At 58.4% G+C, this 107,889-nt stretch carries 97 protein-coding genes and 2 pseudogenes; 63 read left to right on the forward strand and 36 right to left on the reverse strand.

Translation table 11 applies throughout. From position 1 onward, the window contains the following. From CLG94_RS13465 to CLG94_RS00615, 4 genes and pseudogenes are all read left to right on the forward strand, one after another. Nucleotides 1-249, forward strand: a pseudogene (locus CLG94_RS13465) (hypothetical protein); the annotation flags it as partial. Nucleotides 250-1,448: 1,199 nt separating this feature from the next. Next, nucleotides 1,449-1,967 carry a DUF4268 domain-containing protein gene (locus tag CLG94_RS00605; RefSeq protein ID WP_133174586.1) on the forward strand — a complete coding sequence of 173 codons (519 nt, stop codon included), beginning with the start codon at nt 1,449-1,451 and terminating at the stop codon, nt 1,965-1,967. Between the two features lie 46 nt (nt 1,968-2,013). Next, nucleotides 2,014-3,273: a metallophosphoesterase family protein gene (locus CLG94_RS00610; RefSeq protein ID WP_107560969.1), complete on the forward strand. Its 1,260-nt coding sequence runs from the start codon at nt 2,014-2,016 to the stop codon at nt 3,271-3,273. Next, nucleotides 3,270-6,788: a YhaN family protein gene (locus tag CLG94_RS00615; RefSeq protein ID WP_107560970.1), complete on the forward strand. Its 3,519-nt coding sequence runs from the start codon at nt 3,270-3,272 to the stop codon at nt 6,786-6,788. Before CLG94_RS00610 ends, CLG94_RS00615 begins: the two co-directional genes overlap by 4 nt. A gap of 409 nt (nt 6,789-7,197) precedes the next feature. On the opposite strand, the gene CLG94_RS13170 is transcribed toward CLG94_RS00615, so the two are convergent. Beyond that, nucleotides 7,198-7,377, reverse strand: coding sequence for a hypothetical protein (locus CLG94_RS13170; protein WP_161953942.1), 180 nt, complete (start codon nt 7,375-7,377; stop codon nt 7,198-7,200). A gap of 202 nt (nt 7,378-7,579) precedes the next feature. Between CLG94_RS13170 and CLG94_RS00625 the strand changes: the two genes are divergently transcribed. The 10 genes from CLG94_RS00625 to CLG94_RS00670 all read left to right on the forward strand — a co-directional run bounded on the left by CLG94_RS00625 (nt 7,580) and on the right by CLG94_RS00670 (nt 21,412). Continuing rightward, nucleotides 7,580-9,160, forward strand: a complete 1,581-nt coding sequence (locus CLG94_RS00625) for a Fic family protein (RefSeq protein ID WP_107560972.1) — start codon at nt 7,580-7,582, stop codon at nt 9,158-9,160. An 11-nt stretch (nt 9,161-9,171) separates the two neighbouring features. Further along, on the forward strand, nt 9,172-9,411 hold the full coding sequence (locus CLG94_RS00630) for a hypothetical protein (protein ID WP_107560973.1): 240 nt from the start codon (nt 9,172-9,174) through the stop codon (nt 9,409-9,411). Between the two features lies 1 nt (nt 9,412). Continuing rightward, nucleotides 9,413-9,832, forward strand: a complete 420-nt coding sequence (locus tag CLG94_RS00635) for an Lcl C-terminal domain-containing protein (RefSeq protein WP_107560974.1) — start codon at nt 9,413-9,415, stop codon at nt 9,830-9,832. Between the two features lie 870 nt (nt 9,833-10,702). Further along, nucleotides 10,703-12,493: a vanadium-dependent haloperoxidase gene (locus CLG94_RS00640; RefSeq protein ID WP_107560975.1), complete on the forward strand. Its 1,791-nt coding sequence runs from the start codon at nt 10,703-10,705 to the stop codon at nt 12,491-12,493. 720 nt (nt 12,494-13,213) lie between these two features. Beyond that, nucleotides 13,214-15,037: a proteasome ATPase gene (gene arc, locus CLG94_RS00645; RefSeq protein ID WP_193450618.1), complete on the forward strand. Its 1,824-nt coding sequence runs from the start codon at nt 13,214-13,216 to the stop codon at nt 15,035-15,037. 156 nt (nt 15,038-15,193) lie between these two features. Further along, a complete protein-coding gene (gene dop / locus CLG94_RS00650; protein WP_107560977.1) occupies nt 15,194-16,678 on the forward strand; it encodes a depupylase/deamidase Dop in 1,485 nt (494 codons plus the stop codon). Between the two features lie 28 nt (nt 16,679-16,706). Next, nucleotides 16,707-17,528: a proteasome subunit beta gene (gene prcB, locus CLG94_RS00655; protein ID WP_107560978.1), complete on the forward strand. Its 822-nt coding sequence runs from the start codon at nt 16,707-16,709 to the stop codon at nt 17,526-17,528. 4 nt (nt 17,529-17,532) lie between these two features. After that, on the forward strand, nt 17,533-18,222 hold the full coding sequence (gene prcA / locus CLG94_RS00660; protein WP_107560979.1) for a proteasome subunit alpha: 690 nt from the start codon (nt 17,533-17,535) through the stop codon (nt 18,220-18,222). A 139-nt stretch (nt 18,223-18,361) separates the two neighbouring features. Then, nucleotides 18,362-19,720 (forward strand): Pup--protein ligase, encoded by a 1,359-nt coding sequence (gene pafA, locus CLG94_RS00665; RefSeq protein ID WP_107560980.1) that lies wholly within the window; start codon nt 18,362-18,364, stop codon nt 19,718-19,720. Between the two features lie 171 nt (nt 19,721-19,891). After that, a complete protein-coding gene (locus tag CLG94_RS00670) occupies nt 19,892-21,412 on the forward strand; it encodes a leucyl aminopeptidase (RefSeq protein ID WP_161953943.1) in 1,521 nt (506 codons plus the stop codon). Nucleotides 21,413-21,595: 183 nt separating this feature from the next. Here the strand turns inward: CLG94_RS00670 and CLG94_RS00675 are convergent, their stop codons facing one another. Then, entirely contained in the window at nt 21,596-21,826 is a 231-nt protein-coding gene (locus tag CLG94_RS00675; RefSeq protein ID WP_107560982.1) for an Lrp/AsnC ligand binding domain-containing protein, read from the reverse strand. A 290-nt stretch (nt 21,827-22,116) separates the two neighbouring features. On the opposite strand from CLG94_RS00675, the gene CLG94_RS00680 reads away from it, so the two are divergent. The 7 genes from CLG94_RS00680 to CLG94_RS00710 all read left to right on the forward strand — a co-directional run bounded on the left by CLG94_RS00680 (nt 22,117) and on the right by CLG94_RS00710 (nt 29,782). Next, nucleotides 22,117-23,325, forward strand: coding sequence for an MFS transporter (locus tag CLG94_RS00680; protein WP_161953944.1), 1,209 nt, complete (start codon nt 22,117-22,119; stop codon nt 23,323-23,325). 200 nt (nt 23,326-23,525) lie between these two features. After that, nucleotides 23,526-24,437, forward strand: coding sequence for an ankyrin repeat domain-containing protein (locus tag CLG94_RS00685; RefSeq protein ID WP_107560984.1), 912 nt, complete (start codon nt 23,526-23,528; stop codon nt 24,435-24,437). A 190-nt stretch (nt 24,438-24,627) separates the two neighbouring features. Next, the gene (locus CLG94_RS00690) at nt 24,628-25,533 is read left to right on the forward strand and encodes an ankyrin repeat domain-containing protein (RefSeq protein WP_107560985.1); all 906 of its coding nucleotides are present in this window, start codon (nt 24,628-24,630) and stop codon (nt 25,531-25,533) included. Nucleotides 25,534-25,723: 190 nt separating this feature from the next. After that, nucleotides 25,724-26,536 (forward strand): ankyrin repeat domain-containing protein, encoded by an 813-nt coding sequence (locus CLG94_RS00695; protein ID WP_107560986.1) that lies wholly within the window; start codon nt 25,724-25,726, stop codon nt 26,534-26,536. Nucleotides 26,537-26,729: 193 nt separating this feature from the next. Next, nucleotides 26,730-27,641, forward strand: a complete 912-nt coding sequence (locus CLG94_RS00700) for an ankyrin repeat domain-containing protein (protein ID WP_107560987.1) — start codon at nt 26,730-26,732, stop codon at nt 27,639-27,641. A 154-nt stretch (nt 27,642-27,795) separates the two neighbouring features. Then, nucleotides 27,796-28,707: an ankyrin repeat domain-containing protein gene (locus CLG94_RS00705; protein ID WP_107560988.1), complete on the forward strand. Its 912-nt coding sequence runs from the start codon at nt 27,796-27,798 to the stop codon at nt 28,705-28,707. Between the two features lie 160 nt (nt 28,708-28,867). Continuing rightward, the gene (locus CLG94_RS00710) at nt 28,868-29,782 is read left to right on the forward strand and encodes an ankyrin repeat domain-containing protein (protein ID WP_107560989.1); all 915 of its coding nucleotides are present in this window, start codon (nt 28,868-28,870) and stop codon (nt 29,780-29,782) included. Between the two features lie 264 nt (nt 29,783-30,046). Here CLG94_RS00710 and CLG94_RS00715 read toward each other — a convergent pair whose 3' ends face one another. From CLG94_RS00715 to CLG94_RS00755, 9 genes are all read right to left on the reverse strand, one after another. Next, nucleotides 30,047-30,961: a selenium metabolism-associated LysR family transcriptional regulator gene (locus tag CLG94_RS00715; RefSeq protein ID WP_107560990.1), complete on the reverse strand. Its 915-nt coding sequence runs from the start codon at nt 30,959-30,961 to the stop codon at nt 30,047-30,049. A gap of 10 nt (nt 30,962-30,971) precedes the next feature. Further along, nucleotides 30,972-32,018 carry a glycosyltransferase gene (locus CLG94_RS00720; RefSeq protein ID WP_107560991.1) on the reverse strand — a complete coding sequence of 349 codons (1,047 nt, stop codon included), beginning with the start codon at nt 32,016-32,018 and terminating at the stop codon, nt 30,972-30,974. An 8-nt stretch (nt 32,019-32,026) separates the two neighbouring features. Beyond that, a complete protein-coding gene (locus CLG94_RS00725) occupies nt 32,027-34,078 on the reverse strand; it encodes an AsmA family protein (protein WP_107560992.1) in 2,052 nt (683 codons plus the stop codon). Nucleotide 34,079: 1 nt separating this feature from the next. Beyond that, a complete protein-coding gene (gene gatB / locus CLG94_RS00730) occupies nt 34,080-35,573 on the reverse strand; it encodes an Asp-tRNA(Asn)/Glu-tRNA(Gln) amidotransferase subunit GatB (RefSeq protein WP_107560993.1) in 1,494 nt (497 codons plus the stop codon). Nucleotides 35,574-35,761: 188 nt separating this feature from the next. After that, nucleotides 35,762-36,205, reverse strand: coding sequence for a gamma-glutamylcyclotransferase family protein (locus tag CLG94_RS00735; RefSeq protein WP_107560994.1), 444 nt, complete (start codon nt 36,203-36,205; stop codon nt 35,762-35,764). A 4-nt stretch (nt 36,206-36,209) separates the two neighbouring features. Further along, nucleotides 36,210-36,665, reverse strand: coding sequence for a hypothetical protein (locus tag CLG94_RS00740; protein WP_239993046.1), 456 nt, complete (start codon nt 36,663-36,665; stop codon nt 36,210-36,212). Further along, a complete protein-coding gene (gene gatA, locus CLG94_RS00745) occupies nt 36,622-38,082 on the reverse strand; it encodes an Asp-tRNA(Asn)/Glu-tRNA(Gln) amidotransferase subunit GatA (RefSeq protein ID WP_107560995.1) in 1,461 nt (486 codons plus the stop codon). Before gatA ends, CLG94_RS00740 begins: the two co-directional genes overlap by 44 nt. Nucleotides 38,083-38,086: 4 nt before the next feature. After that, nucleotides 38,087-38,377, reverse strand: a complete 291-nt coding sequence (gene gatC / locus CLG94_RS00750; protein WP_107560996.1) for an Asp-tRNA(Asn)/Glu-tRNA(Gln) amidotransferase subunit GatC — start codon at nt 38,375-38,377, stop codon at nt 38,087-38,089. 284 nt (nt 38,378-38,661) lie between these two features. Beyond that, nucleotides 38,662-40,881: an ATP-dependent helicase gene (locus CLG94_RS00755; protein ID WP_107560997.1), complete on the reverse strand. Its 2,220-nt coding sequence runs from the start codon at nt 40,879-40,881 to the stop codon at nt 38,662-38,664. Nucleotides 40,882-41,289: 408 nt separating this feature from the next. Between CLG94_RS00755 and CLG94_RS00760 the strand changes: the two genes are divergently transcribed. The 7 genes from CLG94_RS00760 (at nt 41,290) to CLG94_RS00790 (ending at nt 49,157) form a co-directional block, all read left to right on the forward strand. Further along, nucleotides 41,290-41,928: a hypothetical protein gene (locus CLG94_RS00760; protein ID WP_107560998.1), complete on the forward strand. Its 639-nt coding sequence runs from the start codon at nt 41,290-41,292 to the stop codon at nt 41,926-41,928. Nucleotides 41,929-42,153: 225 nt separating this feature from the next. Next, complete coding sequence (locus CLG94_RS00765; protein WP_107560999.1) at nt 42,154-43,155, forward strand: DmsE family decaheme c-type cytochrome; 1,002 nt, start codon at nt 42,154-42,156, stop codon at nt 43,153-43,155. Nucleotides 43,156-43,206: 51 nt separating this feature from the next. Beyond that, a complete protein-coding gene (locus CLG94_RS00770) occupies nt 43,207-45,603 on the forward strand; it encodes an MtrB/PioB family decaheme-associated outer membrane protein (RefSeq protein ID WP_239993047.1) in 2,397 nt (798 codons plus the stop codon). A gap of 91 nt (nt 45,604-45,694) precedes the next feature. Beyond that, nucleotides 45,695-46,150 (forward strand): QcrA and Rieske domain-containing protein, encoded by a 456-nt coding sequence (locus CLG94_RS00775; RefSeq protein WP_107561001.1) that lies wholly within the window; start codon nt 45,695-45,697, stop codon nt 46,148-46,150. Between the two features lie 7 nt (nt 46,151-46,157). Beyond that, nucleotides 46,158-47,243, forward strand: coding sequence for a cytochrome b (locus CLG94_RS00780; protein WP_239993048.1), 1,086 nt, complete (start codon nt 46,158-46,160; stop codon nt 47,241-47,243). A 7-nt stretch (nt 47,244-47,250) separates the two neighbouring features. Further along, on the forward strand, nt 47,251-48,519 hold the full coding sequence (locus CLG94_RS00785) for a cytochrome c3 family protein (RefSeq protein WP_107561003.1): 1,269 nt from the start codon (nt 47,251-47,253) through the stop codon (nt 48,517-48,519). A 224-nt stretch (nt 48,520-48,743) separates the two neighbouring features. Continuing rightward, complete coding sequence (locus tag CLG94_RS00790) at nt 48,744-49,157, forward strand: c(7)-type cytochrome triheme domain-containing protein (protein ID WP_239993049.1); 414 nt, start codon at nt 48,744-48,746, stop codon at nt 49,155-49,157. A gap of 93 nt (nt 49,158-49,250) precedes the next feature. Here the strand turns inward: CLG94_RS00790 and CLG94_RS13175 are convergent, their stop codons facing one another. Continuing rightward, entirely contained in the window at nt 49,251-49,784 is a 534-nt protein-coding gene (locus CLG94_RS13175; protein ID WP_161953945.1) for a hypothetical protein, read from the reverse strand. Between CLG94_RS13175 and CLG94_RS00795 the strand changes: the two genes are divergently transcribed. The 3 genes from CLG94_RS00795 (at nt 49,737) to CLG94_RS00805 (ending at nt 53,019) form a co-directional block, all read left to right on the forward strand. Next, nucleotides 49,737-51,443 (forward strand): cytochrome b/b6 domain-containing protein, encoded by a 1,707-nt coding sequence (locus CLG94_RS00795; RefSeq protein ID WP_161953946.1) that lies wholly within the window; start codon nt 49,737-49,739, stop codon nt 51,441-51,443. The two genes, CLG94_RS13175 and CLG94_RS00795, sit on opposite strands and share 48 nt — an antisense overlap. Before the next feature lie 231 nt (nt 51,444-51,674). After that, the gene (locus CLG94_RS00800; RefSeq protein WP_107561006.1) at nt 51,675-52,271 is read left to right on the forward strand and encodes a tetratricopeptide repeat protein; all 597 of its coding nucleotides are present in this window, start codon (nt 51,675-51,677) and stop codon (nt 52,269-52,271) included. 13 nt (nt 52,272-52,284) lie between these two features. Continuing rightward, nucleotides 52,285-53,019 (forward strand): CDP-alcohol phosphatidyltransferase family protein, encoded by a 735-nt coding sequence (locus CLG94_RS00805; RefSeq protein WP_133174588.1) that lies wholly within the window; start codon nt 52,285-52,287, stop codon nt 53,017-53,019. A gap of 37 nt (nt 53,020-53,056) precedes the next feature. Here CLG94_RS00805 and CLG94_RS00810 read toward each other — a convergent pair whose 3' ends face one another. From CLG94_RS00810 to CLG94_RS00825, 4 genes are read right to left on the reverse strand one after another with little or no spacing between them, the layout of a single operon-like run. Next, nucleotides 53,057-54,007 carry a DUF4340 domain-containing protein gene (locus tag CLG94_RS00810; protein WP_161953947.1) on the reverse strand — a complete coding sequence of 317 codons (951 nt, stop codon included), beginning with the start codon at nt 54,005-54,007 and terminating at the stop codon, nt 53,057-53,059. Beyond that, nucleotides 54,004-55,608 carry a GldG family protein gene (locus tag CLG94_RS00815; protein ID WP_107561009.1) on the reverse strand — a complete coding sequence of 535 codons (1,605 nt, stop codon included), beginning with the start codon at nt 55,606-55,608 and terminating at the stop codon, nt 54,004-54,006. Before CLG94_RS00815 ends, CLG94_RS00810 begins: the two co-directional genes overlap by 4 nt. Before the next feature lie 2 nt (nt 55,609-55,610). Beyond that, nucleotides 55,611-56,378, reverse strand: a complete 768-nt coding sequence (locus tag CLG94_RS00820; RefSeq protein ID WP_107561010.1) for an ABC transporter permease — start codon at nt 56,376-56,378, stop codon at nt 55,611-55,613. Next, nucleotides 56,375-57,355: an ABC transporter ATP-binding protein gene (locus CLG94_RS00825; protein ID WP_107561011.1), complete on the reverse strand. Its 981-nt coding sequence runs from the start codon at nt 57,353-57,355 to the stop codon at nt 56,375-56,377. The genes CLG94_RS00820 and CLG94_RS00825 overlap by 4 nt, the downstream gene beginning before the upstream one ends. Nucleotides 57,356-57,555: 200 nt before the next feature. Here CLG94_RS00825 and CLG94_RS00830 point away from each other — a divergent pair, with 200 nt between their 5' ends. From CLG94_RS00830 to CLG94_RS00855, 6 genes are all read left to right on the forward strand, one after another. After that, on the forward strand, nt 57,556-57,873 hold the full coding sequence (locus CLG94_RS00830; protein WP_107561012.1) for a helix-turn-helix transcriptional regulator: 318 nt from the start codon (nt 57,556-57,558) through the stop codon (nt 57,871-57,873). 41 nt (nt 57,874-57,914) lie between these two features. Next, nucleotides 57,915-58,517 carry an NAD(P)H:quinone oxidoreductase gene (gene wrbA / locus CLG94_RS00835; RefSeq protein ID WP_107561013.1) on the forward strand — a complete coding sequence of 201 codons (603 nt, stop codon included), beginning with the start codon at nt 57,915-57,917 and terminating at the stop codon, nt 58,515-58,517. A 405-nt stretch (nt 58,518-58,922) separates the two neighbouring features. Next, nucleotides 58,923-59,201 carry a type II toxin-antitoxin system RelE/ParE family toxin gene (locus CLG94_RS00840; RefSeq protein WP_107561059.1) on the forward strand — a complete coding sequence of 93 codons (279 nt, stop codon included), beginning with the start codon at nt 58,923-58,925 and terminating at the stop codon, nt 59,199-59,201. Between the two features lie 12 nt (nt 59,202-59,213). Continuing rightward, nucleotides 59,214-59,531, forward strand: a complete 318-nt coding sequence (locus CLG94_RS00845; protein ID WP_107561014.1) for a HigA family addiction module antitoxin — start codon at nt 59,214-59,216, stop codon at nt 59,529-59,531. Nucleotides 59,532-59,610: 79 nt separating this feature from the next. Then, nucleotides 59,611-59,796, forward strand: a complete 186-nt coding sequence (locus CLG94_RS00850; RefSeq protein ID WP_107561015.1) for a hypothetical protein — start codon at nt 59,611-59,613, stop codon at nt 59,794-59,796. Continuing rightward, on the forward strand, nt 59,784-60,059 hold the full coding sequence (locus CLG94_RS00855; protein ID WP_107561016.1) for a type II toxin-antitoxin system RelE/ParE family toxin: 276 nt from the start codon (nt 59,784-59,786) through the stop codon (nt 60,057-60,059). Before CLG94_RS00850 ends, CLG94_RS00855 begins: the two co-directional genes overlap by 13 nt. A 171-nt stretch (nt 60,060-60,230) precedes the next feature. On the opposite strand, the gene vapC is transcribed toward CLG94_RS00855, so the two are convergent. The 6 genes from vapC to CLG94_RS00880 form a co-directional block, all read right to left on the reverse strand. Beyond that, nucleotides 60,231-60,650: a type II toxin-antitoxin system VapC family toxin gene (gene vapC, locus CLG94_RS00860; protein ID WP_107561017.1), complete on the reverse strand. Its 420-nt coding sequence runs from the start codon at nt 60,648-60,650 to the stop codon at nt 60,231-60,233. Continuing rightward, nucleotides 60,637-60,876, reverse strand: coding sequence for a type II toxin-antitoxin system VapB family antitoxin (locus tag CLG94_RS00865; protein ID WP_107561018.1), 240 nt, complete (start codon nt 60,874-60,876; stop codon nt 60,637-60,639). The genes vapC and CLG94_RS00865 overlap by 14 nt, the downstream gene beginning before the upstream one ends. Nucleotides 60,877-61,004: 128 nt before the next feature. Beyond that, a complete protein-coding gene (locus CLG94_RS13180; RefSeq protein WP_161953948.1) occupies nt 61,005-61,160 on the reverse strand; it encodes a hypothetical protein in 156 nt (51 codons plus the stop codon). Between the two features lie 49 nt (nt 61,161-61,209). Continuing rightward, a complete protein-coding gene (locus CLG94_RS00870) occupies nt 61,210-62,679 on the reverse strand; it encodes an RNB domain-containing ribonuclease (RefSeq protein ID WP_107561019.1) in 1,470 nt (489 codons plus the stop codon). 68 nt (nt 62,680-62,747) lie between these two features. Then, a complete protein-coding gene (fdhF, locus tag CLG94_RS00875; protein ID WP_107561020.1) occupies nt 62,748-65,450 on the reverse strand; it encodes a formate dehydrogenase subunit alpha in 2,703 nt (900 codons plus the stop codon). Then, nucleotides 65,447-67,678 carry an NAD(P)H-dependent oxidoreductase subunit E gene (locus tag CLG94_RS00880; protein WP_107561021.1) on the reverse strand — a complete coding sequence of 744 codons (2,232 nt, stop codon included), beginning with the start codon at nt 67,676-67,678 and terminating at the stop codon, nt 65,447-65,449. The genes fdhF and CLG94_RS00880 overlap by 4 nt, the downstream gene beginning before the upstream one ends. A gap of 300 nt (nt 67,679-67,978) precedes the next feature. Between CLG94_RS00880 and CLG94_RS00885 the strand changes: the two genes are divergently transcribed. The 4 genes from CLG94_RS00885 to CLG94_RS00900 all read left to right on the forward strand — a co-directional run bounded on the left by CLG94_RS00885 (nt 67,979) and on the right by CLG94_RS00900 (nt 71,787). Beyond that, nucleotides 67,979-68,209, forward strand: a complete 231-nt coding sequence (locus CLG94_RS00885) for an Lrp/AsnC family transcriptional regulator (protein WP_161953949.1) — start codon at nt 67,979-67,981, stop codon at nt 68,207-68,209. 228 nt (nt 68,210-68,437) lie between these two features. After that, nucleotides 68,438-68,671 (forward strand): helix-turn-helix domain-containing protein, encoded by a 234-nt coding sequence (locus CLG94_RS00890; protein WP_107561023.1) that lies wholly within the window; start codon nt 68,438-68,440, stop codon nt 68,669-68,671. A gap of 438 nt (nt 68,672-69,109) precedes the next feature. Beyond that, nucleotides 69,110-70,327 (forward strand): two-component system sensor histidine kinase NtrB, encoded by a 1,218-nt coding sequence (locus tag CLG94_RS00895; RefSeq protein ID WP_107561024.1) that lies wholly within the window; start codon nt 69,110-69,112, stop codon nt 70,325-70,327. Next, nucleotides 70,324-71,787, forward strand: coding sequence for a sigma-54-dependent transcriptional regulator (locus CLG94_RS00900; RefSeq protein ID WP_107561025.1), 1,464 nt, complete (start codon nt 70,324-70,326; stop codon nt 71,785-71,787). The genes CLG94_RS00895 and CLG94_RS00900 overlap by 4 nt, the downstream gene beginning before the upstream one ends. 41 nt (nt 71,788-71,828) lie before the next feature. On the opposite strand, the gene CLG94_RS00905 is transcribed toward CLG94_RS00900, so the two are convergent. Beyond that, the gene (locus tag CLG94_RS00905; RefSeq protein ID WP_239993050.1) at nt 71,829-72,767 is read right to left on the reverse strand and encodes a LysR family transcriptional regulator; all 939 of its coding nucleotides are present in this window, start codon (nt 72,765-72,767) and stop codon (nt 71,829-71,831) included. Nucleotides 72,768-72,984: 217 nt separating this feature from the next. On the opposite strand from CLG94_RS00905, the gene CLG94_RS00910 reads away from it, so the two are divergent. The 3 genes from CLG94_RS00910 to CLG94_RS00920 all read left to right on the forward strand — a co-directional run bounded on the left by CLG94_RS00910 (nt 72,985) and on the right by CLG94_RS00920 (nt 75,530). Beyond that, nucleotides 72,985-73,884 (forward strand): phosphoribosylaminoimidazolesuccinocarboxamide synthase, encoded by a 900-nt coding sequence (locus CLG94_RS00910; RefSeq protein WP_107561027.1) that lies wholly within the window; start codon nt 72,985-72,987, stop codon nt 73,882-73,884. A 16-nt stretch (nt 73,885-73,900) separates the two neighbouring features. Then, on the forward strand, nt 73,901-74,170 hold the full coding sequence (locus CLG94_RS00915) for a PGPGW domain-containing protein (RefSeq protein ID WP_107561028.1): 270 nt from the start codon (nt 73,901-73,903) through the stop codon (nt 74,168-74,170). 343 nt (nt 74,171-74,513) lie between these two features. Next, on the forward strand, nt 74,514-75,530 hold the full coding sequence (locus CLG94_RS00920; protein WP_107561029.1) for a trypsin-like peptidase domain-containing protein: 1,017 nt from the start codon (nt 74,514-74,516) through the stop codon (nt 75,528-75,530). 237 nt (nt 75,531-75,767) lie between these two features. Here the strand turns inward: CLG94_RS00920 and CLG94_RS00925 are convergent, their stop codons facing one another. From CLG94_RS00925 to CLG94_RS00945, 5 genes are all read right to left on the reverse strand, one after another. After that, nucleotides 75,768-76,664: a thermonuclease family protein gene (locus CLG94_RS00925; protein WP_161953950.1), complete on the reverse strand. Its 897-nt coding sequence runs from the start codon at nt 76,662-76,664 to the stop codon at nt 75,768-75,770. Between the two features lie 96 nt (nt 76,665-76,760). After that, nucleotides 76,761-77,057, reverse strand: coding sequence for a HigA family addiction module antitoxin (locus CLG94_RS00930; protein ID WP_107561031.1), 297 nt, complete (start codon nt 77,055-77,057; stop codon nt 76,761-76,763). A 12-nt stretch (nt 77,058-77,069) separates the two neighbouring features. Next, nucleotides 77,070-77,351, reverse strand: coding sequence for a type II toxin-antitoxin system RelE/ParE family toxin (locus CLG94_RS00935; protein WP_107561060.1), 282 nt, complete (start codon nt 77,349-77,351; stop codon nt 77,070-77,072). Between the two features lie 411 nt (nt 77,352-77,762). Then, nucleotides 77,763-79,163: a porin gene (locus CLG94_RS00940; RefSeq protein WP_107561032.1), complete on the reverse strand. Its 1,401-nt coding sequence runs from the start codon at nt 79,161-79,163 to the stop codon at nt 77,763-77,765. Between the two features lie 365 nt (nt 79,164-79,528). Beyond that, entirely contained in the window at nt 79,529-80,074 is a 546-nt protein-coding gene (locus CLG94_RS00945; protein ID WP_107561033.1) for a peroxiredoxin family protein, read from the reverse strand. Between the two features lie 327 nt (nt 80,075-80,401). On the opposite strand from CLG94_RS00945, the gene CLG94_RS00950 reads away from it, so the two are divergent. From CLG94_RS00950 to CLG94_RS00975, 6 genes are all read left to right on the forward strand, one after another. Then, nucleotides 80,402-81,067 carry a Crp/Fnr family transcriptional regulator gene (locus CLG94_RS00950; RefSeq protein ID WP_107561034.1) on the forward strand — a complete coding sequence of 222 codons (666 nt, stop codon included), beginning with the start codon at nt 80,402-80,404 and terminating at the stop codon, nt 81,065-81,067. Nucleotides 81,068-81,189: 122 nt separating this feature from the next. Next, nucleotides 81,190-81,804: a DUF2249 domain-containing protein gene (locus CLG94_RS00955; protein ID WP_161953951.1), complete on the forward strand. Its 615-nt coding sequence runs from the start codon at nt 81,190-81,192 to the stop codon at nt 81,802-81,804. Further along, nucleotides 81,773-83,098, forward strand: coding sequence for a cbb3-type cytochrome c oxidase subunit I (locus CLG94_RS00960; RefSeq protein ID WP_107561036.1), 1,326 nt, complete (start codon nt 81,773-81,775; stop codon nt 83,096-83,098). The genes CLG94_RS00955 and CLG94_RS00960 overlap by 32 nt, the downstream gene beginning before the upstream one ends. Nucleotides 83,099-83,340: 242 nt before the next feature. After that, nucleotides 83,341-83,685 carry a metal-sulfur cluster assembly factor gene (locus CLG94_RS00965; RefSeq protein ID WP_320414600.1) on the forward strand — a complete coding sequence of 115 codons (345 nt, stop codon included), beginning with the start codon at nt 83,341-83,343 and terminating at the stop codon, nt 83,683-83,685. Next, nucleotides 83,679-84,755: an Mrp/NBP35 family ATP-binding protein gene (locus tag CLG94_RS00970; RefSeq protein ID WP_107561038.1), complete on the forward strand. Its 1,077-nt coding sequence runs from the start codon at nt 83,679-83,681 to the stop codon at nt 84,753-84,755. Before CLG94_RS00965 ends, CLG94_RS00970 begins: the two co-directional genes overlap by 7 nt. 39 nt (nt 84,756-84,794) lie before the next feature. Further along, entirely contained in the window at nt 84,795-85,679 is an 885-nt protein-coding gene (locus tag CLG94_RS00975) for a DUF2249 domain-containing protein (RefSeq protein ID WP_107561039.1), read from the forward strand. A 418-nt stretch (nt 85,680-86,097) separates the two neighbouring features. Here the strand turns inward: CLG94_RS00975 and CLG94_RS00980 are convergent, their stop codons facing one another. From CLG94_RS00980 to CLG94_RS01000, 6 genes are all read right to left on the reverse strand, one after another. Next, complete coding sequence (locus tag CLG94_RS00980) at nt 86,098-86,304, reverse strand: hypothetical protein (protein ID WP_107561040.1); 207 nt, start codon at nt 86,302-86,304, stop codon at nt 86,098-86,100. Next, on the reverse strand, nt 86,301-86,828 hold the full coding sequence (locus CLG94_RS00985) for an ATPase (protein WP_107561041.1): 528 nt from the start codon (nt 86,826-86,828) through the stop codon (nt 86,301-86,303). Before CLG94_RS00985 ends, CLG94_RS00980 begins: the two co-directional genes overlap by 4 nt. Beyond that, nucleotides 86,825-86,983: a hypothetical protein gene (locus CLG94_RS13185; protein ID WP_161953952.1), complete on the reverse strand. Its 159-nt coding sequence runs from the start codon at nt 86,981-86,983 to the stop codon at nt 86,825-86,827. Before CLG94_RS13185 ends, CLG94_RS00985 begins: the two co-directional genes overlap by 4 nt. Nucleotides 86,984-87,017: 34 nt before the next feature. Beyond that, a complete protein-coding gene (locus CLG94_RS00990) occupies nt 87,018-88,265 on the reverse strand; it encodes an ATP-binding protein (RefSeq protein ID WP_107561042.1) in 1,248 nt (415 codons plus the stop codon). A 155-nt stretch (nt 88,266-88,420) separates the two neighbouring features. Further along, on the reverse strand, nt 88,421-88,732 hold the full coding sequence (locus CLG94_RS00995) for a hypothetical protein (protein ID WP_133174590.1): 312 nt from the start codon (nt 88,730-88,732) through the stop codon (nt 88,421-88,423). Nucleotides 88,733-88,833: 101 nt separating this feature from the next. Further along, on the reverse strand, nt 88,834-90,213 hold the full coding sequence (locus CLG94_RS01000) for an ammonium transporter (protein WP_107561044.1): 1,380 nt from the start codon (nt 90,211-90,213) through the stop codon (nt 88,834-88,836). Between the two features lie 622 nt (nt 90,214-90,835). Between CLG94_RS01000 and CLG94_RS01005 the strand changes: the two genes are divergently transcribed. The 9 genes from CLG94_RS01005 (at nt 90,836) to ppdK (ending at nt 102,896) form a co-directional block, all read left to right on the forward strand. Beyond that, nucleotides 90,836-92,005 carry a cytochrome-c peroxidase gene (locus CLG94_RS01005; RefSeq protein ID WP_107561045.1) on the forward strand — a complete coding sequence of 390 codons (1,170 nt, stop codon included), beginning with the start codon at nt 90,836-90,838 and terminating at the stop codon, nt 92,003-92,005. 18 nt (nt 92,006-92,023) lie between these two features. After that, nucleotides 92,024-93,133, forward strand: coding sequence for a metallophosphoesterase family protein (locus CLG94_RS01010; RefSeq protein WP_107561046.1), 1,110 nt, complete (start codon nt 92,024-92,026; stop codon nt 93,131-93,133). Nucleotides 93,134-93,156: 23 nt separating this feature from the next. Beyond that, a complete protein-coding gene (locus CLG94_RS01015; RefSeq protein ID WP_107561047.1) occupies nt 93,157-93,897 on the forward strand; it encodes a c-type cytochrome in 741 nt (246 codons plus the stop codon). Between the two features lie 493 nt (nt 93,898-94,390). After that, the gene (locus CLG94_RS01020) at nt 94,391-94,951 is read left to right on the forward strand and encodes a QcrA and Rieske domain-containing protein (protein WP_239993051.1); all 561 of its coding nucleotides are present in this window, start codon (nt 94,391-94,393) and stop codon (nt 94,949-94,951) included. A gap of 22 nt (nt 94,952-94,973) precedes the next feature. After that, nucleotides 94,974-95,744, forward strand: a complete 771-nt coding sequence (locus CLG94_RS01025) for a cytochrome b N-terminal domain-containing protein (RefSeq protein ID WP_107561048.1) — start codon at nt 94,974-94,976, stop codon at nt 95,742-95,744. A gap of 31 nt (nt 95,745-95,775) precedes the next feature. Further along, nucleotides 95,776-96,585: a cytochrome b family protein gene (locus CLG94_RS01030; protein ID WP_107561049.1), complete on the forward strand. Its 810-nt coding sequence runs from the start codon at nt 95,776-95,778 to the stop codon at nt 96,583-96,585. 32 nt (nt 96,586-96,617) lie between these two features. After that, nucleotides 96,618-99,338 (forward strand): c-type cytochrome, encoded by a 2,721-nt coding sequence (locus CLG94_RS01035; RefSeq protein WP_107561050.1) that lies wholly within the window; start codon nt 96,618-96,620, stop codon nt 99,336-99,338. A 104-nt stretch (nt 99,339-99,442) separates the two neighbouring features. Further along, nucleotides 99,443-100,165, forward strand: a complete 723-nt coding sequence (locus CLG94_RS01040) for a carboxypeptidase regulatory-like domain-containing protein (protein WP_161953953.1) — start codon at nt 99,443-99,445, stop codon at nt 100,163-100,165. 67 nt (nt 100,166-100,232) lie between these two features. Continuing rightward, the gene (gene ppdK / locus CLG94_RS01045) at nt 100,233-102,896 is read left to right on the forward strand and encodes a pyruvate, phosphate dikinase (protein WP_107561052.1); all 2,664 of its coding nucleotides are present in this window, start codon (nt 100,233-100,235) and stop codon (nt 102,894-102,896) included. A gap of 93 nt (nt 102,897-102,989) precedes the next feature. Here the strand turns inward: ppdK and CLG94_RS01050 are convergent, their stop codons facing one another. Next, nucleotides 102,990-104,009 (reverse strand): cytochrome-c peroxidase, encoded by a 1,020-nt coding sequence (locus CLG94_RS01050; RefSeq protein ID WP_239993052.1) that lies wholly within the window; start codon nt 104,007-104,009, stop codon nt 102,990-102,992. 331 nt (nt 104,010-104,340) lie between these two features. Between CLG94_RS01050 and CLG94_RS01055 the strand changes: the two genes are divergently transcribed. The 4 genes from CLG94_RS01055 (at nt 104,341) to CLG94_RS01070 (ending at nt 107,009) form a co-directional block, all read left to right on the forward strand. Further along, nucleotides 104,341-105,234: a COX15/CtaA family protein gene (locus tag CLG94_RS01055; RefSeq protein ID WP_161953954.1), complete on the forward strand. Its 894-nt coding sequence runs from the start codon at nt 104,341-104,343 to the stop codon at nt 105,232-105,234. Beyond that, nucleotides 105,231-106,136 carry a heme o synthase gene (gene cyoE / locus CLG94_RS01060; RefSeq protein WP_107561054.1) on the forward strand — a complete coding sequence of 302 codons (906 nt, stop codon included), beginning with the start codon at nt 105,231-105,233 and terminating at the stop codon, nt 106,134-106,136. Before CLG94_RS01055 ends, cyoE begins: the two co-directional genes overlap by 4 nt. Before the next feature lie 59 nt (nt 106,137-106,195). Continuing rightward, on the forward strand, nt 106,196-106,420 hold the full coding sequence (locus CLG94_RS01065; protein WP_107561055.1) for a DUF559 domain-containing protein: 225 nt from the start codon (nt 106,196-106,198) through the stop codon (nt 106,418-106,420). Between the two features lie 178 nt (nt 106,421-106,598). Next, complete coding sequence (locus CLG94_RS01070) at nt 106,599-107,009, forward strand: DUF420 domain-containing protein (RefSeq protein WP_239993054.1); 411 nt, start codon at nt 106,599-106,601, stop codon at nt 107,007-107,009. Nucleotides 107,010-107,640: 631 nt separating this feature from the next. Here CLG94_RS01070 and CLG94_RS13470 read toward each other — a convergent pair. After that, nucleotides 107,641-107,889, reverse strand: a pseudogene (locus CLG94_RS13470) (hypothetical protein); the annotation flags it as partial.

Genomic DNA, 107,889 nt, shown 5'->3' on the forward strand with positions numbered 1-107,889 from the left:
AACCCCGACGAGCTTTCAGAAACTGAGATCGAGGCCTTGTGGGCCGAGGAAGCAGAGCACCGTTTGGATGAATTGGAACAGGGATTGGTGACCGAGAGCCGGGCCGAGGACGTGCTTCGCCGAGCGCGGGCCGCTCAACGCAACGTTAGGGGTATCAACACAATGCGATTGCTGACCCGGTTGGGGGCACGTATTAAAAATAGGGACAGACACTATTATCGTAACAATTCGTGGTGTTCGCGGTTATGATCGTGCCTGCCACGGATTACCCTAATCGTTGCACCCAGCCACCCGTATCCTGTGAGGCAACGAGGGAATGATCGTCAGGCGATCTTTCGGAACGACAGCGATTCGAAGGCACACGATGACAGAGCAGCTACTGGAAGAGACGGGTTCATCTGGGAGGTGCTTGAGGCCAGCGAGCCTGTTGCGGAGGTAGTCCTTCAGCTTCAGCTTCATCGGGACAGGGTCATTCGTAGGATCAAGGCTCGGATGCTCTCAGCGCCCGCCGATCCATCTTTCCTGCCCAACCATCGCCAGTCCCTGCTTTTCGATGTCAAATACCCATTGACAAGCAAAAATGCCTTCCTATCCTTTCAGCCATCGAAAGCAATGCCTTATCATCACCATAAAGACGCCGAAGCAATAGCCGGCTCCCCTCACCTTGTAAGTGTAGATTACACCCCCGTAATGTGGACTCCCAAGAAGGCGGATGAGTAGTGGTGATCTAGGTGCGCAAGCGCGGCATTTCCGAAGGACGTTTGCGACAATACGGCCCGAAGAGTGTGTTTGCGGTTCGCTACCCTTTGCCAACTCGTCTTGGAGTTTCCTGAACCTTCAGGACATTCTGCCCACGCTAACCTGCACGAGTCTCGGAACTCGTGGCAGTTTTCAATCGGGACAGGTGGCCGTTTTGCGATCGGAATGGGTGGCAACTTTGGAAAATAGTGGAAAATAGGGACAGACACTAGTATCGCAACAATTCATGGTGTTAGCGGTCATGATCGTGCCTGCCACGAATTACGCAAACCGTTGCATCCGGCCACCCGTATCATGTGGGGCAACAAGGGAATGATCGCCAAGCGGTCGCTCGGAACGACAGAGCTTCGAATGCGCACGATGACAGAGCGGTCACTGCGAAGAGACGGGTTCATCTGGGATGTTGCGCAGGACACTGGACGAGTACTACACGTGTGGCAGAGGGGAAGATCAAGCAAGGATTTCAATAAAGAGTGTCTGTCCCTATATCACGAAGGCCCGAACGGGTGAAAGGGTCAGTAAACCCTGTGCCCAGTGTGCAGAAAGCTGGCGGAAGCGTAGCTGCTCGAAAGAGCGATGTGCAGGGTGGATAGAGGAGTCCGAACACCCGGTCGGCAGTCTTGCCGAAGTAATCAACCGAACCGCCGTATACGTGGTCCATATGTCCGGTGGTGTGGAGGGGAGAGGCCGTGAGGCCTCCCCCTATCCCGATTATGTGTCAGCCGAATGAAGTTGTTCGCGCAACACCTGCCGCCAAATCTTCGGGAGCACTGACCGAGATTCAGCAGATGCAGTTGGAGTGTTGGACGATGTTCCGGGATCGACTGCTGGAAAAGAAGGTTCTTCTATTGGTGCAGACTCCCGGACCGCAATACTGGCTTGAGATAGCGCTCGGTCGATCGAATATATTTCTTTCGAATATTCTTGATACCTATGCTGGTCGGATCGGGATCCGGATATACAGAGGCAATCGAATCGCGGAGGCAGCACTCGCTCAGTTGGAGAAAGATAAAGATGCCATCGAAAAGGAAATCGGTGAGAAACTGTCCTGGAATCCGACTCCGGAAAAGCGCGACAAAATAATCGGCCTGTTCAGGAACGCGGATGTATCGAATCGAGATGCATGGCCAGAGTACTGTGACTGGCTGGTGGATTGTGTTGGGGAATTCCATCAGGCGTGTGTGTGGCGAATCAAAGCCCTCACGTGAGATGAAGGTGCGGCAACTCATGAATAGATTCCGGGATCTGTAGGGCATGCGGTTTCTTCATTGTGCGGATATCCACCTCGACAGTCCTCTACGTGGTCTGGAGCGCTATGAGGGTGCGCCCGTGGAGGAGGTAAGGGGCGCGACCCGGCGCGCGTTCGAGAATATGGTTCAATGCGCTCTCCGGGAGCGGGTTGATTTCGTTGTCATCGCCGGAGATCTCTACGACGGAGATTGGCCGGACTTTAATACAGGACTTTTCTTTGCGAAGGGAATGGCGCAGCTCGGGGAGTCGGGCATCGCTGTCTATGTGGTCCGAGGAAACCACGATGCGGCGAACAAGCTGACGCGATCGCTTCCGCTACCCAAGAATGTCTACTTGTTCCCGGACAAGGATCCCAAGACACTGACCGACGACAACCTCGGCTTGGCGGTCCACGGGCAAAGTTTCACGACGGCAGCCGTTCTGGACGATCTTGCTGTCGATTACCCTAAAGCGGTACCGGGGTGTTTCAACCTCGGGGTGCTACACACATCGCTGAACGGTAGGCCAAGTCATGACAACTACGCGCCGACCACGGAGTCGATTCTCAAGTCCAAGGGCTACGATTACTGGGCATTGGGGCACGTCCATGCAAGGGAAATCGTGTCTAAGGATCCGTGGGTGGTGTATCCCGGCAACCCTCAGGGCCGGCATATTAGAGAGCAGGGTGCGAAGGGCTGCGAACTGGTGACCGTGGAGGAGGGAAGCATCGCCACAGAGGCGATTGAGCTGGATGTCTTGCGCTGGACTGAGCTCGTGGTCGACGTCGCGGGACTACCGGATCTCGATGCGCTGCTGGATCGAGCCGCGGCCGGCGTGAGAACTGAACTGGCACACGCTGATGGGCGAATCTTGGGCCTTCGGTTCCGGTTGCAAGGGGTAGGTCCCGTGCATCGCGCAGTGTCCGCACAACCGGACGTAGTTGCCGAGCAGTTGCGCGCCGTCGCGCTCGAGGTCTCTGGGGGTAATGCCTGGCTGGAGAAAGTCGACATCCGTGTGCGACCGGTCGTCGATTTCGATCAGCTCGCGATCGGCGACGATCCCGTTGGGCTGCTGGTCCGGGAACTAAGATCTCTCGCCCGGAATCAGGACGTATTGGCCTCGCTAGCCACTGAGGCGTTGAAGGAGTTGAGGCAGAAGCTCCCGGCTGAGTTGGTTCAGGATGAGGCCTTGCGGCTCGATGCGCCGGAGGTACTACAAGATCTACTGGGCGAGGCTGAGGCTGAATTGCTGGCCCGTCTGGCTGGCGAAAACGGTGCGCCATGAAGTTCACGCGCATTTACCTGAAGGCATTCGGACCTTTCCGCGACCGCGTGATCGAACTGCCGAATCATACCGGCAAGAATTTTCATGTCGTCTTCGGGCCAAACGAAGCCGGCAAGTCCACGACGCTGCGGGCGGTGACCGGGTTCCTGTTTGGCATTCCCGAACGGACCGGCGACGCTTTTCTCCATGACTACACCGCGCTGCGAGTGGGCGCGACCCTGCTCATGCCCGACGGCAGCCGCCTATCGGCGATGCGCCGCAAAGCCCGCAAGAGCACTCTGTTTGCCATCGACGAAGAATCCGGCGCCGAGACGACGGACCGGCCGCTGCCTGAGGGGGCGATTGCGGGGCTCCTCGGTGGGCTCGACCAGGCGCTCTACCAGACCCTTTTCGGGCTGGATCTGAATGGTCTCGTTATCGGCAGCGACGAATTGTTGCGCGGTGAAGGTGACGTGGGCCGGAGCCTGTTCCAGGCCGCTGCAGGCCTGGCCAGTCTGCGCACCCTGATGGCAGGTCTGGAGAATGAAGCCGCAGGCGCCTTCAAGCCCCGTGGTTCGACGGGCAGGCTCAACCGTGCGCTGAACGAGTTCGATGAACAGAAGCGCGCCCTGAAAGATGCGACGATTCGCTCCTATGCGTGGGAGAACATTGAACGGAAATACCGCCACGCGGACGCCACACACGCGCAGATGCGCGAGGCTTTGAAGAACACGCGTACTGAACGCCAACGCCTGGAACGCGTCCGGGCCAACTTACCTCTGGTTGCCGAGCGCATGGCAAAGCAAGCGGAGTTGGCGACACTCTCCAGCGTTCCACGTCTCGCACTGGACGCGGCGCAGCGCCGTGTCACCGCCCAGGAACGCCTGCGCGGTGCAGAGGAAACCAGGGCCGCAGCAGAGACACTACTCACACAGTTGAAGGCTGAGCTGGAAGGTCTGATCGTCCGTCGCACAGTGCTGGAGCGCGCGAGCGCCATTGAACAGGCGTTTCATGGGCTGGGCGCGTATCGCGTGGCGCACGACACGCTCCCGCGCCTCACTGCCGAGCGCGGTGCGCACACGGACAGGATGATCCAGCTGCTTCAGGAAATCGAGCCGGCCTCTGCGGTGGACCAGGCAGCGGCGCTGTTGCCTCAGGAAACCTTCGTCGCCCGCGTGCAATCACTCGTCGAAGAGCACGCGCGTCTCACCGAACGCGACGAACAGCTCGACGCGCAGGTCCGCGCGAAGGAGGCCACCATCGAGCGCCTCGGCGAGCGTATGACGTCACTTCCAGAGCCCGCACCGGTGGACGAACTAGAGGCGTCTCTAGTCGGCGTGGCTAATGTGGCCGATCTGGACATCAGGAAGCGCAAGCTCGCTCGCGATATCGCCGAGCTGGAAGCCAAGCTGCAACGTGACACGACGGCGTTGTGGGGCGGCAGCGTGTCCGATCTTATTGGACTGGCTGTGCCGCTGCCCGAGACGGCCACGGCTTTCGAGGGGGAATTCGCCTCCCTCGCCCAGGATGAGCACCTTGTGGAAGAAAGAGTGGCTGCGCTCATCCGTGATCTCGAAGAGCGTCGCCGTGAACTCAAGGTGCTGGCCGCCACGGGCGAGGTCGTCACACAGGCCGAAGTCGTTGTGGCGCGTGGCGAGCGGGACGAACGATGGTCGCAGATGCGCCGCACGTACATCGAGCGGACCATAGAAGCGGCCGAACGTCCGACTGGCCATCAGACCCTGCAATCAGTCGCACGCACATTCGAGGAAGCGATCAAGGAAGCGGACCGCCTGGCAGATCTGTTGCACGCCGATACCCAGAGAGCAACGAACTTGGAGGCGACGCGCCAGCGCATCACCGACATGCGGTCCGAAATGCAGCGCAACGAGGGGCAGCGTGAGATCCTTGCCGGCCGGCGACAGGAGTTGCAGCGCCGCTGGGAGGCGCTCATCGCGCCCCTGCGTCGTTCGGAACTGCCCCCTGCGGCCCTACGCGAGTGGCTGTCGCGCCACCAACGCCTGGTGGATAAACAGGGCGACCTGGACAGGTTATGCCTCGAGCGGGATGCAGTCGCTGCCGACCTCTCACAAGCGAGGGCCGCTCTGGACAGGGCGCTTGTGGCCTGCGGACTTGTTGGCTGCACGGTAGAAGAGCCCGTAGCGGGTGCCCTTGCACGTGCCAATCAGGCCATGAATACCGCCAGGAGCGCGAGGGAGGAACGAACCTCCGTGGCCGCTCTCATTCACGCGGGGAAGGCGGAGCTGCGGGACCTGCAGAATCAGCGGCAGCAAGCAGCGGTGAGGATTGCCGAATGGGGGCAGGACTGGCGCGCGGCAGCGGAACGACTGAGGCTCGCGGCGAATGCTCTCCCGTCCGAGGCAAAGACCAGACTTGATCAGTTCTCCCGTTTGGCGACGACCCTTAGCGAACGAGTCAAGCTCGACAAGGAAATCAGCAGCCATCACGCAGTCCTCAATGCCTTTACGGCCAGCGTCACTGAGATTGGACAGGCGGTTGAGCAATCTTCAGACGGCCATGACCCGGATGCCCTTGCCGTACGCCTCTACGCCGATCTGCGCGACACTCGCACGACGGAGACGAAGCGACAGCAAGTGGCAAACGACATCGACCGCGAAACCCGGACGCTTGCCCAGGCCGAGACCGCCGCGCAGCACGCGAGGAAGCAGCTGGACGAGCTCGTTCAGCAAGCGGGATGCATGGTGGCGGACGAGTTGCCCGACATCGAAGCAAAGGCAACACGAAAGCAGATCTTACAGCAGCGACTGCTAGAAATCGATGAGCAGCTCGTCCAACAGAATGCCCGCCTCATTGACGACGTAGTGCGTGAAGCGGATGGGTTCAGCCTCGACGGCCTCGTGCAGCAGATCGCGGACTTGGCAACGCAGACGGAAGAATTAGAGCTGCAGGTTGATGCTTCCCAGGGCGCGCTATTCGGTGCCAAGCAGCAACTGGACGCGATCGATGGTAGCCCCGCCGCCGCCGAAGCTCAGCAGGCCTTATCGGCGATCTCGGCACGAATTGCAAAGGAAGCTCGCTCCTACGCGCGGGTTCGGCTGGCGGGAGCTGTGCTGAGTCGAGTGGTCCAAGTCTACCGCGAGCAGCATCAAGGGCCGCTACTTCAGCGGGCTGGAGAGGTCTTCGCCAGGATTACCTTGGGAAGCGTTTCGGGGCTGACGGTCGATTATGAAGGTGACAACCAAGTCCTGCTCGGTGTTCGACCGGACGGCGCCCGTGTTTCGGTAGCAGGTATGAGCCAAGGGACGCGCGACCAGCTGTTTCTTTCGCTGAGGCTCGCGGCGATCGAGCAGCACATAGATGGACGCGGCCCGATGCCCGTCATTGTTGACGATCTACTCGTGCAGTTTGATGATGATCGCGCGGTTGCAACCCTAAAAGTGCTCAGCGAACTGAGCAAGAAGACCCAGGTCCTGTTTTTCACGCATCACAGGCATTTGGTTGAGCTTGCGCGATCCCCAGATCTGGCCTTGGCTATCTTGGTTCATAACCTATAGCGAGCGCAATAATGCGTATTGCGTTCATTTTCGTTGAGGGTCGATACCCCGCGGCTTGCCGCGAGTTCGTCATACCGGCGGAAGCCGGTATCCAGCGGGCCCGACTGGATTCCCCCGTATCAAGTACGGGGCAGGCCCCGTATCAAGTACGGGGCAGGCCCCGTATCAAGTACGGGGCAGGCCCCGTATCAAGTACGGGGCAGGCTCGTCAAGCACGGAATGACGGGCCAGAACAGAAGACGATACCCCGCGGCTTGCCGCGGGGAGGCTTCATTGAGATCGAGACACTTGAGGGAATCAAAGTTCTTCAATGGGTGCCATCGTCAGCAGTCAACTGCCTTATCGGTCCCGGTGATTCAACCAAAACGACAGTGCTCGACGCCGTCGAACTATGCCTGAATCCCAGGTCCTACATCTCTCCCGCACCCGGCAGGCCGGGTCGTGCCTCCTGCCGGTACTTCGGCTCCCAGCTCGCCAAGACCTTGCGGATCGTTTTGCGCGTATGGCCGTCTCCCGCGCGATCCGACGAATACTCTTCGTGTACACCCGAGCAGCCGTCCTGATGAGCTCGTACTACTCCTTCCCTCACACTCCTCTCCCTCCCTGTCTCCTGTGTGATCTGGCTCGAACACACGAGAAACAGCGATCGTATCAGGGTGGGTTCCTTTTGCTCGATCATTCCCGCTTGAGGTGGGTCCCTTTTACGTTAGCGAAATCATATGCTATAGTGAATTTCGACCTGCATGACACTAATCTAGGGATTTTCGACTAGGGAAAAGGATTCTCGACCGATGAAGCTTAACCCGGCTCCTATCACGGTCTTCCAGGAAAAGACCGTCCCTAACGGCACCAGACTGGCCGGCTGGGCGGCGCTCGTCCGTGCGCTTGCTATTCCGGGGCCGGTCCGGCGGCCGAGTTGCGTATCGGAGCAGCACGTTCGTGGCAGCCATCGGGAAGAGGGAGTCTGGGCCATTTTTGATAAACGCTACTGGCCGGGCGATACCTTTGCCGATCACCTGAGTTTTGCGCTCCGCCATGAAGACATTGATCTCCTGATCCTCAAGCGGATCTTCGAGGTGGTGCCGCAGGCGGAGATCGAGGCCATTGTCCGTACCACGCCGACCGGCATTCCGGCGCGTCGCGCGTGGTATCTCTACGAAACCCTGACCGGCCGAACTCTTAACGTGGAAGATGCGCCGAGCGCCACGGCCATCGATCTTCTTGACCCCAAGGCGTACTTCACGGGCAAGCCGCGTCTCTCGAAGCGGCACCGCGTGCGCGACAATCTCCTGGGTACCGGTCGATTCTGCCCCATCATCCGGCGTACCAAAGCGCTCACGGAATTCCTGACACTCGACCTTGCCGCCAGGGCAAGGGAAATCGTGGGGCGTACCGGCGCCCACCTGGTTGCGCGTGCCGCCAGTTTCATGCTGCTCGCCGACAGCCGGGCCAGCTTCGAGATTGAGGGCGAGCGCCCGCCGCGCAACCGGCTGGAGCGATGGGGGAGGGCGGTCCTGCAAGCCGGAAAGAACTGCCTCACGCTCGATGAAATCATCCGTCTTCAGCGCGTCATTATCGAGGACACGCGATTCGTACGCGCCGGTCTGCGTCCCGACGGCGTCTTTTTAGGCGGACGGGACCACGACGGCGACCCGCTCCCGGAATTCATCGGCGCAAGGCCTGATGATCTGGACAATCTCATGGGCAGCTTGCTGGAGGCGAACGACCGCATGCGCGATGACGGCATTGACCCGGTGCTGAAGGCGACGGCCACCGCATTCGGCTTCGTCTATGTCCATCCGTTCCAGGACTGCAACGGGCGTCTGCATCGCTGCCTGATCCATCACGTCCTCTCCGAGCGGAGATTTACGCCGCCGGGGATGGTATTCCCGGTTTCCTCCGTGATGCTGGACCGCATCGATGATTACCGCGCAACGCTGCAGGCCCATTCCGGACCGTTGATGCCTTTCATCGAGTGGCGGTCCACACCCGAGCGCAACGTCGAGGTCCTCAATCAGACCGCCGACCTCTACCGTTATTTCGATTGCACGGAAGAGGCGGAGTTTCTGTATGCATGCGTTGCACGCACCGTCGAGCACGATCTGCCGCGCGAGATCGACTATCTGCGCCGTCACGACGAAGCGACCCGCCGGATCATGGACGCGGTCGAAATGCCGGACCGAGTTGCTGAAAACCTAGCACTGTTCATCAGACAGAACAATGGTACTCTGTCCAGGAAGCGCCGCGAGGGCGACTTCAAGAAGCTGCGCGAAGAGGAAGTGGCTTTCATCGAAGGCATCGTCCACGAGACCTTCGAGGGCTTCGATCAGGGTTCCGGCCGTCATGGCATCGGAGCTGACACGAAGTCGTAGGGACCAACCTCATGGACGTATTGACTCTTAACGAGGACGAGGAAAAAGAGCGCTGCCGGTCGCACAGGCTCTACTGGAAAGAGGCGGTTCGGTGCGAAGAGGCCAAGGCTTATCTCGCCGGCTGTGTGATGCTGGGGTCTGCACTGGAGACGCTGTTGGTCTTGATGGTGAACGTCTTTCCAGAAGAAGCGGCAGCCACCGGTCGGCTCCCCAAGAAGGACGGCACAGATCAACGCAGAAAAGCGGTTTGAGATGCTGAGGGACTTCAAGGAAGCCGCCGTCCTGGACTGGGAGACGGGCCTCGTCTGGGAGCAGTCGCCGGAGAACTCCAAGAGCAACCCCACCTTTGTCCAAAACTGGCACAACGCGCAAGCGAGTTGCAACTTTAGGACGGTGGGTGGGCGGAAGGGGTGGCGGCTGCCCACGATCCAGGAACTGGCGAGCCTCGTGGACCCGACACAATCCAGTCCTGCGCTTCCCAGAGGCCACCCATTCAGCAATGTGCATTCGTCCCCTTACTGGTCGGCGACTACCAACACTATCGATTCCAGCTTCGCGTGGGACTTGGACCTCGACTCTGGCAACGTGTTCAACCTCGGTAAGACGGCCGTGATCCACGTCTGGTGTGTGCGCGGGGGCCAGGGGTCGATCCTCAGTGATTCGGTGATTTGAGGCATTTGATGATTTCGGCTGTGGTCCACCCCTCATCCCTTCCATTGCTCGACGGAGTTCGTCGAAGTCTCCCCTCTGAGGGGAGAGGGTGTCGCCCTGAGGGCTCAGCCCGAAGGGTGAAGTTGAGGGGCGAACGATTACAGATGCCCCGGTACGAGCATCTCCCGATCTACAAGAAGGCGATGGACCTGACGCCAATCCTCTAGGCTCACGCCACCTGAGCCCCGTAGGTATGAGAGACCTCATTTCGAGTTGGGCTCCCAGCTCTGAAGTGCAGATTACACCCCCGTAATGTGGGCTCCCAGGAGGGCGGAGAAGTAATGGTGATCTAGGTGCGCAAGCGCGGCATTTCCGAAGGACGTTTGCGACAATACAGTTCGAAGAGTGTGTTTGCGGTTCGCTACCATTTGCCCAACTCGTCTTGGAGTTTCCTGAACCTCCAGGACATTATGCTCACGCTAACCTGCACGACTATCGAAACGCCTGGCCGAGTTCAATCGGAATGGGTGGCGGATTCGATCATAATACGCAGAATACACCTGGGATGAATACATACAGTCATAACACATTGTGAAACAAAGGCATGCAGGGGAGGTCTGTCTGAATTGTGCTCAACAATGCCCTCTTGCCGGGTGACGCGACCAAAAGATGAGCTGATTTCTCAAAAGAGCGGCCGTCGACCGATCTTCTCTCCCCAACCCCATCGCCAGCCCCTGTTTTGCGCTGCACAATATTCATTGACAATCAAAAACAGCCTTCCTACACTTCTGACTACCGAAAGCAATGCCTTATCCAAAAAAATCAAACTCACCCGGATAACAAAGATCTGTGGTGGAAACGCTGAAACGCTCTTCTAGGGGAGACTTCACAATGAACGACTCTAAGCATCAAGCGGGCGGAGGCTCCAACAAAGAATTACCCGGTTCTGAAACCGAGACCGGGAAGCTCAGCAGAAGAAACTTTCTAAAGGGCGCCGCAACGGTAGCGACCGTAGTCGCGGCAGTTCCCCTTCAACCTTTGCTCGGCGAAAGAGGGCCAGTCGCCGAGGCGTCGGTTGTAGACTATGAGTCTTCGCAACGCGCGAATGACAGCTTCAATTACCGCAAAAGCACGGCCCAGGCCGAGAAGATCAACGTTCCGGTTCAACCAGACAATGGCGATGCGTCGAGATTCACAGACTTCAGCGGCAGCTATAGCAAAGCCCTGTTACACGACGGCCTCGGCGTACCGATTGCTGTTGCCTTCCGAAGCCTGACCCATGCCCTACAGACTGGAGAGTTCGAAGACTTCGAAAACATCATTGTTGGGAACCCCGGCGGGGGACCCAACTCGAAGGAGAATGGCCCACAGGTTGCGCTTGCATTTGACCTGGAAGGCCTCGACTCACATTGTACGGTCATCCCGCCGGCGCCGAGTGTTGCCAGCGCGCAGACGGCGGCCGAGCAGGTCGAGCACTACTGGGCGGCTCTGCTGAATGACGTGCCGTTCACCCAATACTCCACAAATTCGCTGGTCGCTCAAGCTGTGAACGACATGAACAATCTGTCATTCGTCAGCAGTGCCGCGAATAATCAGTTCCCGTTCCCCGTCACACCACAGAATCTGTTCCGCGGGCAGTTCGTTCCTGGCGACGGTAATGTCCTGGGCCCGTACGTCTCGCAGTTCATGCTCCAGCCGACCTTCTTCGGCGCTCAGCCCCTCAGTCAGCAGTACCAAACGTTCCTTCCGGTGGGGGGCGGTGGGAGCGAGTTCATGACCACGGTTGGCGAGTACCAACTGGTCCAAAACGGCGGAGACTCGGGACGCCAACTGGCCTTTGACAGTAGATTCCGGTACCTCCGGAATGGCCGAGACCTCGCCGCATATACCCATGTGGACGTGCTCTACCAAGCATACTTCGTCGCCTTCCTCGTAATGGCTGGGCTAAACACACCACCGAACCCTGGTAACCCCTATATCGGCTCAACGACGGAAAAGGCCTTCGCCACCTTGGGAGGGCCAGACGCTGCGGGGACGCTCGCTGAAATGGCCACGCGAGCACTCAAAGCTGCCTGGTTCCACAAGTGGATCAAGGATCTGCGGCTGCGGCCGGAGGAGTATGGGGCGCTGGTGCATGCGAGACTTACTAACTCTAGCCCATCTCCCCAAGCGGCGGCGGCGCTGCACGGGGACGTCCTGAACTCAGCGGCGCTTCCCATCATTCAATCGACCTACGGCAGCTACTTGCTACCACAGGCATTTCCAGAGGGTTCGCCGACCCATCCCTGTTACCCGACGGGCCACGGAACGGTCGGCGGTGCGTGCGTCACGGTGCTCAAATTCTTCTTTGACTGCAATCAGAAGCTCCGTCCGTTGCTCGCCAACGCCGGCCGGGACTTGGTCGTGCCACGTACAAATGGTCTCTTGCTCAATACTTACGCTGGTGCGGACGGAAACAATTTGGATATCAACGGAGAACTGAACAAGCTGGCGTACAACATCTCGTTTGGTCACGGGATCCACGCCGGCATCCACTTCCGCAGTTCGACCTACTGGTCGATGCTGCTGGGCGAGCAGGTTGCACTCAGTATCCTGCAGGATCGGGCCAGGTCCTATAACGAGCCATTCACTGTCAACATAACGAAATTCGACGGAACGACGGCAACCATCACCAACCAATAACGACAGCGCGGAGGGCGGCCCGGGCAAACGGGACGCCCTCCATTCAGTTGAGACCAGTAATACTTCGGATAAATTCGTGTGGGATTCGTAGATCGTTCCTGTCTTGCTGCCTCCCCTTTACTGTTTAGATTGATCGAATTCGGCAATGACTGGCGCGTGATCTAAAGGACGTTCCCAAGTGCTAGGTTGGTGGTGCTCTCGCAGGAACCGCGCCTGCCACCGAGTGGAGTGTAGATTACACCCCCGTAATGTGGACTCCCAAGAAGGCGGATGAGTAGTGGTGATCTAGGTGCGCAAGCGCGGCATTTCCGAAGGACGTTTGCGACAATACGGCCCGAAGAGTGTGTTTGCGGTTCGCTACCCTTTGCCAACTCGTCTTGGAGTTTCCTGAACCTTCAGGACATTCTGCCCACGCTAACCTGCACGAGTCTCGGAACTCGTGGCAGTTTTCAATCGGGACAGGTGGCCGTTTTGCGATCGGAATGGGTGGCAACTTTGATCGGAATACGCACCCACCAGAAGGGGAGTGATATTGTAAGCATCCAGAAGCCTAAGATAGGCTATGGAAGCGGATTATTCCGGTGTGCTTTTCAGGAAAAAAGACTTGACAGCCTTATAATCGTTAGTAGTATAAAAGTAAGATTATGAGGCGCGTTTCCCTTGGATGACGTAGCGCGACGATGAGCAGAGGGACCAAGGGCGCAAGGAGGTCAGGCGACAATGAATGACCCTGAAAAGGGCCCGGCAAGGTTAAGCTCTCTTAGAAAGACTATGCGGAAGCTTTCCGAGCAGCTTCCAGGGAGCGATACGACGTTCCACCGTAAGCTTTCTCAATACGAGGATGAGATCGAGGTCCTCCAGGCGCAAGTGAAGACGCTCGAAGAGGAGGTTTATCACCTCCGGCGACGACTGGACCAAGCCCCGAAAGAGTTTGAATTTCTTCGGTCCAAACTCGACCAATCCCGCGAACAGTTGGGTCAGGCGCATCATCAGAACCAGCGGATGGTTCAGACCTTGCAGCAAGCGAAAGAGCAGATAGAGGGGCTTCGTGAGGAGGTAGAGAAGCTCTCTGCCCCGCCGAACCCGTACGGGATCTTCGCGGCAATGAACCCTGACGGGACGGCAAACATCTATACGGGTGGCCGCAAGATGAAGGTCAACCTCCATCCGGCGGTGCAATCCGAAACGCTTCGTAAGGGCCAGGAGCTGATTCTGAATGAGGCGTTCAATGTGATTGCGGCTGCAGGCTTCGATGAACAGGGTGAGGTCGTGACCCTGAAAGGCCTGCTCGATGAAGGCCGGGCTATTGTCACCCTGCGAGCCGATGAGATGCGAGTGGTAGAGCTGGCCGATCCATTACTACAACTCTCTCTCAAGGTGGGTGATCATCTGCTTCTCGACCCGCGGTCCGGGCACATTCTGGAGAAGTTACCCAAGAGCGATGCCCAGGAGTTTTTCCTTGAAGAGGTTCCAGGCATCGGCTATGAGGCCATCGGTGGGCTCGGTCCCCAGATCGAGATGATCAGAGATGCCATCGAGCTGCCTCACCTGTACGTAGACTATTTCCGGGAACACCAGCTCCAGCCTCCGAAGGGGGTATTGCTCTATGGGCCTCCAGGTTGTGGTAAGACTTTGATTGCGAAGGCTGTCGCGCACTCCCTGGCCGAACAACTGGCCAAGAAGACCGGGCAGGCGGTGAAGGGCTACTTTCTGAACGTCAAGGGTCCTGAGCTGCTGAACAAGTATGTCGGCGAGACGGAGCGGCAGATCCGGGAAATCTTCAGCAGGGCCAAGGAGAAGGCCACCGAGGGGTCGCCGGTGGTCATCTTCTTCGATGAGATGGACTCGCTCTTCCGGACTCGTGGTTCTGGTATCTCCTCGGATATGGAGTCCACGATCGTCCCGCAATTCCTGGCGGAGCTGGATGGCGTAGAGGGGCTCAAGCACGTTATCGTCATCGGGGCCACGAACCGGCAGGACCTCATCGACCCGGCGGTACTGCGTCCGGGACGCTTTGATGTCAAGATTAAGATCGACCGGCCCGACCAGAGTGTGGCCGATGAGATCTTTTCGAAGTATCTGACACCTGAGCTGCCGTTCGCAGCTACGGAGATCAAGGCCCATGGGACACCTGAAAAGGCAGCAGCAGCCATGATTGAGGCGACTATTCAGCTTCTGTACGCCGCAGTCCCGGAGCACCGCTTTCTGGAGGTCACCTACGCCTCCGGTCAGCAGGAAACGCTCTACTTTAAGGACTTTGTCTCAGGGGCGATGATCGAATCGATCTGTACAAGGGCCAAGAAGCGGGCGGTCAAAAGGATGATCGCGACGGGCGTCAAGGGCTTGACGGTTGAGGACCTGCTCGATGCAGTCCGGACCGAGTTCAGGGAGAATGAAGATCTTCCAAATACCACCAATCCGGACGACTGGGCCAAGATTGCCGGGCGGCGGAGCGAGCGTATTGTCAATGTTCGGACAGTCTTTGACCGTGAAGAGAAGCGGTCCCGCAAGGTTGAAACAATCCCAACCGGTCACTATCTGTAATGTGTGCGTTCAGCGATTAGCTTTCAGCTAAAACCAGAGCTTGCGAGAAACAGCTCACAATTCCTAAGATGAGGATGTGAGCAGAGATCTTGAGTTGTCTTGTCTTGCTGACCGCTGATTGCTGACGGCTGAACGCTTACCCTGCGACGAGGACACATGGCGATCGAAAAGATCATGGGGACCGAGACCGAGTTGGGGATCAGTGCCAGGGATCCTGCCGGTTTCGACCCCGTGTCCGGATCTAGCCTGTTGATTAATAGTCATCGCCCCATCGCTGAGGTGAGGACGATGTGGGACTATGTGGGCGAGAATCCGCTCCTCGATGCCAGAGGATTTGAGGTAAGTGGGGATCACGAAAGGCCAAGCCAGGCGGATAATCGGACCATCAACAAGCCACTTCGAAACGGCGGCCGTCTCTATGTTGACGGGGCCCATCCCGAATACTCCACGCCGGAATGTACCAACGCCCGAGATCTGGTCTGTTACGAGAAGGCCGGCGAGCGGATCTTCGAATTGTGCCTGGCCTCAGCCAACCTGACCCTTCCGGAGCGGCAGCGGATCGTCATCTATAAGAATAATAGCGACGGAAAAGGGAATAGTTACGGCCATCACGAGAACTACTTGATGGAGCGGCGGGTTCCCTTCGACCAGATCGTCCAGGGATTTGCTCCTTTCTTAGTGACCCGTCTGATCTTTGCGGGCGCGGGCAAGGCCGGGGCCGAAAATGGCGCTGACCCTTGTCACTACCAGATCTCTCAACGGGCCGATTTCTTTGAAAGCTTTATCGGCCTCGACACCATGGCTAAGCGGCCAATCATCAACACCCGCGATGAGCCCCACGCCGACGAGGAGAAGTACCGCCGCCTGCACGTCATCGTCGGCGACTCCAACATGTCGGAGGTCGCGACCTACCTGAAGGTCGGGACGACCGCCATTGTCCTGGCCATGATAGAGGACGGCTTCATCAAGCGCGACCTTACCCTCGAGGACCCCGTGCGGGCCATCAAGGAGATCTCCCACGACGTGACCTGCCGGCGCCGCGTGCGGCTGAAGCGCGGCAAGGAGTTCTCAGCCATCGAGATCCAGCGCGAGTACCTGGACCTTGCCCGCGAGTACTACCAGGACCGGGAACGGAGTCCCCAGGTGGCCGACCTCCTGGAAAGGTGGCAGCATGTCCTGGACCAGCTCGCTCTTGACCCGATGACCCTGCACCGCGAGCTCGACTGGGTCATCAAGCACGCGCTCATCACCTCCTACATCAACCGCAAGGGCTGCTCTTTCGATGACCATCGCGTCTTCATGCTGGACCTGCAGTACCATGATCTCCGTCGGGACAAGGGACTCTACTTTACCCTCGAGCGCCAGGGATATGTTGAGCGGATCGTCACCGACGAGGAGATTCTCCTCGCCATGAAGACCCCTCCTCCGGATACCCGGGCCTACTTCCGCGGGATGTGCCTCCAGAAGTATCCCGACGAGGTCTATGGGACGAGCTGGAGTTCGGTCGTTTTTGATACCGGAGAGGCTTCGGTAAAACGAGTTCCCATGGTCGATCCGTTGAGGGGCACGCAGAAGTTGACGGCCGAGGTACTGGAACGCTCTGATACTGCCGCGGAGTTATTGGAGAACATCGCGGTCTAACGCAAACGCGCTCCATTGATGGATACTGATGCCCTTACTTGCCGACTTTATGGATCCTGGATCGAGCTTTTTTGACCTGCTTCGGCAGAGTCGGTCGGATCTTCTACCACAGATGCAGATCAAGCTAGAAGGACTTTCGCAAGCCGAGAACCGGGAGCTGAAGGAGAGCCCTCACGGAACCACCATCCTGGCCCTGAAGTACCGGGATGGGGCGATCATCGCTGGAGATCGGCGGGCGACCGAGGGTTTCCAGATCTCGTCGCGACGAATCGAGAAGGTGTTCAAGGCGGATGACCACTCAGCCATCGCCATTGCGGGCGTCGCCGGTCCATGCATCGAGATGGCCAAACTGTTTGAAGTTGAACTCAGCCACTATGAAAAGCTGGAGGGTGTGACACTTTCGTTGGAGGGAAAGGCGAATAAGTTATCGCAGATGGTCAAGGCCAACCTCCCGATGGCGATGCAAGGACTGGTGGTGATCCCTATCTTTGTCGGTTACGACGTAAGAGGCGGTAAGGGCAAGATCTTCAAATACGACGTGACAGGCGGCAGGTACGAGGAAACAGATTACTATGCCACAGGCTCCGGCGGGAAAGATGCCCGTTCCACCATGAAGAAGCTCTATCGGACCGATTTGACCGAGGAGGAGGCGATAGCAGTCGGGCTGGAGGCGCTGATTGACGCAGCAGAGGAGGATGTCGGGACCGGTGGTCCGGACTTTGTTCGTGGAGTGTTTCCTACGGTCAAGCTGGCTGTCATGACGGGCCTGCAGGATGTGCCGGAGGCCCGCATCAGGGAGATCTGCCAGGCTATCATAGATCGCCGCAGGGAAGTCGAGCGAGGAGCATAAGCTGATGGCGCTTCCCTATTATGTTTCGCCAGAGCAGATGATGCAGGATAAGGCGGAGTACGCCCGGAAGGGTATCGCCAAAGGGAAGTCGATTATCGTTTTAGAGTATGCTGACGGAATGCTGCTGATGGCCGAGAACCCCAGCGCCTCGCTCAACAAGATCTCCGAGATTTACGATCGGATCGCCTTTGCCGGCGCCGGGAGGTACAGCGAGTTCGAGAATCTGCGCAAGGCGGGGATTCGCTATGCGGATATGAAGGGCTTCGCCTATGATCGGGAAGATGTAACGGCCAAGTCGCTCGCCAATGCCTACTCTCAAACCATCGGGAATGTCTTCAGCGAAGCCATGAAGCCGCTGGAGGTGGAGATCCTGGTGGTGGAGGTGGCCGATGGAGGGCTCCCCAACGAGGTGTACCGGATTGCCTTCGACGGTAGCATCGGCGACGAGAAGGGGTTTGCCGCGATCGGGGGGCAAGCCGAAGAGCTCCGGCTGCACCTGAAAGACAGCTACGAAGCAGGGCTTGATCAGAAGGCTGCTCTGAGGCTGGCTACGCAGGCGCTAGAAGCCGTGAGCAGTGCGAAGGTCAAGCCGCAGAGCCTGGAGGTGGCGGTTCTGGAGCGCAGTCGGATCGGTCGGAAGTTCCGTCGTCTTTCCCACAACGATCTCATGGCTATCCTCACGAATACCGATTAGTACTTGATGGGCATCCTATACTCTACGTCATTCTCGCTCCCCTCGCGTCATTACCGAAAGTCCTCCCCCTAGCTTCTCCTGGCCAAATTCGATTGACCATCGCAGGCCCTTCCGATAGGATCGAATTGGAGCAATTGCAATGCAAGAACGTATCCTTGGGCTGGAGAGCGAATACGGTCTGATCTCCTCCTCGGGCGGGGGACGGGTGAGCTTGTCGGTTGAAAGCGCCTTGGGCTATCTCTTTGAGAAGGTGGTGTCACGCCAGCGCGGGACAAATGACTTCCTGAGAAACGGCGCGCGCCTCTATCAGGATACCGGCTGTCACCCTGAGTACGCGACCCCAGAGTGCGATAACTCGCGGGACTTGGTTATCCACGACAAAGCGGGCGAGCGGATCGTGGAGGAGTTGCTACTGGGTGCCGAACAGAAGCTCCGCGAAAACGGCATCTACTGCGATATCTACATCTTCAAGAATAATACCGACTCGGTCGGGAATACGTACGGCTGTCACGAGAACTACCTGGTGCAGCGCGATGTGAGCTTCCACAAGCTCGCAGAGCAATTGATCCCATTCTTCGTCACGCGCCAGGTATTCGCGGGCGCAGGTAAGGTACTCCGAACGCGAATGGGGAACCACTACTATATCTCACAGCGGGCGCAGCACATCTATCAGGAGATATCGGGTGCGACGACCAGTTCACGCGGTATCATCAACACCCGCGATGAGCCCCACGCCGACGAGGAGAAGTACCGCCGCCTGCACGTCATCGTCGGCGACTCCAACATGTCGGAGGTCGCGACCTACCTGAAGGTCGGGACGACCGCCATTGTCCTGGCCATGATAGAGGACGGCTTCATCAAGCGCGACCTTACCCTCGAGGACCCCGTGCGGGCCATCAAGGAGATCTCCCACGACGTGACCTGCCGGCGCCGCGTGCGGCTCAAGCGTGGCAAGGAGTTCTCGGCCGTCGAGATCCAGCGCGAGTACCTGGACCTTGCCCGCGAGTACTACCAGGACCGGGAACGGAGTCCCCAGGTGACCGACCTCCTGGAAAGGTGGCAGTATGTCCTGGACCAGCTCGCTCTTGACCCGATGACGCTGCACCGCGAGCTCGACTGGGTCATCAAGCACGCGCTCATCACCTCCTATATCAACCGCAAGGGCTGCTCTTTCGATGACCAGCGCGTCTTCATGCTGGACCTGCAGTACCATGACATTAAGCGAACCCGCGGACTGTACTACCTCATGCTGCAGGGTGGGCTGATCGATCGGGTGATCACAGAGGGTGAGATCGAGACGGCCATGACGACGCCGCCGCAGACGACCAGGGCCAAGGTGCGAAGCGATTTTATCAAATACGCGACAGAGAGGAACAAGTCATATGATGTGGGCTGGAGTTACCTGAAGCTGAACGATCGGTATCAGCGTACCATCCTATGTAAGGATCCGTTCAAGGCCTGGGATCCGCGTGTGGATGAGCTGATCGGTTTGTCGTAATGGTCATGTATGGCAGGCTTAGCTTTCAGCGACCAGCCCTTCAGCACGTTTCGGTATGGCTGTTGATAGCTGATAGCTAACAGCCGCATTACGAGAGGGAGGGGTGGTAGCCGCCATTCCTCCAGTATGTGTGACTCTGACGTGGGCGTGGCATTTGAAAGGAGTGATCGAGTGAAGGTAGAGATCAGGACACAGGATCTACTCTCCTATGAAGGAGACGCGCTTATCGTGAATCTCTTCGAGGGGGTAGGGCATCCTGGCGGGGCGACAGGAGCAGTGGACCAAGCGCTTGGAGGGTCCATCACCGCCGCCATCCGTCGCCAGGAGTTCAAAGGCAAACTGCATGAACGGCTCCTGCTGCATACCTTTGGGCAGCTTCCGGTCGTCCAGGTACTGGTGATCGGGCTGGGCAAGCAAGAGGAGTTCACCCTCGATCGTGTACGCTCGGCCTCGGCGGAGGCGATGCGCCAACTGCGTGCGGTTGGGGTGCGAAAGGTGGCATCCATCGTCCACGGCGCCGGTATCGGTGGCCTGCAGGCAGATCAGGCGGCGTGCGCCGTGACGGAGGGGGCATTGTTGGGCCTCTACCGGTTTGACAGATATAAGAAGCCGGAGGAGAACGGGCAGAAGGTCGTCCAAAAGCTGACGCTGCTGGAGTGCGACAGGGCCAAGGTTCCAGCAATGGAGGAGGGGGTGCGTCGCGGCCGGATACTGGCCGAGGCTGTGAGCTTTGCCCGTGACTTGGTGAATGAGCCGGGGAACATCCTGACCCCCTCTGAACTTGCGACACGGGCTAAGAAGATGGCGAGCGGGTTGGGTCTCACCATCAAGATCCTGGAGCGCGCCGACATGAAGAAGCTTGGCATGGGGGCGCTTCTTGGGGTGGCTCAGGGCAGCCAGGAGCTCCCGAAGCTCATCGAGGTGAGCTACAAGGGGAGAAAAGGGAAGGGGACGGGTCCGCGTCTCGGCCTGGTGGGTAAGGGGGTGACCTTCGATTCTGGAGGCATCTCGATCAAGCCGAGCGAGGGGATGGAGGCGATGAAGGGTGACATGGCTGGCGGGGCGGCGGTCCTAGCAGCTATCAAAGGGATTGCGGAACTGAAGCTCCCAGTGAATGTGACGGCTATCGTGCCGGCGGTAGAGAACCTTCCAAGCGGGACAGCCCAGCGCCCTGGCGATATCGTCAAGGCCATGAACGGCAAGACGATTGAGGTCATCAATACCGACGCTGAAGGGCGGCTAATCCTGGCGGATGCTCTCTGTTACGCCTGCGACAGAGACCTTACCCATCTCGTTGATGTGGCCACACTCACTGGCGCGGTTGTCATCGCCCTTGGGGCAGTACGGACGGGTGCCTTTACCAATGACGCCGAACTGCTGCGGCAGGTGAAGGAGGCGAGCGAGGCGGCCGGTGAGAAGATTTGGGAACTGCCCATGGATGATGAGTATGCCGAACAGATCAAGAGCGACTACGCAGATATGAAGAATGTCGGCGGGCGAAAGGCCGGGCCGATTACCGGCGCGAAGCTTCTGGCGAACTTTATCGGCAAAACCCCATGGGTTCACCTGGACATCGCCGGGACCGCGCAAACCGAGAAGGAGAACGGGTATCAGGTGAAGGGGGCAACCGGGGCCATGGTCCGAACCCTGATCTATTTGGCGATGAGCTTCGCCGGGTCTGGTAAGGGGTGAGCGCCTGCAAGATTGGGGGGAACGATTCGCCGCGGCTTATCCAGGCTACACGCGCTCAATATTCCTGTATGGTCATTGCGAGGAGCAAAGTGACGAAGCAATCTTATTGTGATCCATGCGAGAGAAGCGAGATTGCCGCGCTCCTTTCAGTCGCTCGCAATGACACTTTAGTGTGTGCTTGCCTTAGACGGCGACGCAGGTCACGGTCCTTGTGACACCCTTCAAGGTGCGGATTTTCGAGAGGACAACCGCCCCGACCGTGCCGATGTCAGTTGCTTCAACGCACGCGATCACATCGTAGGGTCCGGTCACGGCGTGAGCCGACTTGACCCCTTTTATCTTCTGTAGCGCTTTCACAATAGTGGCCGTCTGCTCCGACGCGCCTTCGATCAGGACATACGCAGTGGTTGTCATAACGCATCCCTCCTTTTGGATAACCAAGCGTTAACGTGGGGTTATGATGAAAGAACCAGATCTTTCCGCCGGCAACGTCGATCCAGGAACATCTGGCTATCCTTATGCCCTGGTCAGTAGCTCAATCTGGCGAGCGGACAATCGTGACTCGACGTATGTATACGATAGATGCCGGCGGTACACAAGCAGAAAAATACGCCGACCTGCCAAGGCGCATGAGAGCGCAATGGGGTATTTCGTTGCGTTTAGGCGCTCTTATCGGGTCTCGCTCTCGAGCTGATCTTGCACACATGGATCGACCAGGCGAGAGAGAACCCATAATCCTGTCAGGCTCAACCCATCGGGGGCGAGAGAGCTCTATCGACGAAACGATTTCCAGCTTTAATTTCTTCGTTGCCTCCCTTGCCAATTTTTTCTTTTTCGCCAGTCTCAATGCCTTCAGCTTACTTCCCCTTTACATCAAGACCCTCGGGGGGACCGAATCGCAGATCGGTTGGATCATGGGGAGCTACAGTCTGACGGCTATTCTTTGGCAGCCGCTGGCAGGCGCCTTCGTTGATCGCTTCGGGCGCAAGCGATTCCTCCTGCTGGGATCGGCATTAGGGTTGCTGGCCTCGGTCGGCTTTGCCTTCTCGACGCAAATGGATGCGCGATTTATTTTCTTTCGCATCCTGCAAGGTATCGGGTACTCCACCTTCTATATCGCCAATCTGACCCTGGTGGCTGAAATCGTTCCGTCGCACCGTCGCGGGGAGGCGGTGGGGCTTTTCGGCATCTCCGGACTCATTACGATCGCTCTCTCTCCCGCCCTCGGGGAGATCGTGATCCATCGTGCGGGGTACTCGGCTTTCTTCTTAGCCGCCGCTGTGGCCGCGGCGGGCTGTCTTCTGACAAGCCTGGCGTTCCGTAATCTCTCAGCGACGCCCCTCAAAGCTGTCTCTTCCGGCCCCTCTTTCCTGATCCCATCAGCGCGTATCCTTCCTCCAATTCTCCTCACGCTGGTGTTCGGTTTGGTCTCTGGGACGGTGTTCGTATTCCTACCGACCTATGCGATGCAGGCTGGGTTGTCGCGTATCGGTGGGTTCTACGTCGCGTACAGCGTGGCTGCGATCGGCATCCGGTTGACCTGTGGCAGACTGTCTGATAGATGGGGGCGTCAGCGCGTCATCCTTCCCTCCCTACTGCTCATGGGATCCGGCACGCTAGGCCTTGTCTGGCTCGTCTCTCCTGTTGGTCTGCTGCTGGTTGGGACGCTAACGGGAATGGCTCACGGCTTACTTTTCCCAGCCCTGAGTGCCTACGCAATCGACCTCGCAGACTCGGAGGAGCGCGGACGCTCCATTGGCGCGTTCACTACCGCAATGTTGTTGGGCAACGCCCTGGCGTCGTTCATATTCGGAATGGTCGCAGAGCAGTTCGGCTACCCGATGATCTACCTCTTGACTTCGGGAATTGTTGCGATTACGTATTTTGTATTTCTTCGTTTTCACAGGGCGTAGTATAAAGGCGTATACGCTGCGTAGCTCTCTACCATTATCTGAAAGTAACCCGAACATTGCCGTGGCTCACAGCTTCGAAAGCGGTAGGCGAACGTGGTTATACTCGATGTCCACGATCTCTACGAGATAGATAAGGGTCACAACGAAACTCCTCATCGGTCCGATAGACGGGCGGGGTGTGAGGCCTGAAGCGAGGTGATATGGGTTTCATTAGCTCATTATTTAAGTGTGGTGGGAAGTCCGGCAGGAAGCTCATCGAGGCCTCTAAATCAGGAGGCACCAAAACAGTCAAGAGCCTGTTAGCTGCAAGCGCTGATACGAACGCGAGGGATAAACATTACTGGACGGCCTTGATGCATGCGTCTTGGCATGGGCATGTCGGGGTTACAGAGCTGTTACTCAATCAAGGCGCCGAGGTGAACGCGACGGATAAAGATGGCTGGACCGCCCTGATGCGGGCGTCTTGGCATGGCCATACCGAGGTTGCAGATCTACTGCTCAAAAAAGGCGCCGAGGTGAACGTGGGCGAAAAACATGGCTGGACCGCCCTGATGCGTTCGTCTGGGCATGGGCGTATCGGGGTTACAGAGCTACTGCTCAATCAAGGCGCCGAGGTGAACGCGAGGGACAAGCATGGCTGGACCGCCCTGATGCATGCGTCTGGAAATGGGCGTACCGGGGTTGCAGAGGTGTTACTCAATCAAGGCGCCGAGGTGAACGCGACGGATAAAGATGGCTGGACGGCCCTGATGCGTGCGTCTTGGCATGGCCATACCGAGGTTGCAGATCTACTGCTCAAAAAAGGCGCCGAGGTGAACGTGAGGAATAATAGTGGCGGGACGGCCCTGATGCGTGCGTCTGAGAAAAGGCATTCCGAGACTGTAGGGTTGCTGCTCAGTCAAGGCGCTGAGGTGAACGCGAGGGACGAGCATGGCTGGACGGCCCTGATGCGTGCGTCCGAGAAAGGGCATTTCAGGGTTACGGTCATGCTGCTCAATCAAGGCGCTGAGGTGAACGTGAAGGATGATACCGGTGGGACGGCCCTGCTGCGTGCGTCTGGGAATAGGCATTCTACGGTTGCTGAACTGCTGAAGAGGCACGGGGCGTCCTAAGAACACGACGCCTGGTTTCGCGCATTGAACTTTCTAAATCGGGCGATGCTCCTGACTCTCGCGGGCCCTATCTAGAGGGTCTCAAGGTGTGGAACGGTTGCCTCGAATCCGGTGTTCTGGCAAGGATCGGCTGAAGCTGCTTACTGGACGAGATGGACGCACTGGGGTGTAGTATTTAAAAGGAGGCTATATGGGTTTCTTAGGCTCATTATTTGGGGGTGGTGGGAAACTTGGGCTCATCGAGGCGTCCAAATCTGGAGACACCGAAAAAGTCAAGAGCCTGTTAGCTGAAGGCACTGACGTGAACACAAGGGATAGGGAGGGCTGGACAGCCTTGATGCATGCCTCCAGGCACGGGCACGCCGGGGTTGTAGAGCTGCTGCTCAATCAAGACGCCGATGTGAACGTGATTGACAACAATGGCTGGACGGCCTTGATGCATACCTCCTGGAATGGGCATACAGGGATTGCGGGGTTGCTGCTTCATAAGGGCGCTGATGTGAACTTAGGCGATAAACATGGCTGGACGGCCATGATGTATGCGTCCGAGAATGGGCACATCGGGGTTATAGAGCTGCTGCTCAAGAACGGCGCTGACGTGAACGCCAGGACTAATAATGGCGGGACGCTCCTGATCATCGCGTCTACAGAAGGGCATACCGAGATTGTCGATCTGCTGCTTAAGAACGGCGCTGAGGTGAACGCGAAGGCGAATGATGGCGGGACAGCTCTGATACGTACGTCTGCAGAAGGGCATACCGGGATTGTCGATCTGCTGCTTAAGAAAGGCGCTGAGGTGAACGCGAAGGATAAAGAGGGCTGGACGGCCCTGATGCGTACGGCTTCGGAAGGGTATATCGGAATTGTGAAGCTGCTGCTTAATGGCGGCGCTGACGTAAACGCAACGGCCAATGATGGCGGGACGGCCATGATGCATGCCTCCTGGTATGGGCGTTTCGTGGTCGTGGAACTGCTGCTCAATAACGGCGCCGAGGTGAGCGCGAAGGATCGAAGGGATTGGACGGCTGAGTCGTATGCGGCTGGGAATGGGCATCAAAACATTGTTGATATGCTGGAGAGCCGTAAGGCACGCTAGGGGCAAGACGTCGGTGTCACCCATGACAATGCCTCAATTGGGCGATGCGCGCATCCCGCGCAGGCTCCATCGATAAGGTCTCAAGACGTGAGGCGGCCGTCTCTGATCCGGTGTCCTGGTATGGGATCGACCGCAGCCGTTTGCTGGACGAGATGGACGGGCTGGGATGCGGGAGGTGAAAGGAGGTCGTATGAGTTTCCTTAGCTCATTATTTGAGGGCGGCGGGAAGGGTGGTCACAAGCTTATCGAGGCGTCTAAATCTGGAGACACCGAAACAGTCAAGAGCCTGCTCGCCGAAGGCGCTGACGTGAACGCAAGGAATAAAGATGGCGTCACGGCCTTAATGCAAGCGTCCGAGCATGGGCACGCCGGGGTTACAGAGCTGTTGCTCGCTCATGGCGCTGACGTGAACGTAAGTAATAAAGATGGCGGCACGGCCCTGTTGCTAGCGTCAGAGCATGGGCACGCCAAGGTTGCAGAACTGTTGCTAGCTAAAGGCGTTGACGTGAATGCGCGGGATAAAGATGGCTGGACAGCCCTGATTCTTACGTCCTGGCGTGGGCACGCCAAGGTTGCTGAGTTGCTGCTCAATCACGGCGCTGACGTGAACGCGAAGACTACGAATAGAGTCACTGCTCTGATGCGTGCGTCCGAGAAAGGGCACGCCGACGTTGTGGGGGTGCTGCTAAATAAAGGTGTTGATGTGGAGGCCAGAGCTGGTGATGGCGCAACTGCCCTCCTACGCGCATCCTGGTATGGGCACGCCGGGATTGTGGGGTTGCTGCTCAATCAGGGCGCTGATGTGAACGCGAGGGACAATAGCAACGGGACCGCCCTGATACGTGCGACTTGGCATGAGCATACCAGAGTTGCAGAGCTGCTGATCAACAAAGGCATTGATGTGAATGCGGAAGATAATATGCATGCAACAGCCTGGATGTATGCGTCGCGCAATAAGCTTTCCAAGATTGCCAAACTACTGGAGAGACACGGGGCGCACTAAGAACAAGACCCCGGGCTTCCCAAATAATGAAATCTCTAATTGGGCTATGCGCTTTACTCTCGCAGGCCTTATCTAGATGGCCTCAAGGTGTAGGACGGCCGCCTCGAATCCGTCGTCCTGGCAATGGATCGGCCTCGACCGCTGTGCTGGACGAGATGGACGGGCTGGGGTATGAGGTCTAAAAGGAGGTTGTATGGGTTTCCTTAGCTCATTATTTGGGGGTGGTGGGAAACTTGGCAGCAAGCTCATCGAGGCGTCCAAATCTGGAGACACCGAAAAAGTCAAGAGCCTGTTAGCTGAAGGCGCTGATGCGAACGCGATAGATAGGGATGGCTGGACAGCCCTGATACATGCGTCGTGGGTCGGACATCTCGCGGTTGTCGAAGCGCTGCTCGACCGTGGCGCTGATGTGAACGCGCAGGATAAGAATGGGGGGACGGCGCTGATACGGGCGGCTTGGAAAGAACACGCTCGAGTGGTGGAGATGCTTCTTAGTAAAGGTGCTCAAGTTGACGTAAAGGATAAAGACAGCTTTAGCGCGCTGATGCGTGCGGCATGGAATGGCCGTTTCGGAGTGATAGAGATGTTACTCAATAACGGGGCGGTTGTGGATGCGAGGGACAAATTTGGTTGTACAGCCCTCATACGCGCGTCGTTGAACGGACATACCAGGATTGCAGATCTCCTGCTCAATCGAGGCGCGGACCTGAACGCGCTGGATCAGCATGGCGGGACGGCGCTGATACATGCCGCTGCGCATGGACATACCGGGGTTGCAGATCTCCTGATCAATCGAGGCGCGGATCTGAACGTACGAGATCAATACAACAGGACGGCGCTGATACGGGCCGCTGCGCATGGACATACCGGGGTTGCAGAGCTCCTGCTAAATAGAGGCACGGATCAGAACGCGCGAGATCAACATGGCGGGACGGCGCTGATACATGCCGCTGCGCATGGGCATATCGGGGTTGCAGAGCTCCTGCTCAATCGAGGTGCGGACCTGAACATGTGGGATTCCGATGGCGGGACGGCCTTGGAGCGCGCAACTTTGAATGGGCACGCTAAGGTGTTGGAACTGTTGAAGAAGTACGGGGCACAGTAAGATTAAAAGCAGCGATTGGCTATCAGCGGTCAAGGGATAGGAGTATAGGCTGAAGACTGAAGGATCCTCACAATCTTCCGCCTTCAGTCTATTTACCTTCGGCCTTCAGCTTGGTGCTGACTGCTGCCAGCTATTTTCTAAGAAGGGAGGGTGCATGGGTTTCCTTGGCTCACTATTTGAGGGTGGTGGGGGGCTTGGTCGTAAGCTCATCGAGGCGTCCAAATCTGGAGCCAGCGGAAAAGTCAAAAGTCTGTTAGCTGAAGGCGCAGATGCAAGCGCGATGGATCAAGAGGGCTGGACCGCCCTGATGCATGCGTCCTGGCATGGGCATACCGAGGTTGCGGCGCTGCTGCTCAATAATGGCGCTGCTGTGGGCGCCATGGCTAATAATGGCGGGACCGCCCTGATACATGCGTCGTGGCATGGGCATGCCGGAATCGTAGAGCTGCTGCTCAATAAGGGCGCTGATGTGAACACGAACGATCAGGATGGCTTTACGGCGCTTCTGCATGCATCTGAGAAAGGGCATACCGAGGTTGCAGAGCTGCTGCTCAATAAGGGCGCTGATGCCCACGCCATGGCTAATAATGGCGGGACGGTCCTGATGTTCGCGTCCGGGGAAGGGCATACCAGGATTGCAGAGCTGCTGATCAAACAAGGTGCCGACGTGAATGCAAGCAATAAAAATGGCTGGACCGCCCTGATGCGTGCGGCTGAGGGTGGGCACACCAAGGCTGTAGAGCTGCTGCTAAAACATGGCGCTGACGTGAATGCAAGCAATAAAAATGGTGAGACGGTCCTGATGCGTGCGTCCACGAATGGGCGTCCCAGGGTTGCAGAGCTGCTGCTCGATAAAGGCGCCGACGTGAATGTGAGGGATATTAATAGCGTAACGGCCCTGATGTATGCGTCTGCGGGTGGGAATGCCGGGGTAGTAGAGATACTGCTGAGTAAAGGCGCTGATATGAACGTCACGTCTAGCGATGGTGGGACGGCCCTCATGTATGCAACGAGGAATGGGTGTGACAGCGTTGTTGAACTGCTGGAGAAGCACGCGAAGCACTGAGAAAAGGTCTATTGCGTCCGTCGCGTCGATTGCGTTTTTTGCGTTAAACGGTGCGAGGATCATCCCTTTCGGTAAACGCAATCAGGATGGATGGCACCACATGCGGCTGCTTGTCGCATAAGATGAACGACCTGAGGTGTAAGATCTGAAAGGAGGTACGATGGGTCTCTTTGGCTCATTATTTGGTGGGGGAGGTGAGAAGCCTGCCGATAGGCTCATTGAGGCGTCGAAGTCCGGAGACATTGAAAAAGTCAAGCGCCTGCTGGCTGAAGGCGCTGATGTGAACGCGAGAGATGCAGATGGCTGGACGGCCCTGATACATGCGTCCTGGCACGGGTATACTCCGGTTGTGGAGCTGCTCCTGAATAAAGGCGCCGATGTGCATGTAAGGGATAATAAAGGCTCTTTGGTGTTGATATATGCGTCTTGGAGAGGGCATGCCCCGATTGTCGAGCTGCTGCTGAATAAAGGGGCTGATGTGTATGTGAGGAATGAAGATGGCGGGATAGCCCTGATGCATGCGTCCAAGCACGGGTATGCCGGGGTTGTGGAACTGCTGCTGAATAAAGGGGCTGATGTCAACGCGAGGGATCGCGAGGGCTGGACTTCCCTGATGCGAGCGTCCTGGTACGAGCATGCTCCGGTTGTGGAGCTGCTGCTGAATAAAGGCGCTGATGCAAACACAAGGGATCAGAATGGCGGAACACCCCTGATGCATGCGTCCAAGCACGGGTATGCCGGGGTTGTGGAACTGCTACTGAATAAAGGTGCCGATGTGAATGCCAAGGCGGGTAATGGCGCTACCGCCCTGGTGTATGCATCTGAGTATGGGTATGCCGGGGTTGTGGAACTGCTACTGAATAAAGGTGCCGATGTGAATGCCAAGGCGGGTAATGGCGCGACCGCCCTGATGCTGGCGTCTGGGAATGGGCATGCCGGGAGCGTAGAGGCACTTCTCACTCATGGCGCTGACGTGAAGGCGGAGGATCATAATCACCAGACGGCCTGGATGTACGCCTCTACTCACGGGCATACTAAGGTGGCTGAACTGTTGGGGACGCACGAGGCGCACTAAAATTGAAAGAAACGTTCAGCTATCAGCTATCAGCCCTTACCGGTACGTCTCCTGTTTGTACCTGAATCCGACACCTGACCGCTGACTGCTGCGAGCTACTTTCGGCTCCTCTTCCAAAGGTGCCAGAGCGATTGAAGGTCTGCACAGCAGTTATAGAGGTTGCCGATATCGCCCCAGAACGTCCGGTAGCCATTGGCTAAATACCTCGTGAGGGTCTGGACAGAGAAAGTACCAGGGTTGGAGGAGGGGTAAGTGAAAGCGGAATCAGAGATGAGGGGAAGCGTGCGGAGGGGCGGGGGCGCCGATGAATTTGAGAAAGGCGTTGCAGATGGGTGAGCGTGAGCGGTGGCGGTGGGTGATGAGGTAGAACTCTCTGGTCAGCTTCAGGCCTGCGACGGGAATAGCGTTGAGTTCGTGGTGCCTGATGTCGCTCGCGACCGCGAGCCTTGAGATAATAGCGATACCGCCGCCCGTTTTGACCGCTTGCCGGATCGCCTCGTTACTTCCCATCTCCCCGATCACCCTGAAGGCGCCCATCGATAGATTGTGCTGCTCCAGGGCCTGCTCCATAATCTTGCGCGTTCCAGAGCCTCGCTCCCGAATGAGAAATGGCTGGGTCGGCAGCTCGCTTGCCTTAACGCTGCTCCGGGACGCCCAGGGGTGCGTGGGTGGTACGACTAAGACCATCTCGTCTTCGGCAAATTTCTGGTACTCAAGCCTGCCATCGTCGAATTGTGCGCCAACGGCGCCGACCTCATACGCGCCGTCGATTACTGCCTCGATGATCTCTTTCGAGTCAGAGACCTTGAGGACGACAGAGATGTCCGGGTACTGGGCTCTGAACCGTCCGATCAGGGGCGGCAGTAGATAGCCGCCAGGGATGCTGCTGGCGCCGAGCATCAGTTCTCCCTTCAGCCCTCCCTTGAGCTCGTCGAGGGCCTGTTGGGCTTCCTGGCGGAGAGCCAGGATCCGCTTGGCATAGCGATACAGCAGGTTGCCAGCCTTTGTTGGGGTGGCCCGGTGTCCGAGGCGATCTAGGAGCCGGACTCCCGCCTCTCCTTCCAGTTTCTTGATGTGGCCACTAACCGTGGGCTGGGTCAGGTAGGCCGCCTTGGCTGCCTTCGAGAAGCTTCCTGTTTCGACGATTCCGCAGAACAGTTCGAGGACGTGGATATCCATGATGGGTCTTCTACCTTCTGCGCGGGCAGGCGCCGATCGCCTCTTGATACAGTTGGAGATAGTTCTGAATCTCCCGTTCCCTGGAGAACTCTCGCTCGATCTTCTCCTTCCCGCTCTTCCCTAGCGCGTAGCGGAGGCGAGGTTCGCTGATCAACCGCTCAGCCTTGCGGGCGAACTCCGCCTCCGAATCGAAGAGCAGCCCATCGACCCCATCTTGCACTACCGATCGATTCCCCTCGATGTCCCTTGCCAGGACGGCTCGCCCGCAACTCATCGCCTCCAGGATGCTATTGGCCATGCCGCCTTCGGATAGCGACGTATTGATCACCACATCTACGGACGTAAGTATGGCGCAGACCTGCTCGTGAGGTACCGGCCCCAGGTAGAAGGCCCATGGATAGTCGCGCAGAAGTTCCTGCAATCTGACCCCTTCCGCCGCCTCAATGATCGGTCCAACGAAGACGGCCTTGACCTGGGGATACCGTATTCTGAGCGCGTCAAGTGGCTTCAGGCAGAAGGTGACATCTTTTATACGCCGGATGCCTGAGGGGATGCAGAAGATCAGATCGTCCGGCTGAAGACCCAGGTGCTGTCGGAGATCGAATGGCGTCTCCTGGCAGCGAACCGTCTGGCCGATCACTCGTATTCGGTGTTCTACCTCGGGCAGTTCTCCGACGAGCTTGACCCGCATAACGTCGTGAAAGACTACGATACGCGTTGCCCGTTGAAGAATATTCATGACCCCTGTCCTCCGGTGAGGATCGAAGAGATCGGTGTTCACATCAGTTCCGGTGACGGTGAGGATCGAGGGGATGTCAAGCCGGAACGCGGCGTCCGTCACGATCTGCCCCGAGGAGCTGACATGGAATCCATGGACCAGATCAGGTGTGAATTCTTCCAGTGCCTGCAGGATCTCGCCTGGCGAGATCTCATTCTCCAGGGACCAGACCCGGACGACCACACCCTGATCTCGCACCCCCGACTCGATACGCTGGACCGTGATCGAATTACCTCGGACGGAGGGGAAATAAAAGGGAGTGACAATGCCCAGTCGCATCTGTCTCCTCAGCGGCTGAATAGTTGCTGCAGCACTTTCCCAAGGTCCTTATTCCGAGCGTCCCCCAGGAGTTTGCCGACGTCCGTTCTTATGCGCCCCTCGATGCGGCCCATTTGAGGGGTGACCACCAGATCAGGCGAGGTTCCCTGCACCTTGGCCTCGATCGTCGTTTTCGCCACCTTGGCTGTCACGTCGAAATCCAGGGCCTGGGTGAGCAGATTAACGCTCCCGACAGCAAAGAACTTGGCCCCATCCCGAAGTAGCGTCAGATCCCTGGTTCGTAGAGTTCCACCGTCGAGAGTCCAGTGGGCGCTTAGGAGATCGAACTCACTCAGAGCAGAAGAAGAGATGCCTGTTCCCTTCAGGAACGGATCGACAGTTTTGGAGAGCCGTTCCAGGGGTGCATAGCCGATGACGCGGCCGTTCGCCAGCGTGATGTCGGTTTGACCTGAGGCCCTGGCGAGCGCCCCAGGTCCGAGTTGCCCCGAGAGCTCTATCTTCGAGTTCAGCGTCATCCTCCCACGTAAGGTCCACTGCGGCTTCTGGATCGCATCCAGTAATGGTTCGATCTGGACCCCCTCCAGATGCGTGGTGACCCTTGTATGTGGTGCCCGCCCACTGAAGGAGAGCGCCGCGTCGCCTGACAGAGTGCCGCCATAGAAGCCGCCTTGGAGTCGACCGATGGTGAGTAGTCCGCAACAATAGCGAAGGTCGCCTTCTGCGGTGGTCATGACCAGCTTCCCCCAACGCAGAATGCCGGAGCGTAGGTGCCCCTCCACCTGGAGTCCGGCGACTTCGGGGGAATACTGAGTGCGAAATCCCCCCACCCCCCCTTTATCAAAGGGGGGTACGGAGGGATTTGAAGCACGGGATGCGGGGCGCGGAGTGTCGGCAGAGCTGGAAGAATCCGTTCCGGCGCCTGCCGCGGTTACTATGGCCACAATTGGTTCGATGGAGAGGTTCGGTGTATCCAGCCAAAACTGGAGGCGGGGCGACTTCTGGATTGCGAGGTGGAGGCGGCCAGTAGTGACTTGGCCCTTCCAGAGCAGGTTGACCTGTGGAAGGTCAAGCCCATCGACCCCCCAGCGCCCCTTTACCCGCAGCCACGCCTTGTCCCCCGGTGCCTTACCGTTCTCTTCTCCGCCTGTCCCCGCATGCTTTAAGAGGGGAAGCGCCACACCGATACGCTGCAGATTGGCTTCGGCCTGCAGATCGAGGACCGGCCACTCGCCAACAGCCTTCCCCTCAAGATCGAAGGTTCCGCTGAGCGCTGCGACGGATGGAGAGGAGCGTGGTAAGCCGAGTGACGAAGCCAGCTGTGCGGCCTCTATGCCTCGCGCGTGAAACTCCACCTCAATCGGATGGCGATCGCCTTCAAAGGGTTGTAAGCTTCCGGTCAGGTCAAACGAGCCGGATACGTTGCCAGGCAGGGGTCCGCTGGCATGGATACGGATGGGGCTGCGGGGAGCCGGCGCCGAGATGTCCAGGTTCACATCCTTAAGCTCCAGCCTGGCCGGTCCATGAGGGTAGAGAGGGCTCTCGAGAACGAGGGCTCCATGGCGAACGGCCAGTGCCCCTGCCACCAAGATCGGCAGGGCAGGCTGTCCTCTGCCTACTCTCGCGCCTTCAGTGCGGCGCGGTTCGGCGGCTACCCCTCGCGCGGTTGGCCGAATCAAGTCATCGAGATTCCACCCCTCCGGCCCCCTGGCCAATCTGATGCGGGGCCGGTCAAGGCGGATGCTCCTGATCTGGATTTCGCCCTTGAGGAGCGGAAGCAGCTTGAGCGCGACATGAAGTTGCTCCGCGTCTAAGAACGGTTCAGACCGCGGGGCACGATCACCAATAATCAAGTCCCGGATAGTCACCCCGGGCGACGGCAGGAGGTGTACTCGCAAGCTGCCTGCGGTCACTGTGCGGTTCAGCAGTTGACTGGCTCGGCTGGTGAGGATTGCTCGGTACCGTTCCTGGTCCAGCAGAAGCGGGCCTGTGAGGACCGCCACGACGAGCCCGCCAAAGACCAGGAGCAACCCGAGGAGCCACCGCCGCCCTCTTCTTGTCACCTTACCCGTCCCCTCCAGGCTCCTCTCCCTTGAGTCGCGTGAGAAGTAGCTCGCCCACCACCCGTGGGTTGGCCTTGCCGCGACTGGACTTCATCACCATGCCAACCAGGAAGGTGAGGCTTTGTACCTTCCCTTTGCGATAGTCGGCGACCGGTCCAGGGTGTTTGGCAAGCACCTCCTCAACAATCTGGAGTAGCTCGTCCTGGTTCGAGATCTGGGTCAGTCCCTGCTCTTTGACGATCAGTTCAGCCGACTTCCCGGTTTGATACATTTGTTCGAAGACAGTCTTGGCAATCTTACCGCTGATCGTCCCACTAAGAAGCAATGTGAGGAGTGCGGTCAGTTCCGCCGGCGGGATCGGACTATCGATAATCCCACGGCCATCCTTGTTCAAGAGGCCTAAGAGTTCCACCATTACCCAGTTACTGGCGAGTTTTGGCTCGTGGGAGGCCTGTGCGACCTCCTCGTAGTAGTCGGCAAGTGGCCTGGAGACGGTCAGGACCGCGGCATCGTAGTCCGGGATCCCGTACTCCCGGGCAAACCGATCGCGGCGCTGCTGCGGTAGTTCGGGTAGAGTCGCGCGGATCTCGTCGATCCACTGCGATGAGATGACAAGCGGGACCAGGTCCGGCTCGAGAAAGTAGCGATAGTCATGAGCGTGTTCCTTGCTTCGCATCGGCAAGGTCAGCTCCTGGTCGGCGTCCCACAACCGTGTCTCCTGGACGATCCTTCCTCCTTCTTCGAGGATCCGGGTCTGTCGCTGGATCTCATAGGCTAAGGCCTTCTGGACGCCCTTGAAGGAGTTCATGTTCTTGACCTCAGCCTTGACCCCCAGCTCCTCCCTCCCAGTCAGGCGCAGCGAGACGTTGGCGTCGCAGCGCAGGCTGCCTTCATCCATATTGCCGTCGCAGACCTCCAGGTACACGAGGATAGCCCGGAGCTGCCGGAGATATTCTCCGGCCTGTTCCGGGCTGCGGATGTCGGGTTCGCTGACGATCTCCATCAACGGCACGCCGCTGCGGTTAAAGTCCACCAAGCTGGAGTCGGCGACCTGCAACGTACCAGCATGCAGCAGCTTGCCGACGTCCTCTTCGAGATGGAGACGATGTATTCGGATGGATGTCAGCACGCCGCCAACCGGGAATGCGACCGTCCCACGTTGGGCCAGCGGAAGTTCGTACTGAGAGATCTGGTAGTTCTTCGGCATGTCTGGGTAGAAGTAATTCTTCCGGTGGAAGCGGGACGATGGAGCGATGTCGCACCCGAGGGCAAGCGCGCTCTTGATGGCGAACTCCACCACCCGTTTGTTCAGGACCGGCAAAGCGCCAGGCATCCCCAGGCAGACCGGACAGGTATGGCTATTTGGCGGGGCGCCAAAGGCGGTGCTGCAGCCGCAGAAAATCTTTGACTTAGTCAGGAGCTGGGCATGCACCTCCAGCCCGATGACCGCCTCATACCTAGTTTTGAGTTTTGAGTTTTGAGTTTCGAGTTCCATGTTTGGATTCCTTGTTACGTGGTAACTACTCAGGTAGATAGACTGTAGGCTTTTAGACTGTAGGGACGCGCCCTGCGAGACAATACCAAGCTCAGAGCTTTTGAACTGGCCGACGAAGTGCCTTGATTCGGTCCATGCGCAACGACTAACAGCCTTCAGCCTACAGCCTAAATACCTGAGTAGTTACGTTACGTGAGAGGTCGGATTGACTCAAGAAAGTCAATGTACACATCGGACAGCCCGTGTTCCTCGGCGCCGCTGATCAGCAACTGTTTATATCGTTTTGAGGGGGGTGTCTCGCGGTCCGGATTCCCCATGATGTAAGCAAACGCTGCGAGGGCCTTGCCCGAGTTGGTCCGTACCTGGATCTCCTTTCGGACATACAGACCGGGGTACCCTTCGTACTCATCCAACGCTTTTCGTTCCGCTTCACTAATCTCCCACACCACGCCTTCGACCTGTTTCCCTGGCTTCTCGCGGATGGTTGCTATCCCGCCACCCCACATCGGGGAGTTTCCGGAGAAGGTGAGATCATAGTCGGAGAGCACCGCCGAGGCTACAAACTTCGCCGTTGGGCAAAGCCGCTTGAGTTGGACCCGCTCCATGTTCGAGCCGTAGGCGAAGTAGAGCATCTGGCTAGCGGCTCCCAGAACGAGCCGGAACCCGCGTGTGCCAGATCGCGTGGGGCTCGAACTTCCATGAGGTTGCCGGACGGTGCTTCTCGGCGATCTCGACCTCGAAGGATGCTTCCTGACCAGGATCGAGCGCCACAACTTTTGCCGCCTGCTGGCCCAACTCCTGCCGGGGGGCCGGCTTACTTTTTTGCGACGGGGTCTGGCTCAGTGGTTGGCCAAAAAACCGGACGATGATGACGACATCTTCAGCCCGGGCGGCGCTGACGTTCTTGACCGTGCCCTTGAGGGTGTCGATCCAACGCTCCGAGTTCAAAACCACCAAGTCCTTATTCGCGGCCGAGGCTAGGGATGGTAGTAGGCTGAGCGCCAAGGTAAGCGCCATGGCGAGTCGTCTCACCGCTGATGCCACCATCTTACAATGGGGGTTTGCGGCGGTGCCAGTCGGTTGCCTGCTCATAGGCGTGCGCCACCTTCAGGATTGTCGCCTCGTCGAAGGGCTTGCCGATAAGCTGAAGCCCGATTGGCAGCCCGGCCTTGGTAAACCCGCATGGGATCGAGATGCCAGGCAGGCCTGCCAGGTTGACCGAGATCGTGAAGATATCCGAGAGGTACATCTGGAGCGGATCCTCGGTTTTCTCGCCAAACTTGAACGGCGGCGTCGGAGAGGTAGGGGTCGCGATCACGTCGCACTGCTCGAAGGCCCGCTCAAAGTCCCGCCGAATCAGCGTTCGGACCTTCTGGGCTTTAAGGTAATAGGCATCGTAGTAGCCGGCCGACAGCGCATAGGTTCCGAGCATGATCCGGCGCTTGACCTCCGGCCCAAAGCCCTCCCGACGGCTCCTCTGGTACATCTCCAGCAAGTCGGTCGGCCGCGTGGTCCTGTACCCGTATCTGACCCCGTCGTAGCGGCCCAGGTTGCTGCTGGCCTCAGCGGTCGCCACGATGTAGTAGGTCGCGATGGCATACGGCGTGTGAGGGAGTAAGACCTTTTCCTGCGTGGCCCCCAGATCCTTCAGCGTCCGGATTGCGGTCCAGATAGCCGCCTCGACCTCAGGGTCCATCCCCTCAATAAAATAGTCGTCGGGAATACCGATGCGCACCCCTCGAACGTCTCCGGTGAGTGCGGACGAATAGTCTGGGACGGGAAGATTCGCCGAGGTCGAATCGCAGGGATCGTGTCCGGCGATCGCGTGCAGCAACATAGCGCAATCGTGAATATCCTTAGCAAAGGGTCCGATCTGGTCGAGTGATGAGGCGAAGGCCACCAGGCCGTATCGGGAGACCCGGCCATAGGTCGGCTTGAGACCCGCAATGCCGCAGAAACTCGCCGGCTGCCGGATCGAGCCACCGGTGTCGCTGCCGAGCGCGGCGGCGCACAGATCGGCCGCCACCGCGGCGGCAGAGCCGCCCGATGAACCACCGGGAACATGGTCGAGCGCCCAGGGATTCCGTGTCCGGAAGAATGACGAGTTCTCCGTCGAGGAGCCCATGGCGAACTCGTCCATGTTCGTCTTCCCCAGCAGGACTGCCTCTTGCGCTTTGAGGCGCCGGATGACCGTCGCATCGTACGGTGGCTCGTAGGATTCCAGCATCTTCGATGCACAGGTGGTCCGTACCCCTTTCGTGCAGATGACATCTTTAATCGCCAGCGGGATGCCGGCCAACGGGGGGAGAGGAGTGCCCACGGCGAGCAGCCGATCGACGGTCCCGGCTTGCTCGAGGGCTCTTTCCTCAGTCAGGGTCGTGTACGCCGCGACCTGTCCATCGAGTCGCGTGATCCGATCGAGTACCGAGCGGACAAGCTCGGTTGCGCTCACTTCGCGCGTAGCGAGCATGGCCTGCATCTCGTGGATGGTAAGTTGAGTGAGGTCCACGGCGTTACTCCTCCAGGATTCTCGGGACTCGGAAGAAGAGCTCATGTCGGTCGGGCGCATTGACCAGGACCTCTTCCTGAGCGAGCGAAGGCGTGACCTCATCCTCGCGAAAGACGTTGGTCATCGGCAGAACGTGAGAGGTCGGCTCGACAGCAGACGTGTCTAGCTCATTCAGCTTGTCGATGTAGATCAGGATCGAGTCTAGCTGAGCCTGCATCCGCTCCTTCTCCTCCGCGGTGAGCTCCAAACGGGCCAGCCTGGCCGCATGCTCGACCTCCTTCAGCGTGATCTTCATAGTACGTAACTACTCAGGTGTTTAGGCTGAAGGCTGAAGGCTGAAGGCTCTGAATTATCTCGCAAGGCATGAATCAAGCCGTTCAAGGCCTTCTCGGTTTCTATGACTTCCTGTTCAACCCGATAAACCAATATTGCTACTTCATCAGCCAACTCAAATGCCCGAAGTTTTGTGTGATCACACATGATTACCCCTAACAGCCTTCAGCCTTCAGTCTATCTACCTGAGTAGTTACCATAGTACAAGTCCTCTCGCATTTAGTGTCGTGCGTGGCAAGCGGTCATCTACGCCTGTAGCAATTGGGCATACTTGACCATGAGCTTCTTTTCACCGGCGCCATTGAACCTCACGACGACCTTCAAATCGTCCCCGCTGCCACTCCGTTCCCGGATCACCCCGATACCGAAATCGGGGTGCCGGATACGGGCTCCGGGATACAGACGGTCGACAAAGGGCTCATCTTCTTGATGTTTATGTTGATGTTCATGAAAGGCAGGGGGCGGTGCGCCTCTGGATTCCCATGGATCTTGGACCTGGAGAACTTCGGGTGGGATTTCATCCAGGAACCGTGATGGCAGGTTAAACCCACTGTTTCCGTAGAGCCGTCGCTGTCGTGCCGACGCAAGGTAGAGCCGTCGCTTGGCCCTGGTCATGCCAACATAACAGAGCCGGCGTTCCTCCTCTAACTCCCGCTCGTCAGGCATGGCAAGGGCGTGCGGGAAGATCCCTTCTTCCAGCCCGACCATAAAGACCGTTTCAAACTCGAGACCCTTGGCCGTATGGAGCGTCATGAGCGTGACCGCGCCACGGCCCTCAGTATACGCGTCGAGGTCACTAATCAGGGCGACGGAGTCGAGAAACGCCGGCAGCCCCCCTTCCGCGGTGCGCTCCACAAACTCTTGGGCGGCAGTAACGAGCTCTTTCAGGTTTTCCAGGCGGCTCTGGTCCTCCGGCGTTCCATCGCGCTGAAGCTCTTCAGCGTACCCGGAAGCGGTGATCAGCTCTGCGATCAGATCTGGAATCTGGGTGAAGGCGGATTTTGCCCTGACCTCTTCAATAAGGTGCAGCAATCCCTCCATGGCCGCCTGTTGCTTGACGTTGAACAGTCTCTCGCGTACGGCGCGTTGGCACGCTTCCCAGATCGTACTCTTGCCTTGCATGGCCAACAGTTCGAGCTTGGCGATCGTGGCCGGTCCGATTCCGCGCGCCGGCGCATTCACAAGCCGCTTGAAGCTGATGCTATCGGCGGGATTCACCACCCAGCGCAAATAGGCCAGGAGATCCTTGATCTCCTTCCGTTCATAGAAGCGGAGCCCACCCACAATGACATACGGGATCAGGGCCTGACGCAGGGCCTCTTCCAGGACGCGAGACTGCGCGTTTGTCCGGTAGAAGATCGCGTAGTCGTCGTACCGCGTTGCGTCATTGGCCACCTGACCCTGGATCGTTCTGGCAGCGAAGAGGGCCTCATCGGTTTCATCGAGGGCCCGGTAGAGTACGATGGTGTCCCCGACCTCGTTTTCGGTCCATAAGGTCTTCCCCTTCCGATCGCTGTTGTGGGCCACCACAGCCCCCGCGCCCTGTAAGATCCGCTGCGTCGATCGATAGTTCTGTTCCAGCCGAATCACCACGCAGCCCGGATGGTCCCGCTCGAAGTCCAGGATATTGTTCAGGTCTGCGCCGCGCCACCGATAGATCGACTGGTCGTCATCGCCTACCACACAGAGATGCCCGTACTTGCCGGCCAGCATATGGATGAGGCGGTACTGGACGTGGTTGGTGTCCTGGTACTCGTCCACCAGGATGTAGCGCCAGAGGTCCTGATAGGCAGCCAGCACTTCGTGGTGCCCCTCAAAGAGGCGCACCGTCGACATGAGGAGATCGTCGAAGTCGAGCGCCTGTAGCCCCTCCAACCGCTCCTGATACATGATGTACAGCTTGGCGGTCCGCTCTTCCATATGGTCATTGGCCTGCAACGCATACTCCTCGGGGGAGAGGAGTTCGTTCTTCGCGCGGCTGATGCGGGAAAGGATTGCGCGAGGCTTGACCGCGCGATCGGATAAGCCCAACCCCCGCAGACAATCCCGCATCAGACTCATCTGATCGCCCTCGTCATAGATGACGAAGGAACTCTTCAAGCCCAACGCCGCGCCATGTTTCCGCAGAATCCGAACGCAGGTGGAATGAAACGTTCCGACCCAGACGCTGCCGCCATCCCTTTGACTACGTCCGTGGTAAGCCTGGTCTAACGACTCAGGGCGGTTTTGTTCCAGGAGGTCCGCCACTCGCCGCTTCATCTCGCCGGCCGCCTTGTTGGTAAACGTGACGGCCAGGATATTCCAGGGCGGAACCCCGCAGTGGCTGATCAGGTAGGCGACCCGTCTGGTGATGACCCTGGTCTTCCCTGATCCGGCCCCCGCCAGCACCAGAAGCGGCCCCTCGGTGTGCAGGACCGCCTCTTTCTGTCTGGGATTCAGGCCCTCCAAGATCGCGTGAGCTTTCACTTCAGTCCGTCCCTCCGTTGGTTAGTTGAGAGTTTTAGATGATATCGTCCTTCATCATAGGCGAACCCGTCCGATGCGACAAGCGATTTTTCGGGCCTGAAGCCTCTTTGGAGATGGGCTACAGTGCCACCCCTCTTTGGTCGACAAGTACACTCTCGAGTTGAAAGGCATGGCTGCATGCGGAGGCAAGTACGGAGGATTTGACCGAGAAAAAGGATTGGAACGGAGCATGTGCCCGGCCGCAGTTACGGCTTGACATCCCCTCTGATCGGAGGGTAGCTTTTGGCTGCCCTGGAGGCGCAGACGGCGCTATGCGTGTGAATAGCCCACATTCCTGACCAGAAAACTTTAGATGCAGACGACCATGGGTTTACCTGGGCATCTCAGCGGCTGCAAAGGAACGTGTAAGTGAATCCTGAATCTATTCACTCCGAGCAGAAGCACCGGCGCCAAATGACGGTGGCTTGCATCACCTTGATCGTTTCGACCATTGCAGCACTGGCAGCACTCGGGACTGTATCGGAGATCAGGAATCATCTTTGCTATGAGCACGACATCAACAGTGTTTGCTCGAAAGTCCAAATCAGCGAATCCGAAATGAGGGTATTTGCGTGGTATCCGGAGGCGAAGCCATTAAGCTCGTCACCTTCCACCCCTAATCCTTACCTGGACGCTTTGACTCCCAGCAGAATTGTGCACGATATTCCACCTTACGAAAAACGCTCATACGCCAGCGGTTTCCCGAGCGGAAAACAACAGTGGCTATACTGGGAAGCGCGTCTTAAGTCTCATCTTCCTCCATTCGGCTCAATCAGGTTCGTGGTCCATTGGACGACTTACGATGCAAGTGGCAATCCTGTCGCAGGCGGTGTCTTTGAGGCCACGTGGGGTGCCGATGACCCGGTAGCCCTTATTATTGGCCCTGTCGACACAGTTCCAATTGGAGCTACCAGTCAATTTTTGCGGGGGCACTATGAGGTCGTTCTGAAGGTGTATGGCAATAAACTGGCAGAGTCAGAAGTTCACGGCGGATTCGATATTTACTGATGCTTACACATTACCATGAAAGAACGACGTTTCATACAATTTAGGCTCTTCTCCCAAAAATGTTGGGGGTAGTGGAAGCTCCAGCGTACCCAGGCGACAGCGGCCAGCGTCGCACACAACACAGGTAAACGCTTGACATTCCATACTAGCAATCGTATAGTCCCTCTACTGCTCGATTTCAGAGTCGCGTTTCCGTTTACGCTTGACACCTATAGGGGTTCAAAGATGAAGAAGCGTGACACTGTGGCCGCTTTATTGCCCTTGCTATTTGTTGTTCTCCTTGTTGGATGGGCGTGCAGTCGATTTAGCCCGTCGCCCTCCGGAAAAGAAGCTCTCCCCGCGCAAGCCCCATCCGCCACGACCACCGTTGCCCCTCGACCTCAGTGGACCGGTCCACCGCCCGGCGCCAAGTATGTGGGGAGTGAGTCCTGCCTGACGTGCCATGAGGAGTCGAGCCAGCGCTTTCATAAGACGATGATGGGGCGGATCATGTCCGTAAACCCGCGCACCCCCCAAGAGCAGCGGGTCTGTGAGTCGTGTCATGGCCCTGGGGGCCCTCACGTAGCTGCGGAGGGCGATGCCATTGAAACATTGATGACGTTCAAGAAGGGGGCAGAGCCGGTCGAGGCACAGAATGCCACGTGCGTGAACGGCTGCCATGAAAAGGGTGAGCACACTTCCTGGAAGGGGAGCACCCACGAGATGCGTGGCGTGGCCTGCGTGACCTGTCACAAGGTGATGGAGTCGGTGTCCGCCCGATACAACCTGGCGAAGCCGACCGCGATCGAGGTCTGCTCGCAGTGTCACCAGACCCGCCGGGCCCAGCTCCAGCGCAGTTCGCATATGCCGCTGCGCGAGGGGAAGATCAGTTGTAGCGACTGCCACAACGCGCATGGGACCGCCACCCAGGCGATGCTCAGGGAAGATTCGGTCAATGACAACTGTTACAAGTGCCATGCGGAGAAGCGGGGGCCGTTCCTCTGGGAACATGCGCCAGTCACAGAGAGCTGTACGAACTGCCACGAGCCGCACGGCTCCACAAATCCGAGACTCCTGAAGGTCAGGGTTCCCAGGCTCTGTCAGCAGTGTCATGTTGAGACCCGACACCCAACGAGCCCATACAATCCGACGACCGGAGCAAGGCAGGTCACCAACAGGGGCTGCAACAACTGCCACCAGAAGATCCATGGGTCAAACCATCCATCAGGATTCGCCTTCACGAACTGAGGTAGCGAACTGCATCAATCGGGGAGGTGGGCCATGGGAGCGTTAATCAGGATGAGATGGGTCAGCAAAGCACTACTGCCCGCCATAGCCCTGCTGCTGACGGTCGTCGCATCGGGTTACGCAGAACAGGCCCCGCCGGAGGAGGCTCTCCCGTCTTGGGCCAAATGGCTAAACGGTCGACTGCCATTCAACTTTGAGCTGACCGAGTTGGATATCGAGGGCGGTTATCGCGACATCGATGGCAGCCGGAGTTCGGCCAAGTTTCAGGAGTACCGCGTCCTTGAAGAGAGTCCCTTTATGGACCACCTTCGACTCTCCATGGAGACCAAAGATAAAAAGCACTACATCGACTTTACTACGCTAGACAGCTTCAAGCAGGACCAAAGCTACCTGTTTAGAGCAGGGCAGTACGGTGGCTATGAACTGGAGGTCTTCTGGGATCAGATCCCCCATCTGCTGAGCACCACAGGACGAACACTCTTTACCACCACGCATGAGGATAGTACGGCGAGTCTAACCCTGCCGCCTGGTGTCGCATCGACGGTCCAGGCCGCTACCCCAGCCACAAGGGGCTCCGTGATGGCCGGCTTTCTGGTCAATGCCGCACCGACGGATCTCAGTTTCCTGACCACCAAAGCGGGATTCAAGATGAAGTACAACCTGACAGATTCACTGGATGTCGGTGTCCGCTATACCTTCACGCAGAAGGATGGGACGATTCCCTTTGGTACCGGTTTCGGTGGCCCGGGGAGCCTTATCGAGCTTCCGGCCCCCCTCTTTAACCGCACCCACCAGGTTGAGGCCAAGACCCAATATGCTCGGCCGGGTTGGAACGTTAGTCTTGGCGGCGCCGCATCGATCTTCGACCAGGGCATCGACAACATCACGTTCGACAACCCGCTCTCGGCAACGGACAGCCCGACCGTTGCCTCTCGCGGCCGGACCACCATGGACCCGAACAACCAGGCGTATAACCTGTTTCTCTCTGGCGGCGTCTCCCTGCCGCTTCAGACCAGAGTCACGGGTAAGGTCTCCTACGGGTGGCGGCTCCAGACTCAGGATTTCGTCCCGCATACCATCAACCCCGCTTTGGCAGCCAATCCCCTATTGGCGCTCCCAAAACGCGATCTGGATGGAGATGTCCAAACAACCCTTGTGACGATCAACGGGACGAGTCGCCCGATTACCACTGTCCCGCTGACGCTATCCGGTGGCTACCGCTTTTATGACTTCAATAACCGATCATCTGAGATCGAGTTCACTGCGCATACGGTCCGGGATACGTCGCTCACGGCCGAGACGCGGGCCAACGCGCCCTTCTCCTACACGAAGCAAAATGGTCGCCTGGACGCGGGTTATTCCCTCCTCAAGGACCTTCATCTCAATATGGGTTACGAGTGGGAGCGGTGGGACCGCGATCCGAAATACCGCGAGGTGCAGACCAGTGATGAGCACTTCTTAAAAACCAGCCTCGACTTTACGCCGATAGACTGGCTGCTCCTTAGAGGCGCCTATCGCCGGAGTTGGCGCAACATCGACAAGTACGTGCCCCAGGCCCATCATGCGCATATCGTCACCGACATCGAGGGGGAGACAGATCCAGAGGTCCTGGAGCTCCAGGGTCAATCGACTCTGCTTCGGAAGTTTGACGAAGCCGACCGGACACGGGACAGGGTCGAGATTTTAGCGTCGATCACCCCGATCGAGACACTCAACTTTACGGCGACCTATGGCCTTATGCGGGATGATTTTGACAAGTCCCCGCTCGGGCTGCAGGAATCGCGGGGATGGAGCCTGGGTGGCGATTTGGCCTATAGCCCTCGCCCGTGGCTTTCGTTCTTCGTGAACTACATGAGGGAGGAGTTTAAGTATGATCAGCTCTCTCGCTCCAGGCCGGTCGTCGGCAACGTATCTACGGCGACCGCTCTGGCGCCGGGGTGTGCGTTTACCTCCCCTTCCGCCGCAACCAGTAACGCGGTCTGTGACTTTACCGATTTTAATTGGAGGAGCATTAACAGAGATAGGGTAGACACCTATGGGGTAGGCGCCGACGTCAGCCTGATTCCCAACCGTCTCAACCTGCGGTTGAGCTACTCCTTTTCTGACGCCGACACGATCATCGATTCGTCCAACCCTGTCGCTCCGGAGCTCCACCCACCCACGACTGGGGCCACCCAGCGGGCTACGGCGACCGCCGTCCGGTATCCCCTGGCGAACACGAACCTGCACACCCTGATCGCCGCGCTTCGCTATAATATGACTAAGAACTGGAGCCTTAATGGCGAGTATCGATTTGAGCAGTTTCGGGAGACCGATTGGGCGACCGACGCGATTGGGACGTCTGGCCTAACGACCTTACCCCCGACGGCCGATACATATTTAGGCGCTCGGTTCCTCCAGAATTACAACGCCCATATTGCTGGTTTTACGCTTCGCTATAAGTTCTGACCTCTATATCGCGCGCAAAAGGAGTAGTGAAGCCAGCCTGTCGGGCGTCGTCTGACGAGCTGGCTTTTGACGTTCAAGTCTGAAGGAGGGAATGGTTGTGCCACAGCAAGATGAACAGGTCGATTATGGGCGGCGAACGGTGAATTGGCTTCTCGGGAGTTCCATCGGCGTGCTCTTCGTATCCATCCTTTACCCGGTTGTAAAATACCTGATTCCCCCAAAACTTGCCGAGCCGACTACGTTTAGCGTGACCCTTCCCTGGAAGCTTGCGGAGTTGAAGGCGAACTCGGGGCGGATATTTCGATTCAGGAGTCGACCTGGCCTCTTGGTGAAGACGTCGGCTGGTGAGTTAAAGGCCTTCTCAGCGGTCTGTAGCCACCTGGAATGCACGGTGCAATACCGGGAAGAGCGGCAGGACATCTGGTGCGCCTGCCACAATGGCGTGTTCGACCTGAATGGAAAAAATATCAGCGGCCCGCCGCCTCGGCCCCTGGAGTCTTTGAAGTTGAACGTTCGTGGCGATCAGATCGTCGTTATGAAAGGGTAGCCATGTGATGGGGGATCGGATCACGGCTTGGCTTGAAGAGCGAATCGACCTTTCGGCGCTCAAGCACCTCATCCAGAAAAAGGTCATCCCTGTCCATCGCCATACCGTCTGGTACTATGTCGGCGGGATGACGCTCTTTCTCTTCGGGATCCAAGTGGCGACCGGGATCCTGCTGACCCTCTACTACCGGCCCAGCTCCGAGGAGGCATACGAGAGCGTTCAATTTATCGTGACCGAAGTCCAATTTGGCTGGCTCGTTCGGTCGATCCATAGCTGGTCAGCCAATCTGATGGTGTTGACAATGATGATCCACATGTTCAGCGTCTACCTAACTCAAGCCTACCGAAAACCACGAGAGCTGACATGGGTGACCGGAATATTGCTTTTCGGCATTGTGCTTTTCTTCGGGTTCAGCGGGTATCTGCTACCATGGAATGTCCTCTCGTACTTCGCCACTAAAGTCGGGACCGAGGTCACTGGGCAGCTTCCGATTGTGGGTCATTTTCTGGTGCGGCTCCTCAGGGCTGGTGACGAGGTCTCGGGTGCGACGCTTTCCCGCTTTTTCGGCATCCACATTGCAATCCTGCCGGCGCTCACCACGCTGATACTCGCCCTCCACCTCCTCTTGGTCCAGAAGCAGGGGATGAGTGTTCCTGCAACCGTAGAGCGTGCCCAAGCGGGACAGCCGCTCAGGACCATGCCGTTTGTCCCCAATTTTCTGCTGCGAGACCTCTTCGGCTGGTTCGCCGCCCTTGGGCTCTTGGCCGCCCTGGCCGCTATGTACCCATGGGAGCTGGGACAAAAGGCCGATCCTTTCGCCCCCGCACCCGCTGGGATCCGACCGGAATGGTACTTTGTCTTCATGTTTCAGAGTTTGAAGTATATCCCGGCCAAGGTCGGTCCATTTGACGGTGAGGTCTTGGGGGTCCTGGGCTATAGTCTGGGCGGGCTGTTCCTTTTACTGGTCCCATTTCTGGACAAAAGGACAGCCCGGGGCGAGCCAAGCCCGCTCTTCCGATGGATCGGGATCGGTATCATCGCGTACATCGTGATACTCACCGCGCTTGGATATTTCGCGCCTGCCTTCAAATGAGGAAGCCGTGAGGATCGCGCTGCGCATCGCGTGCTTCGGCCTTATCCTGATCGCGGCCGGCCTGATCCGCGTCCCCTTCGCGGAGGCGCAGGATGCCTGTGTTGACTGCCATAAGGCATCAAAAGAGGAGCGCCTCAGCCGTCCGGCCTTGAAGATTAAAGACGATTACCACCTGGCGCGTGGACTGGGCTGCCAGAACTGCCACGGCGGTGACCAGGCCGCAGTCGGCAACAAGGCGCAGAGCCACAGTTCGGCCAAAGGGTTCCTGGGCAAACCGAATCGGCGCGCGATCCCTGAATCCTGTGGGAAGTGCCACAGCGATCCAGTCTATATGCGGAAGTTTAATCCTTCCATTCGGACAGACCAGGTAAAGGAATACTATACGAGTCTCCATGGCAAAAAGCTTCGCGAAGGAGATCTGAAGGTCGCCGTCTGTACCAGTTGCCATGACGTCCATGCCATCCGTGCCAGCAAGGACCAGGCGGCATGGACATATCCTGTCAAGGTCGCTGAGACTTGCGCTCGCTGCCACGGTGACGCTGAATACATGAAAGGCTACAAGATCCCCACCGATCAGCTTGAGAAGTACAAGCAGAGTATTCATTACGAGATGTTGACCAAGAAGGGGGAGCTCGCCTCTCCGACGTGCAGCGGCTGCCACGGTAGTCACGGCGCCGCCCCTCCCGGCATCGATTCCGTGGCGAATGTCTGCAGCCACTGTCATGCAGCGACGGCCGAGCTCTTCGACAGGAGCGCGCATAAGGCGGCATTCGCCGAGCTGGGGATGCCGGCGTGCGTGACATGTCATAGTAATCACGATGTCGTGAAACCGTCGGACGCGATGCTGACTGGTGGAGAAGATACCGCTTGTGCCACTTGCCATGAAGCGAACTCTGCGCCCCTAAAGAAGGCTGCTGAGTTGCGAACTATGATCGAGGGCCTTTCGAGTCAAATCGATCAGGCGACGGCAATCCTCACCAAGGCTGAGCACGCAGGAATGGAGATCGGCCATCCTCGATTCGAGCTCATTGCGGCGAAAGACTCCTTGATCAAGGCCAGAGCAGAAACCCATTTGCTCAAGGTGGAAAAGATCAAGGCTATCACCGACCCAGGGTTCATCGTCGCTCAGAAGAGTCTCACGAGCGGCCAAGACCTCCTGACCGAGCTGCAGTTCCGCCGCAAGGGGCTGGCGGTCTCCATGCTGGTCATTGGCGCGGTTCTGATCGGCCTCTTCTTAAAGATCCGGGAAGTCGATAGACGGAGAGGACCTCGCTGACAATACCGCCGGCATTGACATGAATAGGTAGAGCGGCTATAGTCCGCATGACAGCCCGATGGCATGAGCTAGGAGCGTATGGGACCGTGCCCCGAAGATGCGAGCGAAAGCGGAGTAGCGAGTAATCACCTCTGCCCGCTTTCGATCCAATAGACGCAATAGACGCGATGACGCAATAAACGCAAGAGACATTTTCTAAGAACTGCCCGTAGAAAGGAAGAAGCATGAGATCAATGATCGGAGGGAGCGCGAGGCTTGCTCTCGCGTGCCTCCTGCTTGTGAGCTTCACGCCATCGCGTAGTGTCGCCCAGCCAAAACTGAAGATTCCACCCCCCTTCGCCTTCGAGCAGAAGACCAAGGATGAGGCGGGGAACATGAGCTTTGGGAAGGTAACGTTCGATCACAACGTGCATATTGAAAAAGGCCAAAAGTGCCTGAGTTGCCACGGCAAGGGTAAACCCTTCAAAAATAAGAATGGAACCTCTCCGGACATCACCATGAAGGCCTTCAATGAAGGAAAGGCGTGTGGTACATGCCACAACGGGAAGGTTGCATTCTCCACAAAGGAGATAGGCAATTGCCTGAAGTGCCATAAGGTCAGTACGGTTCCGCAGCCGAAGAGCACCGAGACGCAGTAACTGGATTGTGGCAGGTGGCCGACTTGAGAGTGCGCCTCTTCACGGTCCCTGCTATCGCGCGCCCTGTTTGGGAACGTGGGTAGCGATACCATTTCACGCTTGATGATGAGGAGCGCATGCTACGGAAAGGCGGCCGGGGGCCTTTTCCTTGTTTGGCTTTTTCTGCCCATAGCTCCGAATGTCTTCGCGGTCGTCTCGGAGTTGCCTGCCACTTCTCAGGAGTGCTTGGCCTGCCACAACGATCCCGACTTGAAGAAGGAGATCGGGGGAGGGCGATACGCTTCGCTGCTCGTAGAGCCGGCCGACCTGATTCAATCCGCGCACAAAGAGCTTGCCTGCGCCGAGTGCCATGGTGGCATCCCAGAAGGGTCTCACGCCGAAACGCCCCAGCCAGTACGTTGCAGCGCCTGCCATCTCAAACCCCATGAGAATGTTCCGGATAGCGCTCATGCCAATCTGGGGGGTATAGGCCCCAGCGCCAATTGCATCGCCTGTCATGGTAGTCACCGAATCCAGAAGATAGCCGCCGATGGCAACGTCAGCCTCTGCGCTTCGTGCCATGGCCGCCAGGCGAAACATATGGCCGCCGGCATTCATGCCGGTAGCCGCGGGGAGAAAACCAGGCATCTGCCAACCTGCGCCACGTGCCACAACACGGCCCACGCCGTCAAATCTCACCGCGATCCTGTGTCGCCCACCCATCGCTCGCAGATTCACGAAACCTGTGCCCGCTGCCATGCCGATCCGAAGGTGATCGCCGAAGAACAGATCACCAGGCCGCGGGCCGTTGCGCTCTTCGTGCAAAGCATCCACGGCCAAGCCATCCTACAGAAAGGCAATCTCACTGCCGCAACCTGCACCGATTGCCATGGCGCTCACGAGATCCGACGAGCTGCCGATCCCGCCTCTGGCGTCTTCAAGCAGAACGTCGCCGTCACCTGCAAGCAGTGCCACGACGACGTAGCCAGTCAGTTTCAGGACAGCGTGCACGGGAGGGCCGTCTCACACGGGGTTTTCGCGGCGCCGACATGCACTGATTGCCACGGGGAGCATGGGATCACTGCCACCCGCGCCCCGGGATCGCGAGTGGCGCCGCTGACCGTCTCCAAGACCTGCGCTGCCTGCCACGAGGCGGTACGGGTGGTCGAGGAGTTTGGCCTCGCGCCGCGGCGAGCCGGGACGTTCTTTGAGAGCTTTCACGGCCTGGCTGCGAGAGGTGGGTCGCCCGTGGTGGCCAACTGTGCAAGCTGCCATGGGACCCACAATATTCAGCCCTCCTCCGATCCTCGCTCCACCGTCAACCCGATGAACCTCTCGCGAACCTGTGGGCAGTGCCACCGAGGCGCCGGCATACAATTGGCCAGTGCCAGAATTCACGTGGCACCAGGGTTCGGCGAGCACCCATGGGTAACCCTGGTCCGACAGATCTACCTTGTGATTATCTTTGTCACCATTGGCGGGATGAGCCTGCACAACGGGCTTGACTTCCTGGTACATCTGCGAGAGCGTTGGCGAACAGAGGGGCAGCAGGAAGACGAACCCCGCGTGCCTCCCGAGGTGGCGCGCCGTCTCTTTGAGCGATTGACACTCAATGAGCGGATTCAGCACGTTACGCTGTTTGCGACCTTCACGATCCTGGTGATTACCGGTTTTGCCCTGAAGTTTCCTGATGCGTGGTGGGCACGGCCGCTGGTCTGGATCGAAAGCGGATATGCCGTCCGAGCCTGGCTACATCGAATCGCCGGCGTGCTCATGACGCTGGCGGCAGGGTATCATCTGGCGTATCTCTTCGGCACGCAGCGTGGCCGGGCTCAGTTCCGATTGATGCAACCCTGCCGACGGGATGTAGGCGAGGCATGGGAAATGGTGACCTTTAATCTGGGTCTGCGGCCACACCGGCCCCGTTTCCACCGCTTTACGTACGTAGAGAAGCTGGAGTACTGGGCGGTCATGTGGGGAACTGTCGTTATGGCCGGCACCGGGTTTATCATGTGTCTACAAACTATTGTGCTGAAGCGCTGGCCCCTTTTGGTTATTGACCTGGCAAGCGTCGTCCATTATTACGAGGCATGGCTTGCAACGCTTGCTGTCCTGGTCTGGCACTTCTACAGCGTCATCTTCCGGCCTGATATCTACCCGATGAGCCAGGTCTGGCTGACTGGGAAGATTACGGGAGAACAAATGGCCAAGGATCACGCTGCCGAATTGGAGGAGACGCTTGCGGCAGAAACCGTGCTAAGCTCATTGCCGGGAGATAAGAAGGCGGAACCGCGGGTAAGTATCTGAGTAAAAGACTCGAATCAGCAAAAGAGGAGTATTGTTGTAAAGCACACCTCGTGAGGTGCTGTCCAACCCTGGTGCACGAAAACCCCCTCAATCCCTCTTTGCGAAAGGGGGAGGTAAGGAAACGTATACGTATCCCCCTTTTTTGAAAGGGGGGTCAGGGGGGTTTGTCTGAAGCTGACGGCTGATCGTTGATTGCTGAATACTATTTTCGAAGGAAACTCAGAGGAGATAATGGAAGAACAACGGTCCACCGGCAAGATACGTCTTGTCATAATGCTGGGTAGCGCTTTGGCCGTAGGCTTTCTTCTTGGCTACCTGTCCTCAGCCTTCGTTCCTCTCGTCAAGCCAACGCAATCGCCTGCCGCTTCGGCGCCGACTGCTCCTGTCCCCCGTCTCTCGCTCTCCGAGATTGATTCGGCCTTGAAGGCTGCCCACGCCTCACTCGATGCCGGTGACCACCAAGCGGCCTGGGAGAAATATCACCAGATCCTGATGTCCGATCGGAGCAATGCCGAGGCGCTGACTCACCTCGGAATCATTCTGACACAGAGCAACCAGCCGGATGAGGCCATAAAGCTGTATGACCGGGCGCTGAGCGTGGACCCCAAGTACGCCCATGCGCTATTCGATAAAGGGCAGGCCTTGAAAGATAAGGGGGATGCGAAGGGGGCCACGGAAGCGTTCCAGCGGTTTCTCACCATGGTGCCGCAGGACTCAGACGATGCCAAGCGGGTCAAAGGATGGATAGCGGAGTTGGCCAGCTCCGATAAGCCTCAGAAGGAAAAACACCGGGACAAGCAAACGACTGGTGGAGCGGCGGAGGAGTGATGGGAAGGTTGGCGTGAAAAGAGGAGAGCGTGCGCGGCAGCGGGTGATAGCGTGGGCGGTGCACATGTTTACCGCATCCGGAGCGGTTGTCGGGGGCTGGTGCCTGGTCGCCATACATAGGGGCGATTATCGGGGGGCGTTCTTCGGGATGGTGCTGGCCGGCGTGATCGATGCTGCAGATGGGCCGTTGGCGCGACTTGCCAGGGTCAAGGAGGTCCTGCCTCAATTCGATGGTACGAAACTTGACGATATCGTTGACTATCTGAATTATGTGGTCGTCCCTATCGTGTTGATCCATGCAGCCAACTTGTTGCCGGCGTCGGTCTCGATCTGGATGTTGCCCTTCCCACTGCTCACCAGTGCCTACCGTTTCTGTCACGTCTCCGCCAAGACGCCGGATCATTTTTTCACCGGGTTTCCTTCGTACTGGAACATCCTGGCCTTCTACTATTATGTCTGGGGGAGCCCCCTCTGGTTCAACGCGGTCTTCACCCTCTTTGCGGCGATCATGGTGCTGGTACCGATCAGGTATCTCTATCCGAGCCGGACCCGGATCCTCCGCCCCCTTACCATCGGGCTAGGAATCCTGTGGGCCGTGGCGCTCCTGATTCTCCTCTGGCAGCTTCCCGATCCCTCGCCCTCGCTGGTCGCCTGGTCTCTGCTGTATCCGATCTACTATACCGCCCTCTCGTTTGCGCTGCACTGGCGCTTGCTACAGGAGGGCGAGCGAACATCTTCCAAAGCCTGACGCCTTCAGCTCCTACGGGCGCTTCTGGATTTCCTGATCAGGGTGAGGACGACGCCGGCTGGGTCGCCTGTTTGAAGGCATCCGGTCCGTTCGGTACGCTGTCCAGAAAGGCCGGATCGATGGTGACCACCCCCTCTCCAGGCTCAGTCATGGCGTATAGCCCGACCTGTGGGTCGGCGGCCTTCTTAAGCAGGAGCCGCTTCACGCCGCCCGCGTCCTTTAACTCCACGATAAGATCGGGACGCTCCAGACCGTACCTGCGCTTGGCGTCAGGACCAGAGCCGACAAATGCTGTTACGCGGGCGTCCTTGATCTTCCACAACAACTGTCCGATCACAGCCGCGTCGGCCCTGACCTTGATCGGCTTACTGATCTCCCACCCCTTCCCTTCAGCATGGCTGAGGCTGATCGATTGTCCCTTGCCGACCAGCTCGATCTGGGTGACCTCGTTTGGCTCCAGCGCCAGCAGGGTCTTGTCACGAAAATCGTCCGGCTTCCGGTCCGCGCGGACTCGCACGATGGCGGTCGCCAGGAAGACAGCAGGCTGATCGGGTCGTTTGGCATAGACAGAGCGACCGTTTGGGTTCACATCGCCCAGCAGGAGCGCCGGCAACGTGTTCCCACCCTTGAGCGTTACGCTGAGATGGAGCGAAGGACGCTCAAGCCCGTAGTCAGCTAGGCCTGTTGGCGCCTCCTCGATGCGCCGTTCTTCCCTGGCTTCCAGGAGTGTACGAAGTAGCGAGGCGACCTCTGAAACGTCAGCCGTAGCCTGCACAGGCTCGATCAGCCGCCACCCGTCGCCTTCACGCTTCAGTACGATCAGCTCTTCACCCCGTGTGATGGAGATCTTCTCGACGTCCTTCGCCTCGGCTTGGAATAATCGGTTGGCATCCGACCCGGATAGCGTACCCTTGGTCTCCAGTGCGTAGTAGGCCACGGCCAGAGCCGCCAGAACCAACACGAGAAGGCCGAGCGATCGCCACCTCACCGCGACCGCCTCCGCCCGAGGACTACCGATGTCCCGGAGATCAGGAACAGGGCCGGTACCACGACGACCAGTAGCCAGAAGGCCATCCGTCCTTGCATCGCACTCAAGATGATGGGGGTGCTCTTCGCCTCCCTGGGCCGGATGGAGATCATCTCCTCCTCCTCGGCCAACCAACTGATGCTGTTCAGGAAGAGATCACGGTTTCCGGAGAAGTTCAGAAAGTTGTTGCTGGCAAAGGCGGAGTTGCCGTACACCACCAACCTGGCCTCTCCTGGTTGCTTTTGCGTCTGCCCCTCGTTGGCCCCTTGCGCTGTGGCTGCCGCCTTCTCAACATCGGATCCTGGCGCCGTTGCCGGCTTCACCTGCACCGTGGCGACGACGCCGATCGGGACCGGTCCCTGTCGGTCCTGCCCTTTCTCAAAGCTGAGCTGGCCGCGATTCAGCTCGCCTTTGTCGGTCTCGGCCCAGCTCCCCGGCCCCGTCTCCCCGAGCGTTTGAACCGTCACCCCCTGCGGCGATGGTTTCGCAACGTCAACCGAGCTCGCAAACGGAAAAATGGAGGCGAGGGTAAAATCCCGGGTAATCGCGTGCGGGAAGTAGGTTGAGACCACGGGCAGCAAGTAATCGCCACCCATGACGCGAGCGTTCTGATCCACAATCACATCGTCGCCGATCGTGATGCCGTATCGACCGATGAACGTCTTGAGGCTCGGCGCCGTAAACGGATCGAGCTGGATGAGCAGCTTTCCGCCTCGCTCGACAAACGCCTGCAGGGCCTGCAGCTCCGATTCAGCCAGGTCGCGCTTCGGCCCGCTGATGACCAGCATCGAGGCGTCCTGCGGAACCTCTCGCTCGCGAAGCAGCAACAGCTCCTTGACATGGTAGTTGGCCTTCTCGATGGCTTCTTTGGCCTGCCGGTAGCCGTTCCGCGACCCGTCCTCCAGCGCGTTCTCGCCGTGCCCCTTCAGGAAATAGATCGTCTGCTTACCCTCGCGGAGCAGCCTGACCAGCCCATTCGTCAGGGGCTCCTCGGACACATCAGTGATCTTCTCCTCCTTATCCTTGGTCTCTAAGATGGTGGTGCCATAGGTGGCGATGCCGTACCGCTTCGCCCGGCCGGGGTTCCTGTCTGGATCGACCACCTCGAAGCGAAACCGTTGCGAGAGGTCGGCATACTGGCGAAGTAGGTTTTCCGCGGGCCGGCGCTCCGCCTGGTCAGCTCTGAAGAAGGCCGTGACCTGGACATCCTTGGCCAGTCCGCTGACCACCTTCCTGGTCTGATCGGCGAGGGTGTACCGCTTCCCTGCGGTCAGATCGAACCGCGTGTTATGCTTAGCCGAGATGACCTCTATCAGACCGATGATCCCCAATACCAGCATCGTCATCAGGACGACGTTCAGTCCGGTGATCGTGGAGCGACGGTTCAGCCAGGCCATGATCTCGCCAAAGGCACGATACACGCCGGCAAGGATAAGGATCGCCCCGAGCAGGAGGAGGCTTCCCATCCACGCCTTCAGGTCCGGTCGGATGTTGTAGCCAATCCCGCTAGCGACAAGGAGGATGAGACCGGCCGGTGCGACGAAGCGAGCGAGTTTTTCCATGGTTAGCCCCTCCACCGCTTCGATTCCAGGGACCGCAGTGTCAGGAAGAGGCACAGGAGCGTGAAATTGAGGTAGTAGATCACATCCCTGCTCTCGATGGTGCCCTTGGCGAAGCTGTCGTAATGGTTGATGATGGAGAGGTGCGAGAGGATCGGGCCGAGCGTGGGCCCGGCCGCCTCGGCGGACCAGCCTATGACCCAAAGCAACAGGAGGATGCCAAAGGAACCGACCGCGGCGACGACCTGGTTTTCGGTGAGGGCGGAGGCCAGAATCCCGAGTCCCAGGAAGGCCATACCGAGCAGCAGGAGACCAATGTAGCCGGTCAGAATAAGCCCCCATTCCAGCGCGGCGAAGGACCCCAGCAACGCGATATCCAGCAGGCTGATCCCGAGCATTGCCGAGTACAGTGCGAGTGCCGCCAGGAATTTACCCAACAGGAGCTCCCAGTCCTTGATCGGGTACGTGAAGAGCAGCTCGATGGTCCCAGTCTTCTTTTCTTCCGAGAATAGGCGCATGGTGGCCGCCGGCATCAGGAGCAGCATCGTGATGGCGATGTCGCGAAATAGCGGGCGAACGATCCATTCAGAGACGTTCAGGTCTCGACCGAAACCGGGGTTCGTAGCGGCCTGCAAGCTGTTGAGCGAGAAAAAGGTAAGTAGGCTATAGAAAAAAAACCCCGAGATGAGCGCGAAGATGGTCAGGACCACGTAGGCGATCGGCGACGCGAAGTAGGCGCGAAACTCCTTCTTGAAGATCGCCAGGACGTTCATGCCTGCACCTCATGCGTTTCTTTGGTTACCAGGCGGACGAAGATCTCCTCCAAGCTCATGTCGGCGGGACGGAGCTCCAGCAGCCCCCATCCGCGCTCAACGATCAGACGCGACACCTCGCGTCGCAGGTCACAATTCCGTTCCGACTCTACGACGAAGCTCTTGGCGATCTCGCCTGCCTGTGCATCGCACGCAGACGGGTGCGTCTCATCCTCCGCCACGACCCGCAGCACGCCTGGAAGATGTGTCAGGGCTACGCCGACCTGGTCCACTGGCCCCTCGACCCTGATGCGCAGTTTGGTGGAACTCTGAAGCCCGGCCGTGAGGTTCTCCGGGGTGTCAACCGCTACGACCTGTCCATTATTGAGGATAATCACCCGATGGCAGATCATGCTGACCTCGGGCAGGATGTGAGTGGAGAGGATAATCGTGCTTTGGCCTGCCAGCGCCTTGATGAGCTGTCTGATCTCGATGATCTGCTTCGGGTCGAGCCCGATGGTTGGCTCGTCCAGGATCAGCACCTCAGGATCGTTAAGTAGCGCCTGAGCGATGCCGACCCGCTGCCGATAGCCGCGCGAGAGCGCCCCGATCAGCGTTCGCCGCACCTCGGCAAGCCCACACTTTTCCATGACCTCGCCGATCTTGTGCCGTCGGTTCACACGTTCTACGCCTTTGACTTCGGCCACGAACTCCAGGTAGTTGGTCACCTTCATGTCGGTGTAGAGCGGCACGTTCTCCGGCAGGTAGCCGATTCGTCGCCGAACCTGAAGCGACTCGGTCAGGACGTCGTAGCCGGCGACGCGCGCCGTCCCGCTGCTGGGCGGCAGGAAGCCGGTCAAGATCCGCATCGTGGTGGTCTTGCCGGCGCCGTTCGGCCCGAGGAACCCCACGATCTCCCCCTTCTCAACCTTGAACGATACATCCCTAATCGCTGTATGCTTATCGTAATATTTCGTCAGCTTGTCCGCTTCGATCATTCCGTCTCCCCTGTCGCTTCCCTGCCACCGGCCGGCAGCCTGAATCCCAAAAGACCATTCGTCATTGTACACGACGGGCTTGCTCCCCGCAATGGCATCGAGACAACCAGGAGTAGCACACGTTGCTCTGTGTTCGCGTATGTGCTAACATTCATTTATGCCCTTCGAGATCGAGTACTTCCACGAGCGGGAGGTGTCAGATGCCTGAGCTGAAATTCAAGCCCGTCCGCCACGGCCATAAGGAATTCCTTGCCAAGGCGGCAATCCGCAAAGGGTTCATCGAGGCTTACGACGCCCTTGCTCTTGAGTACCAAGTTGCTAACCAAATGCTCAAAGCACGGTCCCGCGCTGGTCTGACGCAAGACGCCGTCGCGGAACGGATGGGTACGACTAAGAGTGCGGTGTCCAGACTCGAATCTGCCGGAAAGCACGCTCCGTCGCTCACAACGCTCAAGCGGTATGCGAAGGCTGTGGGGTGTGACCTTCAAGTACGCCTTGTGCCGCAGAAGACCGCTTGACGCCTAACCTCTCGATCAGCGGTATCCCAAGGAGGCAGTCTATGACGAGAATCTTGATCCTGTATTACAGCATGTATGGACATGTTGAAACAATGGCGAAGACGATAGCCGAGGGCGCTTGTTCCGTGGAGGGTGTTGAGGTCTTCATCAAACGTGTGCCGGAACTGATGCCTGAAGAGGTGGCTCGAAAAACCGGTGCAAAACTTGATCAAGAAGCCCCCATTGCAACGGTTGATGAGTTGCCTCATTACGACGCGATTATCTTTGGTACCCCGACCCGGTTCGGGAACATGTGCGCCCAGATGCGCAATTTCCTAGATCAAACGGGGAAACATTGGGTGAGCGGTGCGCTCGTCGGCAAGGTGGGCAGTGTCTTTACCTCCACCGCAACTCAACACGGTGGACACGAGACCACCATTACTTCGTTTCACAGTACGCTGTTGCATCAGGGGATGGTGATCGTCGGTGTGCCTTACTCATGCCAAGCCCTGCTCAACATGAATGAAATTACGGGCGGCACGCCTTACGGCGCGAGTACGCTCGCCGGAGGAGATGGCCGTCGCCAGCCGTCGGAGAACGAATTGACCATCGCGAAATTTCAAGGCGAGCATGTTGCAAATATTGCCAAAAAGCTGTCGTCCTGAGGAGCCCCTGGAAGCGCCTCACCACACGGCGACCGAGATCGGCTGCCAAAGCCGGCAGCGTCTGTCGGCCTACTGGTCTTGACCGGTTAGGCAGCGTCAAAGAATAACATGTACATATTCATGATCCGAACAATGCACAAACCCCCTCTTTCCCCCTTTCGAAAGGGGGATGAAGGGGGTTTGTTGCTTTGGTAGATGTAGATGTTAATTGTTGACGCCTCCTTAGGGTAAGTGTGGGATATTGCAGGCAAAAGTCGTCGTTGCGAAGTGGAGCCGTCTTGCGAGGTAGGCTACCGGCCTTTGTCGGTCTCTAACGCGGCTCGTGTAATAGATGGCGCGGACGCTCCGCGAGTCAATCTGCTCATCACGCTCGACGTTAATCACGCAACACGTTATGATACGCCTGTGATCAAAACGTTCCAGTGCGCCGACACAGAAGCTCTCTCGAAAGGCCGGCGGGTCAAGCGGTTCGTGCGCATCGAGTCGGTCGCGCGCCGCAAGCTGCGACAGCTACAGATCGCAGACCGGCTTGAAGACCTCCGTGTGCCACCGGGCAACCGGCTGGAAGCGCTCAAGGGCGACCGCGCCAGGCAACACAGTATCCGCATGAATGATCAAATTCGGGCGTGCTTCCTCTGGACGGCTGCGGGCGCCGAGGACGTTGAGATCGTGGACTATCATTGATGGAGGGAGACCATGCGTAAGCTCAAGCCCGTGACGCCCGGCGAGTTGCTGCGCGAAGAGTTTCTGATCCCGATGGGCCTCACGCAATATCGCCTCGCCAAGGAAATCGGTGTGCCCGCCCAGCGGATCGGTGACATCGTGGCAGGCAAGCGTGCCATCACGGCGGGCACCGACCTGCGCCTGTGCCGGTTCTTCGGTCTTTCCAACGGTTATTGGCTGCGGGCGCAGGCGGCCTATGACACCGAGGTGGCGGAAGAAGCCCTAGCCAAGACCCTGGCGAAGATCAGACCGTGGGTGGGAGTGCCCACTCATGCTGGTTCTATGGCCTAACAGTGGCAGACTACCATTCGCTTTCTGTCCGGCGCTTCGCGTCGACCATGTTATGTCCAGTTTTTAAAGGGAGTGTGCCATGCCAAACATTAAAGAGAAAATGACCGAGGTGATCCAGTCGCAGCCTGAAGACGCGACCTATGAGGAAATCATGCGCGAGCTTGCCTTTGAGCGAATGATCGAGCGAGGCCTGGATGATTCACGCAGCGGGCGCGTGATATCCAATGAAGACATGGAGCGTCGGATTCGTACATGGCAGAAATAAGGTGGACCGAAGAAGCGCATCGCTGGCTTCGCGACATACACGATTACATCGCCGCGGATAACCCAGTTGCGACCCAGAAGGTCGTATCTGGAATCTACGAAAAGGTACAGGTGCTTCGGAGATTTCCGGAAATCGGGTACAAGTATCGCACAGAGGCAGAAGGTGAAATCAGGATTCTGCTCTATGGGCATTACCGGATTGCCTACCTTCTGAGGTCAACCTCAGGTAATGATATGGGTGCGGTTCTTTTGCGACATTCATGAATCACTGCAATAACAGAAATTTTAAGAACTCGCTATCGATGTGAAATTACTGCGCGATGACGCGACGATTGCGGAGTTTGACGCTGTGATTGGCAAGCACCTTCAGTTCTAGCATCGCGGTTGGGCTTCCTGTTCGGTGCAGTGCTGCGCGAGCGTGCCGAGGACCAGGCTTTAAGCCTGAGAGATGGGCTTATGAGCCCTAGGCGAGTAGGGTGGAGTGTACAGTTTAAGGCCTGGAATGTGCTTGAAGTGTGTATCGAGGGTATACACCCGGTACCCATGTTCTATGGCAAGGGCACCGATGATAAGGTCTGACAGGGGAAGCGTGACGCCTTTCCGCCGGAGCGAAGCCGAAAACTCCCCGGCTCGCTTCCAGGTTGAGAAGCTGGTTTCCAGGTAGCTGAGACCGGAGAGATTCGAGAGGATCGTATCGGCATCCTCAGAGGATCGGCACCCCTGGAGTAGTTCGGCCAGCACCACGCCCACGAGAACTACCTGTTCAGTGCGGATCAGGGTCCGCAGTGCCGCCCGAGCCGGCTCGTTGCCCCCTTTGAAGTATTCGATCCAGAGAGATGTATCAGCGATGACCACGCCAGCGTCCCTCGCGTTCTGCCTGGGCCTTCAGTTCCTGTTCTTCCAGCTTGCGCCAATCGAGGTCCAGGTGGATCTTGCCCTCCAAAGCGAGCAACCCCTCGATCTTCTTTCTTCGAAGAAACTCAGAGATTGCCAGGTGGATGGCCTCCCTCTTCCGCTTGACCCCTGACACGTGCATTAATTCTTTGATTAGCTCGTCATCTAGATTGATAGTGGTGCGCATTGCAAGCACCTCCTTATGATGCCTATCATATATGCCTTTAGACAGTGCTGTCAAGGGAATCGAGTGGGCGACAGCCTGTGGCGCTTAGCGCAACGGTGAGTGTGCGATCCCCGGATGACAATTCGCGATCATCGGTCGACTCGTTCGATCCTGACGGCGTAGACCTTGTACTCGGGGATCTTCGAGAGGGGGTGGAGGGCCGAGTTGGTCAGAATGTTGGCTACCGACCCGGCAAGTGTTACGAAAGAGACAACAACCCCTGCTACTCGTACGGCGTCGGTCATCTGGACGTATGCGGTCAGTTCTCCTCTGGCGTCCAGTTTGTGGCCATCGTTACACCCGCGCGAAATCGATGAACCCTTGCTCCACATTGGTGTCGATGAGCTCGACCCGGACCCGATCGCCGACGTCAAGCCCCTTGAACCCACGGACAACCCTACCCTCTGCAGAGGGGTGAAGGATACGTACCCAGGTCCCTTTCGCGGCCGCACCGGTGACGATGGCGTCGAAGCGCTGTCCGATCTTCGATTCGAGGAGCAGCGCGGCCGCCGATTTCTGGACCCGTCGCTCGACCTTGCTGGCATTGTCTTCCTGTTCGGTGCAGTGCTGCGCGAGCGTGTTGAGCTCCTCAAGGCTGTACGGGGCCGCGTGCTCAGCCAGCGTGGCTTTGAGCAACCGCTGTGTGAGCAGATCGGGGAAGCGCCGGTTCGGGGCCGTGGAGTGCGTGTAGGCCGGAATCGCCAGGCCGAAGTGGCCCGGCGACGTCTGATCTGGCCCCTCTACCACGTACTCGCCCCGACCGATCAGCTTGACGACGGTCAGCGAGAGATCGGGAAACCGCACCGGGTCCGCCTGGCGCCGGGTCAATAGGAACGCCTCCAGGGCGGCGGCGTCCGGCTCGGGCGGGAGCCGTGCCCCCAGGTGGGCCGCCAACTCCACAATCCGTTGCCATCGGTCCGGCGAGCGCAAGATCCGGCGCAGGGACGGTAGGCTCCGCGCCTCGAGGTACCGAACCGTCACACGATTCGCCGCGATCATGAGATCCTCAATGAGCTCCTGTGCCCGGTCCTTGTCCTCGACGCGCAGATCGGTCAGCACGTCGTCCTCCAACACGGCGCGCGGCTCGATCGTCTCCAGGCTGAGCGCGCCGTGCATGTGTCGCACGGTCCGGAGTATCTGAGCCACCCGATCCTGAGTGCGGAGCTGTTCGTCGAGCCCGACCACGGTGGCCACTCGCGTAGGAGCGGGCCCCCTGCCATCGAGCCAGGCGGCCACGCTGTGATAGGTGAGCTTCGCGTGGTTGACGACCCAGGCGCGATAGATATCCGAACTCCCGAGCGAGCCATCCTGGTTAACCACCATCTCGATCACGATGGCCAGACGGTCCTCATCCTCGTTCAACGACGTAAGATCGGTGGAGAGGATGAGGGGGAGCATCGGGAAGATCTCGGCCGCCGTGTAGACGGACGTGGTGTTGTGCTGAGCGTGGGCATCGGTGGCGGACCCCTTGCGCACCAGCGCGTCGACGTCTGCGACCGCCACCAGGATCTTCACCACCTCCCTGCCGAGTGGCTCTGCGACCGTAAGCTGATCGAGGTCGCGGGAGTCGTCATTGTCGATCGAGCACCAGGGCAGGTGTCGCAGATCTCGGATGGATGGGGTACGCTCGGTTGCCGGACGTGTGAGTCCGCTGATCTCTCTCAAGACCGCAGGTGAAAAATCCGGAAGCAGTCCACGCGCTATCATCGCGCGGCGCGCAATCGCCTGTAGATCGTGACGATGTCTTTGTCCGGTGTGACTCATCTCACCGTCTACCTCCTATACCAGCTAGCGCTCTAGCGCGTCGAGCCGAGTCATCGTATGGTTGGCGATCACTTGCCGAGCCGTTCGATCATGACGGCGCAGACTTTGTACTCTGGGATCTTGGCGAAGGGGTCGTAGACCGAGTTGGTCAGGATATTGGCTCCCGACTCGGCAAGCTTCACGAATGGGATAAAGACCTCTCCTGCTCGTACGGCCTCGGTGATCTGGGCGTATGCGGTCAGCTCGCCACGACGGGAGGTGAGTCGAACGAGCGTCCCCTGATCGATGTCGAGTCGCCGGGCGTCTTCCGGGTTGATGGCGACCTCGAGTCGTGGCGCCAGTTCGAGTAGTCCCTGGACGCGCCGGGTGAGCGTCCCACCGTGCCAGTGGTAGAGGATACGGCCGGTGTTCAGGAGAAACGGAAAATCGTGATCAGGTAGTTCGGCCGCCTCAGCCGTTTGCACGACGGGGACAAATTGTGCCTTCCCGATGGGGAACGACTCAGCATATAGGAAGCGGGTGCCCGGGTGATCTGATGTCGGACATGGCCACTGGATCCCCCCTTCCCGGTCTAGTCGGTCGTGAGAGATCCCGGCGAGAAACGGGACCAGTCTCGCCATCTCTTCGAAGACCTCAGCCGGGTGGGAGTACTCGAACCCCGAACTCAGCACACCAAGCCGTTGGGCTACCCGTCGTGCCAACTCAGATGTAATCCACCAGTCCGGCTTTGCCTCTCCCGGTGGATCGAGCGCCTTCCTTACTCGCTGAACCCGCCGCTCCGAGTTGGTGAACGTTCCCTCCTTCTCGGCAAAGGCTGCCGCGGGGAGGAAGACGTGGGCCAGTTCGGCGGTCTCGTGGAGGAACAGGTCCTGGACTACGAGGCAGTCGAGGTTGGAAAGCGCCCGTGTGGCGTGGTGAAGATTGGGTTCTGTGAGGAGGGGGTTTTCGCCGACCATGTACATGGCTCGGATCGACCCATCTAGACATGCCTCTATCATTTCAGTAAGCGTTATTCCTGCACTGTTGGGAATTCGAACGCCCCAGGCCGCCTCGAACTTTTCCAGGGCTTCAGGAGTGTAGCGCTGATAGCCAGGCAGATGGGTGGGGAGGCATCCGGCGTCACAGCACCCCTGGACGTTATTCTGGCCCCTGAGCGGCGAGATACCGGAGCCGGCAAAACCCATCTGTCCGGTGACAAGGGAGAGGTTCAGGAGGGCATGAACGTTGGCGGTGCCGTTGGTGTGCTGGGTTATCCCCATCCCCCAGATGAGGCAAGAACCGGCGAAGAGAGGCTTTGCATACCAGCGGGCAGCCTGAACGATCTGCTCCTGTGGGACGCCGGTTACCTGTTCAGCGAATTGTAGTGTATACGGTTCCAGCGACTCGCGCCAGGCTTCGAATCCTTCGGTCCGGTTCCGCATGAACTCAAGATTCGTTAGCCCTTCATCGATAATCACCCGAGCCATCGCGTTAAAGAGGGTTACGTCAGTACCGGGTCGCTGCTGCAGCCAGAGGTCCGCCTGGTCGCACAGCTCGATCCGTTTCGGGTTCACGACGATGAGCCTGGCGCCACGACTCACGGCTTGGCGAAGGCGGACGGCGATCACCGGATGGTTCGATGACGGGTCGGAGCCGACGACCATGAGGCAGCCGGCCGCCTCGTAATCGTCGTAGGAGTTGGAGGTAGCCCCAGATCCCAGTGAGCGCAGCATTGCCACGACCGAAGGCGAATGACAGAGGCGCGCGCAGTGGTCGATGTTGTTGGTGCCCATCACGGCCCGGACAAATTTCTGGACGATATAGCCATCCTCGTTGGTTGCCTTCGCCGAGGCGAGCGCCCCGAAGCGTCCCCGATTTGTGACCAATCCCTCCGCCGCAGCATCGAGCGCCTCGTCCCAGGATACTGGATGCCAACTCCCATTGCGGCGCACCATGGGGGGAGTGATCCGGTCGGCTGCATGGATGAACCCTGTACCGAATCGGCCCTTGACACAGAGCATGCCGAGACTCGATCGATTCGTGGGGACATCGTCGGCTATCAGCGCGAGGCGACCATCGGCGCGAACGCGAAGGCGTATGCCGCAGCCGACGCCACAGTAGGGGCAGGTCGTCTCGACCTCCCGCATGACAGGCGCGGGCGCTTCCTTCGGCCGGATGGCCCCCGTGGGACACGTGGCGACGCACTGCCCGCACGAAGTACAGACGGAGGAAGCGAGCGATCCGTCGCCGAAGACTCCCACCGTAGTCCGGGCGCCTCGCCCCAACAAGGCGATAGCGCCGATCTGTTGGACGTCATTACAGGCTACGGTACAGCGCCCACACAGGATGCAGGCATCCCGATCAAGGACGAAGAACGATTTGGTATCGTCCACAGGCGTGTGTCGCCATGGCATATGGCGGCGCTGGAAGAACCCGAGTCTGGCGCAGGCATCGGAGAGCTGACCAAACCCAGGCCGATTCAACGAGGGGGTCGCCATACCGCACGTGAGGTCAAGGACCCCGTTTCGGATCCGTGTGAGAACGGGATCGTTAGTCGAGACCACCATCCCCTCGCGGGCGGGGAGATGACAGGAAGCTGGAAAGCCGTGCATCCCTTCGACCTTGACCAGGCAGGTCCGGCAGGCACCGAGGGCAGGGCGGTCGGGATCCTTGCAGAGCTGCGGGAGCGGGAGGCCAAGCCGGTTCACGGCGTCGAGGACCGTCGCGCCGGGTTGGACCGCCACACTGGTTCCGTTGATAGTCAGACTGACGACCGCATCGCCCATCTTCATACCTTTCCAGTGGTATCTGGCGGGATTGAGAGCATCTCTTCAGGAAACTGATCAACCGCTGAAAGGAGGGATAGGGGCGCCGATTGACCGAGGCCGCACAGCGAGGCCAGCCGCACCACTTGGGCCAGTTCCTCGAGCTCTTGCCGCCGGCCAGAGTTCTGAGGCTGCTGAAGGAGCGCGAGCAGGCGACCTGTTCCCTCTCGGCATGGCGTGCATTTTCCACACGACTCCCGCGCATTGAAGGCGAGTAGTGTCCGAGTGACGTCGCCGATGGAGACGCTCTCGTCGAGACTAACCACACCTCCGCTTCCCGGAGAGAGGTTGCCGCCCGGGACCAGCGGCTCATCGAACTGGCTCGGGTGGACGATCACGCCGGATGGTCCACCGACGAGCGCCGCCTTCAGGGGCCGTCCATTTCCACTTCCTCCGCCGATCTCTTCAATCAGGTGCCGGAGCGTCACGCCCATCGGCGCCTCTACGATCCCCGTTCTGGCAAGATGGCCGGAGAGGCCGAAGAGCTTGGTCCCCCGTCCTCCCCCGAGAGCCGCAAACCATGCGGCCCCTCGACTCACAATAAGCGGCACAGCCGCAAGAGTCTCCACGTTGTTGATAACCGTAGGCTTGCCCCACAGCCCTGCCTCCACAGGGAACGGAGGTTTAGGGCGAGGCATAGCGCGATTGCCCTCGATCGCTTCCATGAGCGCCGTCTCTTCTCCGAGGATAAAGCCGCCCGCGCCTCGCCGAAGTTCCAGGTGAAAGGAGAAATCGCTTCCGAGGATCCGCTCGCCAAGCAGTCCGGCCGCCTCAGCCGATCGAAGTGCGGTCCGCATCCGATGGGCCGAGAGATCCGCCTCACCGTTGATGAAGAGAATGCCGAGGCTGGTTCCAGAGGCAAAGGCTGCCAGGAGGATTCCTTCCAAGAGCCGATGGGGATCACCCTCCATCAGATGGCGGTCCTTGAAGATTCCAGGCTCACCCTCCTCGCCGTTGATCACGAGGTACTTGGGAGAGCCTGTTGAGTTGCGGCAGGCCTCCCATTTACGCGCGGCTCCGAAGTACGCCCCGCCACGCCCGGCAAGGCCGGACGCCTTAACCTCGCTGATGACGGCCAGCGGGTCGCCCTGTTCGAGGGTGCGAGCGAAAGCCGCGTAGCTCCCCTGACGCAAGGCGTCGGCCAGGTCGCTTACATCAACTACGCCACAGCGATCGAGGACAGCTCGATGCTGGCCACGAAGGAACGGCTCCTGGTCGAGGCCGGAGATTCCGCGCCAGGACGATTCCTGCCAGGCCACCGCCTCAATTCCAGAGGGTGGGCGGTCAGCCTTTAGCGCGGAGACCAACGGGATCACATGATCGAGGGTCACCGCCTTGAGCGTAATTCTTGGCCAGCCGGGTCGGTAGAGTTCCACAACGGGAGCGGCGTAGCACATGCCGTTGCAGCCCCCCTCCACGACGGTCGCGGACAGCCCTTGGCGCTCAACCTCCTCTGCCAGCCGATCCATAAGGATGTCGGCCCCGACCGACCCGCTACAGCTCCCCACGCCGACGACGAGCCTGAGTTCTGAAGGATGCCTCACGAGGCCAGGTCTCACAACGGCCCACGAAAAGGCATCTTCACCCCCTCCTTTACCCTCCCCCCTCGGAGGGGGAGGGGCCGGGTGGGGGGGATTTTCTGAGGGCAGAGAGGTGAGGGATTGTTCGACAAGCCGCGCGAGGGCAGCCATCGGAGTGTCGCCAGTTGGCTTCAACAGGGACGGGACTGAGACGAGAGATTTTCGAGGAGATGGAGGATCAAAAATGCGGTCGAGCCGGTCCGTCCCGAGCCGTCCATAGCAGCGGTGATCCACCTCGACCACAGGGGCCACCCCACACCTGAAGAGGCAGTCGGCCTCTTCGATAGTGACGCTGTGATCCGGCGACGTCTCGCCGGCCATGAGCCCAAGGCGGTCCTGGAGGGCGTGGAGCAGTGTAAGACCACCCTGGATGCGACAGCTCACGCCTGTACACACCCTAACCAGGCGGGATCCCGGTTTGATAAGGCGGAACTCCGGGTACTGGGTGGCCACTCCGTACACCTCGCTCGTGGGAACCCGGAGATGTAGGGCTACCACCACGAGGCTCTCCGGACTGAGCCAGCCCTCGGCCTCTTGCGCCGTTTGCAATGCCGGCAGGAGCCAGGTCCGCTCCCGGGGGAACTGCGCAATTGCGTCGTTGCGTCGTTGCGTCATCGCGTCATCGCGTCTCTAGCGTCTGAACCAGAAAGACCAAGCAGGCCGGTCAACGAGATAGACCTAGTACGGTACCAGGACAGTCGCATGAAGATCGTCTTCATGTCAAGGGGCATAGTGTTGCATTGTAATGCGTGCAGTGAGGCCGGAGGAGGTGTGCCTGGATGACAATTATTTTGTTGCAGTTTCGCTCTGAAGGTGTCAAACTAACAAAATAGGGCTGAGGCTGTCTAGCTCAGTGCGGTGATGTTTGGGCGAGGGCGTGATGCCTAGCGTCTCATTGGAAGGGGGGTTAGTATAGTGGTGTCTGCGTTCGTCTTCCTTGAGTGTACAGCAGGTCGGTCCAAAGATGTGGCCAAGCAGATATCCAGCATTCCCGGGGTGAGGCTCTCTCATGCCGTGACCGGTCCACACGACATCATCGCCTTTGTGGAGGGATCCGATATCAACACGTTAGGGATCACGATCATCTCAAAGATCCAGGCGGTGTCCGGGGTGCTTCACACCACTACGAACGTCGTCATAGAGTAACATCTTCCATTAATCGCCATCGCTCCTCTCCGTCTTGCCCCCTCTGCCAATCGATCAAATTATGGCATCGATAGCTAAACGTCAGAAAAGACTTGACAAGCCCAGTATTCGCCATCTAGAGTTACGTACGGTGGCATCAAAGACAGATCGGGGTGAATCATCCAATCAACAACTGCCGATGACGGCAGCGGCGGGCAACGAAGCCCACGGAGCCTATGGAGTCGATCTATGACGGTAGAGAGGCGTGCGCAGAAGCAGGAGAAACGGCCAACGATCATGACCCTGGAGGAGGTGGCTCGCTTCCTCCGACTCAACAAATCGACAATCTACCGGATGGCGCGGGAGGGGACGCTCCCGGCTTGGAAGTTAGGGAACGTCTGGCGATTCAAGAAAGAAGCCATCGAAGACTGGATCGTCGAAAGCCAGCGTGACCACGATAAAAAGCATCACGGTAAATCCTAGGTTGCCGTATGGGGCGGGAACAGCCTGCGCCTGCCCATTTACATCGGAGTCAGGCAGACTCGAAGGATCCCTGCTGTTATCGACCCATTGACTGGGCCGCACTCTGGCGGCCAGCCTTGCTCTCTCATCGCCACGTTACTCTTGACCGCCTTGCCCATTCGACCAGTCATCCCTACGACGCTACCAAACAGCACGCATAGGCACTGAGCCTTCAGTCCGTACAGACCGGTTGCTTCGAAAATCCCCCCACCCGTCCCCTCCCCCTCCGAGGGGGGAGGGTTGGGGAGGGGGTGCGCCGCAGGCTTATGAGGTATTGCTTTGTCAATGCCAATCCCCCGGTATCCGTGGTAGGGTGTTTGGCGGGGGCAAGTGGCAGGGTCGGCTTGTCACCACATAAGAAATCAGTTAGCATGCCTTCACAGAAGAAGAGGTTGCAGCATGCCGGGGAGATCCGAAAGGCGAGGAAAGGACAGCGCATCGGAGCTGGAAGAGCTCAGGCGGCGTTGCGAGGAGCTCAGCGCCTCGGTCGAGTCGATGCGAGCCTATCACGAGGATCTACTGGGAAGCCTGCAAGACGGCATTATCATTGTCGAGCCGGACGGACGTATCCGCTCAATCAATCAAGCAGCGGAGGAGCTGGCCAGACTATCGGCCCAGATATTTCACGGCAGGCCCTTCGAGCAGATATTTCCGAATGATCGCTCGCTGCAGGAGTTGGTACGGAAGACCATGGAGAGCGGCCGGACCCATACTGACTTCGATGCCAGGCTGACGAGACAGGATGGCTCGCAGGTGGTTATCAGCGCCGTTGCCTCCCTCATCAGTGATGGCATGGGACAGGCGCGGGGCATGGTCCTGGCGCTCCGGGATCAGACAGGGATCAGGGAGCTTGAGGAGCGCCTATCGCGATCAGACCGCCTGGCAGCTCTCGGTACGGTTGCCACAGGGGTGGCCCACGAGATCCGAAATCCGCTGGCCGGCCTCAGGGGGGCGGCCCAGTTGCTCGAAGGCGAACGTGATTTTCCCCCCGCGCTTACAGAGTACACCTCGGTCATCATTAAAGAGGTTGATCGGCTAGGCGCGATCGTCGAGCAGCTTCTATCGTTTGCCACGCCACGAGGCCCAGTCCTTCGTTCATGCAATCTGCACGAGATCCTCGATAGCGTCCTCTTTTTAGAGCGGGCGCCGCTGTGCGCTGCCAATATCACTGTTCAGCGTCAGTACGACCCCCAGCTCCCTGAAATCCTCGCTGATCCCTCTGAAATTCGACAGCTCTTTCTGAACCTGATCTGTAATGGGGTAGAGGCGATGCCAGGCGGAGGTGAACTCACCGTTCTAACATGGTATGAGCGGTCTGCCAAGCGTTGCGGGGGCCGATCGGTGGCCGTGGCCGATATTATCGATCAGGGAAGCGGGTTCGATCCTGAGATCGAGCGCCACCTGTTCACCCCTTTCTTCACCACAAAAGAAAGGGGGACCGGGTTGGGGTTGGCCATCTGTCTCCGGATCGTGGAGGACCATGGCGGGGCCATGGAGGCGACAAGCTTAGCAGGCAGGGGCAGCAGGTTTCGAGTATGGCTTCCCTTGGCGAAGCAACCCGAAGCCGTGTTACCTCATGATGAACCTCAACGAACCACGCAAGGTGTCAGGCCATGATCGAGACACGACAGATCCTCGTGGTTGATGACGAAGAAAGCATCCGTTGGACCATGCGCAAGGCGCTTGAGCGCGAGGGGTATCGGGTTGTACTGGCCGCCGATGGGGTGGAAGGGCTCACGCGGGCTACAGACCCGAGCATCGACCTTGTTCTCATGGATATCAAGATGCCGGGCGCAGACGGACTGGAGACCCTCAGCAGGATCAAAGAAGCCCGCCCCGAACTTCCCGTCATCATCATGACCGCCTTTGCCACACTCCAGGCTGCGGTCCAGGCGATGAAGCGCGGGGCCTACGACTACATTACCAAGCCGTTTGACTTCGGTGAGCTCTCGATTCTAGTGCGGCGAGTCTTCGAGATCCGTGAGCTCACCGAGCGGGTGGCGCAGATGGAGGCCTTCGGCGGCCGGCCTTTTGACTTCGAGGGCGTGGTAGGCCTCTGCCCGGCCATGCAGCAGATCTTCAAGCTGGTGGGAAAGATGGCCGCCAGCGACTTGACGGTTCTCATCAGGGGGGAGAGTGGCACCGGCAAGGAGCTGCTGGCTAAAGCGATTCATTACAACAGCCGACGCTCTGCGCGTCCGTTTGTGGCCATCAACTGCGCTGCCATCCCTCGTGATCTCCTGGAAAGCGAGCTGTTCGGCCATGAGCGTGGGGCCTTTACGGGAGCCAGCGCCCTTCGACGCGGCAAGTTCGAGCTTGCCGAGGGCGGGACGATCTTCCTCGATGAGATCGGGGACATGGATATTGGCCTACAAGCCAAAATCCTGCGTGTGCTCCAAGAGCGGCAATTCGAGCGGGTGGGGGGCGAACGGCCGCTGTCTGCAGATGTGAGGGTCATCGCTGCCACCAACCAGAATCTGGAGACCGCCGTCGCGCAGAAGAGCTTTCGAGAAGACCTCTACTACCGCCTGAACGTCGTGGCCATCAACCTCCCTCTGCTCGGCGAGCGAAGCGAGGACATCCCCCTGCTTGTGAACCACTTCCTCCACCTGTTTGCAGAAGAACAGAGGCAGGAACCAAAGACCGTCTCTCTAGAGGCGCTCGAGTTGATGCTCGCTTATCGCTGGCCTGGAAATGTTCGCGAGCTGGAGAATGTTGTAAAGCGGGCCTGCGTGCTTGCCCCGACCTCTCTAATCCTGCCGGAGCATTTGCCTGCCGCTCTCCTGCACGTAGAGGAGATCGGCGCTGCCGGCGGCAGATCGTCCTTTGATCGGATGCTGTCTCAAGGGATCACGGGCGAGCTTTCCCGTCTGAAACAGGAACGAGACGGACAGATCTATTCGTACTTCCTTGCCACGCTGGAGCGACCGCTGCTTTTGCGCGTCATGGAGAGGACCGGCGGAAACCAGCTTCGGGCGGCCGAGTTGCTCGGGATCAATCGCAATACGCTCCGGAAGAAACTCCGCGAGCTTGGAATTACGCCTGTCCGCGGCGACGAAGAAAAGACGGACCGGTGAAGGTCCTTCGCGGGCTGTGGAGCTCCGATGTGCACGGTGATTCAGTGGCGTGAGCGACCTTTGGTCGGCTGCGGCTGGCCTGTAGATGCCAATACCGCCTCGGCCGAGGTGAGGAGGAACGCTTTGAAAGCGATCGCTGCTCGGCTGAGATGCTTGTCTTCCCGGTGTACCACAAACCACTGCCGACGCAGGGGAAGGCCGGCAACATCCAGTATGACCAGACGCTTGAGCGTGAGCTCCATGCGAAGGGCATGATGGGATAGGAGCGCGATCCCGAGTCCAGCGGCCACAGCCTCCTTCACGGCGCTATTATCCCCCAGTTCCAACCCGACCCGCAGCTTCACCCCATGGTGGCGGAAGAATTCATCGGCATTGAGACGGGTTCCGGAGCCCACCTCGCGCGCGATAAAGACCTCCCGGGCCAGGTGATCCACTGAAATCCGCTTGGCCGTTGCGAGCGGATGAGATGGGGCGGCGATAACTACGATCTCGTCAGCGAGAAACGGCTCGGCCACATGCGGAACTTCCTCTGGAGGACGCCCCATGACGACGAGGTCAACCTCATTGTGCAGGAGGCGTTCTCGCGCAAGCGCGCGGTTGGTGACCTCCAGGTTGATACTAATACCAGGATATCGCTTCTGAAAAGCCCCGAGCAAGGAGGGCAGGACATAGGCGCCGGCAGTGCTCACGGCGGCGACGGCAATTCGTCCGCGCTTCAGACCGTCGAGCTCTTCCATCGCAAGTCTGGCTTCGTCGATCAGCGCACAGATCCTTTCGGCGTATACCAGGAGTTCCTTGCCCGCCTCGGTAAGGACGATGGTCCGGCCAACCCGCTCGAAGAAGGTCGCATCGAGGGCCCGCTCCAGTTCCCGAACCTGCGCCGAGACGGCAGGCTGGGTCAGGAGCAGCTCCTCGGCCGCGCGGGAGTAGCTGCTGTGCCTGGCGACCGCCAGAAAGACGCGAAGCTGATGAAATGTCATAATGATTATTCCTATTGTCGTTCTTACGTGCGATTATAAACAATTGTCCATAGATATTTCACAAATTTCTTATTTGACTTTATACTGAGAGCGTTGCACACTGCGTAATAGCTTGGCGAATATCGTGAAGCCGCGATGGCTTCGCACCTGACTCTTGAGGCGTAGTGCATGATTGGATGTGTGGTTACGGGACGTAGTCGAAAGGGTCTGGATTGACATGACCGAATCGGTAGTGCATTGGACGGAGTTCCATGACCTCGTCCTCCACGCGAGGGGGAAGGTTCGAGATATCTATGACTTTGGCGATAGCCTCCTGTTGGTAGCGACAGACCGGATTTCTGCGTTCGATGTTGTCTTACCGACAGCCATACCAGGGAAGGGAAGGGTCCTCACCGCACTCTCGGCGTTTTGGTTTCAGATGACAGCGGATCTGACGCCGAACCACCTTATCACCACGGATGTGGAAGCTTACCCGAAGGCCTGTCAGCCCTACCGGGAGACGCTTGCGGGGCGGAGCATGCTGGTCAGGAAGACGAAACCCCTCCCTATTGAGTGCATTGTCCGGGGCTACCTCTCTGGATCGGGCTGGGCAGAGTACCAAAAGACTGGTGCTGTCTGCGGCATCTCGCTGCCGGCCGGCCTCTTGGAGTCCTGCCGTCTCGACCCGCCTCTCTTCACGCCTTCCACAAAGGCGGAGCAGGGGGCGCATGATGTCAACATTACATTTGACGAGGCAGCGGCTCAGCTTGGCCTGGAGCTGGCCGAACGGGTGCGGGACTTGAGTCTGGCCCTGTACGAGCGGGCTCGGGCGTATGCCTTGGAACGGGGGATCATCATCGCCGACACGAAATTCGAATTTGGATTGCTTGACGGCAACCTCATCTTCATTGACGAGGTACTCACCCCTGACTCCTCCCGTTTCTGGCCTTGCGACACCTACACGCCAGGGCGATCCCAACCGAGCTACGACAAGCAGTTTGTGCGGGACTACTTGAAGTCGATCGCCTGGGAGATGAAGGCGCCAGGCCCTGAGCTGCCGCCGGAGATCGTCGCGCGGACGAGTGCCAAGTACCAGGAAGCCCTGATACAGCTCACTGGAGCCGATCTTTCGTCATGAGGAGAGGCATCGGCTGATGTATGGCTTCATGATCACCACGCTGAAACAGGCCAGGCGCGTTGTCGTCATTGTAGTCGGCTTCACTGTTCTGGTGCTTGGGGTCGTGCTCATCGTACTGCCCGGACCTGCCGTTCTGGTCATCCCGCTCGGCCTGGCAATCCTGGCCACTGAGTTCGTCTGGGCCAGAAGACTCCTCGTTCGGTTTAGGTGGAAGACGAGGCAGTTGAAGAATACCATTTCCAGAAAAGTGCAGGGTGATCGTCAAGAGAATTCACGATCCATGTGATCGCCTTCCTACCTGCTATGCACCGTCTACTCTTGTGCTATACCGAACGGTAACTACCCAGGCGTTTAGACTGAAGGCCGAAGGCTGAAGGCTCTACATCAGCTCGCACGGCACGAATTGCGTCAGTCACGACCTTCTGTGTCTCCGGGCTGCGGTCCACTCAGAGAGGAATCCTCATTGGGCAAGAAGCCCATACGCTTCGATGTCTTGCGACTGCATCGTGTTACCCCTAACAGCCTTCAGTCATCAGCCTATCTACCTTACTGAGTAGTTACCAATATCCTTCATGAATAGAGACAGTAATGAGTTTCTTTTCTGAGGCGAAACGAGGGAAGGGTGAGGGATGGAACGACAGATGAGGATGATGGCCTTGCTCGTTGGCCTTGCACTCATCGCACCTCGATTAAGCTGGAGCGAAGCTCACACCGCACTCGATAAAAGGTTTTCCGCCCTATTGGGACAGGCCCGGTCGATACGTGACAAGGAAGAGCAGACCCAATCGCTTTCCGGCATCGGAAAGATGATGTGTCTGTCGTTTCCCAAAGAACCAGGGATTCGAGTGCTTCAGGAAGCCCTTGCCCTCTCGCGAACCCTTACCTCACCGATAGCCCGTTCCATGCAGCAGTACTGGGTTGCCGCCTGGCTTGCAGGAGAATGCGGCGAGATAGATGAGGCGATCCGTATTGCGCAGAGCATCGACGATCTCAATCAGCGCGTGGGTGCCATCCAAGCCATAGAGAAGATTCGAAAAGAGGCAGAGAAAGAGAGCGTCAACGCCACGCGCCATCAAGAAGAAGAAATGCGACGCGCGCTGGAGCAAGGGCCGCCTTTCCTCGTAACCGTTGAGAATGTTGATGACGAAGGTAGCGTCAAAAGCTTTGCTCACGGATTTATCGCGGACCCTCGCGGGTATGTGCTTACAAACGCGCATCTGGACAAGGGGGGCAGCATACGGGTCACGCACCTTGGTAAGGAGTACAATGCCGACATCGTAAGGCGGCTTGGGAGTTCCGACATACTCCTTCTCCGATTACAGGGTGCTGCTCGATCACTTCCGGTAGCCACCCTAGCCGATCGACCGGAGCTCCTCCAGAACGAAACGGTTATTGGTACCGTGTGCGGTCCAGTCGGGGGCATTCGAAGAAGGGTCGGGATCTTCGAAAAATCACTGAATGGTGGGCAGGCATTCAGCGCGGACTTTCAATCCGACGGCATTGAACAAGGCTGCAGCGGGGCCCCCCTCCTCAACGCAAAGCGTGAGGTGATCGGGATGGTGTATGGGGTGTCTCCCAATGATCGATTTGGCTTCGCGAAACCCAGCACCGAACTCCGCAAAATCCTTGATAAGGCCTTGAAGTAAAGGTAGATGGTTGCCGCTGCTGAGCCATCTACTGGGGACAGGCAATACAGGAGACGGAGCGTTCAGATGTTAGTCACCGAGCCATGCCGGAGGGATGAGAAGCGGTGAGAGCAGGGGAGACAGGTCGGGCCCACCCCTTGGTGCGGCCTGACGTTGTACGTATAAGCCTACGGCACAGTGACTCGAGTGATAAGCTGGGCACTTCAGGTCGAGATCAGAATACACCCGTACCCTGGCTCAGCGGGCCTTGCTTTTAGAGCGAGGGGCCGACCGCCTCACTCGCTTACCCTTGTAATGGAACGTATCCTCAAGGTTCCCGTTTGGATCCTTGAGAAAGGCGGTGTCTTCGCTCGGATCCCACACTGGGCCCTGCGTGGACCAATGCACGACCAGTTGTCCCTTCGCAGCAACTCCATCCGTTCCACTTCCGTTGGACACGATGACCGTGTAACCCGGGTCCACGCTCACATCAGGGAAGACGTATCTCTGTCCCGCCTCATTCGATAACACATAGCCGACCAGATTGATAGTGGCGTTGCTGAGATTGGCGATGCGAACGTAGGAGGGGTACTGGTCGTCTTGAGTGGGATCAACAGGGTGCACGGTGGTGATTTTTAGGTCTCTGGCGCGACCTCGTGCAGACCACATACCGACCTTGTGTTGTTGCGCCTCGGCTTGGAGTCGAAGGAGCAGGGCGTGATGCTTCCGATTAGGTCCTATAAAGAAGGCCTGCGCCAAGCCCTCCTGAACCAACCTGGCATTGACCATCTCGTTGCCCGCAAAGACATAGGCCAGGACGCGGCCGTAACTGTCGGTTCTCTCCTGATCGAACTCCAAACGGATTTCCCGTCCCATGACGAGCGATTCGTTGAGCCGTTTGGCCTTCAAATAGAATGGCTCCTGAAATTCGGGCGAGTTGATGCCCAGATACCGAACTTTACGGCCATCTTCGAGAAGAATGGTATCCCCATCGTAGACCCGCTTGACCTGGACGAGTTCATCTGCGACTACTGGAGCGGCGATTGCCACCGCGCCCTGACCACGTTCGTCCTTTGTATAGGCGCTACTACAAGAAGTGCAGGACAGCACCCCGATGAGTACCAACACCGGTAGCCATAGGCGGCGCCAGCTCATTTGCCATGTACTCGACCGATCAATCCATTTCGACGTATGTCTCATACCTGATTGTGGTTTAGTGGAAGGGGATGCAGGGACGGCGGCACGAAAACCTCAAATATGCGCCAACTCGATAACTACCTTCAGTTGCCGGCCCATAGCCGCCTCGGCGGTTTTCAGGTCATAGGTCGCTTGCAAGTTGAGCCAATATTGCGGCGACTGACCGAACGCCCGGCCGAACAATAACGCCAATTCCGCCGTCACCGGGCGCGCACAGTTTACAACATGGGACACCCGCATAGGAGAAACGCCAATGGCACGAGCGAACTGCGCTTGAGAAATGTCCAGTTCATCGAGTATTTCGCGCAGGAACTCTCCCGGATGCATGGGCAGTAAACCGTTCTTCAACATCATAACCTCCTGTCAGTGATAGTCTACAATCTCGACATCGAACGCATCGCCGCTCTCGAAGCGGAAGCACACGCGCCATCGGTCATTAATGCGGATGCTCCATTGGCCGGCGCGGTCATGCTTCAAGGCTTCCAACCGGTTCGAAGGCGGTAAGCGCAAGTCTTCAATCCGAGTCGCGCCATTCAATTGCGTAAGACGCATCGCAGATCGCATCTGAATGGCCGGAGGAAAGCGGCGCGATTTGCCTGTCGCGTAGAAGCGTTTGGTCTCGGCATCAGTGAAAGATCGAATCACGACACAAACGTAAACTATTAGTTTATGTTTGTCAAGCATCGAGTTCGTTGTCGTGATGGTGGGGTATTAGGCGGCGGGATTCGCGTACAGCGCAGTAGGCTGGCATGAGGGAGGTGAATCCCAGCAATCCGCTTACCGTCATCGACAGGCCACGACTTCCGGCGATACCATCAAGGTTATTGAGCTGGGTTGTGTTCCTCAACCCGGCCTACCGTACTTTAGGACTTCAGCTAGCAGTTAAGATACGGGGATTCCTTGTTGTGGTCAAGTGGAAGGGGGTCGAGGGCTGAAGCGGCGTTTCGGGGCCGATCGAAGCGGGGAACGGTAGGGATGCAATGAGGGTAGGCTGGAACCGCTGTGGGATTCGGGCGGCTGCCTCTGCCTTGAGACAGCCGCCGCCGCCCGTTACCTTCAGAACTGATAGATCAACTCGCCCTGGATAGTATTTTGCGAGTTGGCATTTTTGGTCCCATCGCCTCGGTCAAACACCAATTTATTGTCCCTCGCCTCATCGTGGCGGTACTCAATACTGGCGAAGAGGTGATCGAAGAGCTTATACCGGCCGGTGAGTGTCGTCTCCCAGACCTCTAGCTTGCTACCCGGCGTTGCGCCTGGGAGCCTGAAGCCATCCTGGTCCCTAAAGTACTCACCCCGCACGCCAACCGACAGTCTGTCGGTCACGTCGTAGACGGCATAGGCCGCCACCGCGTGCCAGATCGCGGTCTGGCCGTTATCGACGAAGGCTTCCTCCTGCCTCCCATAGTCATAGTTCAGTGTGAGGGTCAATGGCGCGATCGGTTTATAGGTGGCGACGAGATCGATCAGGCCTCGCTTTGGGCCATTGCGATTAATGTCACGAGTAGGGTCGAACGCATTAGAGACTTGCTCAGCCCCCCATGTCCCACCGAGGGTGAGCGTGAAATCTTTCAGGAAGGGGGGTGTGACGGTAGCCGAACCATGAAACGATTTCCCTCTGTTATTATCGTCGGTATTGTCCCATCCGTTTACGATGCCAAGGGTTGTCGAAAGCCAGTCAGTGACAGGATAGGTTGCCATCACACCCGTGTGGGTGAAGGGGATAGCGTAGGCGAAGGCCATCGACCGAGAGATATTAAAATTACCGGTCCGCCTGATCACTTCGGCGCCGTGCAGGGTCACGAACTTTCCGCCTTTCAGGTCCAGGCCCTTGCCGATCGGTACCTTGTAGGTCACATAGGCCTGCGTCAGGTCAAAGGGCTCCGTCTTCGTGGGATCATCACCGCTGTCGATACCGAGGCCCAGGGAGTGGATCTTCTTCGCGTCCCGTCCAAAAAGTACGTCCACCCCAAAGCCGATTGGTGAAGCCTCGGTTGTCGGTTTTTCCACATAAAGCTCTGCCTGGTTGATATCAAACTGATTCGCCTTGTCGTCAAAGAGCCTGAGACCGTTGTTCTGACTCTTCGGGTCCCTAAAGTTATAGTTGTAAGACACGGCGACGTGCCCTCCAAAGTTCCAGTCCTTCATGGTGGAGAGCAGAGGCACAGTCTTGATCGTCTCCTCAATGCTTCTGACCCGATCGCTGATGCTCTGCGGAGCCTCTGCTGCTCCAGCGAGGGCCCCGGGTGCCGGTGCGGCAGCCGGAGTCGGTAGAGCCCCAGCCTTTGCGCCAATCATGTGCTCCAGTCGCTCCAGCCGTTGCCGCAGCTCTCGAATTTGGCGATCCTTGTCGTCCTCGGCCCATGCCGCAGGTACCGCAACTGCGGCGGCGAGGAGGAGCACTCCACCAATTACTAATCTGGTTACCGTCAGATGCTTCAACTTCCGCATTCTCATCGATCCCTCCCCTCATTGGGTGTGACTACTTAGAAAGTCTCCGATGATCGAGTCTCATGGATATGATTCGCAAGAAGCGGGCCAGCTTTCGCTAACGACAGATGACCGGTAGTGGCAGCGACCTGAAGCAGAGCTAGGAAGAGGGGGGAGCAGTGAAAAAACGTAGTGTTAGGCGACGAGCTTTGAAGGAAAATGGTTCGCGGACGGTTGTGCAAGAAGGGGAGTTCCTTACAAAAATGAAAAAATTGTCATATTCGCCAGAATGGCGAGTGGTTATCTTCTAGGCAGGGCGACAAGGGTGATGCGCAAGAGAGATGCATAAGAGGGGTGCGACGTAGGGGCAGCCCTCGTGGCTGCCCTCATTGCTACCTCAAGAGGCTCTCAACCAGTGTCCTCGAAGCCTTGTTGGCCCAGTCATGGTATCCAATGTCTTTGGCGCGAATGATGCCTTGGCGGTCGATCAGGATCGAGACAGGAAGCCCGATAAGCCGGAACTTCCGACTGGCCTTCATATCAGTGTCGAGCGCTACGGGAAAGGTGAGGCGAAGCTCCTTAATGAAGTCGCGGATCTCTTGCTGTGCGTCCGGCTCGATGTTGACAGCGAGGATCTCCAACCCTTTTGCCTTGTACTCGGAGTAGACCTGCTGCATCGTCGGCATCTCTAGCCGGCAAGGGGGGCACCAGGTAGCCCAGAAGTTGATCAGCACAACCTTCTGGCCCCGAAACTCCGAGAGCCGAACGGTGTTTCCCTCAAGCGTCTTCAGCGTAAAGTCAGGCGCGAAGTGTCCCTCTTCGGGTCGCACATCATTAGCCCATACGTCAGTTCCTCCTGGCGTGCCACCTATAACGAGTCCGAGAATGATGGAGATGATCGCTATCTGGGATAGTAAACAGCAGAGATAGCGTCTCATATTCCGGCCATTCCTTTCTTAGTAAGCAGTATGCAGCAGTCAGCGCTCAGTTGTAGGTCGGGTTAGCCCAGCGTAACCCGACAACTCGGCCAGGGCGAAGGGGGTATCAGAAGCTGAATGCTGACCGCTCCCTCAGAGTGGCATTTCCATGCCCAGTGGTGCGGCGTCGCCTCATGGGATCTTGCCAAGCTTAAAACTACCGGAAAAACCGCCGCAGGTCAAATCGTGATTGACATTAGGGGGTGAAACGATTGACCTGCGGCGTTCGTCCGCCTACAATAAGACCGGCGTTCGGGACTTCCCCCGTTTCGTTATCCCAGGGTAGCCATGTTGCCAGAGCAGTTGAAGTCGATTCCGTATTTCCAGGACCTCGATGCGCGAGCACTGGAGGGTATCCGGGCTCACGCATTTGAGGTACGGTTGCAGAAGGGACACGTTCTCTTTACGGAGGGGGAGCCGGCCCAGGCGATGTACGTGATTCGGTCCGGTAAGGTCAAGATCTTCAAGCTGTCCCCCGACGGACGCGAGCAGGTCCTCCGGATTGCAGAGGCCGGAGATTGTTTCAATGAGGTCCCGATCTTCGATGGTGGGCCGAACCCCGCCAACGCCCAGGCGGTGGAGCCGGCGGCGCTCTGGGGCATCCGGCGGGAGGAGATGCGGCGCCTGGTAGAGGAGCACCCGGCGATCGCGATCGGCTTTCTCAAGGCGTTTGCGGGGAAGCTTCGCTACTTCACCCGCAAGGTGGAGGACCTGTCCTTCCGTAGCGTGACAAGCCGCGTGGCCAAGTTCCTCTTGGAGATGGCCGAGGATGACGGCAGAGGAGGTCTGCGCCTGAAGCAGCAGTTCACGCAACAGGAGATAGCGTCCGTTGTGGGAACGGCCCGAGAGATGATCGGCCGGGCCTTCAAGGCCCTGGAAAAGGAAGGAGCCATCAAGCTCGATCGCCACCAGGTCATCATCGTAAGCCGGGCTGCCATGATTCGCCTGCTCTGACCTCACCGTTGCCCTTCTTGTAATGCGTGAGACTAAAGTCGCATACACCTCTGAATCACCCCCCTATGCTAGAATGGACGCTGAGCAAACAACAACCTGAGAAAAAAGGAGGCAAAAGACTTATGACCAACGAGAGCAGTTGCCATGAAGGGCACGTCAGTCCAACGCCCGAGCCAAAGACCTGCGACACCCAATCGACGGGTACGCCAATGCCAGAGGTACTTCGAGATCTACCCGATGATCGCGTGGTAATCCTGGATATTCGTGAACAGGTGCGGGGAGGCGAAGAGCCGTTTCAGAGGATCATGCAAACCGTCATGTCCCTCCGAGACGACCAGGTACTCAAGCTATGTAATATCTTCGAGCCGATACCGCTTTACGCTGCCTTGGCGCAACGGGGTCTCGCTCACTGGACGCAGCGGCGTGGCCCAGAAGATTGGTGCATCATGTTTTATCGAGCGGGGGCCGAGGCCGCGACCTCTCCGGCGTCCTGCACCTCGTCGAGGCCAGCGGAGCCTGTCGGGGACGCCATCGTTGTTGACGCCCGTGGACTAGAGCCACCACAGCCGATGGCGAAGATCCTGGAGAATCTCCCTCAGATTGCAGCGGGTGGAAAGATCCTGGCCATGACCGACCGGCGGCCGATGCTGCTCTACCCGAAGTTGGAGGAGCGGGGCTTCGTCTTCTCCACCGAGGAAACGACGCATGGCTGGTTCGAAACCCGGATCTGGAAGTAGCGCCCCGGCCAGGCTGCCATCCCTCTGGGTGCCGCTACGCTATTTTGTGACGGCTCAGGTAGCCTTCGTGACCGCCATGCTCTGGGCGCCATGGCAGGTCAGCAATCTGCTGGACTTTTACTATCAGGGGCATGACCTCGCCCTCACCCATCTGCTGACTCTTGGGTGGATCACGATGACGATCATGGGGGCGTCGTTCCAGTTGGTCCCGGTCGCCCTGGAGACCACGCTGTGGAGCGAGCGCCTGGCCTGCTGGCAGTACTGGATTATGCTGCTCGGTGTCGCGATTATGGTGAGCCATTTCTGGATCGGTCATCACGAGGGTTTGGCCTTCGGCGCCGGTCTGGTGCTGGTTGCCGTGACACTTTTCCTGATCAATATGGGGCGCACACTGTGGCAGCTCCCCCACTGGGACATCGTGGGGCGACACATGGCGGCTGCGCTCGTCTACCTGGCCTCCACCGTGGTCATGGGAAACCTGATGGCGCTCGATAAGATTTTCGACTTCTTAGGAGGTCAGGTCCTGACGACGATACACGCCCACGCCCACCTGGCCGGCATCGGCTGGGTCACCATGATGATCTTCGGGGCGAGCTATAAACTGATCCCCATGTTCAGCCTGAGTGAGCTTCGCGATGAGCGGCTGGCCTACTGGGAGTTCTGGCTGCTCCACGTCGGTCTAGTCGGCCTCTACATGACGCTCCTGCTGCAAAGTCCGTGGGCCACGCTGTTCGCTCTCCTGATCGCCACAGCGGTGGGCCTGTTCCTCTGGACGATGCGCGATGTCATGCGGGTACGCCGGCGTCCGCGATTGGACTGGGGGCTGCGGCATACTATGAGCGCCATGACCACGCTCGCGATCGTGACGATCCTGGGTCTATGGCTGAGTACCGGTTGGCTCCCGAGCGATGAGTTTGCCGCCCGGCTGGCCTTTGGCTATGGGGTCCTGGCACTCCTGGGCTGGGTCTCCGCCATGATCATCGGCCTGATGTATAAGATCATCCCGTTCCTGGTTTGGCACCACCGTTACAGCGATCTCATAGGACTGCGGTCTGTTCCAGCCGCCGCCCAGATTCTTGGTGAGTCAACGCCTCGGATGGAGTTCTGGCTGCTCTATGCGGGTATCGCGATGACCGTTACCGGAGTGATCTTCACGTCCTGGCTGCTCGTGCAGGTGGGTACGCTCGTGTTGGCACTGGCGGGTCTGACGTTCGCCGTCGCCGTCTGTCGGATCTACTGCCATCTGGTTCCACGCCTGACGCCGCTTCCGGAGGCGCAGATTGTGGGAACATAAGACCCGCAGTTGATCCGCTTGGAGAATGACCGACCTCGCACAAGCTACGGGGTATCGTCTTCTGTTCTGGCCCGTCATTCCGTGCTTGACACGCCTGCCCCGTACTTGATGCGGGGGAATCCAGTCGGGTCCTCTGGATACCGGCTTCCGCCGGTATGACGAACTCGGGGCAAGCCGCGGGGAATGAACCCCCCTCAGTAGGTTCAAGAAGTGAAGGTACTAAAGGTACATGAAAAGGAGGCATGATGACGGAACCAGAAACATCACCAGTGACTGAAGAGCAGATCTACACCACGCTCCGAAAGCTCATTGATCCGGAATTAGGAGTCAACATCGTGGATCTGGGCCTCGTCTACAACGTACAGATTGATGATGGCGAGGTCACCGTCCGTATGACCCTTACCACACGCGGCTGCCCCCTGCATGGCACTTTCGTCCAGGCGATCGAGCGCAGCCTCAATGAGCTGGACGGCGTGACCGGCGTGACCGTCGATGTCGTGTGGGAACCCGCCTGGAATCCGGACATGATCACCCCTGAGGGGAAGCAAACGATGTCCAGCGCTGGACGTGGTGGGCCCGCATGGTGACGCCAGCGTTGACGGTCGATACGGTTATCGCGGCGCTTCGGCAGATAAAGTACCCGGGGATGAGTCGCGACATCGTGTCTATCGGTGTGGTGAAGGATACGCAACTGGATGGCGCTGACGTGTACCTCGACCTCCAGGTCCCGACGGAGGATCGCGAGGTCATCGCCAAGGTGGAGGCTGCGGTTCGCGAGACGCTCGCCCGCGTGCCTGGGATCGGTGATATGCGGATCCAGATCGGCCCACGCCCTGCATCTCCGGATTCCGCGCCCGGACCGTCTCCGCTCCCTGGCGTTCGGCGTATCATCGCCGTCGCTTCAGGTAAAGGCGGTGTGGGCAAGACGACTGTATCCGTCAACCTGGCCTTGGCCCTGGCGCAGTCGGGGGCTGCGGTGGGCTTGCTGGATGCCGACATCTACGGGCCGAATGTTCCGCGGATGCTGGGCGAGCCGGGCCGTCCCAAGGCGGATGAGGGCAAGATTGTCCCGCTTGTGCGATACGGCCTGAAGGTGATATCGGTGGGGTATCTGCTGGGGGATCGGTCGCCGATAATCTGGCGTGGGCCTTTGGTGGCCCAGGCCTTGCGCCAACTCCTGCATGATGTACGGTGGGGCGAGCTGGACTACCTGATCGTAGATCTTCCCCCAGGGACGGGGGACGCCCAGTTGACCCTCGTACAGTCCGTACCGTTGACCGGTGGGGTCATCGTGACTACCCCCTCCGCCGTGGCCCTGATGGACGCAGAGAAAGGCCTGCAGATGTTTCGTGAGGCCCGCGTCCCGATTCTGGGCATTGTGGAGAACATGAGCTACTTTATCTGTCCCCACTGCCAGGGAGAAACCGACATCTTCAGCCGGGGCGGTGGACGTACGGTGAGTGAATCGCTTGGAGTGTCTTTCCTGGGGGAGATCCCCATCAACCCGGCTATCCGCGAGGGCGGGGATATCGGCGCGCCCGTTGTCGTGGCGAAGCCGGAGTCCCCCGAAGCGCTGATCTTCCGCAATCTCGCGGAAAAGGTTCGCCTGGAGGCCGAGGCTGCCGCCGTGGCGATGCCTCAGGTGATCATCCGCTAATAACCAATAACTCTGTATCTTTCCAAGGAGGAAGTCACGATGTCAGCAAGCTATGCAACAACCGTCGATGCCCGCATCCTACCGGTCCCGCAGAAGCACCCAACCATCTTCCGTGCCTTCGATGGGCTGGCGGTCGGGACTGCCATGCTCTTGGTCAACGACCATGATCCCAAGCCGCTTTACTACACATTCGCCGCAGAGCGGGCTGGGGAGTTCGAATGGCGCTATCTGGAGAAGGGTCCAGAGGTGTGGCAGGTGGAGATCAGCCGGATTGCCGATGCCACAGGCAGACAGGCGCCCCCTGATACAATGGGCTGTGGTGGACTCCACGCGCACCACGAACATCACGATCATCACGCGCACCAGCATGCCCACACCGGTTCTCCGACCCAGATCCTCAAGGACGAACATACCCTGATCCTTGAGGCTTTGGATGGGGTGGAGCGCAAGCTCGCCGCATTAGAGTCCGGCGCCGCCCCGGATCGAGCCTATTTCGAGAAGGCGGTAAGGTTTATCCGAACCTTCGCTGACGAGTGCCATCACGGCAAGGAGGAGAACCTGCTGTTCAAGACCATGGTGGACCGCGGCTTTCCATTGCAAGGGGGACCTATCGCGGTCATGCTGTCGGAGCACGAAGCCGGCCGCGGATACATCCGTGAGATGGCCGAGGCCTCGGCGAGCGTGGTGCAGGATAAGGCTGCGACAGAGAAGATCATCCGGAACGGGCGTGCTTACATCCAGATGCTGCGGCCTCACATCGATAAGGAGAACATGATCCTGTATGCGATGGCGGACAATATGTTTAGCCCTGAGGACCAGGCGGAGATGGGAAAGGCGTTCGAGCGCTTCGAGACTGAAAAGATCGGCGCGAACGTCCATGAGGAGATGATGACACTACAGGCGGAGTTGAAGGCGGGCGCCTAATAAAGGCATAGTCGGAGCATCCCAGCCGTTCGTCCTGAGCATATCGAAGGAAACGGCTGGGATGCTCAGGATATGCTTATCGAATCAGATGGTTCCTCGCTGTTTGGAGTTGGTATAACCTTGGAGTATACTCCATCGAGTCCGTCCATCTAATAACCGTTAGGAAGCCACTTTAACCACGAGGAGAAATACTGTGCAGGGATATGTTGCTTTAATTGGTATGATCGTCCTTATACTACTGTATGTGTGGTTCCAGTTCGGGTGACCAAAAAGTCTTTATGATAACGATGCTTCTGGCGGAAGCGTATTGATCGTCTTCGGCACATTGTATCTAAAACGTGGAAAGCAAGTTACAATCAGATTGGCTCAGATTTGGCCCATCACATTACGCCGCCGCAACGCACCCCGTGAAAAAACATCACGCCGCCTTTCCCGCTTCCTTGACTTCATCGACCTGATGAGGCTCGATCGCCGTCTCCTCAACCAGCTTGCCGTCACGCATCACGACCACGGCGGTGCCGGTTTGTCTCGCGATTTCGCGCGCTCGCCGTCCAGCCCTTAACAGCGCGGCGGGCGCAGCTTGCATGTCTGCATCCGGCAGCTTCGAAACCAGCGACTTGCTCATGGGTTTCCTCCTTCGTCGTTCAGGATGGGGGTATCGCCGCTGTTGTCGAACCACTGCCAGTAATCGACGCGGTGGCGATAAATATCGTGAAAATTGCGCCGTCCGGCTGCAAAGCGGCGGCGAATGATCTCCGGCGGCACATCGTGCCCGCCCTGCCGCACCCGCATTGCTACGCGTGCGATCGCCTCTTCTGGGGTGGCCAACGACAGGAAAATCAGCTTCACCGCAAAGCCCGCCGCCCGCCAGCCGGTGATCATGCGCGCATAGGTCAGGCCTGACAGGGTTGTCTCGAAGGCGAAGCTGCGGCCTTCGGCAGCGTGGCGCGCGATTTCTTCCAGCATCAGGCGTCCGGCGCGGAACGCCACCGTTTCCGGCTGGAATGGCGACAGCCCGGCGGCGATCAGGTCGGCGTTGACGAACACCGGGCAACTAGCTTCCTTGGGTAGAAACTCGCGAGCGAAGGTTGTCTTGCCCGCCCCGTTGGGGCCGGCGATGATGACGATCTTCCTGCCGCCCGTACTCATAGGGCGACCTCCCCGCTCATCAGGCGCGGCAGCAGCAGGTCGCGGGCGGCGCGAAGCTTTTGATTCTGCCTATAAAGGCCGAAGTCCAGGTCGGTCTGGTCGAGCTGTAACAGCTCCTGCAGCAGGGTCTTCAGCTTGTCGTATTTCTGGCTCATCGTGGATCCCGTTCGTTGTTGGTCCTGCTCGCGTTCATGTCAGCTCCCACAGAGCGCGGATGGGGACCGCGAAGAGTCCCTCACCAAAGCCCAGGCTGGCCTCACCGTCATACAACACCACGCCGGCGGCAAAGCGCTTGCCTGCAGCCTCCCGCAGCTTGCGCAAGCCGCGAAAATCCGAGGCCATCACCGTCGCAGCGGCTTTCACTTCCACCCCGACCAACTCACGACCGCCACGCTCCAGCACCAGATCGACCTCCACGCCATCCTTGTCGCGGAAGTGGTGGAAGCGGATGTCGTCGTCGCGCCAGCTCGCCTGTCGGCGCAGTTCCTGGTACACAAACGTTTCCAACAATTGCCCAAGGGTGCTACGGTCCAGCCACAGCAACTCGGCGTCAAGGCCAAGCAGAGCGCAGGCCACCCCGGTGTCCCCAAGATGCAACTTTGGCGTCTTGATGAGGCGGCTCAGCCGGTTGCTGTGCCAGGGCGCAAGTTGTTCGAGCAGAAAGACCCGCTCCAGCAGGGTGACATAGTCCTTGATGGTTGGGCGGCTCAACTGGAAGGGTGCCGCGAGATCGCTCACGTTCAGTAGCCGAGCCGTCTGGCCTGCCGCCAGCGCCAGCAGCCGTGGCAGTGCATCGAGCGAGGCGATGCGCGCCAGGTCGCGCACGTCGCGCTGGACCAGCGTCTCGATGTAGTCGCGGTACCATGTGGCACGGCGGCGCGGGATGGCGCGGGCCAGCGCTGCGGGATATCCGCCTGCCGCGATGCGTGCCGCCAGTTCTTTACCCAGCCGCCCGTAGTTGCGTGCCTTGAAGCGACCCTCTAACAGCGCGTTGAGGAATCCCGGTGGGCGACCGGCCAGTTCGCACTGGGCCAGCGGGTGTAGCCGCAGAATCTCCATTCTTCCGGCCAGGGAATCGGCGAGCTTAGGAGCCAGCAGCACGTTTGCCGACCCCGTGAGCAGAAATCGACCGGGGCGGCGTCCGCGATCCACGGCCGCCTTGATGGCGGTGAACAAGGTGGGAACCCGCTGGACCTCGTCCAGAATGGCGTGATCGGGCAGGTCGGCAACGAAACCAACGGGATCGGCAATAGCCGCGCCGAGAGCCACCGCGTCGTCGAAACTGAAGTAGGCGTAGCCTCTGGACTCGGCGATCCCTTGCGCGAGGGTCGTCTTGCCACACTGCCGCGGTCCGTGGATCAGGACAACGGGCGTGTCGGCCAGCGCGTTGATCAGGGCCGAGACGGCAAAACGGGGATGAAGGTGGTTTGTGCTCATGGCGGTCAAAAGTAACTCAAAACGTCGGCTGATTGCAAGGATTATATGCGTCTTATTGTAAGGATGAAGAGGAGCCAAGCGGCCGCCAGGTCGGAAGTTGGCCTAGCAACGCCGGGGAGTGCTCTCCAGCCTTTCGAGTCCGGCTCCTGCTCGCCTTACAGGACCATAGCCGATAGAGAAACTGGCCGCGCTCCTCGCCGCCGTCGGCCTGCGCCGCCTTGGGGGAGGACTTGGAGATCAGGTGGTAGCGGCCGATCGCGATCTCCGCGCTCGGCGGGGGGCTCCAGGTCGAAGGCTAGTGCGGCATCGTAGAAGCGGGCGCGGTCGTAGAGCAGGAAACGGGTCAGTGACCAGAAGCGCTGGCCGAAACGATCGAGCTGAGCCTTCGTATTGTCGAGCTGCGGTCGCAGGCGCTGACGCACGGCCTCGTCGAAGTGCTTGAACAGTGTTCTACGCGTGTCGTCCATCCGCGTGCGGATGCTCTCGTCCATCTCTGCCTGCAGAGCGCGGAACGCGGTGTCGATTCCTACAAGTCAGATAAGCGCCGCGCGTCAGAGCTGCCCATCCATCACAGAATGTACGCGGTCTCATCGTGCTGGCTCAGGTCGAGACCGATCCCCTCCTCCTCATCGCTGACTCTCAGGCCCATCAGCGCATCAACGATCTTGAGCAGGATAATCGTGCCGACGAATGCGAGCGCCATGCTTGCGAGCACCGCGATCGCCTGCACCCCCAACTGGCTGGGATTACCAAAGAACAGCCCATTGGCGCCATCGGGATTGATCGCCTTTGAGGCGAACAGACCGGTTGCCAGGGCTCCCCAGGTCCCGCCAACGCCGTGTACGCCCACGACGTCCAGCGAATCGTCGTAGCCGAGCCGCGCCTTGAGGATACAGGCAGAGTAGCAGAGGACCCCTGCGCCGGCCCCGATGATGATGGCTGATAACGGACCGACGAAGCCGGAGGCGGGGGTGATGGCCACGAGCCCGGCCACGGCGCCGCTGGCCGCCCCCAGAACGGTTGGTTTACCCCTGGAGCTCCACTCCGTAAACATCCAGGCCAGAGTCCCTGCGGCGGCCGCGACGTGCGTTACGACGAAGGCGCTTACAGCCAGCTTGTTGGCGGCGATAGCGCTCCCTGCGTTAAAGCCGAACCAACCGAACCAGAGCAGCGCTGCGCCCGTGACCGCCATGGTGAGGTTGTGTGGCGGCATCGGGTGCGTAGGATGGCCGCGGCGTCGGCCAACGACGAGGGCAGCGGCCAGGGCCGAAGCACCGGAACTGATGTGGACGGCCGTTCCGCCGGCAAAATCAAGCGCCCCCATCTTGCGTAGCCATCCACCAACGCCCCACACCCAGTGCGCGAGTGGATCATAGATGAACGTCGACCAGAGAAGGATAAAGAGCAAGAACGAACTGAACTTCATCCGTTCTGCGAAGGCACCGGTGATAAGCGCAGGGGTGATCGCAGCAAACATCATTTGATATGCCATAAATGCCTGGTGAGGGACGGTAGCCCCATAGTCGGGGTTAGGGTCCAGCCCTACACCTCGAAGACCTACCCAGGCGAGGTTCCCGATAACGCCCCCTATATCCGAGCTGAATGCCAGAGAGTACCCAAACAGTATCCATTGAATGCTGATCAGGGCTAAGGCGATGAAGCTTTGCATGATTGTCCCCAGCGCATTCTTTCGACGGACAAGCCCGGCGTAAAACAGCGCAAGCCCAGGCGCCGTCATCAGCAGGACCAATGCCGAGGAGGTGAGCATCCATGCCGTATCTCCCGAGTCGATCTTCGGCGCCGATGGCGGGGGTGATTCAGGCGCTTGTACTGATGAAGAGGCTCCGGGAGGAGGGGCCTGTTGGGCGAGGACCATTGCTGGGGCTTGCAGCAGTGCGCCCCCCAGAACCAGCAGGATCGCGATGTTCATGCTGAGTCGATTTGGCATGGCTGCTCCTTACCTCGATGTGGGAGAACGAGAGAAACGAATAAGCATATAGACGATGGCATTCCTGTCGTGAACCCTAGAAGATCGGAGTGAGCAGTTTCTGTGCCAATACGTCAGCGCCATTCGCTTTCGCGAGAAGGCTCGGAAGGCTCGAATCCACTGGGGGTTTATTCCCAGCGACTTGCCGCGAGGTCGTCATACCGGCGGAGAGAAGCCGGTATCCAGAGGGCCCGACTGGATTCCGTGTCAAGCACGGAATGACGGGCCAGAACAGAAGACGATACCCAGCGACTTGCCGCGAGGTAGTTCATTAATTCACCCGTGAGGCTTCGACGTGGTTGTGAGATGATCTCGCCTGACCCAGTGGCTGCCCATTCTCCTGACTATGAAATGGGCAGGCTGAAATCGCGCTGCTTATAACTTGGGCGCGACGATTTTAGATATTGACAAGGAGCGAATCCGTCACAATACTAGTCCTAGTGTTTCATCGCGCCCTGGAGGACCTGGTAGGAAAGCCGCTGGAGCGGCATTGTGGAGCGGTTCGCTAAGGCGATCACAGTTCGATATAAGAGCAATGCCTCAATACTCTTAGACGGCCATATAGATTGCTCAGGGGGATGAGATGGGAACGGGCAACCAATCGAAGTCCGGATTCGTCAGGAGCGGGATAATCATTTTGGGCGGCGTGCTCCTTGGAGTGGGCCTCTGGCCGATAAGCGGGGGGGTTATCAGTTTCGCTCAAGGTCAAAAGTCAACACCTTACGCGTTGAAGCTGCCACCTGGTGTCCTCGAGCCAATCATTCCGGAAGACAACCCGCTTTCAGTAGAAAAGGTGGCATTGGGTAAGACGCTCTATTTTGATAAACGTCTTTCCGTGGATAACACAATTAGCTGCGCTGGCTGCCACGACCCCAGGCTTGGATTCGCGGATGGGAAAAAGGTTGCGGAGGGGATCGAACAGAAAAAAGGGGCCAGGAGCAGCCCCACGACGTTAAACACCGCCTTTCTTGATACCCAGTTCTGGGATGGCCGGGCTTCGAGCCTGGAAGAACAAGCCAAAGGACCTCTTGTGAACCCCGTTGAGATGGGGATGCCATCGCATGATGTCCTTGTGACCAAACTTCGGAAGATTCCGGAGTACCGCCGGGGATTCCTGGAGGTCTTTGGGACAGAGGACTTTACTATCGATCATGTGGCGAAAGCCATCGCATCCTTCGAGCGGACCCTTAATACCTTTAACTCCCCCTTCGATCGCTTCATTGGCGGCGATAAAGGTGCCATTAGTCCATCTGCGCAGAGGGGATGGGAGCTTTTTCAGGGGAAGGCCCGCTGCCTCACCTGCCATGAGTTCAACACCGCTTACCCCTTCTTCACCGACAATAAGTTCCACAACATCGGGGTGGCCACGAAGGCGGTGAACTCTGAAGTCCTGGCCAGGAGGGCGGCAGTGGAAACGGATGTGGCGAGGCTGACCCGCGAGCCAGGGGCTTCCGAATTGGGCCGGTATCTCGTCACACAACAGCCTAAGGACATCGGGGCTTTTAAAACCCCCGGGCTCAGGGAGATCGCGCACACAGCCCCATACATGCACGACGGGAGTGAACCGACACTGGATACCATGATCGATTTCTACGATAAGGGCGGAATTCCCAATCCGAATCTGGATGGCGGCATGCGACCTCTTAGGCTGACCTTAGAGGAGAGGAAGGATCTTGTAGAGTTTCTGAAGGCCCTGACAAGCGACGATCTGGCCCGTTTCGTTAAGGATCTCGATGGCATAGTGGGTCGATAGTTCAAGGAGGAGGGACAGATGAAGCGACAGACGCTACGTCCAGAGGAACGGAAGCAGTTCTTCACATCTCTTCGAAAGATGAGCCGACGGGAGTTCTTTTCTACCGCCGGGAAGGTGGCCGCCATGGCTGCGGCCTCGGACCTGGTGATCAGATTCGGGAACCACATCATCTCCAACTCGCCGCACTCCTTTCAGCCCGTGGAACTGGCCTATGGCGCCGAGAAGTTTACCTTCGCCTACGTGTCCGACACTCACCTCCTTGCCAAAGGAATGACGCACCGGTTCGCGAAGGCTGCATTGAAGGCTGTCAGAGACGTTAACGCCATGAGTCCCCAGCCGGACTTCGTTCTTTTCGGGGGGGACCTGGCCCAGCTTGGCCAGGCCGAGGAGCTGAAGCTCGGGAAAGAGATCCTCGATGAGCTGAAGCCGAAGCGTCACATGATGGTCGGGGAGCACGACTGGTACTTGGATATGGGCGAGAAGTGGCGCGAGCTGTTCGGCGACCCGTGGTACGCCTTCGACCACAAGGGGGTCCATTTCGTCGTCCTGAACAGCGTCATCGTGGAGGACTACTGGACGGCCCCCAAGATGAAGCCGATGGAGCGGATGCTCTTCATGGCTCAGCTCGACAACCCGAAGGGGAAGCCGTTCACAGTCGGTGAGGAGCAGCGGGACTGGCTCCAGAAGAACCTGGCCAACGTGGACAAAGGGACGCCCGTCGTGATTTTTTCCCACTCGCCCCTGTATAAGTACTACAAGCCCTGGAACTTTTGGACCGACGATGCCGAGGAGGTGCAGAAGCTCCTGGCGCCCTTTACGTCTGTGACGGTGATTCACGCCCACACCCACCAGGTCCTGACGAACAGAATCGGCAACATCCACTTCCACGGCGTGCTCTCCACGGCTTGGCCGTGGCCATACGCTCCCGAGGGGCTCCCAGGGCTCACCGTGCAGATGGACCGGGCTGATCCGTTCAACCAGTTCGATGCCTGTGGATGGGGGACGGTGGATGTTCTCTCGACCGGACGGGCCAATAAGAGCTATAAACTGTGGGACCGGAACCCGATGAATGTGACCGCTGCTCAGCTTGAATCCGGCAAAGCGGCCGCCCCAGGGCCTTCGTATTAGGATTGAGGCAGAGGAGAAAAGCAATGCAAACGCGAGTCGTTGTCAGGGTGCTCATCGTAGGTGTGTTCATGGCTGTGGCTATCGGTCCCTTGACTGCCGACCAGGTCAAAGCCACGGATGCTGCCACCCCTTCGTCCTCTCAGATAGCAGCCGCAGCTTCAGGAGAGGCATGGGTGACGAAGACGGTTACGGCATGCGATAAGAAGAAGACGGTCATCGTCGAGGGGTACCGTGCAGGAGAGGTGCTGCCCCAGGAGAAGGCCCGGCAGGTGGCGAAGCTGCTCATGGCGCTGATGAAGTACTGTGACTACCAGGTCATTGCCAGACTCCCCCAGCAGGAGACGACGGTTTATCTCTCCATCGAGGGCCAGCCGTTCGTTGAGATGCAAGAAGTCGAACAGAAGTTGCCCATCCTGCTTGTCCAGGGGGTGCTGCCCACAGAGCGGGAAAAGCGCGTTTGGGCCGCCGAGCAGAAACGGATGATCGAAGAAGGCTATAAACTCTTTCACAGCTCGGCGCTGGGGACCAACGGCATTTCCTGTGACATGTGTCATCCGGATGCCTCGAACACGCATCCGGAGACCTATCCCAAGTTCCAGACGCAGCTAAAGACGGTCGCCCTCCTCAGGGACCAGATCAATTGGTGCATCGAAAATCCGTTGGAGGGTAAGAAGCTCTCTGGCGACGATCCCGAGATGAAAGCATTGGAGGCCTATATCTACTCTGCGCGGTCAGGGAAAAGCCTGGAGCCTGGAAAGCACTAAGACCCGGGAAGTTATCCGACAGGGTTCGTTTTTCGCGAAGTAATCTCGACGTCGTTAGTTCACACTTCCCCACCTGTGAGGACCCCCGTTCTCACAGGTGTATTTTTTCAATGGGCAAGAAGGGTCGATTGCTAAAGAGATAGTGCAAGCTGCGGTAGGGGCGCCCCTTGTGGGTGCCCTCATGCGAGGTGCGGCGGAGCCTGATTGAGGACTTAGCGGGTAGGGGGCTTACATGAGGGGTGAAGAAGCCTTTCAGGCTGCTCCCTTTTCGCCTTTTTCACCTTAGTAGAGAGTGCTATACTGCGTATGCTATGTTTGGGGTTGAAAGAGATGGGGTTGACGGGGATAGCGTCTATTGCGTCCAGAGCGTCGGTGTGTCTGTTGCGTTGATTGGGTCGCTGAGTCGGTTGCGCTCCACGCGACGACGCTAAAGACGCGATGACGCCATAGCTTGGTGGCGTGGCGAAATCAATCGTTACGGCAGAGGTGAGTTTTGGCCGATCACGGCACTGCGGGAGAGGATAAGGAAGATCGTTTGGTCGTGACGCCGGAGGAGAGCGACGCGACCCTTTGGTCTCGACGGGATTTTTTTTGCCTCGCAGGGTGGGGCGGGATAGCGGGGGCGCTCGGTGTCGGCGGCTTGGCGTTCGGACGCTTGATGTTCCCCAGAGTGCTCTTCGAGCCATTAGCGGTCTTCAAGGCCGGCCTGCCGGAGGAGTACCCGATCGGAACCGTCAGCGAACGGTGGAAGCAGGAGGAGCGCGTGTGGATCGTCCACGAGCCTGACGGATTCTACGCGCTCTCCGCGATCTGCACGCATCTCGGTTGTACCCCAAACTGGTTGAATGCGGAGGACAAGTTCAAATGCCCCTGCCACGGCAGCGGTTTCCGTAGGACTGGGCTCAACTTCGAGGGTCCCGCCCCTCGGCCGCTGGAGCGAGTTAAGATTGCTCTGGGTGACGACGGGCAACTTGTGATCGATAAGGGCGTTCAGTTCCGCTTTGAGAGAGGAGACTGGACCAGGCCTGGGGCTTTTCTCAAGCTCAAGGTCTAGCTGAGAGAGGATCAGAACGCGGATGCCCAACCTGAACGAGTTGAAGAAAAAGATCGTTGAGTCGCAGCTATGGCGCTCGATGTTTCGTCACGATTATCTGGACACCCCACGCAACCGGGTGCTGCAGATCATGGCGAATGTCTGGCTCCACCTGCACCCTCCTAAGATCCGACGCCACGCCCTCAGAGTTCGCTATACCTGGTGTATGGGTGGCATCACCTTCCTGGTGTTCCTGGTAACGGTGGTGACCGGTGTCATCCTGATGTTCTACTATCGCCCGGTAGCTGAGTACGCCTATGCTGACATGAAATACCTGCAGCACGATGTCCCGTTTGGCATGATCATGCGCAACATGCATCGATGGGCGGCGCATGCCATGGTGATCACGATCTGGCTGCACATGTTTCGAGTCTTTATGACCGGCTCATACAAACCGCCGAGGGAATTCAACTGGGTTGTGGGGGTCGTACTGCTTACCATCACGCTGCTCCTGAGTTTTACCGGCTACCTCCTGCCATGGGACCAGCTTTCGATCTGGGCCGTAACGGTCGGAACCAACATGGCCCGCGCCACCCCACTTCTTGGGAGTGAGGGTCCATTTGGCGAAGTGGTCGGCGTTACCTCGCGGTATGACGCCAGGTCCTTCTTGCTTGGTGGCACCCTCGTTGGACCTCCTGCGCTCCTTAGATTTTACGTCCTGCACTGTATCTTGTTACCCATCCTGGCCGGCCTCCTCATGATCGTACATTTCTGGAGGATCAGGAAAGATGGGGGGGTCTCGGGTCCGTTATAGCGATGAATGAAGAGTAGCGACGAGCGAAACGATGGCTGAAACAAAACAGGATACAGAGGCGAAACCGGCCGTACGATCTGCCGACACGAGGGAACCAGCAGTGGCCGATCGAGTCCACGTCTGGCCCTACCTCGTTCGCAACGAGTTCATCGCCTCGATCATTGTGATGGTTATTCTGACCGTTTGGTCGATCACGATCGATGCCCCTCTGGAGGAGGCAGCCAATCCCACACAGACCCCCAATCCAAGTAAGGCTCCATGGTATTTCCTTGGGCTTCAGGAGCTGCTGGTCTATTTCGATCCTTGGTTTGCCGGTGTCGTCCTGCCGAGCTTGATCATCGTTGGGCTTATGGTCATCCCGTATGTCGATATCAACCCCAAGGGCAACGGGTATTACACCTTCAGAGAGCGGCCCTTCGCCATCTCGACGTTTCTCTTCGGCTTTTTATTCCTGTGGGTCTCGCTGATCATTACTGGAGTTTTCTTCAGGGGCCCCGGGTGGAATCTCTTCTGGCCGTGGGAGGCCTGGGATCCCCACTTGGTCGTTGCGATCACCAATATCGATCTTTCCGCTTGGGGTCCGTTCAAGTGGATGGGCAACCCCAAGATCTTCGGGGTTGAGATGATCGGGTTTGTGCTGATCTTTCTCTACTTCAGCACGGCGGTCGTTTTTTACTACCTAAAGCGGGACATGAGCGACGCTATCCGTCAGTTGGGCCCTATGCGCTACGGGATCGTGGCCTTCCTCTTTCTGACGATGATGAGCCTTCCGATCAAGATTATCCTCCGCCTGGCATTCAACATCAAGAATGTCTGGGTGACTCCATGGTTCAACATTTGACGTTACTGTTCGGTTGAGGTTGCCTGGTGCAGATGTGGAGAAGATGGCGCACGAGTAAGCTGGCAGAGCAGCGATCCTTACGGGTCTTGTTCTTTACTGTGAGCATGCTCTTTCTCCTGGTTACTGTATGGGCAGTGTGGGACGAGGGGAAGACCAGACGCCCGTGGAAAGCATACCAGCAAGAGTTCCACCGGCTGGAGCGTGAGCGGGTCGCTCTGGAACTCGCCACGGAGCGATCGAAGCTTGGCGCGCCGGAAGTTCAGGCTGCCATTGCCAAGCTTGGCGAGGACCTGAAAGCGGCGCAGGCGAGGTTGGCCGGACCCGAGTCCGTCAAAGCGCAGCAAGTCCTTGCTCAACGTGAGACCGAGCATACAGAGATGAACACAAAGGCCCAGTTTATCAAGAGCGAGCTGGATGAAGCGCTCTACTGGGTGGAGCATGCCATTCACAGCAAAAATGACAGCACAAAGCCCCGAGCGAAGGTGGCGGAGATTGAAAAGCAGTTGCGTGGACTCACCGCGCAGGTCAATATGCTGAACGCAAGGGCAGAGGAAGCTCGGGGGATTGTCAAGCGGTTTCATGTCGATGTGGATACTATTCGTGGCAGGATTGACGAGCTGACCGCTCCGGCTGTTACTATCGAGAAACGCCTGGAGTCAATCGGGGTCCGCCCCCTCGAGGTCAAGCAGATTGTCGTGGAGGGTCTGGCGATCAACGAGTTCAAGGTACCGATCCTGACCGTCGATCGCTGTGCGACATGCCATCTTGCGATCGATCGGCCTGGGTTTGACCAGGTCAAGCAGCCCTTCCGCACCCATCCGTATCGGGAGGTCCTGTTTGGCAATCATCCGATCGCCCGCTTCGGTTGCACAGCTTGCCACCAGGGGCAGGGGCCGACCCTCGAGGTTGAAGCGGCACACGGCGAGGTCCCTCACTGGGCGCGCCCGCTGCTGCGTGGCGACTTCGCGCAGACGAGTTGCCGAAAGTGCCATGCCGAAAAGAAGGAGTTTGCGCTGGCGCCAGTCTATTCGCGCGGCAGACAGATGGTAGAGGAGCTCGGCTGCTTCGGCTGTCACGCGATGGCGGGGTTCGAGAAGGTTCAGAAAGTGGGACCGGATCTGACACGGATCGCCAGCAAGGTTGATCCGAGCTGGCTCGTTCGGTGGATCAAAAAGCCAAGAGAGTATCTTCCCAAGACTAAGATGCCCCATTTTGGGCTGTCTGATGATGACGCATTGAGCATCGCGGCGTATCTTCTTCGTGCTTCTAAGCCTATGCCGGAGCTTCATGGTGCGTTTAAGGCCCCCACTTCGGTCGAGCGTGGAAGGGAGATCGTGAGCTCGGTTGGCTGCCTCGGCTGCCACCGGATCCCTGGCATGGAGGCGAAGGCCCCGCTTGCCGGCGCTCCGCCCGCTGTGGCGTCGGTCCATACTCTCGCAGCGCAGTCGGAAAGCGAAAAAGAAGCACCGGGGGGAGCCGCCAAGACAGCGCCTGAACCGAAACCGGTGAAAGCCTGGCTGGTCGCTCCTCCTCCATTGCCGGAGAATCAGGATTTCGCGCCGGATCTCTCAAAGATAGCCGGCAAGGTGAACGCGGACTGGCTCTTCGCCTGGGTCAAGAATCCGAAGCAGTTTCGGCCAACAACCCGGATGCCCGATCTGCGCCTCTCCGACGACGAGGCTCGGGCAGTCACCGCCTTCCTGATGACGCTTGGGCAGAAGCGAATGGTTGGCGGCCTGGAACAGGAGGTGAGGAAGGCCGAGCGGATCGCGGCGGGTGAGCGTCTGATCCGCAAACGGGGCTGTTTTGGTTGCCACGACATGAAGGGATTTGAGACGTCGGAGAAGATTGCGCCGGATCTCAGCAACTTCAGCCAGAAGCGATTGCTGGAGCTGTTCTTCGGCGAGGCCGTTCAGGTGAAGCAGACCTGGCAGGACTACACCTTCTGGAAGCTGAAGGATCCCCAGATTTACGCCACCGAACGGGTTGAGCAATTAATGCCGAACTTTAGTTTCAGCGACGAAGAGGCGAAGACGCTGAGGGTCTTCCTGAAGAGTCTCAGCACCGAGCGTGTGCAGCCGCAGTTCCAGCGGAGCCTTTCTGACGAGGAGCTGGCTATTCAGAACGGGCGGACCCTTGTGAAGCGCTACAACTGTAACGGGTGTCACGTCATCGAAGGGCAGGGCGGCGCCATTGCCGCCTTTTACGCCAACGAGACCAAGGCCCCGCCTCCTCTTGAGGTGGGGATGATACATGAGGGGGAGAAGGTTCAGGCCACATGGCTGTACCAATTCCTTGGGCGGCCTACACCGCTCAGGCCGTGGCTCGATGCCCGGATGCCGACATTCGGTCTCAGCATCGAAGAAGCCACCACCCTGACGAAGTATTTCGCGGTGATGGGCAAGCAGCAGGTTCCCTATGAGTATGTCTCGGTGGGGGAGCCGGCCCCAGAGATGATTAAGGCCGGACGATTGCTGATGTCGAAGGACTACTTTGACTGCTTCACCTGTCACCAGCAGGGCGAGAAGAAGCCCGAGGGCCCGCCTGAGGGCTGGGCGCCGGATCTCGGCCTGGCCAAGCGCCGCTTACGGCCGATCTGGATCGGTAAGTGGATGAAGGACCCGCAGAAGATCCAGCCGGGAACCAAGATGCCCAGCTACTATCCTGACGGTCCGGACGATATCCTTGGAGGGAAGGAGGACCTACAGATCCAGGCCATTACTGAATACCTGATGCATTTGGGTGAGAACTGACCCGTCCATAGCGTCTATTGCGGCAGCGTCCATTTCCTCTACGCAACAGACGCAACAACGCAACAGACGCAATGACGCAACAAGAGAAAAGGAGGCGATACTCCATGCGCAGGAAGCGCGAACTGATCGCAGCGACCGTAGTGGCGGGATTTTTCCTTGCGACCGTCGCTCAGGCTTTGGCTTATGAGGGCGGCGAGGTGAAAGACGGCGGGACGATCACCGGTACGATTAAATTTGCCGGGACCCCACCAGTAAGGAAGGAGCTCCAAGTGACCAAAGACAAGGATGTCTGCGGCAAGGATAAGCACCTGAGCTGGGATCTCATTGTCGGTCCTCAAAAAGGCATTGAAAATGCTGTGGTGAGATTGATTGATGTGAGTAAGGGGGAGAAGTGGGCGATCACGAAGGCAACAGTGGATCAGAATGGGTGTGTATATACGCCCCATGTCGTCGTGGTTCCCGCAGGTGGCACGCTGGATATCCTGAACAGTGATGGGATTCTCCACAACATTCATACTTATAGCAAGGCGAACGCCTCGATCAATAAGGCCCAGCCGAAATTCAAGAAGGTGCTGACCACGGAGTTTGCGAAGCCGGAGATTGTCAAGGTGACCTGTGATGCCCACAGTTGGATGCTTGGCTGGCTCGTTGTCTCCGACCATCCGTACGTGGCTGTTACCAACGATAAGGGTGAGTTCACCCTTAAAAATGTTCCACCAGGAAACTATAAGATCGAGGTCTGGCAGGAGACGCTCGGTAAGAAGGTGCAGGACGTCGCCGTCAAGCCGAAGCAGGAGACCAAGCTCACTATCGAACTGGCAAAGTAGCGTGCGGCGTACAGCGTGCCGCTCCACGCACGACGCTGAACGCAATAACGTGGGGGAAAAAATACAAATGGCGACTGCAAAGAAATATGTGTACTTCTTCGGAAAGGGTCGGGCGGAAGGAAGGGCTGAGCAGAAGAATCTTCTCGGGGGAAAGGGGGCGAACCTCCATGAGATGACCACCCTCAAGATCCCCGTGCCGCCTGGCTTTACCATCTCGACGGAAGCCTGCATTGAGTACGTGAAGCGAGGCAGGCGTTTCCCTCCCCAGCTATGGGCGGAGATCGAAGCGGATATTACCAAGCTGGAGCGGGCTATGGGAAAGCGGTTCGGCGATCCGAAGGATCCGCTCCTGGTCTCCGTCCGCTCTGGGGCGCGGATCTCCATGCCGGGGATGATGGATACCGTGTTGAACCTGGGGTTAAACGACAAAACGATCCAAGGCCTCGTCCAGCGTTCTCAAAACCCCCGCTTCGCTTACGATAGTTACCGGCGACTCCTCCAGATGTTCGGGGATGTGGTGCTGGGCATCAAAAAGATTGCTTTTGAGGGGCTCCTCAGCGAAAAGAAGCGGCAGAAGGGGGTTACGGCCGACACGGCACTCAGCGCCGAAGATCTTATGGACCTGGTCGAACAGTTTAAAGGGGTCATTCGGCGCGAGGCTGGGAGGGAGTTTCCCCAGGATCCGAAGGAGCAGCTTCGAATGGCGATTGCGGCCGTATTCGAGTCCTGGAACAACAAACGGGCCATCGAGTACCGACGGATCTATAAGGTTCCGGATAACTGGGGTACCGCCGTGAATATCCAGTCCATGGTCTTCGGCAACCTGGGGGATAATTCCGGGACCGGGGTGGCCTTCACCCGCGATCCGTCTACAGGGGAGAAACGCCTCTATGGTGAATTTCTCCTCAATGCCCAGGGGGAGGACGTAGTAGCGGGGATCAGGACCCCGCGTCCCATCGTTGCCATGAAGAAGGCTTGGCCGCAGGTGTATCGGGAGTTTGAGCAGATCTGTCGATCCCTCGAGCATCACTATCGGGACATGATGGACATTGAGTTTACCATTGAGGATGGAAAGCTCTATATGCTGCAGTGCCGCATCGGCAAAAGGACAGCCCACGCTGCCATTAAGATCGCAGTTGATATGGCCAAGGAGCGATTGATAGACCAGAAGATTGCCGTTCTGCGGGTGGAGCCATGGCAACTTGAACAGCTTCTGCATCCTACGATCGATCCGAAGGCCAAGGTTCAGAAGATCGCGAAGGGCCTATCGGCCTCGCCGGGAGCGGCAGTTGGGAAGGCCGTCTTCACGGCGGAGGAGGCGGTGGAAGCAGCGGAGCGGCACGAGAAGGTGATCCTGGTCAGGCCCGAGACCTCCCCGGAGGACATTGCGGGTATGGTTGCCGCCCAAGGGATCCTCACCGCCAGGGGTGGTCTCACCAGTCACGCCGCTGTGGTTGCGCGAGGTATGGGGAAAGCCTGCGTCGTCGGCTGCTCCGATATCCTCGTCAACGAGGAGGAGGGGTACTTCGAGGTCGCGAATCTGACCGTTCGGCGAGGAGACCTGATTACCATCGATGGCAGTACAGGCAATGTCATCCTCGGGGAGGTGGCGTTGAGGCAGCCTGAAAAACTGACGGGTGAGTTCGGTACCCTGATCTCGTGGGCGGACCGCTTCCGGAAGATCGGTGTGAGGACCAACGCGGACACTCCAAGGGACGCACAGGTCACGCGACAATTTGGGGGCGAGGGGATCGGCCTCTGTCGGACCGAACACATGTTCTTCGAGGGGGATCGAGTCGTCGCCGTGCGAGAGATGATTCTGGCCAAGGATGCTGATGAGCGGCGCAACGCCCTGGCCAAGCTGCTGCCCATGCAGAAGCAGGACTTCAAGGCGATCTTCGAACTCATGGATGGTTTGCCTGTCATCATCAGGACGCTCGATCCTCCCTTGCATGAGTTCCTGCCGAGGAAGGACGAGGAGATTCGAAAGGTGGCGGAAGGCATGGGGGTGTCGGAGAAGACCCTCAAAGACAAGGTCAACTCCCTGCAGGAATTCAACCCGATGCTCGGGCACCGTGGCTGTCGTCTGGGGATCAGCTACCCGGAGATCACAGAGATGCAGGCCCGGGCGATCTTCGAAGCGGCCTGTGAACTTAAAAAGAAAGGGAAACGCCCCTTCCCGGAGATCATGATCCCTCTCGTTGGCCATGTGAAGGAGTTCCAGATCCAGCGGGATATCGTGAAGCGGGTAGCCACCGAGGTGATGAAAGCGTACGGCGTAAAGGTCCGCTACCTGATTGGAACGATGATCGAGCTACCCAGGGCCTGTATTGTGGCTGATCAGATCGGAGCGATAGCCGACTTCTTCTCCTTCGGGACAAACGACCTGACCCAGACCGCTTTCGGGTTTTCCCGTGATGACTCCGGCCGCTTCCTCCCTCAGTATTTGGATGAAGGGATCCTTCAGGCGGATCCCTTCGCCGTGCTCGACGAAGAAGGGGTTGGAGAGCTCATGCGAATAGCGATCGAGAAGGGGCGAAAGGCCAAGCCAAAACTGGAGATCGGCCTCTGTGGCGAGCACGGAGGCGAGCCCATGTCCGTTGATCTCTGTCATCGACTGGGTCTGGATTACGTCAGTTGCTCCCCCTATCGGGTCCCCATCGCCAAGCTGGCGGCGGCCCATGCCGTCCTGAAGAAACAGGTCAAGATCAAAGAGATGGGGGAGAAGTAGACCAGGGAGAAGCAGGTAGATAGACTGAAGGCTGAAGGTATTAAGGGGTAAGGGATTCACCTAAAAGCCTTCAGCCTTCAGTCTAAACTGCTATCACTTTGGCAATGCAGGGGTGGCTACTTGCAGATCAGGGCAGCTCAGCGACTTCAGGAATGCCACCAAATCGGTCTTTTCTTTGGCCGTAAGGTTTAGCGGTTTGATCTCTTTCGAGAGCTGGGGATTCTTGATTCCTCCCTTATTGTAGAACTCGATCACCTCTGCGAGGCTTTTAGAAGTCCCATCGTGCAAGTAGGGCCCACTGGCAGTAATGTTACGGAGGGTCGGTGTCTTAAAAGCCCCTTTGTCTGACTCTTTCTTGGTGACGCTAAACCGCCCAAGATCGGGTTTCGGCTTATCCATGCCTACGCCGATATTATGGTATCCTTCATCGGTGAAATTGAAGCCGGTGTGACAGGTCTCACAGTGCGCCTTTTCTCGAAAAAGGACGAGACCAGCCTTAGCGCTCACAGTGATGGCCTTTTGGTCCCCGGCGGCGAACCTGTCAAAGGCGGAGTTGCCGCAGAGCAGGCTTCGCTCGAAGGAAGCGATGGCCTGGCCGACCCCCTCTTTCGTTACCTTGGTGCCGAAGACCTTCTGGAACTGCGCCCGGTATCCCTGCACCTTATCCACGGCCACGATCATCCCTTCCAGGGTATGGCCCATTTCGATGGGGTTCTGGACCGGGCCCAGAGCCTGGTCCTCCAGCGAGGGGGAGCGACCGTCCCAGAACTGCTCCTGGCTGAAGAGGCGATTGATCGTTACGGGGGCACTGCGCCCGCCGACTTGGCCTTTGATCCCTGTGGAGGTGGGGCGGTCGTCAGAGAACCCTTTCTCTGGCGCGTGACAGGTGACGCAGGCAACGGTGCCGTCCGCTGAGAGCCGCTTGTCAAAATAGAGCTGTTTGCCCAGGTCGATCTTCTCGGCAGTCAACGGATTGTCCGGGGGAATAAATCCGGCCTCCTCTTGCAGCCCGAGTGGCATCTTCAGTTTGTACGGCCCATCAGCCTCGCTCTGCCTGACGGGAAGGCTCAAAACCATGACCAATGCGCTGAGAATCCATACCCCCTGTTTCACCGTGCTCCTCCCGGTCCTCTGCGGACCACCGTCTTACCGCGGTAATTGAGGTACCGCCACCTCTATCTCTTTAGCAGCAGGCCAGTTTAATCGTCACGGCGCTCTATATAGCACATCTGAAGACGCGAAACAATTACCGAGGCCGCAATTATTTTATGCACGATGGGTTGGGTGGGCTGCAGTCGTGAAAGGATCGAGAGAGACATTGTTTGTGGTTGACTTCGCTTCGTGGCTCAGCTAGAAGACATAGTCTATGTCAGATCATAGCAAAAGATCAATAACCCATACGCGCGCACGGGTCCACAGCCCGTGGCCTCATCGATTCGCATTAGTGACTGCGGCATCAACCTTGTTGTTGATCTTCGTCGGCGGCCTGGTCACGAATACTGGGGCGGGGCTGGCGGTGCCGGATTGGCCGACCACGTTCGGGTACAACATGTTCCTCTACCCATGGTCGCAAATGGTGGGGGGCATCTTCTACGAACACAGTCATCGGCTGATCGGTTCTATCGTGGGTCTGCTCACCATTGTATTGGCCACTCTGCTCTGGGTGAAGGAGTCATCGCGAACGGCTCGATGGTTGGGCGTTACTGCCGTAGGCGCGGTGATCATTCAGGGGGTGCTTGGCGGCCTTCGAGTGATCCTGATATCGGTCGGCAATGAACTCGCACTCACCCATGGCCTGTTTGCCCAAGCATTCTTCGCCCTTACGGCGAGCTTGGTGGTGTTGACCTCTGCCGAGTGGACACACAGGCCCCGGCAGGTCGTCGTTGCTGATACCGGAGCGATCAAGCGTCTCTGCCTCCTGACAACCGGTTGTGTGTACATCCAGATATTCTTTGGAGGCATGCTGACACATATCGGTGACTGGATCCTAGCCCATCTGGTCTGTGCCGCGCTTGTGACTTTCCTTGTCTGGCGCCTGGCGATACGTATCTTTACACCTCATTCGGATCAGATGAAGCTCGCGCAACCCGTCACTCTACTCATCGGCCTGTTGGTGCTGCAGCTTCTGTTGGGTCTTGGGTCGTATGTCAATCGCTTCACGTCCGTCGAAATTCCCTACGCGGCATTTGCTCAGTTGGCGCTTCCAACCACTCATAGAATTACAGGTGCGCTGATGCTGGCAGTCTGTATCGTGCTCACGCTGCGAGCCTATCGGTTGCCGGCGTTACGGCAGGCCGCCCCCAGCCAGGGATTGCTCGCCGAGCGGGTACGCGCATGATATCCACGTCTGAAACATTAGGCGCCGAGTTCACGCGTCCATGTAGGCGAGCGGCAGATTTCGTGCTACTGATGAAGCCGCGCATCGTGATGATGGTGCTGCTGACCACATTCGCAGGCTTTTATCTCGGCGTGAGCGGCACGCCGGACTACGCGGTACTGCTGCAGGTGCTCACCGGTACGGCGCTTGCGGCGGGTGGAACCCTTGCGCTGAATCAGTTCCTCGAGCGGGACATAGACGCACGGATGGTGCGTACACGGCTCCGGCCATTACCGGCAGGACGACTACAGCCCACAGAGGCGCTCCTGTTCGGATTGTTGATCTTAGTTACGGGCCTGCTGTACCTGGCTGTCTCGGTCAACGCCCTGAGTGGTGTGGTGGCGGCGGTTATCGTGGGAAGTTATCTGTTTCTTTACACGCCGCTCAAGCGCAGGACCGCTTTCTGCACGGTTGTGGGAGCGGTGCCGGGGGCATTGCCGCCGGTTATCGGCTGGGCAGCAGCCACGGGAAGACTCGGAATCGAGGCGTGGGTATTGTTCGCCATCATGTTTCTCTGGCAGCTTCCCCATACGCTGGCAATCGCCATGCTGTACAAGGACGATTATAAGCGGGCAGGGATTCACCTCCTCCCAGTGATCGATCCGGACGATAAACTTACGGGATGTCAGATTGTCTGCGACTCCCTGGTCTTACTTGTCGTCAGCCTGCTGCCGACCCTCATCGGGTTTGCCGGCCCAGTCTATTTCGCGGGTGCGCTTACGCTGGGTATTGGCCTGCTTGGGTGCGGGTGTGCCTTTATCCTCTGGCGATCGACAACAGACGTGAGGCGTCTGGTGTTCGCGTCGCTTGTGTACCTACCGGCGCTGCTGTTACTGATGGTGCTAGACAGGGTGCCATTCTAATGTCTCTCGGCAGTAAAGTGTAGGCAGATCCCTTCCCCCCCACGAGGGGGAAGGTGAGGATGGGGGGGGTGGGCAGGAAAGCCAGGACGCCGAGGAAGCGTCCAACGGATACCGAAAGCGCCCTGTGGCGGCAGTTGCGGTTGCGCCGGATCGAAGGACGCAAGTTCCACCGACAGCATCCTATCGGACCGCTTGGCTTGAGAGCGTCGGGTACCGAGTGGTTCAGTTCTGGGATCACCCCCCCCACCTTAATCCTCCCCCTCAAGGGGGGAGGAGATCCATAAGGGGAGGGGAGGAATCCACAAAAGGTGTCACTTCCCCCCATGAGGGGGAAGGATAGGATGGGGGGTGGAGGATCGAAGCGTAGCCATGCTTTCGTGCCAGGAGCCATCCTAACGATGGCCTTGAATCTATCTAGAAAGGCATCCCTCAGGAGGTCTACTCATCCTTTCCGTTACCGCCTTGCCTACCATCAATGCCGCACTCAATGGGACCAGCGCGCTTTTGCTGAGCCTCGGCTACCTGTTGATCCGACAGCGAAAGATCACCGCGCACAAGCTCTGTATGGGGGCGGCCCTTGGGACCTCGACCCTCTTTCTGATGTCCTATCTGACGTATCACTATCAGGTGGGATCGATTCCTTTTGCAGGGCACGGAGGCATTCGAGCGCTGTATTTTACGATCCTGATCTCTCATACGGTTCTGGCCGCGGCGATTCCCCCATTAGCCCTCATCACGGTCTATCGCGCACTGAGAGGGCGCTTTGACCGACACGTGAGGATTGCCCGGTGGACCCTTCCGCTGTGGCTGTATGTCTCGGTCACCGGCGTTATTATCTACTGCATGCTATATCACCTCTACCCGCCAGCCTAGCGATTAGCATTCAGCGAGCAGCACTCAGCGAACAGGAAGACACGAATCAGCTTTTGGTCTTGAGTTGACAGCCGAGGGTTGGAGGCTTCAGAGGTGGCCATGGCGAGAGCCGCCCCACCGGTAGGTAGGTTGTGCTATCGGGATGTCAGGAGAGGGCAGCTTCTTGAGGAGAGGGCTAAGAAGTGCATATTACGGGGGTGTAATCTACACTTACAAGGTGAGGGGAGCCGGCTATTGCTTCGGCGTCTTTATGGTGATGATAAGGCATTGCTTTCGATGGCTGAAAGGATAGGAAGGCATTTTTGCTTGTCAATGGGTATTTGACATCGAAAAGCAGGGACTGGCGATGGTTGGGCAGGAAAGATGGATCGGCGGGCGCTGAGAGCATCCGAGCCTTGATCCTACGAATGACCCTGTCCCGATGAAGCTGAAGCTGAAGGACTACCTCCGCAACAGGCTCGCTGGCCTCAAGCACCTCCCAGATGAACCCGTCTCTTCCAGTAGCTGCTCTGTCATCGTGTGCCTTCGAATCGCTGTCGTTCCGAAAGATCGCCTGACGATCATTCCCTCGTTGCCTCACAGGATACGGGTGGCTGGGTGCAACGATTAGGGTAATCCGTGGCAGGCACGATCATAACCGCGAACACCACGAATTGTTACGATAATAGTGTCTGTCCCTATTTTTAATACGTGCCCCCAACCGGGTCAGCAATCGCATTGTGTTGATACCCCTAACGTTGCGTTGAGCGGCCCGCGCTCGGCGAAGCACGTCCTCGGCCCGGCTCTCGGTCACCAATCCCTGTTCCAATTCATCCAAACGGTGCTCTGCTTCCTCGGCCCACAAGGCCTCGATCTCAGTTTCTGAAAGCTCGTCGGGGTT

It is taken from the genome of Candidatus Methylomirabilis limnetica, assembly GCF_003044035.1.
Lineage (GTDB): Bacteria > Methylomirabilota > Methylomirabilia > Methylomirabilales > Methylomirabilaceae > Methylomirabilis > Methylomirabilis limnetica.

Bases quoted from the DNA above. Each gene is read 5' to 3' on its own strand.
- CLG94_RS00705 (WP_107560988.1), top strand. From the start codon at position 27,796: ATGGGTTTCCTTGGCTCACTATTTGAGGGTGGTGGGGGGCTTGGTCGT.
- pafA (WP_107560980.1), top strand. From the start codon at position 18,362: ATGCAAGAACGTATCCTTGGGCTGGAGAGCGAATACGGTCTGATCTCC.
- CLG94_RS00995 (WP_133174590.1), bottom strand. From the start codon at position 88,732: ATGGACGACACGCGTAGAACACTGTTCAAGCACTTCGACGAGGCCGTG.
- CLG94_RS00795 (WP_161953946.1), top strand. From the start codon at position 49,737: ATGGCCGCCGGCATTCATGCCGGTAGCCGCGGGGAGAAAACCAGGCAT.
- CLG94_RS00710 (WP_107560989.1), top strand. From the start codon at position 28,868: ATGGGTCTCTTTGGCTCATTATTTGGTGGGGGAGGTGAGAAGCCTGCC.
- CLG94_RS00890 (WP_107561023.1), top strand. From the start codon at position 68,438: ATGACGGTAGAGAGGCGTGCGCAGAAGCAGGAGAAACGGCCAACGATC.
- CLG94_RS00690 (WP_107560985.1), top strand. From the start codon at position 24,628: ATGGGTTTCTTAGGCTCATTATTTGGGGGTGGTGGGAAACTTGGGCTC.
- CLG94_RS00765 (WP_107560999.1), top strand. From the start codon at position 42,154: ATGAAGAAGCGTGACACTGTGGCCGCTTTATTGCCCTTGCTATTTGTT.
- CLG94_RS01025 (WP_107561048.1), top strand. From the start codon at position 94,974: ATGCCCAACCTGAACGAGTTGAAGAAAAAGATCGTTGAGTCGCAGCTA.
- CLG94_RS00715 (WP_107560990.1), bottom strand. From the start codon at position 30,961: ATGGATATCCACGTCCTCGAACTGTTCTGCGGAATCGTCGAAACAGGA.
- CLG94_RS00695 (WP_107560986.1), top strand. From the start codon at position 25,724: ATGAGTTTCCTTAGCTCATTATTTGAGGGCGGCGGGAAGGGTGGTCAC.
- CLG94_RS13175 (WP_161953945.1), bottom strand. From the start codon at position 49,784: ATGCCTGGTTTTCTCCCCGCGGCTACCGGCATGAATGCCGGCGGCCAT.
- CLG94_RS00635 (WP_107560974.1), top strand. From the start codon at position 9,413: ATGCTGAGGGACTTCAAGGAAGCCGCCGTCCTGGACTGGGAGACGGGC.
- CLG94_RS00615 (WP_107560970.1), top strand. From the start codon at position 3,270: ATGAAGTTCACGCGCATTTACCTGAAGGCATTCGGACCTTTCCGCGAC.
- CLG94_RS00770 (WP_239993047.1), top strand. From the start codon at position 43,207: ATGAGATGGGTCAGCAAAGCACTACTGCCCGCCATAGCCCTGCTGCTG.
- prcB (WP_107560978.1), top strand. From the start codon at position 16,707: ATGCCCTTACTTGCCGACTTTATGGATCCTGGATCGAGCTTTTTTGAC.
- CLG94_RS00780 (WP_239993048.1), top strand. From the start codon at position 46,158: ATGGGGGATCGGATCACGGCTTGGCTTGAAGAGCGAATCGACCTTTCG.
- CLG94_RS00640 (WP_107560975.1), top strand. From the start codon at position 10,703: ATGAACGACTCTAAGCATCAAGCGGGCGGAGGCTCCAACAAAGAATTA.
- CLG94_RS00720 (WP_107560991.1), bottom strand. From the start codon at position 32,018: ATGCGACTGGGCATTGTCACTCCCTTTTATTTCCCCTCCGTCCGAGGT.
- arc (WP_193450618.1), top strand. From the start codon at position 13,214: ATGAATGACCCTGAAAAGGGCCCGGCAAGGTTAAGCTCTCTTAGAAAG.
- CLG94_RS00955 (WP_161953951.1), top strand. From the start codon at position 81,190: ATGACCAACGAGAGCAGTTGCCATGAAGGGCACGTCAGTCCAACGCCC.
- CLG94_RS01010 (WP_107561046.1), top strand. From the start codon at position 92,024: ATGAAGCGACAGACGCTACGTCCAGAGGAACGGAAGCAGTTCTTCACA.
- gatB (WP_107560993.1), bottom strand. From the start codon at position 35,573: ATGGAACTCGAAACTCAAAACTCAAAACTCAAAACTAGGTATGAGGCG.
- CLG94_RS00975 (WP_107561039.1), top strand. From the start codon at position 84,795: ATGTCAGCAAGCTATGCAACAACCGTCGATGCCCGCATCCTACCGGTC.
- CLG94_RS00960 (WP_107561036.1), top strand. From the start codon at position 81,773: ATGGCTGGTTCGAAACCCGGATCTGGAAGTAGCGCCCCGGCCAGGCTG.
- CLG94_RS00800 (WP_107561006.1), top strand. From the start codon at position 51,675: ATGGAAGAACAACGGTCCACCGGCAAGATACGTCTTGTCATAATGCTG.
- CLG94_RS00985 (WP_107561041.1), bottom strand. From the start codon at position 86,828: ATGAGTACGGGCGGCAGGAAGATCGTCATCATCGCCGGCCCCAACGGG.
- CLG94_RS00870 (WP_107561019.1), bottom strand. From the start codon at position 62,679: ATGAGTCACACCGGACAAAGACATCGTCACGATCTACAGGCGATTGCG.
- CLG94_RS00980 (WP_107561040.1), bottom strand. From the start codon at position 86,304: ATGAGCAAGTCGCTGGTTTCGAAGCTGCCGGATGCAGACATGCAAGCT.
- CLG94_RS00850 (WP_107561015.1), top strand. From the start codon at position 59,611: ATGCCAAACATTAAAGAGAAAATGACCGAGGTGATCCAGTCGCAGCCT.
- ppdK (WP_107561052.1), top strand. From the start codon at position 100,233: ATGGCGACTGCAAAGAAATATGTGTACTTCTTCGGAAAGGGTCGGGCG.
- CLG94_RS00880 (WP_107561021.1), bottom strand. From the start codon at position 67,678: ATGACGCAACGACGCAACGACGCAATTGCGCAGTTCCCCCGGGAGCGG.
- CLG94_RS00675 (WP_107560982.1), bottom strand. From the start codon at position 21,826: ATGACAACCACTGCGTATGTCCTGATCGAAGGCGCGTCGGAGCAGACG.
- CLG94_RS00825 (WP_107561011.1), bottom strand. From the start codon at position 57,355: ATGATCGAAGCGGACAAGCTGACGAAATATTACGATAAGCATACAGCG.
- CLG94_RS00930 (WP_107561031.1), bottom strand. From the start codon at position 77,057: ATGTTGAAGAACGGTTTACTGCCCATGCATCCGGGAGAGTTCCTGCGC.
- CLG94_RS00845 (WP_107561014.1), top strand. From the start codon at position 59,214: ATGCGTAAGCTCAAGCCCGTGACGCCCGGCGAGTTGCTGCGCGAAGAG.
- CLG94_RS00940 (WP_107561032.1), bottom strand. From the start codon at position 79,163: ATGAGAATGCGGAAGTTGAAGCATCTGACGGTAACCAGATTAGTAATT.
- CLG94_RS00900 (WP_107561025.1), top strand. From the start codon at position 70,324: ATGATCGAGACACGACAGATCCTCGTGGTTGATGACGAAGAAAGCATC.
- CLG94_RS00740 (WP_239993046.1), bottom strand. From the start codon at position 36,665: ATGAGCAGGCAACCGACTGGCACCGCCGCAAACCCCCATTGTAAGATG.
- CLG94_RS00915 (WP_107561028.1), top strand. From the start codon at position 73,901: ATGTATGGCTTCATGATCACCACGCTGAAACAGGCCAGGCGCGTTGTC.
- CLG94_RS00815 (WP_107561009.1), bottom strand. From the start codon at position 55,608: ATGGAAAAACTCGCTCGCTTCGTCGCACCGGCCGGTCTCATCCTCCTT.
- CLG94_RS00965 (WP_320414600.1), top strand. From the start codon at position 83,341: ATGATGACGGAACCAGAAACATCACCAGTGACTGAAGAGCAGATCTAC.
- CLG94_RS01005 (WP_107561045.1), top strand. From the start codon at position 90,836: ATGGGAACGGGCAACCAATCGAAGTCCGGATTCGTCAGGAGCGGGATA.
- CLG94_RS00970 (WP_107561038.1), top strand. From the start codon at position 83,679: ATGGTGACGCCAGCGTTGACGGTCGATACGGTTATCGCGGCGCTTCGG.
- CLG94_RS00680 (WP_161953944.1), top strand. From the start codon at position 22,117: ATGGATCGACCAGGCGAGAGAGAACCCATAATCCTGTCAGGCTCAACC.
- CLG94_RS00865 (WP_107561018.1), bottom strand. From the start codon at position 60,876: ATGCGCACCACTATCAATCTAGATGACGAGCTAATCAAAGAATTAATG.
- CLG94_RS01030 (WP_107561049.1), top strand. From the start codon at position 95,776: ATGGCTGAAACAAAACAGGATACAGAGGCGAAACCGGCCGTACGATCT.
- CLG94_RS13180 (WP_161953948.1), bottom strand. From the start codon at position 61,160: ATGACCGACGCCGTACGAGTAGCAGGGGTTGTTGTCTCTTTCGTAACA.
- CLG94_RS13185 (WP_161953952.1), bottom strand. From the start codon at position 86,983: ATGAGCCAGAAATACGACAAGCTGAAGACCCTGCTGCAGGAGCTGTTA.
- CLG94_RS00990 (WP_107561042.1), bottom strand. From the start codon at position 88,265: ATGAGCACAAACCACCTTCATCCCCGTTTTGCCGTCTCGGCCCTGATC.
- CLG94_RS00820 (WP_107561010.1), bottom strand. From the start codon at position 56,378: ATGAACGTCCTGGCGATCTTCAAGAAGGAGTTTCGCGCCTACTTCGCG.
- CLG94_RS00905 (WP_239993050.1), bottom strand. From the start codon at position 72,767: ATGACATTTCATCAGCTTCGCGTCTTTCTGGCGGTCGCCAGGCACAGC.
- wrbA (WP_107561013.1), top strand. From the start codon at position 57,915: ATGACGAGAATCTTGATCCTGTATTACAGCATGTATGGACATGTTGAA.
- CLG94_RS00685 (WP_107560984.1), top strand. From the start codon at position 23,526: ATGGGTTTCATTAGCTCATTATTTAAGTGTGGTGGGAAGTCCGGCAGG.
- dop (WP_107560977.1), top strand. From the start codon at position 15,194: ATGGCGATCGAAAAGATCATGGGGACCGAGACCGAGTTGGGGATCAGT.
- CLG94_RS01015 (WP_107561047.1), top strand. From the start codon at position 93,157: ATGCAAACGCGAGTCGTTGTCAGGGTGCTCATCGTAGGTGTGTTCATG.
- CLG94_RS00630 (WP_107560973.1), top strand. From the start codon at position 9,172: ATGGACGTATTGACTCTTAACGAGGACGAGGAAAAAGAGCGCTGCCGG.
- CLG94_RS01035 (WP_107561050.1), top strand. From the start codon at position 96,618: ATGTGGAGAAGATGGCGCACGAGTAAGCTGGCAGAGCAGCGATCCTTA.
- prcA (WP_107560979.1), top strand. From the start codon at position 17,533: ATGGCGCTTCCCTATTATGTTTCGCCAGAGCAGATGATGCAGGATAAG.
- fdhF (WP_107561020.1), bottom strand. From the start codon at position 65,450: ATGAAGATGGGCGATGCGGTCGTCAGTCTGACTATCAACGGAACCAGT.
- CLG94_RS00700 (WP_107560987.1), top strand. From the start codon at position 26,730: ATGGGTTTCCTTAGCTCATTATTTGGGGGTGGTGGGAAACTTGGCAGC.
- CLG94_RS00925 (WP_161953950.1), bottom strand. From the start codon at position 76,664: ATGAGCTGGCGCCGCCTATGGCTACCGGTGTTGGTACTCATCGGGGTG.
- CLG94_RS00945 (WP_107561033.1), bottom strand. From the start codon at position 80,074: ATGAGACGCTATCTCTGCTGTTTACTATCCCAGATAGCGATCATCTCC.
- CLG94_RS00950 (WP_107561034.1), top strand. From the start codon at position 80,402: ATGTTGCCAGAGCAGTTGAAGTCGATTCCGTATTTCCAGGACCTCGAT.
- CLG94_RS00920 (WP_107561029.1), top strand. From the start codon at position 74,514: ATGGAACGACAGATGAGGATGATGGCCTTGCTCGTTGGCCTTGCACTC.
- gatC (WP_107560996.1), bottom strand. From the start codon at position 38,377: ATGAAGATCACGCTGAAGGAGGTCGAGCATGCGGCCAGGCTGGCCCGT.
- cyoE (WP_107561054.1), top strand. From the start codon at position 105,231: ATGATATCCACGTCTGAAACATTAGGCGCCGAGTTCACGCGTCCATGT.
- CLG94_RS01040 (WP_161953953.1), top strand. From the start codon at position 99,443: ATGCGCAGGAAGCGCGAACTGATCGCAGCGACCGTAGTGGCGGGATTT.
- CLG94_RS00775 (WP_107561001.1), top strand. From the start codon at position 45,695: ATGGTTGTGCCACAGCAAGATGAACAGGTCGATTATGGGCGGCGAACG.
- CLG94_RS01000 (WP_107561044.1), bottom strand. From the start codon at position 90,213: ATGCCAAATCGACTCAGCATGAACATCGCGATCCTGCTGGTTCTGGGG.
- CLG94_RS00910 (WP_107561027.1), top strand. From the start codon at position 72,985: ATGACCGAATCGGTAGTGCATTGGACGGAGTTCCATGACCTCGTCCTC.
- CLG94_RS00895 (WP_107561024.1), top strand. From the start codon at position 69,110: ATGCCGGGGAGATCCGAAAGGCGAGGAAAGGACAGCGCATCGGAGCTG.
- CLG94_RS00625 (WP_107560972.1), top strand. From the start codon at position 7,580: ATGAAGCTTAACCCGGCTCCTATCACGGTCTTCCAGGAAAAGACCGTC.
- CLG94_RS00735 (WP_107560994.1), bottom strand. From the start codon at position 36,205: ATGCTCTACTTCGCCTACGGCTCGAACATGGAGCGGGTCCAACTCAAG.
- CLG94_RS00830 (WP_107561012.1), top strand. From the start codon at position 57,556: ATGCCTGAGCTGAAATTCAAGCCCGTCCGCCACGGCCATAAGGAATTC.
- CLG94_RS00790 (WP_239993049.1), top strand. From the start codon at position 48,744: ATGAGATCAATGATCGGAGGGAGCGCGAGGCTTGCTCTCGCGTGCCTC.
- CLG94_RS00610 (WP_107560969.1), top strand. From the start codon at position 2,014: ATGCGGTTTCTTCATTGTGCGGATATCCACCTCGACAGTCCTCTACGT.
- CLG94_RS00855 (WP_107561016.1), top strand. From the start codon at position 59,784: ATGGCAGAAATAAGGTGGACCGAAGAAGCGCATCGCTGGCTTCGCGAC.
- CLG94_RS01065 (WP_107561055.1), top strand. From the start codon at position 106,196: ATGGGGGGGGTGGGCAGGAAAGCCAGGACGCCGAGGAAGCGTCCAACG.